At 63.1% G+C, this 114,816-nt stretch carries 108 protein-coding genes, 1 tRNA gene and 3 pseudogenes (1 of these 112 only partly in view); 41 read left to right on the top strand and 71 right to left on the bottom strand.

The annotated features are described in order from the left end of the window. Positions 1-265 precede the first annotated feature (265 nt). The 3 genes from E3O54_RS07915 to E3O54_RS07925 all read left to right on the top strand — a co-directional run bounded on the left by E3O54_RS07915 (position 266) and on the right by E3O54_RS07925 (position 2,074). Complete coding sequence (locus E3O54_RS07915) at positions 266-916, top strand: dienelactone hydrolase family protein (RefSeq protein ID WP_255570273.1); 651 nt, start codon at positions 266-268, stop codon at positions 914-916. An 85-nt stretch (positions 917-1,001) separates the two neighbouring features. Then, on the top strand, positions 1,002-1,625 hold the full coding sequence (locus tag E3O54_RS07920; RefSeq protein WP_134401335.1) for a hypothetical protein: 624 nt from the start codon (positions 1,002-1,004) through the stop codon (positions 1,623-1,625). Between the two features lie 95 nt (positions 1,626-1,720). Continuing rightward, complete coding sequence (locus E3O54_RS07925) at positions 1,721-2,074, top strand: hypothetical protein (RefSeq protein ID WP_134401336.1); 354 nt, start codon at positions 1,721-1,723, stop codon at positions 2,072-2,074. A 425-nt stretch (positions 2,075-2,499) separates the two neighbouring features. On the opposite strand, the gene E3O54_RS07930 is transcribed toward E3O54_RS07925, so the two are convergent. Continuing rightward, on the bottom strand, positions 2,500-2,784 hold the full coding sequence (locus E3O54_RS07930) for a hypothetical protein (protein ID WP_134401337.1): 285 nt from the start codon (positions 2,782-2,784) through the stop codon (positions 2,500-2,502). A 30-nt stretch (positions 2,785-2,814) separates the two neighbouring features. On the opposite strand from E3O54_RS07930, the pseudogene E3O54_RS16860 reads away from it, so the two are divergent. After that, positions 2,815-2,956, top strand: a pseudogene (locus E3O54_RS16860) (IS481 family transposase); the annotation flags it as partial. 154 nt (positions 2,957-3,110) lie between these two features. On the opposite strand, the gene E3O54_RS07935 reads toward E3O54_RS16860, so the two are convergent. Continuing rightward, a complete protein-coding gene (locus E3O54_RS07935) occupies positions 3,111-4,325 on the bottom strand; it encodes an ROK family protein (protein WP_134401397.1) in 1,215 nt (404 codons plus the stop codon). A 198-nt stretch (positions 4,326-4,523) separates the two neighbouring features. Here E3O54_RS07935 and E3O54_RS07940 point away from each other — a divergent pair, with 198 nt between their 5' ends. The 7 genes from E3O54_RS07940 to E3O54_RS07970 all read left to right on the top strand — a co-directional run bounded on the left by E3O54_RS07940 (position 4,524) and on the right by E3O54_RS07970 (position 12,545). After that, positions 4,524-5,345, top strand: coding sequence for a sugar phosphate isomerase/epimerase (locus tag E3O54_RS07940; RefSeq protein ID WP_134341921.1), 822 nt, complete (start codon positions 4,524-4,526; stop codon positions 5,343-5,345). Positions 5,346-5,397: 52 nt separating this feature from the next. Then, on the top strand, positions 5,398-6,555 hold the full coding sequence (locus tag E3O54_RS07945) for a substrate-binding domain-containing protein (protein WP_104100458.1): 1,158 nt from the start codon (positions 5,398-5,400) through the stop codon (positions 6,553-6,555). A 135-nt stretch (positions 6,556-6,690) separates the two neighbouring features. Beyond that, positions 6,691-7,881 carry a Gfo/Idh/MocA family protein gene (locus tag E3O54_RS07950; RefSeq protein WP_134341920.1) on the top strand — a complete coding sequence of 397 codons (1,191 nt, stop codon included), beginning with the start codon at positions 6,691-6,693 and terminating at the stop codon, positions 7,879-7,881. Between the two features lie 5 nt (positions 7,882-7,886). Continuing rightward, positions 7,887-9,395, top strand: a complete 1,509-nt coding sequence (locus E3O54_RS07955) for a sugar ABC transporter ATP-binding protein (protein ID WP_198411450.1) — start codon at positions 7,887-7,889, stop codon at positions 9,393-9,395. After that, a complete protein-coding gene (locus E3O54_RS07960) occupies positions 9,396-10,370 on the top strand; it encodes an ABC transporter permease (RefSeq protein WP_104100456.1) in 975 nt (324 codons plus the stop codon). Then, positions 10,370-11,509, top strand: a complete 1,140-nt coding sequence (locus E3O54_RS07965; protein WP_104100455.1) for a Gfo/Idh/MocA family protein — start codon at positions 10,370-10,372, stop codon at positions 11,507-11,509. Before E3O54_RS07960 ends, E3O54_RS07965 begins: the two co-directional genes overlap by 1 nt. A gap of 28 nt (positions 11,510-11,537) precedes the next feature. Beyond that, a complete protein-coding gene (locus E3O54_RS07970; protein WP_134401338.1) occupies positions 11,538-12,545 on the top strand; it encodes a sugar phosphate isomerase/epimerase in 1,008 nt (335 codons plus the stop codon). A 535-nt stretch (positions 12,546-13,080) separates the two neighbouring features. On the opposite strand, the gene E3O54_RS07980 is transcribed toward E3O54_RS07970, so the two are convergent. Continuing rightward, positions 13,081-14,076, bottom strand: a complete 996-nt coding sequence (locus E3O54_RS07980) for a glycoside hydrolase family 26 protein (RefSeq protein WP_370247561.1) — start codon at positions 14,074-14,076, stop codon at positions 13,081-13,083. A gap of 91 nt (positions 14,077-14,167) precedes the next feature. Between E3O54_RS07980 and E3O54_RS16865 the strand changes: the two genes are divergently transcribed. The 3 genes from E3O54_RS16865 to tatA all read left to right on the top strand — a co-directional run bounded on the left by E3O54_RS16865 (position 14,168) and on the right by tatA (position 15,405). Beyond that, positions 14,168-14,368 carry a hypothetical protein gene (locus E3O54_RS16865; RefSeq protein ID WP_241976810.1) on the top strand — a complete coding sequence of 67 codons (201 nt, stop codon included), beginning with the start codon at positions 14,168-14,170 and terminating at the stop codon, positions 14,366-14,368. Positions 14,369-14,572: 204 nt separating this feature from the next. Continuing rightward, positions 14,573-14,899: a fibronectin type III-like domain-contianing protein gene (locus E3O54_RS17340; protein ID WP_370247563.1), complete on the top strand. Its 327-nt coding sequence runs from the start codon at positions 14,573-14,575 to the stop codon at positions 14,897-14,899. A 290-nt stretch (positions 14,900-15,189) separates the two neighbouring features. Continuing rightward, on the top strand, positions 15,190-15,405 hold the full coding sequence (tatA, locus tag E3O54_RS07990; protein ID WP_134401341.1) for a twin-arginine translocase TatA/TatE family subunit: 216 nt from the start codon (positions 15,190-15,192) through the stop codon (positions 15,403-15,405). Between the two features lie 75 nt (positions 15,406-15,480). Here tatA and nrfD read toward each other — a convergent pair whose 3' ends face one another. The 8 genes from nrfD to E3O54_RS08030 all read right to left on the bottom strand — a co-directional run bounded on the left by nrfD (position 15,481) and on the right by E3O54_RS08030 (position 24,365). Then, positions 15,481-17,427 (bottom strand): NrfD/PsrC family molybdoenzyme membrane anchor subunit, encoded by a 1,947-nt coding sequence (nrfD, locus tag E3O54_RS07995; RefSeq protein ID WP_134401342.1) that lies wholly within the window; start codon positions 17,425-17,427, stop codon positions 15,481-15,483. Further along, complete coding sequence (locus E3O54_RS08000; protein WP_104100449.1) at positions 17,424-18,287, bottom strand: 4Fe-4S dicluster domain-containing protein; 864 nt, start codon at positions 18,285-18,287, stop codon at positions 17,424-17,426. Before E3O54_RS08000 ends, nrfD begins: the two co-directional genes overlap by 4 nt. Before the next feature lie 56 nt (positions 18,288-18,343). Then, positions 18,344-18,925, bottom strand: coding sequence for a hypothetical protein (locus E3O54_RS08005; RefSeq protein WP_134401343.1), 582 nt, complete (start codon positions 18,923-18,925; stop codon positions 18,344-18,346). Positions 18,926-18,969: 44 nt separating this feature from the next. Continuing rightward, positions 18,970-19,314, bottom strand: a complete 345-nt coding sequence (locus E3O54_RS08010; protein ID WP_233191351.1) for a cupredoxin domain-containing protein — start codon at positions 19,312-19,314, stop codon at positions 18,970-18,972. Between the two features lie 50 nt (positions 19,315-19,364). Beyond that, positions 19,365-21,365 (bottom strand): Sec-dependent nitrous-oxide reductase, encoded by a 2,001-nt coding sequence (nosZ, locus tag E3O54_RS08015; protein WP_134401344.1) that lies wholly within the window; start codon positions 21,363-21,365, stop codon positions 19,365-19,367. Positions 21,366-21,762: 397 nt separating this feature from the next. Further along, positions 21,763-22,023, bottom strand: coding sequence for a hypothetical protein (locus E3O54_RS08020; protein ID WP_134401345.1), 261 nt, complete (start codon positions 22,021-22,023; stop codon positions 21,763-21,765). A gap of 458 nt (positions 22,024-22,481) precedes the next feature. Then, positions 22,482-23,765, bottom strand: a complete 1,284-nt coding sequence (locus E3O54_RS08025; protein ID WP_134401346.1) for an MFS transporter — start codon at positions 23,763-23,765, stop codon at positions 22,482-22,484. A gap of 12 nt (positions 23,766-23,777) precedes the next feature. Beyond that, entirely contained in the window at positions 23,778-24,365 is a 588-nt protein-coding gene (locus E3O54_RS08030) for a helix-turn-helix domain-containing protein (RefSeq protein ID WP_134401347.1), read from the bottom strand. Positions 24,366-24,862: 497 nt separating this feature from the next. Between E3O54_RS08030 and E3O54_RS08035 the strand changes: the two genes are divergently transcribed. Beyond that, positions 24,863-25,477 carry a phosphotransferase gene (locus tag E3O54_RS08035; RefSeq protein ID WP_241976808.1) on the top strand — a complete coding sequence of 205 codons (615 nt, stop codon included), beginning with the start codon at positions 24,863-24,865 and terminating at the stop codon, positions 25,475-25,477. A 38-nt stretch (positions 25,478-25,515) separates the two neighbouring features. Beyond that, positions 25,516-26,070, top strand: coding sequence for a GNAT family N-acetyltransferase (locus tag E3O54_RS08040; protein ID WP_134373162.1), 555 nt, complete (start codon positions 25,516-25,518; stop codon positions 26,068-26,070). A 79-nt stretch (positions 26,071-26,149) separates the two neighbouring features. On the opposite strand, the gene E3O54_RS08045 is transcribed toward E3O54_RS08040, so the two are convergent. Then, positions 26,150-26,953 carry a LysM domain-containing protein gene (locus tag E3O54_RS08045; RefSeq protein WP_134401349.1) on the bottom strand — a complete coding sequence of 268 codons (804 nt, stop codon included), beginning with the start codon at positions 26,951-26,953 and terminating at the stop codon, positions 26,150-26,152. Between the two features lie 188 nt (positions 26,954-27,141). On the opposite strand from E3O54_RS08045, the pseudogene E3O54_RS08050 reads away from it, so the two are divergent. Beyond that, positions 27,142-27,675: pseudogene (locus E3O54_RS08050) on the top strand (transposase); the annotation flags it as partial. 322 nt (positions 27,676-27,997) lie between these two features. On the opposite strand, the gene E3O54_RS16615 reads toward E3O54_RS08050, so the two are convergent. The 3 genes from E3O54_RS16615 to E3O54_RS08060 all read right to left on the bottom strand — a co-directional run bounded on the left by E3O54_RS16615 (position 27,998) and on the right by E3O54_RS08060 (position 29,685). Beyond that, positions 27,998-28,612: an NAD(P)-dependent alcohol dehydrogenase gene (locus tag E3O54_RS16615; RefSeq protein WP_198411451.1), complete on the bottom strand. Its 615-nt coding sequence runs from the start codon at positions 28,610-28,612 to the stop codon at positions 27,998-28,000. Then, positions 28,609-28,965, bottom strand: coding sequence for an alcohol dehydrogenase catalytic domain-containing protein (locus E3O54_RS16620; protein WP_198411452.1), 357 nt, complete (start codon positions 28,963-28,965; stop codon positions 28,609-28,611). The genes E3O54_RS16615 and E3O54_RS16620 overlap by 4 nt, the downstream gene beginning before the upstream one ends. Before the next feature lie 144 nt (positions 28,966-29,109). Further along, positions 29,110-29,685, bottom strand: coding sequence for a DUF4386 domain-containing protein (locus tag E3O54_RS08060; RefSeq protein WP_134401350.1), 576 nt, complete (start codon positions 29,683-29,685; stop codon positions 29,110-29,112). Positions 29,686-29,765: 80 nt separating this feature from the next. Between E3O54_RS08060 and E3O54_RS08065 the strand changes: the two genes are divergently transcribed. Next, the gene (locus tag E3O54_RS08065) at positions 29,766-30,446 is read left to right on the top strand and encodes a TetR/AcrR family transcriptional regulator C-terminal domain-containing protein (RefSeq protein ID WP_198411453.1); all 681 of its coding nucleotides are present in this window, start codon (positions 29,766-29,768) and stop codon (positions 30,444-30,446) included. A 461-nt stretch (positions 30,447-30,907) separates the two neighbouring features. On the opposite strand, the gene E3O54_RS08070 is transcribed toward E3O54_RS08065, so the two are convergent. The 4 genes from E3O54_RS08070 to speB are packed head-to-tail and all read right to left on the bottom strand — an operon-like array spanning position 30,908 to position 34,411. Beyond that, the gene (locus E3O54_RS08070; RefSeq protein WP_134401352.1) at positions 30,908-31,588 is read right to left on the bottom strand and encodes a cyclase family protein; all 681 of its coding nucleotides are present in this window, start codon (positions 31,586-31,588) and stop codon (positions 30,908-30,910) included. Further along, the gene (locus E3O54_RS08075; RefSeq protein ID WP_134401353.1) at positions 31,569-32,945 is read right to left on the bottom strand and encodes a cytosine permease; all 1,377 of its coding nucleotides are present in this window, start codon (positions 32,943-32,945) and stop codon (positions 31,569-31,571) included. Before E3O54_RS08075 ends, E3O54_RS08070 begins: the two co-directional genes overlap by 20 nt. 29 nt (positions 32,946-32,974) lie before the next feature. After that, positions 32,975-33,370, bottom strand: coding sequence for a nuclear transport factor 2 family protein (locus E3O54_RS08080; RefSeq protein ID WP_134401354.1), 396 nt, complete (start codon positions 33,368-33,370; stop codon positions 32,975-32,977). A 42-nt stretch (positions 33,371-33,412) separates the two neighbouring features. Continuing rightward, positions 33,413-34,411, bottom strand: coding sequence for an agmatinase (gene speB / locus E3O54_RS08085; protein WP_134401355.1), 999 nt, complete (start codon positions 34,409-34,411; stop codon positions 33,413-33,415). Positions 34,412-34,513: 102 nt separating this feature from the next. Between speB and E3O54_RS08090 the strand changes: the two genes are divergently transcribed. Continuing rightward, complete coding sequence (locus E3O54_RS08090; protein WP_134401356.1) at positions 34,514-35,098, top strand: XRE family transcriptional regulator; 585 nt, start codon at positions 34,514-34,516, stop codon at positions 35,096-35,098. Here E3O54_RS08090 and E3O54_RS08095 read toward each other — a convergent pair. Beyond that, a complete protein-coding gene (locus E3O54_RS08095) occupies positions 35,064-35,357 on the bottom strand; it encodes a hypothetical protein (RefSeq protein WP_104194495.1) in 294 nt (97 codons plus the stop codon). The genes E3O54_RS08090 and E3O54_RS08095 overlap by 35 nt on opposite strands. A gap of 85 nt (positions 35,358-35,442) precedes the next feature. Between E3O54_RS08095 and E3O54_RS08100 the strand changes: the two genes are divergently transcribed. Further along, positions 35,443-35,691: a hypothetical protein gene (locus E3O54_RS08100; RefSeq protein WP_134401357.1), complete on the top strand. Its 249-nt coding sequence runs from the start codon at positions 35,443-35,445 to the stop codon at positions 35,689-35,691. Between the two features lie 405 nt (positions 35,692-36,096). Here the strand turns inward: E3O54_RS08100 and E3O54_RS08105 are convergent, their stop codons facing one another. The 7 genes from E3O54_RS08105 to E3O54_RS08135 form a co-directional block, all read right to left on the bottom strand. After that, positions 36,097-36,387, bottom strand: a complete 291-nt coding sequence (locus E3O54_RS08105; RefSeq protein ID WP_134401358.1) for a hypothetical protein — start codon at positions 36,385-36,387, stop codon at positions 36,097-36,099. Between the two features lie 705 nt (positions 36,388-37,092). After that, positions 37,093-37,749, bottom strand: coding sequence for a histidine phosphatase family protein (locus tag E3O54_RS08110; RefSeq protein ID WP_134341897.1), 657 nt, complete (start codon positions 37,747-37,749; stop codon positions 37,093-37,095). Between the two features lie 294 nt (positions 37,750-38,043). Then, the gene (locus tag E3O54_RS08115) at positions 38,044-38,307 is read right to left on the bottom strand and encodes a hypothetical protein (protein WP_104100428.1); all 264 of its coding nucleotides are present in this window, start codon (positions 38,305-38,307) and stop codon (positions 38,044-38,046) included. A gap of 245 nt (positions 38,308-38,552) precedes the next feature. Next, on the bottom strand, positions 38,553-39,137 hold the full coding sequence (locus E3O54_RS08120) for a chlorite dismutase family protein (protein WP_134401359.1): 585 nt from the start codon (positions 39,135-39,137) through the stop codon (positions 38,553-38,555). 79 nt (positions 39,138-39,216) lie between these two features. Beyond that, the gene (locus tag E3O54_RS08125; RefSeq protein WP_134373135.1) at positions 39,217-39,513 is read right to left on the bottom strand and encodes a hypothetical protein; all 297 of its coding nucleotides are present in this window, start codon (positions 39,511-39,513) and stop codon (positions 39,217-39,219) included. Then, positions 39,510-39,872 (bottom strand): hypothetical protein, encoded by a 363-nt coding sequence (locus tag E3O54_RS08130; protein WP_134373132.1) that lies wholly within the window; start codon positions 39,870-39,872, stop codon positions 39,510-39,512. Before E3O54_RS08130 ends, E3O54_RS08125 begins: the two co-directional genes overlap by 4 nt. Beyond that, positions 39,845-40,420 (bottom strand): helix-turn-helix domain-containing protein, encoded by a 576-nt coding sequence (locus E3O54_RS08135; RefSeq protein WP_198411455.1) that lies wholly within the window; start codon positions 40,418-40,420, stop codon positions 39,845-39,847. Before E3O54_RS08135 ends, E3O54_RS08130 begins: the two co-directional genes overlap by 28 nt. 203 nt (positions 40,421-40,623) lie before the next feature. Here E3O54_RS08135 and E3O54_RS08140 point away from each other — a divergent pair, with 203 nt between their 5' ends. Next, entirely contained in the window at positions 40,624-41,358 is a 735-nt protein-coding gene (locus tag E3O54_RS08140; RefSeq protein ID WP_104100423.1) for a hypothetical protein, read from the top strand. 272 nt (positions 41,359-41,630) lie between these two features. On the opposite strand, the gene E3O54_RS08145 is transcribed toward E3O54_RS08140, so the two are convergent. The 8 genes and pseudogenes from E3O54_RS08145 to E3O54_RS08180 all read right to left on the bottom strand — a co-directional run bounded on the left by E3O54_RS08145 (position 41,631) and on the right by E3O54_RS08180 (position 51,113). Further along, a complete protein-coding gene (locus E3O54_RS08145; RefSeq protein ID WP_134401360.1) occupies positions 41,631-44,657 on the bottom strand; it encodes a glycoside hydrolase family 38 C-terminal domain-containing protein in 3,027 nt (1,008 codons plus the stop codon). Between the two features lie 54 nt (positions 44,658-44,711). Beyond that, positions 44,712-45,596, bottom strand: coding sequence for a carbohydrate ABC transporter permease (locus E3O54_RS08150; RefSeq protein ID WP_134341891.1), 885 nt, complete (start codon positions 45,594-45,596; stop codon positions 44,712-44,714). Positions 45,597-45,599: 3 nt separating this feature from the next. Next, complete coding sequence (locus E3O54_RS08155) at positions 45,600-46,550, bottom strand: carbohydrate ABC transporter permease (RefSeq protein ID WP_369827953.1); 951 nt, start codon at positions 46,548-46,550, stop codon at positions 45,600-45,602. 54 nt (positions 46,551-46,604) lie between these two features. Then, complete coding sequence (locus E3O54_RS08160; protein WP_104100420.1) at positions 46,605-47,975, bottom strand: extracellular solute-binding protein; 1,371 nt, start codon at positions 47,973-47,975, stop codon at positions 46,605-46,607. Between the two features lie 164 nt (positions 47,976-48,139). After that, positions 48,140-49,390 (bottom strand): ROK family transcriptional regulator, encoded by a 1,251-nt coding sequence (locus tag E3O54_RS08165; protein ID WP_241976797.1) that lies wholly within the window; start codon positions 49,388-49,390, stop codon positions 48,140-48,142. Positions 49,391-49,518: 128 nt separating this feature from the next. Beyond that, positions 49,519-49,662, bottom strand: a pseudogene (locus tag E3O54_RS17140) (FAD-dependent oxidoreductase); the annotation flags it as partial. Positions 49,663-49,743: 81 nt separating this feature from the next. After that, positions 49,744-50,472, bottom strand: a complete 729-nt coding sequence (locus tag E3O54_RS08175; protein ID WP_134401361.1) for a hypothetical protein — start codon at positions 50,470-50,472, stop codon at positions 49,744-49,746. Continuing rightward, complete coding sequence (locus E3O54_RS08180) at positions 50,469-51,113, bottom strand: helix-turn-helix domain-containing protein (protein WP_104194499.1); 645 nt, start codon at positions 51,111-51,113, stop codon at positions 50,469-50,471. Before E3O54_RS08180 ends, E3O54_RS08175 begins: the two co-directional genes overlap by 4 nt. Positions 51,114-51,286: 173 nt before the next feature. Here E3O54_RS08180 and E3O54_RS17145 point away from each other — a divergent pair, with 173 nt between their 5' ends. From E3O54_RS17145 to E3O54_RS08190, 3 genes are all read left to right on the top strand, one after another. Further along, complete coding sequence (locus E3O54_RS17145) at positions 51,287-51,412, top strand: hypothetical protein (protein WP_255408687.1); 126 nt, start codon at positions 51,287-51,289, stop codon at positions 51,410-51,412. 31 nt (positions 51,413-51,443) lie between these two features. Continuing rightward, the gene (locus E3O54_RS08185) at positions 51,444-53,345 is read left to right on the top strand and encodes an ABC transporter ATP-binding protein (RefSeq protein ID WP_104100417.1); all 1,902 of its coding nucleotides are present in this window, start codon (positions 51,444-51,446) and stop codon (positions 53,343-53,345) included. 237 nt (positions 53,346-53,582) lie between these two features. Continuing rightward, positions 53,583-55,307: a formate--tetrahydrofolate ligase gene (locus E3O54_RS08190; protein ID WP_198411456.1), complete on the top strand. Its 1,725-nt coding sequence runs from the start codon at positions 53,583-53,585 to the stop codon at positions 55,305-55,307. A gap of 596 nt (positions 55,308-55,903) precedes the next feature. Here the strand turns inward: E3O54_RS08190 and E3O54_RS16875 are convergent. The 8 genes from E3O54_RS16875 to E3O54_RS08215 all read right to left on the bottom strand — a co-directional run bounded on the left by E3O54_RS16875 (position 55,904) and on the right by E3O54_RS08215 (position 62,344). Continuing rightward, positions 55,904-56,122: a tyrosine-type recombinase/integrase gene (locus E3O54_RS16875; RefSeq protein WP_233194054.1), complete on the bottom strand. Its 219-nt coding sequence runs from the start codon at positions 56,120-56,122 to the stop codon at positions 55,904-55,906. Positions 56,123-56,154: 32 nt separating this feature from the next. Next, the gene (locus tag E3O54_RS16880) at positions 56,155-56,457 is read right to left on the bottom strand and encodes a hypothetical protein (protein WP_241976798.1); all 303 of its coding nucleotides are present in this window, start codon (positions 56,455-56,457) and stop codon (positions 56,155-56,157) included. A gap of 109 nt (positions 56,458-56,566) precedes the next feature. Further along, a complete protein-coding gene (locus E3O54_RS08200) occupies positions 56,567-57,451 on the bottom strand; it encodes a pentapeptide repeat-containing protein (protein WP_241976809.1) in 885 nt (294 codons plus the stop codon). Between the two features lie 336 nt (positions 57,452-57,787). Then, positions 57,788-58,414 (bottom strand): site-specific integrase, encoded by a 627-nt coding sequence (locus E3O54_RS16885; RefSeq protein ID WP_241976799.1) that lies wholly within the window; start codon positions 58,412-58,414, stop codon positions 57,788-57,790. Then, entirely contained in the window at positions 58,411-58,959 is a 549-nt protein-coding gene (locus E3O54_RS16890) for an N-terminal phage integrase SAM-like domain-containing protein (protein ID WP_233194056.1), read from the bottom strand. The genes E3O54_RS16885 and E3O54_RS16890 overlap by 4 nt, the downstream gene beginning before the upstream one ends. A 21-nt stretch (positions 58,960-58,980) precedes the next feature. Next, on the bottom strand, positions 58,981-59,244 hold the full coding sequence (locus E3O54_RS08210) for a helix-turn-helix domain-containing protein (RefSeq protein WP_241976800.1): 264 nt from the start codon (positions 59,242-59,244) through the stop codon (positions 58,981-58,983). A 632-nt stretch (positions 59,245-59,876) separates the two neighbouring features. After that, positions 59,877-60,032, bottom strand: a complete 156-nt coding sequence (locus tag E3O54_RS16300) for a hypothetical protein (RefSeq protein WP_166805222.1) — start codon at positions 60,030-60,032, stop codon at positions 59,877-59,879. A 938-nt stretch (positions 60,033-60,970) separates the two neighbouring features. Continuing rightward, positions 60,971-62,344: a hypothetical protein gene (locus E3O54_RS08215; RefSeq protein WP_134401363.1), complete on the bottom strand. Its 1,374-nt coding sequence runs from the start codon at positions 62,342-62,344 to the stop codon at positions 60,971-60,973. Between the two features lie 638 nt (positions 62,345-62,982). Between E3O54_RS08215 and E3O54_RS08220 the strand changes: the two genes are divergently transcribed. Further along, complete coding sequence (locus E3O54_RS08220) at positions 62,983-63,813, top strand: hypothetical protein (RefSeq protein WP_241976801.1); 831 nt, start codon at positions 62,983-62,985, stop codon at positions 63,811-63,813. 135 nt (positions 63,814-63,948) lie between these two features. Here the strand turns inward: E3O54_RS08220 and E3O54_RS08225 are convergent, their stop codons facing one another. The 5 genes from E3O54_RS08225 to E3O54_RS16305 all read right to left on the bottom strand — a co-directional run bounded on the left by E3O54_RS08225 (position 63,949) and on the right by E3O54_RS16305 (position 67,763). Beyond that, entirely contained in the window at positions 63,949-64,281 is a 333-nt protein-coding gene (locus E3O54_RS08225; RefSeq protein WP_134401364.1) for a hypothetical protein, read from the bottom strand. Positions 64,282-64,560: 279 nt separating this feature from the next. After that, complete coding sequence (locus E3O54_RS08230; RefSeq protein WP_134401365.1) at positions 64,561-65,649, bottom strand: hypothetical protein; 1,089 nt, start codon at positions 65,647-65,649, stop codon at positions 64,561-64,563. Then, entirely contained in the window at positions 65,649-66,635 is a 987-nt protein-coding gene (locus E3O54_RS16625) for a hypothetical protein (RefSeq protein ID WP_198411457.1), read from the bottom strand. The genes E3O54_RS08230 and E3O54_RS16625 overlap by 1 nt, the downstream gene beginning before the upstream one ends. Positions 66,636-66,961: 326 nt before the next feature. Further along, the gene (locus E3O54_RS08240; RefSeq protein ID WP_370247582.1) at positions 66,962-67,366 is read right to left on the bottom strand and encodes a hypothetical protein; all 405 of its coding nucleotides are present in this window, start codon (positions 67,364-67,366) and stop codon (positions 66,962-66,964) included. A gap of 244 nt (positions 67,367-67,610) precedes the next feature. After that, positions 67,611-67,763 (bottom strand): hypothetical protein, encoded by a 153-nt coding sequence (locus E3O54_RS16305; protein WP_166805223.1) that lies wholly within the window; start codon positions 67,761-67,763, stop codon positions 67,611-67,613. 462 nt (positions 67,764-68,225) lie between these two features. Between E3O54_RS16305 and E3O54_RS08245 the strand changes: the two genes are divergently transcribed. After that, positions 68,226-69,005 (top strand): DUF4145 domain-containing protein, encoded by a 780-nt coding sequence (locus E3O54_RS08245; protein ID WP_166805224.1) that lies wholly within the window; start codon positions 68,226-68,228, stop codon positions 69,003-69,005. Positions 69,006-69,703: 698 nt separating this feature from the next. Here E3O54_RS08245 and E3O54_RS08250 read toward each other — a convergent pair. Then, positions 69,704-70,021 carry a hypothetical protein gene (locus tag E3O54_RS08250; protein ID WP_134401368.1) on the bottom strand — a complete coding sequence of 106 codons (318 nt, stop codon included), beginning with the start codon at positions 70,019-70,021 and terminating at the stop codon, positions 69,704-69,706. A gap of 306 nt (positions 70,022-70,327) precedes the next feature. Between E3O54_RS08250 and E3O54_RS08255 the strand changes: the two genes are divergently transcribed. Both E3O54_RS08255 and E3O54_RS08260 read left to right on the top strand, forming a co-directional pair. Beyond that, entirely contained in the window at positions 70,328-70,645 is a 318-nt protein-coding gene (locus tag E3O54_RS08255) for a hypothetical protein (protein ID WP_134401369.1), read from the top strand. 95 nt (positions 70,646-70,740) lie between these two features. Continuing rightward, complete coding sequence (locus E3O54_RS08260) at positions 70,741-71,256, top strand: DUF1643 domain-containing protein (protein ID WP_134401370.1); 516 nt, start codon at positions 70,741-70,743, stop codon at positions 71,254-71,256. A gap of 66 nt (positions 71,257-71,322) precedes the next feature. Here the strand turns inward: E3O54_RS08260 and E3O54_RS08265 are convergent, their stop codons facing one another. Genes E3O54_RS08265 through E3O54_RS08285 form a run of 5 tightly spaced genes read right to left on the bottom strand, consistent with a single transcriptional unit; the run spans position 71,323 to position 83,115 of the window. Then, positions 71,323-74,367 carry a Z1 domain-containing protein gene (locus E3O54_RS08265; RefSeq protein WP_198411458.1) on the bottom strand — a complete coding sequence of 1,015 codons (3,045 nt, stop codon included), beginning with the start codon at positions 74,365-74,367 and terminating at the stop codon, positions 71,323-71,325. Further along, positions 74,364-75,359: a PD-(D/E)XK motif protein gene (locus E3O54_RS08270; protein WP_166805226.1), complete on the bottom strand. Its 996-nt coding sequence runs from the start codon at positions 75,357-75,359 to the stop codon at positions 74,364-74,366. The genes E3O54_RS08265 and E3O54_RS08270 overlap by 4 nt, the downstream gene beginning before the upstream one ends. Next, entirely contained in the window at positions 75,352-76,839 is a 1,488-nt protein-coding gene (locus E3O54_RS08275; protein WP_134401372.1) for an ATP-binding protein, read from the bottom strand. The genes E3O54_RS08270 and E3O54_RS08275 overlap by 8 nt, the downstream gene beginning before the upstream one ends. Positions 76,840-76,880: 41 nt before the next feature. Next, the gene (locus tag E3O54_RS08280) at positions 76,881-80,255 is read right to left on the bottom strand and encodes a Swt1 family HEPN domain-containing protein (protein ID WP_134401373.1); all 3,375 of its coding nucleotides are present in this window, start codon (positions 80,253-80,255) and stop codon (positions 76,881-76,883) included. 10 nt (positions 80,256-80,265) lie between these two features. Beyond that, positions 80,266-83,115, bottom strand: a complete 2,850-nt coding sequence (locus E3O54_RS08285; RefSeq protein ID WP_241976803.1) for a DUF1156 domain-containing protein — start codon at positions 83,113-83,115, stop codon at positions 80,266-80,268. A gap of 140 nt (positions 83,116-83,255) precedes the next feature. On the opposite strand from E3O54_RS08285, the gene E3O54_RS08290 reads away from it, so the two are divergent. From E3O54_RS08290 to E3O54_RS08310, 5 genes are all read left to right on the top strand, one after another. Next, complete coding sequence (locus E3O54_RS08290; protein WP_134401375.1) at positions 83,256-86,753, top strand: sigma-70 family RNA polymerase sigma factor; 3,498 nt, start codon at positions 83,256-83,258, stop codon at positions 86,751-86,753. A 578-nt stretch (positions 86,754-87,331) separates the two neighbouring features. Then, positions 87,332-87,769 carry an ASCH domain protein gene (locus E3O54_RS08295; protein WP_134401376.1) on the top strand — a complete coding sequence of 146 codons (438 nt, stop codon included), beginning with the start codon at positions 87,332-87,334 and terminating at the stop codon, positions 87,767-87,769. A 601-nt stretch (positions 87,770-88,370) separates the two neighbouring features. Beyond that, positions 88,371-88,976 (top strand): hypothetical protein, encoded by a 606-nt coding sequence (locus E3O54_RS08300; RefSeq protein WP_134401377.1) that lies wholly within the window; start codon positions 88,371-88,373, stop codon positions 88,974-88,976. A 496-nt stretch (positions 88,977-89,472) separates the two neighbouring features. Further along, positions 89,473-90,780, top strand: coding sequence for a hypothetical protein (locus E3O54_RS08305; RefSeq protein WP_134401378.1), 1,308 nt, complete (start codon positions 89,473-89,475; stop codon positions 90,778-90,780). A 61-nt stretch (positions 90,781-90,841) separates the two neighbouring features. Further along, on the top strand, positions 90,842-91,213 hold the full coding sequence (locus tag E3O54_RS08310; RefSeq protein WP_134401379.1) for a hypothetical protein: 372 nt from the start codon (positions 90,842-90,844) through the stop codon (positions 91,211-91,213). 62 nt (positions 91,214-91,275) lie between these two features. Here the strand turns inward: E3O54_RS08310 and E3O54_RS08315 are convergent, their stop codons facing one another. Then, positions 91,276-91,851 (bottom strand): hypothetical protein, encoded by a 576-nt coding sequence (locus tag E3O54_RS08315; protein WP_134401380.1) that lies wholly within the window; start codon positions 91,849-91,851, stop codon positions 91,276-91,278. 191 nt (positions 91,852-92,042) lie between these two features. On the opposite strand from E3O54_RS08315, the gene E3O54_RS08320 reads away from it, so the two are divergent. The 5 genes from E3O54_RS08320 (at position 92,043) to E3O54_RS08340 (ending at position 96,655) form a co-directional block, all read left to right on the top strand. Further along, positions 92,043-92,339 carry a hypothetical protein gene (locus E3O54_RS08320; RefSeq protein WP_134401381.1) on the top strand — a complete coding sequence of 99 codons (297 nt, stop codon included), beginning with the start codon at positions 92,043-92,045 and terminating at the stop codon, positions 92,337-92,339. Positions 92,340-92,442: 103 nt separating this feature from the next. Then, positions 92,443-92,745, top strand: a complete 303-nt coding sequence (locus E3O54_RS08325) for a hypothetical protein (protein ID WP_134401382.1) — start codon at positions 92,443-92,445, stop codon at positions 92,743-92,745. After that, positions 92,745-93,635: a hypothetical protein gene (locus E3O54_RS08330; protein WP_134401383.1), complete on the top strand. Its 891-nt coding sequence runs from the start codon at positions 92,745-92,747 to the stop codon at positions 93,633-93,635. The genes E3O54_RS08325 and E3O54_RS08330 overlap by 1 nt, the downstream gene beginning before the upstream one ends. A gap of 102 nt (positions 93,636-93,737) precedes the next feature. Continuing rightward, the gene (locus E3O54_RS08335; RefSeq protein WP_166805227.1) at positions 93,738-94,733 is read left to right on the top strand and encodes a tyrosine-type recombinase/integrase; all 996 of its coding nucleotides are present in this window, start codon (positions 93,738-93,740) and stop codon (positions 94,731-94,733) included. Then, on the top strand, positions 94,730-96,655 hold the full coding sequence (locus tag E3O54_RS08340; RefSeq protein WP_134401385.1) for a hypothetical protein: 1,926 nt from the start codon (positions 94,730-94,732) through the stop codon (positions 96,653-96,655). Before E3O54_RS08335 ends, E3O54_RS08340 begins: the two co-directional genes overlap by 4 nt. Before the next feature lie 244 nt (positions 96,656-96,899). Here E3O54_RS08340 and E3O54_RS08345 read toward each other — a convergent pair. After that, a tRNA-Pro gene (locus E3O54_RS08345) sits at positions 96,900-96,976 on the bottom strand. A gap of 174 nt (positions 96,977-97,150) precedes the next feature. Here E3O54_RS08345 and E3O54_RS08350 point away from each other — a divergent pair. Further along, positions 97,151-97,651, top strand: a complete 501-nt coding sequence (locus E3O54_RS08350; RefSeq protein ID WP_134401386.1) for a hypothetical protein — start codon at positions 97,151-97,153, stop codon at positions 97,649-97,651. Between the two features lie 38 nt (positions 97,652-97,689). On the opposite strand, the gene der is transcribed toward E3O54_RS08350, so the two are convergent. The 7 genes from der to E3O54_RS08385 are packed head-to-tail and all read right to left on the bottom strand — an operon-like array spanning position 97,690 to position 104,142. Continuing rightward, on the bottom strand, positions 97,690-99,207 hold the full coding sequence (gene der / locus E3O54_RS08355) for a ribosome biogenesis GTPase Der (protein WP_104100397.1): 1,518 nt from the start codon (positions 99,205-99,207) through the stop codon (positions 97,690-97,692). After that, positions 99,204-99,890: a (d)CMP kinase gene (cmk, locus tag E3O54_RS08360; protein WP_134401387.1), complete on the bottom strand. Its 687-nt coding sequence runs from the start codon at positions 99,888-99,890 to the stop codon at positions 99,204-99,206. Before cmk ends, der begins: the two co-directional genes overlap by 4 nt. 2 nt (positions 99,891-99,892) lie before the next feature. Further along, entirely contained in the window at positions 99,893-100,975 is a 1,083-nt protein-coding gene (locus tag E3O54_RS08365) for a prephenate dehydrogenase (protein ID WP_134373099.1), read from the bottom strand. A 19-nt stretch (positions 100,976-100,994) separates the two neighbouring features. Then, complete coding sequence (locus E3O54_RS08370) at positions 100,995-101,792, bottom strand: pseudouridine synthase (protein ID WP_134401388.1); 798 nt, start codon at positions 101,790-101,792, stop codon at positions 100,995-100,997. After that, positions 101,789-102,421 carry an SMC-Scp complex subunit ScpB gene (locus E3O54_RS08375; RefSeq protein WP_134401389.1) on the bottom strand — a complete coding sequence of 211 codons (633 nt, stop codon included), beginning with the start codon at positions 102,419-102,421 and terminating at the stop codon, positions 101,789-101,791. The genes E3O54_RS08370 and E3O54_RS08375 overlap by 4 nt, the downstream gene beginning before the upstream one ends. A 7-nt stretch (positions 102,422-102,428) precedes the next feature. Then, the gene (locus tag E3O54_RS08380) at positions 102,429-103,238 is read right to left on the bottom strand and encodes a ScpA family protein (protein ID WP_134401390.1); all 810 of its coding nucleotides are present in this window, start codon (positions 103,236-103,238) and stop codon (positions 102,429-102,431) included. Then, a complete protein-coding gene (locus tag E3O54_RS08385) occupies positions 103,222-104,142 on the bottom strand; it encodes a ParA family protein (protein ID WP_369827950.1) in 921 nt (306 codons plus the stop codon). Before E3O54_RS08385 ends, E3O54_RS08380 begins: the two co-directional genes overlap by 17 nt. A gap of 174 nt (positions 104,143-104,316) precedes the next feature. Here E3O54_RS08385 and E3O54_RS08390 point away from each other — a divergent pair, with 174 nt between their 5' ends. Both E3O54_RS08390 and E3O54_RS08395 read left to right on the top strand, forming a co-directional pair. Further along, on the top strand, positions 104,317-105,588 hold the full coding sequence (locus E3O54_RS08390; protein ID WP_241976804.1) for a glycosyltransferase: 1,272 nt from the start codon (positions 104,317-104,319) through the stop codon (positions 105,586-105,588). Next, positions 105,585-106,361 carry a PIG-L family deacetylase gene (locus E3O54_RS08395; protein WP_134401391.1) on the top strand — a complete coding sequence of 259 codons (777 nt, stop codon included), beginning with the start codon at positions 105,585-105,587 and terminating at the stop codon, positions 106,359-106,361. Before E3O54_RS08390 ends, E3O54_RS08395 begins: the two co-directional genes overlap by 4 nt. Positions 106,362-107,167: 806 nt before the next feature. Here E3O54_RS08395 and xerD read toward each other — a convergent pair. From xerD to E3O54_RS08430, 8 genes are all read right to left on the bottom strand, one after another. After that, positions 107,168-108,154 (bottom strand): site-specific tyrosine recombinase XerD, encoded by a 987-nt coding sequence (xerD, locus tag E3O54_RS08400; protein ID WP_241976805.1) that lies wholly within the window; start codon positions 108,152-108,154, stop codon positions 107,168-107,170. Between the two features lie 67 nt (positions 108,155-108,221). Beyond that, positions 108,222-108,845: an NUDIX hydrolase gene (locus tag E3O54_RS08405; RefSeq protein WP_174720203.1), complete on the bottom strand. Its 624-nt coding sequence runs from the start codon at positions 108,843-108,845 to the stop codon at positions 108,222-108,224. An 84-nt stretch (positions 108,846-108,929) separates the two neighbouring features. Next, on the bottom strand, positions 108,930-110,651 hold the full coding sequence (locus E3O54_RS08410) for a CTP synthase (protein WP_134401393.1): 1,722 nt from the start codon (positions 110,649-110,651) through the stop codon (positions 108,930-108,932). Between the two features lie 11 nt (positions 110,652-110,662). Continuing rightward, positions 110,663-112,360, bottom strand: coding sequence for a DNA repair protein RecN (recN, locus tag E3O54_RS08415; protein WP_134401394.1), 1,698 nt, complete (start codon positions 112,358-112,360; stop codon positions 110,663-110,665). Positions 112,361-112,369: 9 nt separating this feature from the next. Then, entirely contained in the window at positions 112,370-113,290 is a 921-nt protein-coding gene (locus E3O54_RS08420) for an NAD kinase (protein ID WP_104100385.1), read from the bottom strand. Next, on the bottom strand, positions 113,287-114,093 hold the full coding sequence (locus E3O54_RS08425; RefSeq protein WP_134401404.1) for a TlyA family RNA methyltransferase: 807 nt from the start codon (positions 114,091-114,093) through the stop codon (positions 113,287-113,289). The genes E3O54_RS08420 and E3O54_RS08425 overlap by 4 nt, the downstream gene beginning before the upstream one ends. 95 nt (positions 114,094-114,188) lie before the next feature. Next, on the bottom strand, positions 114,189-114,359 hold the full coding sequence (locus E3O54_RS16310; protein ID WP_158250237.1) for a hypothetical protein: 171 nt from the start codon (positions 114,357-114,359) through the stop codon (positions 114,189-114,191). Between the two features lie 10 nt (positions 114,360-114,369). After that, a protein-coding gene (locus tag E3O54_RS08430; protein ID WP_134401395.1) for an HAD-IIA family hydrolase crosses the window boundary here: on the bottom strand, positions 114,370-114,816 show its end. It continues 585 nt past the right edge of the window; 447 of the gene's 1,032 nt are visible here — the last part of the coding sequence; its start codon lies off the right edge, out of view — the gene reads right to left on this strand; it ends in the stop codon at positions 114,370-114,372.

Consider the following 114,816-nt stretch of genomic DNA (forward strand, 5'->3'; position numbering starts at 1 on the left):
CTCGGCTCCGCGAGAAAGGGCGCAGCCTCGTAAGGTGGCATCGCCCTGTTGCCGTCCTGAAGCCATCGGTAACCTGATCGGGGGCGAAGCTTCTTCGTTCCAGTCCGCCGGTTCACGCGGGCAAGGCGAGGATACCTCCGGTGAAGCCGCTGTCACTGGAAGTCCTGAACGAACGGAAGAAAGCATGCAATCTATCCCGGCCCGTTCCGACCATTCGCATGCGAATAAAACTGCAGGGGCTGGTGGTGTCCCACTGACAGTGTCAATGCCGGTGGGCGTAGCCCGGGCTGGAGTCATTGTGCTCCACGAGGTCTGGGGCCTCTCCGCACCGGTCACCGCTCTCGTCGTCCGCCTAGCCGGCTGCGGCTATATCACCGCCGCGCCGCACCTCTACCACCGCATCGCAGACCCCGTCGTCACCAATGGGAAATTCACACAAGCCCGCCGTCACCACGACACCCTCACGAGGGAAGGGCTCACATTTGACATCGAGAGCGCCTTGTCCTGGGTCCGTGCCCAAGGAGCACAGAAAGTAGCGGTAATAGGATTCTCCCTGGGAGGCACCCTCGCATTGTGGGCGGCAGCAACACTGCACATCGATGCCGCAGTCACCTTCTACGGTGCCGGCCTGGCTTCGCCACGCTGGCCTGGCATCCTCAGCGGAATCGATGCCGTACGCGTGCTCAAGGCTCCCTGGTTGGGAATATATGCCGGCACAGACGCCAGCACCCCGGCCCGTGACCTCCAACAGGTGCGCGAAATCCTCACCCACAACACCACGCAATCCGCGGTGGTTGTTTACCCTAAAGTCCGTCACGGCTTCGCCCTGGACCCGGACCTTCCACGCCACGCCGCAGACGAGGCGACAGACGCATTCGAGCGAACATCCCTCTTCCTAAAAACCCATTTACGCTAAACCAGCCAGCCAGTTCCGTAAACGGTGTCGCTCGTCGGTCACCCGGCGCATCACACCTAGCGCCATACGCCATGCACGTGGCCCAGTGAGGACGGAATGGCCCATCATCGATACAGCAACAAACCGGGAGCGCATCAAGAGCCGCACCGCGTTCCAACTCCACGTCAAGGAGAAGCCCGATGCAACTGGCCGCGTCGTGCTGCGCTGCCCCGCACTGGCCGCCAGCCCGACCGTGACCTGCCCCTTACGAGAACTGCTCAAGACCGTGACGGACAAGATCCGCCCCGCGGTCGACGTAGAAGATCTGCCCGACTTCGCGGACAAGATCTGCAGCCAGCATTCCGTGTCCTTTGACATTGCCAACAACCGGCGCAACGCGCAGGCGTTCGAACACGGCACGAAGGAATGGGATGAATTCCACGACCATGCTCGCAACTCCATCGAGTCCCTGAACGACCAGATCAAAAGCAACGGGCCTGAGGACATCGAGTCCGCCAGGCGCCGCCGAGTGCGCGGATTCGGCGCCGCGCAAATTATCGTCGCCATCCTGCTGACGAACTTCAACCTCCGCAAAATCGCCGCTTTCATCAGCGACAAAATTAGGGACAACGCAAAAAACACGTTCACGGAGAACCCGTCGTCCGCCCGATTCGCCGCCGCGACCGCGAATGGCACAACCCCTACACCGACACCTACCCGGCCGGCGTGATGCGGCCCGACAAGGTCAAACACCTCGCATCGGACGAAACCGGCGGACCACCGCTACGGACCTAACAGTCCCGCTCAGGACCAGATACCGCTCAGATGGCAAAAACACTTAGCATTCGAGATAATCCGGCGCGCGCGCAAACGCTTAAAAAGCTGCAGGACAGCCGATGGCACGACGACAACTCAAGCATCGCGACCGAAATCGGACGCGAGAACCCCTTCAACCAGAAATCGCTCCCGAGAGGCCTCAGGAGCGATTTCTTTTTGTTTCGACCGGACCATTTCGTGAAGAGTTTTGCGAACGGCCCTTTGGTGGGCCGTTTACGAAAGGCAGTGGGGCACGGGTCTCGCAAGATCGCAGAAGGCGTTTTCCTCCACGATTTCTGGATCTTCCTCCACTTAACGAAACCTCTCTATGCCGCCGTGGCGAGATGGGGCATATCGACGTGAAGGAGCTCGGTCGTATCCCCGACGGCGGCGGTTGGCGGGCCCAGCCCGGTCAACCCGCACCAACCACACAGCCGGGCAGGTTCGGGTCAGTTATGACTACGTGCACGCTGTCATCGACGACCACACCCGCCTCGCCTACGCCGAAGTGCACGCCGACGAAACGGGCGTCACGGCTGTCGGCGTTCTCCTCCGCGCTAGCTGTACTGCCCAAGGAGGTTAGTTCAGCGGCTGATGGGCGGCGATCGCGAGAGATGCTTCACCGTCCGCTGCTCTCTTCAGAGCGGTGAGAAGCCGTCTCGGTTGGTCGTCACCGAATGTTTCGGAACCTCGTGGGAGTTTGCAAGGTCTAGATCAGTCGGCATCAGAGCAAAATTATGGAAGTCGAAGATCACCGTTGGCGGTCTTCGGCTCCCGCTCGTGCGGGTTTAACCCCTCAGCGCCGTTTCGATCCAGTCGGCTGGAATGATGTCGGCGAATGCGGGAGCATCGTCCACCAACCCTGTTTGGAGGTGGAAGTCGACGGACTTCTCGAAACCGGATTCGGTGGGTTGTGGGCTGGCTGAGACGTGCGCCTGAATGATCGGGATCAGGGATTCCAGGGTGGCGGGGTCCATGGCCTCTTCGTATAGGGCAAGGAGTCTTTCCACCTCGGCTGAATCGCTCACAATGAGTTGCTCGGCCCGATCGATGGCTCGGAGAAATGCTGCCACGGTTGGACCCTTCTCGTCCAAGACGTCCTGCGCTTCTACGCCTCAGAATCAGCCCGTCGAAACGCACTGCCAGCATGGATCCACGAATACGATCACCACAAAGCCTTACACCGCCATCGGAAAATACCCGCCCATCAGCCGCTTAACTAACGTCTCTGGGCGGCACATCTAGGTCGATGGCCAAGAACGATCCAGATTCATGCGTCGTGCATCTGCAAGTGGATTTCCATGGTCACGTCCTACCACGTTGTGCAATTCATCGGCAGCGCGCCGGTGATCTTCTCGCAGTGACCACTCCTGGTAAGAACTGCCTGCCGAAGTGCCCGCTATTTGTTTGCAGACTCCAGCGCGGCCGCCATCGCGTCAATGCTCGCGGACGAGAGGGCGAAGTCGATTGCCATGACGCTGGCTCCGATAATGCCGGCGTCGGCACCGGCTCGAGATTGTGCCACGATGAGATGTTCCGTGGCCAGCGGCATCGTGCGCGAATAGACAACTTCGCGAACGCCGGCAAGAAGATGGTCGCCGGCGAAGGCGAGGGAACCCCCGATCGAGATGATGGAGGGATTCAGGACGCTGACGCAGGTGGTGAGGACTTCGCCGATATCGCGGCCCGCCTGTCGAACTGCCTGAATGGCGGCCAATTCGCCAGCCTTTGTGGCGGCCACCACGTCGCTGAGAACAGCGATGGACTTGCCGTTGTATTCGACTCCGGCGAGGGCTAGTCGCTGAGCCAACGCTGGTCCAGCGGCCATAGCCTCCAAACAACCGCTGTTGCCGCAGCGACAGGGCACGTTCTGACCGCGGGCGATTTGCACGTGCCCGATATCTCCTGCGATACCTTCGGCGCCCCGTTGGAGTACGCCGCTGCTGATAATTCCGGAGCCGATCCCCGTGGACGCCTTCAGAAAGATGATGTTCTCCATGTCGGGCCAGGCGAACTTCTGCTCTCCGAGCGCCATGATATTCACGTCGTTATCGACAAGGACGGTCGCTGTGAGATGGTGGTTGACGAAGCCAGGTACATCGAAGTCATCCCACCCTGGCATGATCGGTGGGTTCGAAGGGCGCCCGGTAGAGTGCTCGACGGGGCCGGGGAGACCGATTCCGATGGCGATCAGATCCGCTTCTTTGAGGCGGAGAGATGCGAGTTCTGAGCGAATTGTCCTAACCATCCAGCCGAGGCATGTTTCAGGACCATCCGCAATGATGATTTTTGACGATGTTCGGCCGAGGATCTCGCCTGCCAGATCTGTCAGAGCCAGGCTCGCTTGCGTTGCCCCAAAGTCCACGGCCGCAATCACACGGGCTTTGGGGTTGAGGGCTACTTGGGCTGAGGGTCGACCACCGGTAGAAACGGCATCATTGACAGGTGCAATGAGGCCCAGTTCAAGCAAAGTGTCGATGCGGAGCTGGATGGTCGATCGAGCCAAGCCCGTCATTGTCACCAATTCGGCCTTTGTTCGTGGCTGCCCATCTCGTAGGAGCTGAAAAAGGGCTGCGGCACTGAAGCCGTTGAATTTGATTTGAATCTCAGCCATCCCCGAATAATACTGGCGCCAGACGCAACGATCTGCCCCTGATCTGGTTGTTATCGACAGTAGTTGATAACAGGTAGGTAACGTAATGTTGATTTTCGACAGAAGACCATTGTTCACTGTCATTATCGATCCACACACAGAATCACCATGAGATCAATGCCACAGGGCAGTGGAGCTTTACTTATGAAAGGCACATCGATGAAGATTGGTTACTCGACCATTACATGGGGCGGGGTCGTAGGGCATCCCTCCGGCGTCACGGCTGTGAAAGACCTCTTTTATCGTGCGAACGGCGATACCCTCGAAGCGATCTCGGACATCTCATCCGCTGGTTATCAGGGGACAGAGGTGTTCGACGGAGATCTCGCCGAATATGCGGATCGGCCAGACGTGCTGATTGATGCTTTCAAGAAGGCCAAGCTTGAGCTCGTTGCCGTCTACACCGGCGCCAACTTCATTTATGACGACATCCTCGAAGATGAGCTTCACAAAATCTCCCAGTCGGCCAAGCTCGCCTCGGAGTTCGGCGCCACCAGGCTGGTTGTGGGCGGTGGCGCCAAGCGCGCTCGAGGCGAGCAGCCAGACGATATGGCCAAGCTGGGTCGTGCCCTTGACCAGGTTGTGGAGATCGCCGCCTCCTTTGGTCTGGACTGCACCTACCATCCTCACCTCGGAACCATCGTTGAGGGGCCGGACGCCCTCGAACGGCTGATGGGTCTGTCCACAATCAAGTTCTGTCCCGATACCGCCCACCTGACTGCTGGTGGCGGAAATCCGGTTGAACTGATCGAAAAATACGCCGACCGTCTGGCCCACGTACACCTCAAGGACTACAAATACGCCACCGGTGATTTTCTTCCCCTTGGACAGGGAGACATCGATATTCCTGGCGTGATTGCAGCAGTTCGATCAGCTGGCTACGACAGCTGGCTCATGGTCGAACTGGATTCATACGATGGCGACCCCACCGACGCCGCCGTCATCAGTAAGCGGTACCTCGATGACGTTCTTGCCCACTAGCAACACGCTTCGAGACTAATCCCCCCTCTCCCACAAAAAGAAAGCTATTTCAATGAAGAAATCAATTGCAGCGCTTGCCCTCGGCACAGCGTTGATGCTTGGTCTTGGAGCATGCTCAACAGCAGCCACCGGAACCGCGAGCAGTGAAAACGCTGATGTGTCGGCGCAGGTAGACGCGGCACTGTCCGAATTGTCAGGACAGGTGTTGAGTGTTGGTCCGAACGGCGAAAAACCCGCGGGTTTCGATGCAACGACGCTGACCGATGACGAAGTTGCCAAGGTCAAGACCGGAAACTTCAAGGTCGCGATTGTTATGCACTACGCCGGAAACGACTGGTCCACTGCTCAGGTGGAAGGGCTCGAGTCAGAATTCACTCGCCTGGGCATGGAAGTCGTTGCAGTGACAGACGCCAACTTCAAACCCGAGCAGCAGGTCTCTGACCTGGAGACCGTACTCGCGTTGAAACCCGACCTGATCGTGTCTATTCCCACCGACCCGGTGGCAACCGCTTCCGCGTACGCACAGGCTCGCGACGCCGGCGTGAAGCTCGTCTTCATGGACAACGTTCCTGCTGGTTTTGTCGGCGGCAAGGATTACGTTTCGGTTGTCTCCGCCGACAATAAAGGCAACGGTGTCGTATCAGCTCACCTTTTGGCCAAAGCTCTCGGCGGCCAAGGCGAGATCGGTCTCGTCTTCCACGACGCGGAGTTCTTCGTGACAGCACAGCGCTACGAGGGTTTCAAAGAAACGATTGCCTTGTACCCCGGCATCACCATTGTTGAAGAGAAGGGTATCGGCGGCCCCGACTTCGCTGGCGACGCGCAGGCAGCCACCACCGCCTTGCTGACCAAGTACCCGAACCTCGCCGGAATCTGGGGAGTTTGGGACGTTCCTGCCGAAGGCATCATGGCCGCTGCCCGTGAGTCCGGTCGCCCGGACCTGAAGATTGCAACCGAAGACCTCGGAACCAACGTTGCTATTGCTCTGGCCAAGGACGAGCTCATCGTAGGCCTGGGCGCTCAGCGCCCCTATGACCAGGGTGTAGCGGAGGCTCGTCTTGGCGCAGCGGCACTCATCGGCAAGGCAGACATTCCGAACTTCGTTGCCCTCGGCGCCCTCCCGGTGACGCACGAGAACGTCCTCGAATCGTGGAAGACGGTTTACCAGGTCGAAGCACCTGATTCGATCTCGAGCGCTTACACGAAATAAAACGCACTTCCAACCGTGGGACCGGCAGCAGACATTTCATCTTTTGCTGCCGGCCCCACGGACTTCACGCTTTGCCAGAAACAGCTAGGTTGCAGCCTTTCCAAAGCTTTCGCCTAAAACGACAAGGAATTCACAATGAAGAGAATCAATGTTGGCCTCATCGGCGGCGGATTCATGGGCAAGGCCCACTCGCTGGCTTATTCGGCTGTCCCCATGTTTTACTGGCCCACCGACATCATGCCGGTCAAACACAGCATCGCGGAGGCCACGGATGACCTGGCTTCAGACGCTGCGGCGCGCTTCGGTTTTCAGAAGTCCACAAGTGACTGGCGCTCCATCATCGATGACCCGGAGATTGACCTCGTTGACATCGCAACCCCTAATAATCTTCACGCGGAGATCGCCATCGCCGCTCTCGAAGCCGGTAAGCACGTCATCTGCGAGAAGCCACTGGCCCGCACAGTGGAAGAATCAGAGAGAATGTACGAAGCCTCGCGCGGAAGCGATCGCGTCCACATGGTGGCCTTCAACTACCGCCGAACCCCCGCTGTCGCTCTGGCGAAACGATATATTGACGAAGGCGCCATTGGGCGCATCCTGAACCTTCGTGCGACGTACTTACAGGACTGGTCGGCCGACCCAAACTCTCCCCTGTCGTGGCGTTTCAAGAAGTCAATTGCCGGTTCAGGCGCTGTGGGCGACATCCTGACCCACGTGCTTGACATGGCTCGTTACCTCGCAGGTGAGATCACCGAAGTGAGCAGTCTGACGGCCAACATCATCACGGAACGCCCCTTGCAGCAGGCTGGTGCCGACTCGCTCGGGAATTCCAAAACCGATGGCGGACCAATGGGATCCGTTGATGTAGAAGACGAGGTCTTGTCGCTTGTGAAGTTCGCCAGCGGAGCCATCGGTTCCGTAGAAGCAACGCGTAATGCCTGGGGTCGCAACAACTTCATCACCCTCGAAATCCATGGTTCGGAGGGGTCCATCGTCTTCAACTACGAGAACAGGGACGAACTTCAGGTCTGTTTCAAGAGCGATGAAAACGATCGTCGCGGATTCCGCACGGTATACACCGGCCCCAACCACCCCAGTGGCGCCAATCTATGGCCCATCCCTGCGTTGGGTATCGGTTATGGCGAAACGAAGATCATCGAAGCCCATGACCTCTTCACCGCTATTGCAGGTGGTGACCCTGTTCGCCCCGACTTCGGCGATGGCTACCAGGTCGCTTTGGTCGATCACGCCATTCTCACCTCGGCAGCGTCCGGGCAGTGGGTTAAGGTTCCTCAGCTCAACCGCGAGACCGGAAGGGTCGAATAAACCAGATGTCCACGACTCCTGTGCTCGCAGTTGAGATGGCCGGCATCACCAAGGCCTTCAGCGGAGTTCCTGTTCTTCGCGAGGTCGATTTTGAACTGGTCACTGGTGAAGTGCACGCTCTCGCTGGTGAAAATGGTGCGGGCAAGTCGACTCTCATGAAGATACTGCAGGGCGTGTATCAGCGTGACAGCGGCGAGGTGAGGGTTGCGGGTGAGACAGTCTCCTTGACCGACACCTTCGCTGCGCGGGCTGCAGGCATCGGTATGGTTTTTCAGGAGTTCAGCCTCATCCCCACCCTCACCGTCTGGGAGAACGTCTTCCTGACGGCTGAACCCATGGGCAAATTCGGTCTCATCAATGATTCACTCGCCCGTGAGAAAGCAAATGCCATTTTCGTGGACATGGGTGTCAGCGTCGACGTCACGAGCCTGCTCGAGAATCTGCCCACGGCGCTCTGGCAGCTCACCGAAATCGCCAAAGCTTTGGCCCAGAACGCCCGTGTGCTCATCATGGATGAGCCCACGGCATCGCTGGCCAAGCACGAGACGAATGCGCTCTTCGAACTCATCGAGCGACTCCAGGCCCGTGGAATCTCCATCATTTACATTTCACACCGCATGGATGAGGTTTACCGGGTTGCCGATCGCATCACCGTGCTTCGTGACGGCAAGAAAGCTCTGACCGCAAAACTCTCCGATGTCTCTCCGGCGCAGATTGTCGCGGCCATTGTTGGACGAGAAATGTCCGGAATCATGGCCTACGAAGACCGCAGCGCGAAGATCAGCACGGATGCCGTGATGACCGTGACCGGTTTGGCTTCCGGCAAACGTCTGTCAAATGTCACTTTCGACTTGCACCGCGGAGAAATTCTCGGTCTGGCAGGTCTCATGGGCAGCGGTCGCACGGAACTCGTGAACACGTTGTTCGGAATCGATCGGGCCTCCGCTGGAACCATCACGATCAATGGACAGACCGTATCCATTCGCAATCCAGGGCACGCGATCTCCCTCGGGCTCGCACTCATCCCCGAAGATCGCCGAGCTCAGGGTCTGGTGCTCGAGCACTCCGTGCAGGAAAACATCACCCTTCCTCTTCTCGACGAACTCAAGAGTGGTCCGCTCCTGCGTTCCTCCAAGATAGCCATACGAGCACAAGAGATCATTGGCAAGTTTTCCATCAAGGTCGCCGACCAAACAATGGATGTCTCGAGGCTCTCAGGTGGAAACCAGCAGAAGGTCGTGATCGGAAAATGGCTCGGCACTGATCCAGACATCCTCATGATGGATGAGCCCACGGCTGGCGTAGACATCGGTACCAAGAAGGAGATCTTGGCTATGGTTCGCCAGATTGCCGACGACGGCAAGGCCGTCATCATCATTTCGTCCGAACTTCCGGAACTGCTATCGGTGAGCGACCGCATCCTCGTTCTCCGAGATGGCGAAGTGGTTCGCGATCTTTCGCGGGCCGAGATCCCATCTGAAGAATTCCTTCAACTCGCTGTGCAAGGAGCATAAATGTCTACGCTGACTACGCAAATGACCCGCAGTTTTCGAATTGTTCAGCGCTTTGACTGGCGTCAGAACATTATTTACGTCGGTTTTGTAGTGGTGTTTATCCTCTTCGCCATACTCCTGGGCGACAGCGGTTTCACGAGTGCCAACAACCTCCTGAACATTGCGCGCCAGACGGCCACCATTTCGATCATGGCCGTGGCCATGACATTCGTGATCGCCACCGCCGAAATCGACCTCAGTATCGGGTCTGTCGCGGGTCTGTCCTCCGTGGTTTCTGCCCTGGCCGTGTCTTCCTATGGACTGGTACCGGGCATTCTCGCCGGCCTCCTGGTCGGACTCGTTGTCGGTGCTGTCAACGGCGGACTCGTGGCATGGCTCAAGGTCCCGTCTTTTCTCGTGACCTTGGGAATGCTCGGCCTCATTGTGGGCGTGGCTCGCTGGATCACGGCTTCTGCACCGGTGCCGATCGCCGATGCCACGTTCATCCAGATCTTCGGTGGCGGTAATGTCGGGGCGATTCCTTCCCTTCTGATTTGGGCCGTGGTCGTTGTGGCCATTGGCGCGGTCGTCATGAACAAGACGAAATTCGGCCGCCAAGTTCGGGCTACGGGTGGGAATACTCAGGCAGCCATGTTTACTGGAGTCAACACCGCCCGGATCAAATTCTACGTTTTACTCCTCTCCGGGCTCGTGGCCGCCATCGCAGGCATGCTCTACGCGGGTCGACTTCAGTCGGGACGCTTCCAGTGGGGAACCGGTGATGAACTCTCAGTCATCGCTGCTGTGATTCTTGGGGGAACGTCCCTCTTCGGCGGCCGCGGTGCAATCATTGGATCACTCTTCGGTGCGCTTTTCATCGGCCTGGTCAACAACGGTTTGATCCTCGCCGGCCTTGAAGTGAGTCAGCAGCAGGTCGTTCGTGGCGCCATCATCATTGTCGCCGTCGCCCTGTCGAGCAAAAAGGCCTCAAGCTGATGCAGCCCCGACTCCGAGCCGGTATCCTCGGCGGTGGTTTCATGGCAGAAGTACATGCCCGGGCAATCCGGGCAGCCGGCTCCGAGGTTGTACTGATCGCGAGCTCTTCGCCCGACAGCTCCGCTCGCGCTGCGGCTCGGTTGGGTATCCACGGTATCGCTCCAAACGCCCGCGCCTTGATCGAGTCCGATGCGGTGGATGTCATTCATGTCTGCACACCGAATGCGTTTCATTCTGAGCAGGCAGGGCTGGCTCTTCTAGCCGGAAAACCTGTCGTGTGCGAGAAACCGTTGGCGACGCGGGTGTCAGACGCGGAAGACCTGGTGAGCCGCGCCAGGATCTCTGGAACACCGACTGCCGTTCCGTTCATCTACCGTTATTACCCTGCGGTTCGTGAAATTCGGTCGCGCATCTCACACGGTTCGGCCGGAGAGATGCACCTGCTCCACGGCTCGTATCTCCAGGATTGGCTCGCACTGCCCACAACCACAAACTGGCGGGTCGATGAGAAGGTCGGCGGCTCATCGCGTGCCTTTGCTGACATCGGCGTTCATTGGTGCGACCTGATGGAGTTCGTGACAGGGCACCGCATCACCAGACTCGTCTCAGCGCTCTCGCGATCACATCCTGAACGCGGGTCGACCGAAGATGCCGCATCCATCTTGTTTGAGACAGATCGCGGCGCATCCGGCACGCTCATCGCCAGTCAGATTACCCATGGGCGCAAGAACCGGCTCCACTTTTCCTTTGATGGGGAACTGGAATCATACCGATGGAACCAGGAGCACCCGGGAAAGTTCACGGCTTCGAACCAGAGTAGTGAAAGCACAATCTACTCTGGCTCCGCAGAGCTGTCCGCCCTGTCGTCCCAGCGTCTGGCACATCTTCCTGCCGGGCATCCGAAGGGATATCAAGATGCTTTCAACGCTTTTACAGCGGATGCCTATGCTTCATTTCAGGACCAGAATGTCGATGGCCTTCCCACGTTTGTCGACGGTTTACGGGCTGCGATCATCACAGATGCAGTGTTGACTTCCGCACAGTCCGGCCGATGGGTCGACGTCGTGGGTCCTACTGATGGAACTACTGCTGTGACGAACAACAGCCTCAGCGTCCTCGACGCAGCCCTAACTCAGTAGATTCATACTGACCACGAAGGAGGAACACATGTCTCGACCCGTCACCCTTTTCACCGGTCAGTGGGCCGACCTGCCGCTTGAGCAGGTCGCGAAGTATGCAGCCGAGTGGGGCTACGACGGCCTGGAAATCGCCTGTTCAGGCGAACACCTCGACGTATGGCGTGCCGCCGAAGATGATGCCTACCTTCAGGAACGCCTCGATATTCTCAAGCGCCACAACCTCAAACTCTTTGCAATTTCGAACCATCTCAAGGGCCAGGCCGTCTGCGATGATCCCATCGATTTTCGCCATCAGGCCATCGTTGGTTCGCGAGTATGGGGAGACGGTGAAGCCGAGGGCGTTCGCCAGCGCGCCGCCCAGGAGCTCAAACTCACCGGCATCGCCGCTCGCAGGCTTGGCGTCGACACCGTGGTGGGTTTTACGGGCTCAAAAATATGGCCGTACGTTGCCATGTTCCCGCCGGTACCGGAGCATGTCATCGAGGCGGGTTATGAAGATTTCGCGGACCGATGGAATCCGATTATGGATGTCTTTGATGACAATGGTGTGCGGTTTGCCCTTGAAGTTCACCCAAGCGAAATTGCCTACGACTGGTATACGACGGAGAAGACGCTTGAAGCCATCGGACACCGTCCGGCGTTTGGCCTGAACTGGGACCCTTCACATTTGATGTGGCAGGACATCGACCCTGCGGCGTTCATACATAACTTTGCCGATCGGATTTATCACGTGGATTGCAAGGACACCACTTTGCTGCCGAAGGACGGCCGTCGCGGGCGGCTTTCATCGCATTTACCGTGGGGCGACCCGAAACGCTCATGGGACTTCGTCTCGGCGGGTCACGGCAGCGTGGATTGGGAAGCCAGTTTCCGCGCCCTGAACACGATCGGCTATACCGGTCCCATCTCCATCGAATGGGAGGACTCCGGTATGGACCGACTTCGCGGTGCCCCGGAAGCGCTCGCTTTCATTCGGGCACTACTCTGGACGCCAGCGTCGACTTCGTTTGACGCGGTGTTCAGCAACCAGGACTGATGGGGCAGTCCCGCACAAAGTCGCTGATAGCTATGACATCAATCACATGCCGGGTTGAACCGTCCCCGGTTTCCTGCCAACGCGTTGCTGGCGTAAACAGCTGTCCACTGACTTGTTGATCTGAGGACTCAGCCCCGGCTCATGGGGTCCCCGATAAGACCGGTTACATCAGCCCGGCCGAAACCCACCAGTCCGGCCGAGCGGCACTCCCCCACTCATTCAGAGTGCGGCAACCGATGCGTCCTCCACGAACCAGACGTGTCGGATCTTTGCATCGTCGCTTCTCGGTGTAAGGCTAGCGTTGCGAACTTTGAATGTCGTGGGCACGCTCACTGAATTACCGAAGATCAGTGCGTGCTGTTTTGGCAGAGACGGCAGGCGGCTGAGCACCGCTTCGGATATGAAAGGAGTCATTCGTCGGACGTGCTGGAGGTCTTCCGGGTTCTGGATCCGGTGCACCACGAAGTTAGAGCACTGCGAAAGTACCGTCTTGGAGATTCCTATTTCAGCGGTCGGCTGTCACCAACCTGGCGGCTCAATTCACCGAGCGCGCCGCCAGTGCCTTGGTGAGGGAGCTTGTGGAGGTTGTGGAGCTGTTGATGCGCCAGTCGGTCTCCTTGAGGAAGTGGAACCAGACGAAACCGGTGACGTCGGGTTGCTTCGCCAGGTAGGCCACCAAGGCGGTGTTCCACTTCGACTTCGACCCGCCGGCCTCGGCGGACGAGGTTTCGGCGATAATGATCTGCTTCCCGGGCGCCAGTGCGCGCAGTTGGGCGAGCCCGGTGTCGAAGAGGGCCGCTGGTGCCTGCCAGGTGCTCCAGGCCGCCGACGTACCCCAGTTGTACCCGTCCAGCGCAACGACGTCGACGTACGCGGCGCCGGGGTAAAGGCCGGCCAGCGGGGTCGAACCGGTGTACGGGATGTTCGGGCTCCAGACCCAGGACACGTTGGTGGCTCCGGCTGCGGCGACGACGTCGTGCACGTGGCGCCAGGCCGCGGCGTAGTCGCCCGGGGCGTTGCCGTTAACGCTATCCGCCCAGGGATACCAGTTGCCGTTCATCTCATGGCCATAGCGAAGCATCACCGGCTGCCCCCAGGCGGCCAGGGCCTGGCCCCACTGGGTGAGGTAGGTGTCGTAGGTGCCGTCAGTGATGCGAGTAGAAGAGTAGGCCGGCTGGCTTAGCCCGCCGCCCCAAACCCAGGGTTCCCAGGTGATTAAGCTCGTGGCTCCGCGCGCCCGCACGGAGTCGAGTTCGGCGATCGACAAGGCCTGGTTGAAGTCTTTGTACGACATCACGATCGAGGGGCTCTCGTTTACGAGAGTGGCGACCGCGTCCAGTTCGGAATTCGCCAGGGCGCCGCCCGGGGTGGCCACCCCGAAACGTAGACGGGACGCGCTGATCGGGGCGCTCGTTTTAATGGCCTGCTGGGTGAGGGTGGTGGCGGCTGCCGGGTCCACCGCGGTGGAGACGGGGGCGAAGCTGACGATGAAGGACGCGCTGGCCGTCACGGTGCCTACTGTTGCCGTCACCGGCAGGATGCTGGTTGTGGTGTTGGGAACCGTCAGATCGGCGCTGAAGGTTCCGTTCGCCCAGGTTTGAACCGCAAGACGGGTAGTTCCCATGGTCACCGTGCCCGCGGTGTTTCGCGGAAATCCGCGTCCGCTGGCGGTGAGTGTGGAGCCGGCCGGGCCGGTGTTCGGGCTCAATGAGAGAGTGGTGGCACTCGACGCGGCTGACGCGCTGGGGGCGGCAGCCATGCCGGTGGATCCGGCCAGGATGGTAAGTAACACGACCGAAACCGCGACCGCGGATCGGATGTGACGGTGTGCGCGCATGGAAGCTCCCGGGTGGGGAGATTCACTCGGATACCACGGCACAATGCCGCAGTGAAAATCTCTTGTGTCGTCAGAGTAGGGCATCAAGGGGGCCCGCGGAATCCGCGGGGTCTGCTGGCCGCTACTATAAAAAAACAGTAATGCGCATGTACTTGGGGCCAGCACGTTGGGGTACCCAGGAGGTGGTGGCGTGCGAGGAGAGTCGCGCCGTGCCTGCTGGCGGATCCGGCTCGCCCGGGAACATCTCACTCCTGCGGGACACCAAGGAGCAGAGCCTGGTCACCTGCGACAAATCGCCCCTTTCACCCGAGTGCACCTCCACGCGGGCGAGAGCGAGGCCGTTCAACTCGCCCTCGAACCGCGGAGCTGTACCCACTGGGATGAGAACGCCGCGGCGTTGCGCATTGTCGGCGGTACTTACACCGTCACAGTCGGCATCATCGGGGCCGGCGGCTGGACCAAGGAGGCCACATTCCCGCTGAGAAGACTGAATCAGCCCGACTTGTCCCCGTCTTGAGCCGGAGCCAGGAAAGCGCCGACCAGCTCGCTGAAGAATTAAAAGTTTCGAATGCTTTCGGCGGCTACAACGACCTCATTGCTCACCCGAATATCGACTCGTCGTCGTCCCCACTCCGGGTCCGCAACGCAGAGTGCTAAATTACTTAGTAGGTCATCGCTAGTTCGGATGCGTTCAGCGACGTTTAGCGTCGCGATTGAGCGGCCGCGGAGATTTCGGATTGACGTTGTCCACCTCCCCCTTGATGGGGGCGGTATCGACATTCCTACCGAATTACAGATCGGACCCGCATGTTCAGCAACCTAACCGGATGGCATTCCCTGATCATCCTTGCAATCGTCGTGCTTCTCTTCGGCTCGTCCAAACTTCCCGCCCTTGCTCGCAGCCTTGGGCAGTCGACAAAGATTTTGAAGAGCGAAATGCAGAGTACGACCTCCGCCGAATCAGGCCTCGATGCCCCGGTGGCCGCTACACCCGAGTCACCGGAGCCTGCCCCCCGTCTCTGAGACGGTGCCAAAGGGCAGACAAGGAACGCCCGCGATATTGTCGCGGACGTTCCTTTTTTCGTAGCTGGTCCGGGGTCAGCCGGAGATGACCTTCCCGCCCTCGCTGCCCTGCGTGTCCTGGTTGAGCTGGGCGTCGGTACAGACCCGTCGGACCTTTACAACCTGCACGGTCAACGTCAACCAGATGGCGGCGACGATGGTGAAGATCGCTATGACCGTGACCTTTCCCATCGTGACAAAGGGTTTGGGTTCGGCCGGATGGTATGCCGACTGGCCCACCGTGACATTCACGGTTACCGAGTCTGTGATCGGTTGCTCGCCCATAGACGGTGTGTAGTGGGCGAAGAATTCCTGCGGCCCGGCCTCTGACGGCCGGTAGAGGTGGTCAGAGTCTCCGCCCAGGGTCAGGACGGCGACGCCCGTGGTATCGGTGGCGATTGTGCCCAGGGGAAGGAGCCGTTCCCCCAGTGCGCTCGTCGTCGTGAGGAATTCGACATCCCCCTGGGACATGGGTCGACCGTCCGGATCGGTGAGGGTCGCGGTGAGCCGCACTAGGCCGGTCGCTTCCACCCCGGTCAGGGCGATGGATGCCGTGTCTGACGTCGTGTCCGCCTGAGCGGGAGCCGCAGCCCCGACTGCCGCCCCACCCATCAGCCCCACGAGCAGGACGACGATACCCACGGATCGGGCCATCCGCCCGTTACCATCGACCTTTTGCCCGGATTCTGCTTTCCGGATAGTCCCATTCGCGGCGTCGATCTCCTCGATCTCGTCGATGGACAACAGGGGCACCACCCGGAAGAGCAGCATGAGCAGCAGCGGAACGGCGGCCGCTGCGGCGAGGGTCATGGCCACTCCGACCCATGTAATTCGAAAGTCGCCGAAGGTTCCGGTCATGTTGTCGAATGTGGCCGGAGCAACGACCATGAGCATCCGTTTCAGCCACATTGCCGGAACGACGAGGGCCGCCGCTGTGACGATGCCCCACACATTCCTGGTCCAGGGCAACGCCATGATCACGATCGGCAGTACGCCCCCGACGATAACGAATAGCCAAAACCAGACGGCCAGGCGGCCGAGCAGGAGCTCGTGAAACACTGCGAGGGTGTCTGGTTCACCGATGTACGCGCCAGGCAGGAGATCCGCAAAGGTCATATAGAGGTAGGTCGCGGAGAAAGTGACCAGCAGCATCCCGAGACGGACGAAGTGTCTTGGGGTGATAAACGCCTCCAGGTGGTAGCCACGACGGAATGACGCGACGACAAGAATGACCAGCGCTACGCCCGAGTAGAGTGCTGCGACGACGAAGTACGGCGCCCAGATGCTTTCATTCCACCAGGGGCGGTTGGTTAGTGTGAAGGCCCATGACAGCACGGAATGCACCGACACCGCCAAGGGAATGATCATGATCGACACCAGTCCAAGTGACCGGTTCAGCACCCTCCGTTGTACAGGGTTACCCACCCAGCCGCGAGATAGGACTCTGTACAAGCCGGCTCTGAACCGGCCGAGCCGGTGCGGGCCCTCACCATGCAGGATGGCCATGTCCGGCACGAGTGGCAACAGGAAGAACACCAGGGATGCGGCGGTATAGGTCATCACGGCGATAAAGTCCCAGAACACTGGGGCCGCGAAGTTTGGTTGGGTCAACAGCTCCCAGACGCGCTCCGGGCGTCCCAGGTGCGGGATGATGAGTGCCGTGCCCACAAGCACAGTTACTACTGCGGTGCCCTCGGCAAGCCGGGTTAGCGGTGCACGCCAGTCGGCGCCGGTGAGGCGCAGGATCGCGGAAACTACCGCTCCGCCGTAACTGACCCCAATGAATGTGATCACGTCGGCGATGTAGATGCCCCAGAACGCCTGATCGTTGTAGCCGGCGACGCCCATCCCAAACACAAGCTGTACGATCCAGGCGACGACACCGGCCAGGACCACAATGCCGAGGGCGGTGATCGCGTACCAGTAGCGGCGGCTGGGGGTCCCGAATGGGCGAAGCGCTGCGGCCCGGACCGGGTTGCTCACGAGAGGTCCTGTCCGTGGCCGCGAATGTAGTAAACCCGCGGGTTGGTCCCGAGTTCCTCCTTGAATCGCACGGCGTCGTTCTCTTTGAGAAATTCGGAGAGTACCTTGACGTCACCGAGGCCATTCACGGCGACGTCGGTGATCAGGTCGCCGACATACATGACACCCATTGGGCAGCCGGTCACGCACGCGGGTAGTTCACCGTACGGCAGTCGGTCTGCGCATAGAACGCACTTGCCGACTGTTCCCTTCTGTTGGGGCACCGGCATTTGCGGCGTCGGAGGGAATGGCATCATGGTGACTGGTTTTGGTTCGTTCCAGTTGAAGTAGCGCGCCTCGTAGGGGCAGGCCGCCATGCAGGCCCGGGAGCCGACGCAGGTGTTCGGGTCGACGAGGACGAGCCCTTCGTCAGTGCGGAAGGTGGCGCTCACCGGGCAGACCGACAGGCACGGCGGGTTCTCACACATCATGCACGGCCGTGGCATCGGATAGGTGCCCCCTGTGCTGTCCTCCATCGAATACACCTTTATCCAGGTCTGCTCCTCCGGTAGCTTGTGCCGCTGTTGACAGGCGATTGTGCACGCTTTGCAGCCGTCGCAGCTTCGGAGGTCGATGACCATGCACCACGCGTGCTCCGGTCCTTTCCCCTTCTTTCCATTCGTTCCTCCCTGCCCGGTTGTCGCCTCCGCGTCGTCGTTGAGGAACCCGAGGGCTATGGCACTTCCGCCGGCTGCCGCGATCCCGAGGGTGGCGAGGAGGTTGCGACGGCTGAGAGTGTGCGACTTGCCTTCCGTGCCGACGCCGGTTTTTCTCACCCGGTTGTCGCCTGCCTCGACTGGCTCGTCTGCTTTATTAGACATTCGAATGTCCTGCCAAACTGCTTGGTGTTCGTGAGTGGAACGGGTGAGCGCTGCGTTCAGCGCTCGGAGACACGCCGTGGGATGCGTCGTGGGATAGTCGGGGCGAACGTCACCAGTGCGGCGGCGGCCGCGATCAGCGCGAGAGCCGATCCGGGAATGCCCCACATTGTGAAGTTCATAACCACGGTCGGGCCCACGACCAGTGGGGTGAAAGAGTCGATGGTCATCGGTGCGGAACCATCCAGGTTGTGTCCCATCTGCCAGAGGCGGAACTGCACATCGGCCAGCGCCCCGACAGGTATAAGCCACAATCCGGTGCAGGCGAGACGTCGCCACCAGGCTCTGTCCGCCGCTGTCGCAATGATTACTCCCAGCACAGCGAGCAGGATCACAAACGGCCACAGCGTCATCTCGGGCATCCCCGTAGCGTCGAAGCGCGGCATCCCGATGTAATGCGAGAGCACCGTGATCTCACTCAGGTCGCCACTGACGCTGTTGCCGTACGCTTTGATGTCGAGGCCGGCTGGGTATTGGGGGGCGAGGAACCTCATTTGCCAGATCGGCAATGTGGCAGCGACGAGTACCAAAGCGATCCCGGCGGCACCGGCAACGATCCGCGCGATTCCGATTCGCGTCACCGAACCTCGCCGGAAAAAGCGGGCGAAACCTTCGGTTCCTGCCGTCATGAGACCGTCAGCGTTCCTTCCATTCCGCCTGACCGATGCCCGGGTATCGAGCAGTACACCGCGTATGTGCCCGGTGCTAGGGTGACGTCTGCCTCGACGGTTTCACCGGCATCAGCCATGAGATGCACATGCAACTCATCGATCAAGAGGTCATGCCCTGTCGTTCCCTTGTTCGTGAAGCGGATCGTCGTTTCGCCCGCGACCGCAGTGAGGGCGGCCGGCGTAAAGGAGAACTCCTTGCCGACCACGGCAAGCACCGCGGTGGACGAGCTGGACGAGGACGTCGCCGACCGGTCAGGCTGAGCCCCGCCGGTGCTGCATGCCGTCGCCAGCAGGACCACGGTCAAGAACAACGATGCAAGGCCCGCGCGTCGCGAGGATGCCGGCCTCATCAGGCACCCGCCGGTGCTACAAGCAGCCACCCGTACATTTCCATGTGCATGGCAGAGCAGAACTGAGCGCAGTAGAAGGCGAACGATCCCACCCGGTCGGCGGTGAACTCCACGCTCACGGTCTCCCCCGGGTCGAGCGTGGCCTGAAGGTTGTGATTGGGCACTGCGAATGTGTGTGTGGCGTTTTCCGCTGTCTCGATGTTGGTCAGGTGGATGCGCAGCTTCTCACCGACAGTGACCGGGATCTGCTCAGGAGTGAAGTGGCTGCGCATGACAGTCGCGTAGACATCGACGAAGCCGTCCGCGCGCACGATTCGTTCCTGCCCGGAGGCGGTCGCGAACTCCGATTTAGCCATGGTCTCCGGGTTGGTACCCGGAGGGTAGACCGTGAGCGGGCTGAGCCGGTCGACGCTGATAATCTGCGCATAGTGCGGCTCGGATCCGCCGAGGGGCAAACTGCTCAGCACGCGTGGCGGCGTGTGATCAATGTCGAAAAGCTCCAAGTTCACCGGATGCTGCGGACCAAGTTTCTGCACCTGATCGAGCGACCACTTGTTGAGGGCGACCATGTACGTCCCGACCGGCGCTACAGTGTCTCCGCCGGGGATCGCGAGGTGGCCAATGTTGTAGTGCACGGGGATCTTCTCAAGAACGGTAAACGGTTTTTCAGTCACACCGGCATCGGGACCCAGGGTCCACTTGATGATCGCACTGTCGATGAAGAGGCTCGTGTACGCGTTGCCTTTGCCGTCGTACTGCGTATGGAGCGGCCCGGCACCGAGTTCGACATGCGCCGCAGTAACGGCCGTGATTGGGATGATCGGAACGCCGTAACGGTCCGTGCCCTCGAAGTTCTTGTCCTCGATGGCCTTCTTGATCATCGTGATCGAGTACACCGTCACAGCCGGGTCGAGCTTGCCCGCGATCACGATGTAGTTTCCGTCGGGAGAGACCTCAACTCCATGCGGATTCTTCGGCTCAGGAATGAAGTGCAGGATACCCTCGCTGATGGCGACCTCCAGCGGGATCACGCGGATGCCGTTCCGCTTAATGACCTTGCCTGCAGCGACGACCTTTTCGGCTTTCTTCCAGTCAATGACGTGGAGGTAGTCGTATTTGTTCTTGGCCGCCCCGATTTCAATCGGCGGGTTCTTGTGAGACATGCCGACCGAGAGCTCGGCGTTGAACGAATTCAGGAACCCGTAGCCCGCGCTGGCCAGCTTGCCCATGTCCGCGAGATCCTGATTATAGGGTGGGAGCTCGATCTGAAAGCTTTTTTCGGGCACCAGGTGGCCCGTCGTCTGGTCGATCGCACACCAGCTCGAGAAGCCTCGATAAAGGTCCGCGTAGCTTTCGAGCGGCGCATATCCGTTATCGGTAATCGGCCGGGGAGTGATGGACGACACATGGGCGTACTCGGAATCGGGCGTGACGAACACTCCGCCGTGAGCGCTGCCGATGTTGGGGATGTCGTAGATCTGCTTCGTCTTGTAGTCGGCGAGGTCAACCATACCGATCCGCCCGTTGGCACGGTCGTTGACGTACAGCCAGCGGCCGTCATACCGGCCTTCGGTTTCCGAGAGGGCGGGATGGTGGGTGTCGCCCCAGCTCAGCAGATTGCTCTTGGTCGGATCGGACCCCCGCGGGATGACGCCGTCAACGTCCGTACCAAAGCCATATCCAGAGAATGAATCGCGAGAGAACACGGGAATGATCTTTAGCAGCCGCATCGAAGGGATGCCGATGATCGAAATCTGACCGGAGTGCCCGCCGGACGCGAACATGAAGAACGGATCATACTTGCCGGGTGGCACCACCGACGTCAGAGCCGCACGGGCCTCGGCACCGGTCAGTCCCCGGCTTGAGGCCACAGCCGCGAGTTCCCCACCGGCTCCTAGATTGTTGCCAACGTTCGTGCCGGTGATGCCAACGGCCGCGCCAGCGACCACACCACCGCCAACCTTGAGAAAATCTCTTCGTTTCATGGCGGGGATCTTCATGGCATGTTCCTCCTACTTGTCGCAGGTTCACACGGCTTTTCGGCGCGCAAAACAGGCACTAATGGCAGGTCATGCTCGCCCAGCTGAGGATCCCGAACAGGAGGCGGGCCACTACGGGCAGTGGGTCGCGTCAAAATATGCTTGACGCACGTCGTCACGTTTGCCGCGGCGGCTCCCACGATGCGACCGGCGAGACTTGGCCGGGGGCATGGGGTGGACGCACTCCACTTGGAATGCGTTCTAGCCTACCAATTGGATGATGCTCATCGAAGCATACCGGGTCTCGCCCCCGGTTCCGGAACAAGGGCGGTAGTTCTCATACTGTCGCCGTCGGCACAACTGTGGATTTCGTGGGTGAACGGATCGACACCAGTCGGAGCCAGAGCGCCGACGCTTCTCAGCCTTTGTGAATCAGGTCTACGATTCTTTGGGCGTTGTCGTCTGGAGCGATGCTGATCTGCACATGATCATCCTCCAAGGCTTCCATCACCACGGCGGCAGCCTGTATCTCGCCGCCGATCTTGATAATCAGGCGCGCCGAATCTCCGGCTTGGACAGCCTTCACCGTGAGGGTGTTAAAGACGATCGCCCCGTCTTCGGTGAACGTCACGTCAACCGCGTTCTGCCCCTCACCTTCGGCGATGGTGGCATCCTTCACTCCAGCTCGCTCAAGTACGGATGGGAAAACAACATTCTCGCCATTGACCTGAACGCATTGCGGGTCCGCCCCATCAGCGCACGTCTCCGATACTGCCAACTCGATCGCTCCCCCTGTAGCCGACGCTGTATCGCTGGCGCCAACACCAGCCGAACACCCACTGAGGGCCAACACGATAAGTACGACCAGAGAGAGCCTGGGGGTTCGAGAAGCCATGAATATTCTTCCTTAGACGCGGGAGATGAGTGCTGGTACAGCTGCCGCGTCCAACCATTGTTGCCCGCCGCGGATTGGCGATCTACAAATTGGTCATTTGCACCAGCAGCGTCTCGGCGGCACTGGAGATGCTGCCAATTGAGGAGAGAGTGACGATGCCAGCAACGCCCCAGAACCAGTGGACGCGCTTTCCATCTCGGGGCACAGGTTACCAGGCATGGACTGGCGAGCGTTCGGGGCGTTCACTTCGCGGGCATCACGGCCGGGCGCCGCTCCATGTGCCGCCAAGCTCCTCCGGTCAGTGGACTCAGCGTGACGAGCGTGTAGACGACCGCGACGATTCCGAAGGCGAGCGACAGTCCGATCGTGTCGGCGGCGATGCCGCCGAGCAGGGCGCCGAACGGCACCCCCGCCCACGCACCGGCGTTGATCAAGCCGAACACCCGGCCGCGCATGTGTTCAGGAACGCGTTCAAGCTCCACCGCGCCGAGAATCGGATTAATCGCCCCAGCCGCCAGGCCCGAGAGCACGGTCATCGCGACGAGCACGGGCAGCGGCGCACCGATAGCGAAGGCAGCGCTGGACGGGCCGCCAGCCACGGCGAAGCAAACCGCCAAGGTCACACGGCGGGGCACCCGGTGAGCGACGAATCCGAAGGCCACGTTGCCCACCAGAGCGCAACCGCCCATGACCGCCACCAGCAGACCCAGAGCGGCCGCGCCTCCCAGACGATCGTTCGCGTAGAGGGGCATCAGGGTCGAGCCGCGGGCGGCGTCGAGCAGGTTCGTGACCAGCACGAGGCCGACGACCAAACGCATCAGCGGGTCGTGGATGACGAAGCGGAAGCCTTCAGCCAGGTCGGCCCAATACGAGGTATGGGGAGTGTCAACGCTGTCGCCGCTCAGCCTGACGGTGGCAGGGACGGCTGCCACGAACGTCCAGGTCAGCAGTGCTGAGACCGCGAACGTTGCCGCGTTGACGAAGAGGGCTGCGATCGGCCCCAGGAGCGCGACGAGCAGGCCGGCGATCGAGGCGCCGATCAGGTTGGCGAAGCGCTCAGAGCCGTCGAGAAGCCCGACACTCTGCTCGATCCGCACGCCGGCCCTTACCGTCAGCCCGGGCAGCATGACGCGGCGGGCGGTCTGTCCCGGGGTGTCGAGTAGTCCGCCCGCGAATACCAGGATGAGAAGGGCCCAGAATGGCAGCCCGACGGTCAGCGCCAGTACCGGCATGGCCAGCACGGTGGCACCGCTCACGAGGTCCGCAACGATCGCCGCTCGGCGGTGACCCACCCGGTCCACGACAACCCCGCCGAGCGCCCCGCCGACCACAACCGGGGCGGTAGCGAAGAATGCCGCGATTCCCACCTCGACGCCCGAGCCGCCGAGGCCGAGGACGTAGAAGGGGATGGCGAAGGCTGTGATCACGTTGCCCGTTTGCGAGATCGCGTGGGCAGTCAGCAGGGCCGAGAGGGCGCCGGTTGCGCGGCGGTCGCGAGGCAGCGCCTCCTTCATGTTCTTGCTCATCGGCGGTCTGACTCAGGGACGGCGATAGGCCTGGTAGACGAGCACCACAGGCTCTGCGCCATCGGCCGTCGCCGGGTCGTGAGCAGCGCTCGCGTCGACCCACCGGGTGACCAGGGCTTCGAGCTCGGCACGCATGGTGCCCAGCTCCTCGACCGTTAGACGCAGGCTGCGATCCCCGCTCGCGCCTGCCGCGACCCACTCACGAGGCAGGGCAGGTGTCGCGTCGATGTAGTCGGTGAACCGGGCGGCGTAGGCCTGAGCAATCGACTTCTGCAGAACAGAAGACGCCGCGAGCTTATCGGGGTCGTCGAGCAGATCGGCGGGCTCCCAACTGGTCAGTAGGGTCGTGGCCTTCCACCAACGTTCGCGGTGGTCGGTGCTCTGAGCCTCGGCGGGCTCGATCAGGGCGATGGAGGCAAGCTTGCCGAGATGGTAGCTGATGGTACCGGGAGCCTCATCGACGACGTCGCCGAGCTGGGCTGCGGTCAACGGGCCGCGTTCGCGAAGCAGGCCGAGCAGACGCAACCGGGTCGGATGCGCGAGGACCCGCATGGATGCAGCCGAGCTGAGCGTGGTGCGTGAAGCGCCGCGGGGGGACATACCGCTGACCCTATAAGAACAACAGTTATTGCGCAATGATTGTTACGCGATAACTGGTACTCGAGCGCCCTCTCGCTCCTAAGCTGAGCCCATGGTCAACGAGGCGAAACATGAGGGCCGGGCTCTTCGGATCGAAGGTTTGGTGAACGCACGCGATCTCGGTAGCCTCCCACGACAACTCACGGCACGACAATAGAGGGCGCATTTCGCTCCGCACTTCTCGGCCTCGACCTGGTCACACTCCTCGAATCCCCGGGACTCAACGACGCCAACCGGGCCGCGGTCACGAACTGGCGAGGCTCCGTCTGACCCGGGTGCACGACATTTCGCCCTGAGGTTCCGCTTGCAGCCTTTAGGTTGGTGGGATGGATGAAGAGGTTCTGGCCGGGGGAAACTCGAGCATTGTCGTGCGGGTGGGCGATACCGTTCACCGCCCCGCTGGTCCTTGGATTCCTGCGGTACATCAACTTCTGAGCACACTCCGTGCGGCGGGCGTGATGGAAGTACCTGAGCCCTTGGGTCTGGACGAGCAGGGCCGCGAAGTGCTCTCCTACCTTCCGGGGATCGTCGGCAACTACCCGTTGCCCAGCTGGATCTGGTCGTCGACGATCCTGCACGAGGCTGGGTCCTTGCTCCGACGGGTGCATGACGCGAGCGCACCCCTCGCGCACTCGGCAGCCACATGGCAGTTGCCTGCACACGAGCCAATCGAGGTGGTGTGCCTGAACGACGTCGCACCGTACAACATGGTTTTCCAAGACGGGCACATCACCGGTCTCATCGACGTTGACATGGCCTCCCCCGGGCCTCGGATTTTGGATCTGGCTTACCTCGCATATCGACTCGTCCCGCTCGGCGAGTACTCAGACCCTGACGCGCCCGGACGAGATGCTCGCCCGGGCCGGCTCGATGCGCTCATCCGTTCCTACGGCTATGAGTTCGACCAGGCTGCCGTTCTTCGGGCGGCAGCGCACCGCATGGAGGATCTGGCCGTGTTCACGGATCAACGTGCCGCCGACACGGGCCGCAATGATTTCCTGGAGCATGCCGCACTGTACCGCCGCGACCGCGACCGACTTCTCGACATGATCGCAAGCCTGAAGGCCCCGTGAACGCGGATATCCAGGTAGTCCAAGTCAACGATCCACGCTTGAAGCGTCTAACCGAGGCGGGGTACTTCGTTGTCGGCGAATCGTGGGGTGCCCGCCTGCGCCTGAGCGATCCACCCAACCTGACGGTTCTGCACGCCGCCGTCGTGGCGGCAACAGGCCAAGGATTCCGGATCGAGGAACTCGATGCCAGCTGGGCGCCTCAGGTCACAGCACTCGAAGCCATGAACCACGCCGACTACCCGTACACGCCAGCGACATCCGTGCCCCACCGCGACGAGTCCGACGTGCTCGACCTGTGGACATTCGGCTGCCGTCTCTTTGGCGCCATCCATGACGGACAACTCGTGGCCGTCAGCGTAATGAGCCTGACTGCCGCGCGCGCGGAAACCGAATTCACTTCCGTCCACCGCACTTACCGCCGACGAGGGCTCGCCGTTGCCGTCAAGGCCGCATCGATCACGGCGTTGGCCCACGACGGCGTCAGGATCTTCGGCACGGGTGGTGCTCAAGTCAACGCCGGCAGCATCCGTATGAACGAACACCTCGGCTACGCCATCGAAGAACGCTGGCTCAGCCTCACCGTGCCGCATTAGAACAAGAACACACGCGCTCGGAGGAGGTTTCTACACGGCCACTATCCCCTGGGCGGCGGTTCATGCCCTGAAGCGGCGTTCAGGCCCAAGGCGGCGGGACCGAGGCGCCGCCACGCAGTGCCACCTGGAGGTTCAAATCGTCACCGGCCTGGAGCTGGCGGCTAGTGAGTGGGTTGAGGAAGCCGAGATCGTCGACCGTGATGCCGAAGCGGTCGGCGATGTCGTTGAGCGTGTCGCCAGCGACCGCCCGGTAGGAGGTGGGGGCACCATCGGTTGTGGCGGTGGCGCCGCCGGCGCCGAACCGGGAACCGGTGTCAACGGCGAGCAGCCCGGGCCGGGTGTCCGGCACGTCCCAGGTGATCGTGCCGACCGCCCGGGGAGTGAGCACGCAGCCGTCAGGATCGGTCGTGCTCGGGTCGGTCTCCGTGATGACGGCAGTCAGGAAGTAGCTGGGGTTGCCCCGGGAGTAGTCTCTGTCTCCCAAACTCAGCCCGGGCTGATCGGCGTCCGTGGATAGGTTGCCGAAGGAGAAGTTGTACATGTCGGCCAGGCAAGTCGTGGTCTCCGACCAGGGACTGAAGAACAGTTGCAAGCCTCCGGGAACGTCCGAGTGGAAGTCTTTCAGTGCGACGTCGAACCCGCCGCCTGCGGCCGTGACGACGACGGTTCCGGAGACGGTGTCGTCCCCCGAGGCCGACGTGAGCTCGGCCGTGCCGATGACACCGTCGGGGATGACGACGTCGACCGCGCCGTCGGGCGGGGCCGACGCATCAGTGTGAACGGCCGTGTCGAGCGGTGGAGTCTGGGTTGTCGGGGGCGAGCAGGCCACCAGTCCGAGCACCAGAGCGATGCTCCCCAGAACGGATGTCGTCAGTCGTGGCATCAGGTCCCCTCCCCGCCGGGCCCAGTATGGCAGTCGGCCGCGTCGCCGGTCCAGCCGCGGGCCCGAGAAACGAGATGGCTCGACCGACGTCGCCACCGGACGCACCGGTCGCTATGAACCCTCCCGTTGGCGGTTGGGCTTGCGGGCGAAGCAGGGGGACTTTTCAGTCGCCTGAATTGCCCGGATGCCGCGGTTCAGACGTGCTCGTGGGCTACCTGCCGGGGCTGGCAATGAGGCGCGTCGCGGACCTGCACGCGGGCGAAGCCAAGACCGACGCCCGCGATGCCGCGATCATCGCCCAAGCCGCGAGGAGCCTCCCGCACGCTTTGCGGTCGCTGCAGCTGGCCGATGAGCAGGTCGCTGAGCTCTCGATGCTTTGCGGTTTCGACGACGATGTCGTCGGCCAGATCACGGCCACGAGCAACCGTATCCGGGGCCTGCTCGCCCAGATCCACCCTGCGTTGGAGCGGGTCCTGGGCCCGCACCTGGACCATCCGGCGGTGCTGGATCTGCTGCAGCGCTACCCAACGCCAGCGGCGATGAAGGCCGCTGGCCCAACTCGACTTGGCAACCAGTTGCTGAAGTTGGCACCGCGAATGGGCCGGCGCCTCGCGGACGAGATCACCCGGGCGCTGGGCGAGCAGACCGTCGTGGTGACGGGCACGAACGAGACCAACGTCGTGCTCCCCAAGCGTGCCGAACAGCTCGCCGCGCTCCGCCGGCACTCGCAGACGCGAACCGACTTCCGACCGCCGCTCTAGCTCGAAGCCTGAGTGGGTCCCTGGCCACTCCGATGACAGCTACAAAGCGATGGCACTAGTGAGGTTGACGAGCACATGGTGAGGGGCAACGGCCAGCACCACGTTTGCATATTGGCTGAGTATGGTTACTCGCAATGGTCGATTGGTTCCTTGGGCTGCTGACGCCCGCTCAGTGGGATGCGTGGCGCACCTGGCTCGCGACCGATGGGGGGGCTCACCGCGCTGCTCATCGAAGCCCTCCGGTCCAACGGCTAAATGAGGTCGGGTCCATCCGCTTCCGAGATCAGACGCTTATCGCGACCTTTCCACGGGCGTGCTCGTCGACGAAGTACCGCATGGCAGCGGGCACCTCGGCAAGCCCATAGATGCGATCGATTACGGGGGTCACCCGCCCGGCCTCAATCAGGTCGCGTCGCTCGTTCAGCGTTTTCGTGCTGCCATTCTGGGTGAATGGTTTGAGTTTTTGGCCAATGAATGGCGATATGGCAACGGCTTTGAGGATGCGCCCCGTAGGCCCGACCACGCGTCCGCCTGTGCCACTGGAGAGCACGAGGACTCCCTTGGAAATGAGTGCGCTGCGCAATTCGGTCAGCGTGTGGTTCCCGATCAGATCGAAGATGACGTTGTGCCGAGCGGTTCCACGGGTGAAGTCGTCGCGGCCGTAATCGACGACGTGGTCGGCACCGAGTGATTGCACGAGCGCAGCGTTGGCGGCGCTGCTCACGGCGGTGACCTCGGCGCCGAGCGCCTTCGCGATCTGCACAGCGAAAGTCCCCACTCCCCCGGATGCCCCATTGACCAGCACCCGCTGACCGGGCGTCACCAAACCGGCATCGCGCAAGCCGACCAAAGCTGTCATCCCGGACAGAGGCACCGCGGCGGCTTGCTCGAAGGTCAAATTGACCGGCTTTCGCGCCAGAAGGGAGGCGGGTGCGGCGACGTACTCCGCAAAGGTTCCTGAACTGAGCTCTCGTAGACCTCGTCGCCCTGGCGGAAGGCCGTGACGTTGGTGCCGACCGACTCGACGACGCCCGCGACATCCTTGCCCCGCGTCATCGCTTTCGGTCTTCGAGTGCCGAAGGCCAATCGCGCGACAAGCGGTGTGCCCGACATGTGAATCCAGTCGGCATGGTTGAGGCTCGCGGCTACCACGCGGACGAGAACGTCGTTTTGACCAACGACCGGATGGTCGATGTCTTCCACTTTGAGCACTTCTACATCGCCGTAGTCCCGCTGAACTACTGCCTTCAAGATGTGCCTCCTAGTTCGGCTGCAGGGTACCGCTTACCGGTAACGTCTTTCGGCGCTGCGCACAGCCGGGCGGCGGTGACGCGACCGGTGGCCGGGCCGGAGCGGTGCCCAATCACGGCTGGCCTTTTGTGGGACAGGGGACGGTCATGCCCGAGCCGTTACGGCTGCGGTCGTGCCAAAGCCCCGCACAATGAGCCAAATGGCGAAGAACAGCTCGAACAGGCCACCCGGAACGGTGGAAACGAGGCTGGCACCCACTACGCCGGCGAGTTCGAGAAAGCACCCGCCCGCGAATAACGCGTAGCCAATAAATCCCCACACGGCCAGGAACCGTGGCACGAGGCGTGAGCGGTAGAGCGCAATGCAGAACAGCAGGCTACCGACGCCAAGGCCCGCCATCGCAATGTTGTATGCAAGGAAGTTGGTGCCGCCCATGCCTGCGAGTAGCGCGACCGCGCCGACCGCCAAAAACCCACCCTCGAAGATCCGGGTGGCGAGGTAGCTGGCCGCGATTCCTGGAGCGTGTGGCCAAAGGACAGGAAGCATGACAGCTCCGATCGCGATCACGGCCACCGAGTTCAACACCATGAGCACCACTCCTGCGGTGAGGAGGCCGCCGGGGGAAGCGGTCGTCGCGATAGAGCTTCCAGTGCCGTAAAGGAAAAAGGCGGCAAGCATCAGCGCGCCGACTGTGCGGGCAATTGTGCGTGTATTACTCATACGTTTCTCATCTCCAGTCGTCGCACCTTACGGTGTATGGTGAACAGTGCGAAAGTACCATACGGCGTATGGTGATGTCTATGGCGAAGCTTGAAGATAGAACACCGGTCACCCGTGAGCGAGCGATCAGGGTCGCCATGGCGCTGGCCGATGCCGACGGGATCGAGTTGCTCAGCATGCGCAAGCTGGCCGCCGCACTCGACATAACGGCCATGTCGCTCTACTACCATTTGAAGGACAAGGAAGATCTTCTCGACGGGATGCTCGACATCGTGCACTCCGAATTCGCGACGCCGAGTGCTGGGGACGAGTGGCGGGCGGCGATGCGGAAGCGGGCGGGGTCGACGCGCAGTGTCCTGGCACTGCATCCTTGGGCCATCAGCATGAAGGCCCGCACATCCCCTGGACCGGCGACCCTCGGTCACCTCGATTCGGTCATCGGCTGCTTAACGGCTGCGGGCTTCTCGATGGCCATGACGGGCCACGCCATGTCGATCCTGGACAGTTACGTGCTGGGCTTCGCCCAGCAGGAGGCCTCGCTGCCGCTCGACCCGTCCGGCGACATCGGCGACGCGACCGAAGCCATTATGGCGCAGCAGGAAGCCATGACCGACTCCTTTAAGAACCTCGCCGCGATGGCAGTATCGCTGATCCTGCAGCCCGGATACGCCTTCGGCAACGAATTTGACTTCGGTCTCGAACTGATTCTCGACGGTCTCGAAGTAGCCCTTCTCAGCGACTCCGTTCCTCCTAGTCAGTAACGTTCGGCCGGACAAGGCCAAACACCTTCCATCGGATGAGACCGGCGGACCACCGCTACGGACCTAACCGTCCCGCGACGGTCAACGTACTGCCCGAGAGGACAAAACACCCAGCATTCGAGACAATCCGACGCGCGTGAAAACAGACAAAACAGCTTGAACGGCGACGCTGAACATGAATTCGCAGCCACGAAGAGCCGCAAGATCCGCTTAAACCAGAAATCGCTCCTGAGAAGCCTCAGGAGCGATTTCCTTTTGTTTCGACCGGACCGTTTCGTGAAGAGTTTCGCGAACGGCCCTTGGTGGGCTGTTTACGAAAGCTAGCAGGGCGCGGATCGGCGGTGAGGGTTGAACTCCATTTCCTCCGCAGCCCTCATTCTTTTCCTCCCGGAAGGCCAGCGCCTGACCACTGACTCCCGATCTGACCCAGCGCGAGGCGCGAATTCATTCGCTGCTCGGCCTCAGACGAAGGCGACCGCGCGCACCGGCGCCCCGTCGCCGCCGAGTCGCAGGGGGAAGAAGCCGATCCGCACCTGTGACGGCAGGTCATCCAGGCCGCAGAGGTTCTCGACGATCAGCCCGCCGCGGCCCAGCACGACCTCGTGCACGGGAAAGGCGGCCGACGACGTGCCGGTCGGGTCGGGACTCAGCGTGTCGACCGCGAGGATCCGCATCCCGCGAGCGACGAGTTCGCTCGCGGCACCGGCATCGAGGGCCGGATGCCGCACTGCGCGTGCGTCGCCGAACCACCGCGCCCAGCCCGTGTCGATCACGACGATCGGGGGCAATCGATCCGGTAGCGGATGCTCCGCATTCAGCCGGTCCCACCCGTATACCTCGCCCTCGGCGAGCACTCGCACCCGCACCACCAGCGCATCGCCGAGGAGCTCGTCGAGGGCCACATCGGCCATTGTCCGGCCACCGGGGACGGTATGGGACGGCGCATCTATGTGCGTCCCGGTATGAGACCCCATTCGCAGCCCTGTCACGGCCACCCCGTCGCGGTCGAGGACCAGCGCGGCTTCGACGTGGACCGCCGGGTCGCCGGGATACACCGGCATCCCGTCGGTGATCGGGTGACTGAGGTCCCGGAGTGCCGCGCGCGGCGGCGCTCCAGGGCCGTCAGCGAGAGGTGTCGGCATCGGCGAGGTGCTGGCTGGGCTCGAAAGGCGTCCTGCTGCGGCGCGCGAGCGAGAAGGCCAAGTACACGGCGAAGGTCAGGAGGAATGCGGGAACGGTCGCACCGAACGGAAGCGGCCACACGTACGCCCACACGTAGGCGGACACCGCACCGACCACCCACGACGCGACAGCGAGCCAATTGATGCCGCCGGTGTACCAGTAGCGACCGCCTTGAGCCTTCAGGATGTCGGCGCTGTAGCTGCCGCGTGCGACGATGTAGTAGTCGACGATCATGATCGCGAAGATCGGTGCGAACAGGGCACCGATCGTGACCAAGAAGGTCGTGAACTGGGCCAGCAGACCGAAGAAGGTCGAACCGATGATCGAGATGAGCCCGAGGACGATCGCGGTGGGCAGGAACTTCACCCGGCGGCCGGGGAGCGCGTTGACCACGCTTGTGACCATGCCGTAGACGACCATCGTGTTCGTCGCCATCACGGATAGGAAGATCGCGACCGCGAACAGGGCGCCGAAGGGTTCGATGATCGTCACAGGGTCGAACGCCATCGCGTCGCCGCCCCGCAGGACGACGTAGCCGATCGCGCTCGCGCCGAGCGTCATCGAGATCACCGTCGACAGGGTGTAACCGATTCCCGAGCCGACCACGCCCGCGCGGGTCGTCGATGCGAAGCGGTTGAAGTCGGCCGAGAGCACCGTCCACGATATGGCGGTCGCGACCACGACATCGAACGCCAGTCCCGGGGAGTAGAACGGCTCTAGCGTCGCCGGGATGGCCGCGAACTCTGCCGGCGGGAACGTAGAGAACGCTACGACGAAGATGTAGGCGGCGATCGCGAGGATGACCGCGGCGAACCACGGTTCCACCCGAGCGACTCCGGCGTGGCCGAAGATCGCAAGGATCACGACGATCGTCTGGCAGAGCACCGCGAAGATGACGGGGTTCGAGAACCCGGTCATCGACGCGACGATGTAATTGAGGGCGATCCCGGCGAGCATCGCCTGCACCCAGCTCCAGCCCATGAGGATGACCACGTTGGCGGCCACCGGCAGCAGGCTCCCGCGCGTCCCGAACGGTCCGCGCGTGATTGCCATCGTCGGCAGGCCGGTGCGCGTTCCGATCGCACCGACCGTCACGAGCACTGCTGCTCCGACGATCGTTCCGCCCACGATCAGAGCGATGACGAGGCCGAACGGCACATCCGGCACGAAGAGCGTGCCGGTCAGAAGGGTGGTGACCACAAGGTTCGCGGCCAGCCAGATCATGAGTACGCGGCCGAGCGAGTAGGTTCCGCGAACCGGGCCCGCGTCATCTGAGTTGGTGTCCAGTCGGCGTTCAAGAAGGGTGTAGGGCGACATCTTTGGGCTCCTCGATGAATGGGGTCGGGTCAGGGCTGGGGTGACAGGTGTTCGTGGACGGCGATGAGGCCGGCAGAATCAGACCGGAAGACGATCGTTTCGCGCTCCCGGTAAGACATGGGTCCGTCCACGGTGCTCACGCTCGTGCTGACGGAGTGGGTGAAGACGGCTCCGCCGGGAAACGCCTGCACCGCGGCCGCGCTCGATGCGCAAGATTGCACGCTCCAGCCGCCGCCCACCCATTCCTCCCACATGGCTTCGTAGGCAGCCCGGTCCTCGATTCGCGCAGATTCGGTGTGGAAGACGAAGGTTGCGTCAGGTGCGAAGAGTGAAAAGTAGCGCGGGCCGTCGGTGGCGGCGAACGCCTCGACGATGGCGGATGCCGCGGCACGGACTTCTTCGTCCGTTGGGGTGGGCAGTGTCATGGGTGTCTCCTGCGTCGGGCTTGTCGGTCGGGTTCGGGACTTCTACGTCAGGTCGGGGCTTTGTCGGTCGGGGTGGGTCACCCCAGGCGCCATCGCGCTCAGCAGCTCGTAGACGATGTGGCTGGCCGCGACAGCGGTCAGCTGGGCATGGTCGTACGCGGGGGCGACTTCGACCACGTCGGCGCCGATGATGCGCAGGTCGGCCAGGGCACGCAGCATCCGCAGTAGTTCTCGACTCGTGAGCCCGCCCGCCTCCGGAGTTCCTGTTCCCGGCGCGTGGGCGGGGTCGAGTACGTCGATGTCGATCGTGATGTAGAGCGGCGCGTCTCCGACTCTGGCGCGGATGCGTTCGACGGCGGCCGCGACCCCGTGCTCTTCGACGAATTCGCTCGTGACGATCGCAAAGCCGAGCCGGGCGTCGTCTTCGAGGTCGTCCTTCGAGTACAGGGGGCCGCGAATTCCAACGTGCATGCTCGCGGTCAGGTCGATGAGGCCTTCTTCGGACGCCCGCCGGAAGGGGGTCCCGTGAGTCATCGGCGCCCCGAAGTACGTGTCCCACGTGTCGAGGTGGGCATCGAAGTGCAATACCGCGACGGGCCCGTGCTGCGCGTGCGCGACGCGAAGCAGCGGCAGAGCGATCGTGTGGTCTCCGCCGATGGCGACTAGTCGGTCGGCGTGCTCGCTGAGCTGGCGCGCGCCCGCCTCGATCTCGGCCACGGCAGCAGCGATGTCGAACGGGTTCGCGGCGATGTCGCCGGCGTCGGCGACCTGCTGGGCGTCGAACGGGAAGACGTCCTGCGCAGGGTTGTACGGTCGCAGTAGGCGCGAGGCCTCGCGCACATGAGCGGGGCCGAACCGAGCACCGGGTCGGTAGCTCACTCCGCTGTCGAAGGGAATCCCGACGATCGCGATGTCTGCCCGCTCGACCTCGTCGAGCCGCGGGAGTCGCGCAAAGGTCGCAATTCCGGCAAACCGGGGCACGACACTCGCGTCCACCGGCCCGCGGGGCTCATCCGTCGCATCTTTGCTGAACGGTTGCATATTTGACAACTTTCGGTACGCTATAGACAACTACAGCGCTACCGTACGCTGTCCCGTGCAGATCGTCAAGGACGAATGTGTGAGCAGCTTCGAGGAGGAACTGTGCGCGCCATCCACCCCACCGCCGAAGGCACCGCGACACCCATCGGCGCCAAGCTGCGCTCCGCGCGCACCGCTCAGGGCATGTCACTCGCCCAGGTCGCTCAGACGACGGGCCTCAGCAAGGGCTTCCTCAGCCGGGTCGAGCGCGACGAGACGTCACCGAGCGTGGCAACGCTTGTCCAGTTGTGTCAGGTGCTCTCGTTGCCCGTCGGAGCGCTCTTCGCCGAGCCCGACGTTCACCATGTCGCGTACGCCGACGCTCCGCGGATCAACTTGGGCGGAGTGCACGCCGACGAGCGACTGATGTCGCCGCGCGGCGAGGAGCGGGTTCAGCTGCTGCGATCAGAACTCGAGCCGGACGCGCACGGCGGGACCGATCTGTACACGATCAACTGCGACGTCGAAGCGCTCCACGTCGTCTCGGGATCACTCACCGTGCGATTCGCCGGTCGCACCGTGGCCGTCCACGCCGGCGACGCACTGACCTTCCCCGGTCGAGAGCCGCACACCTGGCGGGTCGAGGGCGGCGAGCCAGCCGTCGTGCTGTGGGTCATCGTGCCCGCGCCGTGGAGCGGCTCGGCCTGACCGAGACCGCGTCGTATTCGAACCCCAGCGTCCAGATCAGCGCAGGCAGGGGCGCGGCCGCCCCGAAATCGTTGAGGAATCCGCTGATGGCATCCAGGAGCCCGGCAGATAAAACCCTGTCCAGGTCGGGACCGAGGCCGGTCATCCACTTCGTCCCTTCCGCAGCGCGGTGGTCCGCCACAGCTTCGTCGACGCGTTCGAAGGCGACGCTCGGGCCGGCGAAGTCGAACTCGGCCGCCCGCAGCACATCCGGGTCCACGTCGACCGCTTCACACTAAAGCCTGTCCGCGTCTCACTCTGAACGTTAGGCTTGCTAATAGAACCCTTGAGATCGGAGGAGCAGCATGAATGGTGACGGCACACAGAGTGAACCGATCCAAGACCAGCATTCTCAATCGGACGAGGACAAGGTGGCGGGGATTCTCGCACAGGAGGAAGCTGACCTCGCCGGCCACAGTGAGCTCCAAGTCCTCGACGCGCTGCGTGAACGATTCGCAGATGCTGGACACACCGTGAGCGAAGAAGCACTCCACGAGCATGCGCGTCGAATCGCCGGCCTCGACCCGAACGATTTCTCCAGCAAAACACGGTGACTTCCTAACGACGATGCAGCGCCACCATCGCGGATGCCGACAGGGTTCTGCGTGGGCATTCAGGAACGGCGTAGGAACCGGATCAGAACCGCGGACCCAGGCTAGCGACAAACAGTAGCGTCGCCGCTACCGGCCGAGCACCCCTCGACATGTGCGAGTCCTCATCGCGACGGCGGAATCTGGACGGGGCGGCCTGGGTGCGAGCCTCTTCGGTCACCCCACTCTCGGCGAGCGGATCGGGGTTACTGCCCATCGAGGCGGCCACCCGTTCTCCACCGCGTCGACGCAGTCGGATGCCAGAAGCGGGAGCGAGTGACCTCTAACTCTCTCCCGGCTTCATCAGCAAGGGGGTCGTCCCGTCCCCTTCCGAGTATCGCCAGGAACAGGGATCTCAATAAGAATCGCTCAACGATGGTTCGGCGACCGCAAGGAGGTGCGCGAGGGAGAATGCTCCGCACGGTCCCGGATGCCCCGGAGCATCCGCTCGGTCATGAGGAAGCTCACCATCTCGATCGGCTCCACGAGCACCTTGGCCCAGTCGGTGAGGTACGCGTACCGCTCGCGAACGACAAGCCGCGTCGACCCGTCGGTTCGAGGTTGAAGGACAAACGCCCACGTGAAATCGTAGGGCGCTCCGGCGCCCGTGCCGTCGAGGGCGATCGCCATCGCGCCGGCTAGCCCTCGCATCCACACCATGAGGTCACTATCCCACCCGTGCAAATCGAGGGCAACGGATGCCGCCGCACTGGAGTCTGGCGCGCGCCCGACCTCATGGACTAACGACGCTCGAGCAATAGTCCGGCGGACACTGACTCGGATCGGACCCAGCGCGAGGGGCAAATTCATTCGCTGCTCAGCGGTGTCGACGCCCAAAGGGCAGTTCGATAAAACCACACCCATCAAGAAGGCCCGGAACGCAAACTTCCGCTGGGGCTGGGAAATCAATATCGCCGTCCGCGTCGACTCCGAAACCCCTGGGAAGCACCGGTTTCCCGGACTGGCCGTCGCCGCAGATCTCGCACACAACTCAAGAATCGCGACCGGAAACGGACGCGAGAACCCCATAATCCAGAAATGGCTCCTGAGAAGCCTCAGGAGCGATTTCTTTTTGTTTCGACCGGACCGTTTCGTAATGAGTTTCGCAAATGGCCCTTTGGTGGGACTGACAGAATTTGAACCCGCGACCCCTTGAAGGCTCAAGCCTTAACTTTGTCTTCGCCGAATATCTCGAAAAACTCGCGGATGCCCCTGTGTTGACAGGGAACCGGGCGGTTCACTACCTGCAAGTGTACTTTGTCAATTTGGGTCGAATCGAGATGAATGTGATGAGTAAATGATGACCATTTGAACCGTCGCGGTCGGCACCGCGATCCCAAGTCCTTCAGCACTTTGGGTCGCGACTTAGGACTCTGAGGGCACCAAAGGCAGTTCGGCTCCGTAGTTCCACGACAAGATGGCCGGCTGCTCTCGGTAATAGCTCAGCACGGAGACTGATCCAGCATCCAGGCTGATTTGAGCACCGAATCGAGGGGCCATCCTCAGGTACACGGCGGTGAGAATGCGCAGGAAATGTCCGTGCGCGATCAGGGCGACATCTCCCTCCTCCATGGCAGGCAGCACCCGCGTGAGCACCCGCGACGCGCGGGCGGCGACCTCCTCCACCGTCTCACCAGGCGTTTCACCACGAATCACGCCGTGGGTGAATGCGCTCCAGTTGTAGCCGAGTTCACTGCGGATGTCCCGCGTCGTACGCCCCTCGTACCCGCCGTAGTCCCACTCAACGAGAAACGGATCGACCTCAGCATGAAGGCCAGCGAGCTCAGCGGTGCGTCGCGCACGCTGCAGCGGCGAGGTCAGCACGAGGGAGAAATCGTAACCGGCCACTAACCTGCCCGCGCCGCGGGCAAGTCCCTCTCCCCGGGCAGTGAGCGGAATATCCGTGAGCCCAGTGTGTTTGCCATCCTTCGACCACTCCGTCTCCCCATGGCGCAAGAGAATCAGCTTCCCCGACGGGTTATCCGGAGCGGGGTGGCTGGGCAGCGGCTCGATCGTGAACATACGGCAACAGTAGTATCGCACCCCCGTTTCGATGGAGGTTCTTGATTGCTGGAAAGGCCAACGTTCACCCCTGCGGATGTTCGAAGCGGGTGGGGGAACGGGCATCCCAGCCATCACGCGGCTACGGCCGTTCATGGTGAGCGCAGACGGCTCGGAAAGCGAAGAGCTGCTCGCCCACCCCGGAACAACGGATGTTTCAGGCAGCACTTACACGAGGACGATTCGGGATGAGAACGTGCCGGCAGGGTTCTCCCGTCGCAACATAGTACTAGACAAGTCCGTCCTGGCGAGTGTCTAAAAATGCCGCAGAGTGCTAACCGTCTTGGCCGAGCCGACCTGATCGACGGCCTCCGGGACCTTGTCCAACGTCTGCAGGGCGACGGTTTGAGCACCGGTGTCTACTTCATTGGAGGCGCCGCATTGTCCCTTCGATACATCCCTGATCGTGGTCTCACCGACGATATCGACGCTGAGATTCGTCCCTCTTCCCGAGCGCTTGAGTAGGCCCTCGAGATCGCCGACAACCGAGGGCGGGGTGGCGACTGGCTCAACGCCCACGCCGAGACATACGTACCCATAGCGAAGAACCCCGGCTGGGAATCCCTCTACGACGATGACTTTGTGTCCGGGTGGGTGGCCTCACCGCCCGCAGCCCCGCCAGCTCCAGAACGGGGACCGTCCCGGAGCAACTAGCGACCCACCAACGCCCCAGCCACCGGACACCACGCCAAGGCCAGAACCGGAGGGACATTCTCGCCCGTTGCTCATCATCTGCGGTTAACTGACCGGCGTCGGGGCGCTCGTCACTGCGAACCGAGCGACAAGCGCACCTCGACCTCGCGTTCGACGAAGATCCATTCCTCGGTGCTCCGCAACTCATCGAGCAGCTCGTCGAAATCCGCGACACTTTCGGGCGCGTACTCAAACCAGGTCAAAAAATCGAACGGCCCACCCCCATCACGGCTGTGATGGAGCCGCCGGGCCACAGCTGGCAGCGAGTTCATGGAACGTCGGATGTGGTGACTGGTTTCCTCGAAAATCTGCCGACGTTCGTCTTGGGCCAGTTCCCACCACTCCTTTGACTTGGTGATGGGGATAAAGGAGGCGACGGTCGCGCCGGGTCGGGCCAGAGCCGGTGACCGCGCCGTCAGCTCGGCCAGTTCGGCAGCGGTCGTGTAACGCTGATGACTAACGGTGCCGCGCAGGGTCCACCCCGGGGCGTCCGTGGCCGATGACCCCGACAACCATGATTCATCCTCTGCCGCTCCTTCACGAATCAGCAGACGCGCGGCGGCGGGGAGCCCGTCACCGGTCACCGCGATGATGCGATCAATACGCCACTGGCCAGCATCGCCTGCAGTGAAAGTGACGGGTAGGGCGTCGGTCATTGGAACTCCTGACGGTATCAGCGACTTCGACGCTAACATCATCTTGAGAACCGCCCCAGCAGGCTCTGATGGCGTGCGATCAGGCATCCTCAGGTCGACGCCCCAGCGTCAGCCCAAAAAGGTTCGGCCGCCAGATCTGGGCCTGGCGTTCATCATGGTTGACGGTGACCAGCTCAGCCCGGTCGATTGCTTGGTTGGATCCTCGGGCTTCCAGGGGGGTGCCTCCTGTGACTCCTCGTCGTGCTGCGGCCTTCTCACCGACGTGCTCTGCGATGAGGACGTCGATGGTGGCACCGCCGCGGGTCCACCGGTGCTGATGGCCCTCTGGGCTTTCACCGGCGGACTCGAAGCCGACGTCAACGGGAGCTTTAGTCAAACGATGCCGTCCTCATCGTCAATTGTCTCCCACTCGACGACGCGGCCGAGGGTCGGGACGGCGTCGGCCTTCGTGACCTCGAAGTTCAGCCACTTCGCGTCCCACCCATGCTTCAGTGCGACTCGTTCGGCGGCAGCGACGGAATCGTCCGAGCCGGGGCGGACGTGAAGGACATCCAGGTCCTGCGTGGTCCCCCGATCGAAGTAGCACAGGGCAAGTGCCGCACCGCCCACGAGCCGGATGCCGGCCACCTCACCCGAATTACGAAGCTCGGCGACGAGATCACGGAGGCCGATGATGATCGCGTTGCGGTCCAGCGCGGTGCCGGACATCAGACGCTCGCGAAGGTATCTGCCCATGCAAGAACGCCGCGTTCGGCGAACTCGTTCGGCACGTCATCACGTTCGGGCGCGGGGTCGGCCGGGTCGACCCGAAACACGACAGGTTCGGTCAGTGCGCGATCGGGGTTGTTGACCCATCCAGGCAGCGGGATGTTCTCTTGATTGAGTCGCCATGCCACGAGAGCCGCGATGGCGGCATCCCACATATGATCGCCGGTGGGTTCCGGCTCCGTCAGCCCAAGGATTCCTCGAACGAGTCCGTGTTCGGCGATGAGATTATCGTTCAACTGAAGCAAAGCCCGGAGCGCGCGGTCTGTATCCTTCGCTCGAAGATGCTCTCTGATCGCCTCTGCGGAGCTGGCAGCGTCATCACGACGCGTGGGAGCGGCATACAGGCGGTGTCCGGCGCCGGCGAGCAGCCGATCGACCGTGCTGTAGGCAGCATCCCGTCCACGCTCATGATGGGAGACGCTGGCCTGGTCAATGCCGGTTAGCTCTGCGAGTCTCGCTTGAGTGAGGTGTTTGCTCCGGCGAGCGGCGCGGACGAGAGTAGATGAAGCTGCCACAATCGTCTCCTCCTTATTTCCAATATGACTTGTGCCTCATATTCTAGTGTGCACTCGATGCAACCCGTGCCTGAAGGTCTGGCCTACACCGGCAGGATCGGCCTGCAGGGACAACATCAGCCTGGATTGACTGTGGACACACTCGCCCTCGCCTAGACGATTGGCTCGCGAATCCGCCGGGGCGCCTGGCACGTGAGTGGACGGTGGATGACTTCGATGCGGCAGCCGGCGTCAGCCGCCGCCAACTGGTGAATATTGAGCAAGGCGAAGCGAACCCCAGCCTTGTCGGTTACGACCGGGCCCGCCGCGGCGACCTCCTTGCCCACATCCAGGGCCTCGGTAGCCGCGCCCTCCCCTTCTGCCCCGACCAGCTCGCCTTCGACATCGACCTGCCGCTGCCTGACTTCTACCGGTCGGTCACTGCCCTCGACCTCCGCGGCCGCACCCAAACGGACGTGGAACTCCGTGACCTCGGCCTCGCCGTCAGCCAGCACCAGATGACCCGGTTCTACCCCCTCTTCAAAGAACTCGGAGTCACCCCCGCCTCAGAACTCGTCAACCTGCCTGGCGGCACCGAAGCCCTCGTCGCCGCAGTACGCCGCGCCACCCACACACCCCCAATGCGAAGCGGCAAACGCGTCGTCTTCCTCTCACTCGACGACGGCAGTGCACCGGTATCCAACGTGGTGTTCTTCCACGATGCCCAGGCTGCGATCGGGGCGTCCGTGTTCCGCACCCACTACGCGCTGATCCGCGGCCGGACCCGGCGCACCGGCGCCCGCGGCGTCTCAATGACCGGTGAGCAGATGTGGACCTGCTCGACGTGGCAGGGAAAGTCCGAGCACGTCAGGCTGCGGAACGGGCACGGGAACGGGCTGTGGTCGAGGCAGAGGCCGCGGACAACGTCATTCAGATGTGGAGGCGGAGGGCATGATTGACAGAGTTGCGGACGGGTCAGCGCGTTGACGTTCTCTGAGAACCAATCAGCACTGTTACTTCGCTTAGCGGGACTCTTCTGCGCGATGCCCATCGGAATGGACCAGTCCGGCCTTCAGTCGCCGGCCACAGTGGCCCGCCGGCGGCTGCGGCGACGCCTTGGGTGGGTGTGGTCGTGAACGGCACCGCGCTAAGCCTCAATCTGACCGCTGGATAAAGGATTAGTGTGGTGCCGACTCCCGGACCGCCGACAGTCTCGTCAGCCGAGGTGTCATCATTCGAGATTCTCTGTCGTGGTGCGGTGAAGGCGCAGTGTGACGAGCTGGAACGGGCGGAGCGAAAGCGAGATGGTTCGGTCTGGGCGCCCGATCACGGCGCTTGGCTCAGTCTCCCGCTCGAGCAGGTCGGTCTCCGTGACGTCCGACCAGCCGAATCCCGGAGCCAGATCACCGCGCGCACGCGCGCCCAGTGACTCGTAGAGCCGCACGATCACGTCGCCGGAACGGTCCTCCGCGAGCTTTACAGCCTCGACGACGATCGCCGGATTGGTCACGACGACCAGGGGTGCCACCGGGCCGGCTCCCCTTACCTCGCGCAAGGGCAGATTAACTCGATAACCCTCGTCGACGGCATCCGCGATCTCGGCACCGACGCGCAGCGAGACGACGAACTCCTGCTGGCCCTGATCCGAGGCCGGGTCGGGGAAGAGGGGCGCGCGCAGGAGGGAGACGCGTACGACGGTGCTCGTGCCGCCACCAGGCAATGCGGCGCGGCGGATGTCGTGCCCGTAGCTTGCGTCGTTGGCGACGGCGACACCGTAGCCCGGCTCGCCCACGTGAACCCAGCGGTGGGCAACAGTCTCGAACCGGGCGGAGTCCCAGGAGGTGTTCGCGTGGGTCGGCCGGTAGACATGTCCGAACTGCATTTCGGATGCTGCGCGGTCGGCATGAATCGCGAGGGGGAAGGCGAGCTTCAGGAGTTTCTGAGACTCGTGCCAGTCGATCGCTGTGTGGATGTCGAGGGCACCGGTCGCGCCGTTGAGTCGAAGGGTCTGGACCACGGATGAGGAACCAAAGGATCGGTTGACCCGCACCCCGAATCCGTCGTCCGTGACAGCGACGCTGGAAGCCTCGGTCAAGTCGCGCCCGACGTTCTTGTACGTCTCGTCGATGTCCCAGGCGTCCCACTGGATCGGGGTGTCCCGGAACAGCTGCAGCAGGTTGGCAGTCTCGCCGGCGGGGATGACTTCTCGGTCGGCGACGAGGTCGCGCATCGACACGATGAGTCCCCGATCGTCGATGACGATACGCACCCGGTCATTGGCAATCACCAAACCGGCCCCGCTTTCGGTGACCTTGGCCGCACCCGCCCTCGCCGCGGTCGCGGCGGAGAGGCCCGGGACGCCGTCGCGTGAGTTCGGTCCGGCGTTGAATGTGAGCGGATGACTGCCGCTGCCGGCCAGGACCTCGAGGGATCGGGTGATCTGTTCACCCAGAGTCTTCGCGACGGCCGCGTAGTTGCGCTCAGCCTCCTGGTGCACCCAGGCGATCGAGGTGCCGGGAAGGATGTCGTGGAACTGCTGTAGGAGCACAGTCTTCCAGACGTCGTCGAGGGCGTCGTACGGATACTCCGTACCTCGAAGGACTGTCGCAGCAGTGGCCCAAAGCTCTGCTTCTCGGAGCAGGTGTTCGCTGCGACGATTGCCGCGCTTCGTCTTGGCCTGGGAGGTGTAGGTGCCGCGATGGAATTCGAGGTACATCTCCCCCGACCAGACCGGCGCCTCGATGTACTCGCGGTGCGCGCTCTGGAAGAACTGCTCCGGCGTCGTCATGGTGACGCGTGGCGATCCCTCGAGGTCACGCGTACGGGCCGCAGCGGCCAGCATCTCGCGGGTTGGGCCTCCACCGCCGTCGCCCCACCCGAATGGCAGGAGCGAAGTAGTGCCGACCCCCTTTTCGGCGTACTGCCGCTCCGCCTTGGCGAGCTCCTTACCGGAGATTTCCGCGCTATAGGTGTCGACTGGGGGGAAATGAGTGAAGATTCTCGTGCCGTCGATGCCCTCCCACCAGAAGGTGTGATGCGGCATCCGATTGGTCTCGTTCCACGACATCTTCTGCGTGAGGAGCCAGCGAGATCCCGCCGCTGCCACAATCTGCGGCAGAGATGCGGTGTAACCGAACGAATCCGGAAGCCACACCTCGAGCGGCTCGACGCCGAGCTCCTCCATGAAGAACTTCTTGCCGGCGACGAATTGCCGTGCGAGCGCTTCACCGCCGGGCATATTCGTGTCGGACTCGACCCACATCCCGCCGACCGGAATGAATCGGCCCGCCGCCACCTGCTTCTTCACCCGCTCGAACAGTTCCGGATAGTAAACCTGCAGCCACGCGTACTGCTGCGCCGAGGAGGCAGCGAAGGTGAAGTCCGGGTCCTCGTCCATGAGCGCCAGAACGTTCGAGAAGGTTCGCGCGACTTTGCGCACGGTCTCGCGCACCGGCCACAGCCAGGCGGAGTCGATGTGGGCGTGACCGACGGCGGCAAGGCGGTGGGCACTCGCGTAGGCGGGACTGGCGAGCACGCCGACGAGCGTCGCACGGGCGGCCGCCGCCGTGCCCGCAACGTTGTCGGGATCGAGAGCATCGGCCATCCGTCCGAGCGCGTGCAGGATGTCGGCCCGTCGCGGAAGACTGTGCGGAAGCTCATTCATCAAGCCGATAAGGGTCCAGGTGTCCTGCAGGAGCTCCCATACGGCGACGTCAAGTTGTCCGAGTTCGAGCCGACGCAGAACGTAACTGGTCGAGTCGCCCGCTGTGGCCTTGTCGCCGAGCTCGGTAACGCCAAAGGTGAAAATACCGGCGATATTCGGATTGGCGGCCGCCTCGAGGTAGATGTCGACGGGCTCCCCAGCGTTTCCCGCCGGGATGTAGCTGTTGAGGGGTTCGATCGCTTTGATGATCACGCCGTCCGCCGTGTAGGCGGTGCCCTCGGCCTGGAAGCCCGGGAGCGTGGCGGAGAACCCGAGGTCGACGACGACCTCAGCCCGGGTGCCATCCTCGGCCCACTCGGCGGGCACACCTCCAGTGAGATGGAACCAGACGGTACCCCAGGGCTTGCCCCACGCACCGCCGACGGCGAAAGGCTCGTAGCTCTGCCCGATGGCCGCGTCGAAAGGCACCGGCTCGTCATCGACGGTCCAGGAAGCGATTGTCAGCGGGGCGGTTCGGCGATAGACGGCGGGCTTGATCCGTTCCCGGATGACGCGCTCGATTCGCGCTTCGAGGAGGACTCGATTGTCATGCATGGTGGCTCCTTAGCCCGCGATGGTCCTCGCCGCGCGGCGAGGCGTGATGGTGAGTTATCCCTTGACTGCGCCCGCGAGGGCGAACGAGCCGCCGATGCCGCGGGACACGAGAACGTACAGAACGATGGCGGGCACCGCATAGACCAGCGAAAACGCTGCGAGTTGTCCGTAGGCGATCGCGCCGTACTGGCCGAAGAAGCTGTAGATGCTGATCGCGGCGGGTTGCTTGCTCGGCGAGAGGAGCAGGATGAACGGCACGAAGAAGTTGCCCCAGGCCTGAAAGAAGACGAAGATACCGACCACGGCGATGCCCGGTCTCATCAAGGGAACCACGATCAGGCGCAGGGCTCCCATCGCCGATGCGCCGTCGATCCAAGCTGCTTCCTCGAGGGTGATCGGCACCGAATCCATGAAGTTCTTGGTCATGAAGATCGCGATCGGCAGAGACGAAGCGGCCATGAAAAGGATCGTGCCCGGGATCGAGTCCAGCAGATTGAACTGGACGAAAAGGCTGTAGACCGGCACCATGATTGCCGTGATCGGCAGCCCGGTCGCGAACAGCACCCCGTACATGAACGGCTTGTTGAATCTCGCCTGGTAGCGGGACAGCGGATAGGCCGCGAGCAGCGCGGCGACGATCGTGATACCTGCCGTACCGACGGAAATGATCAGGCTATTCCACAGCGGAAGGAACGTGAGTTCGGGAGTGAGAACAGCCGCGAAGTTGTCCAGCGAGAACTCTTCAGGAAACTTGGTCTGGTAGGTGGCCTTGTTGTCGACGGACGCGAAGATGAGCCAGCACAGGGGAAGAAGAAAACAGGCGCCGATCAGGACGAGAACGGCATTGGCGAGGAACCCGATCACGCTCTTCTTGGGGGAGGCTACCGAGACGGGCCGATCGGACTTCCGGGCCTCGGGCGGTGCGGCGATGACTGACATCGGCTAATCCTTCTGCGGACGCAGTGCCCGAATGTAGACGACGGAGAAGATCGCGCCGATGATGAGCATGACGGTGGCGATGGCTGTGCCATAGCCGATGTTGCTGAATCGGAATGCCTCTTTGTAAGCGAGGATCGGCAACGTTGTGCTGTCGTTGCCGGGCCCTCCCGCGGTCATCACGTAGATGAGGGTGAAGACCGACAATGTGAGCAAGCTGATGAGCATGGTGTTCGTCACGATCGTGTTCTTGATCATGGGAATGGTCACGAGAAAGAGGCGCTTGGAGCCGCCGGCTCCGTCGATCATTGCCGCCTCGGTAATCTCCGGCGGTACGTCGTTGAGGGCGGCCTGGTAGACCATCATCGAGAACGCCGTGCCACGCCACAGGTTCGCCAGGATGATCGCGAACATGGGGAAGCTATACAGCCAGTTGGGGCCGGTCATACCGAAGTTCGCCAAAATCTGGTTGAGGGTGCCGTCAGCACTGAAGTAGGCGTAGCAGACGAAGGCGGCGACGATCTCGGGCAGGATCCACGCGGCGACGATGATCGTGCCGACGGAAGCGGTTACCTTCTTATTGGCCTTCTGCATGAGAAGCGCGAGACCAAGGCCAAGGATGTTCTGTGAGATCACAGCGGAGCCGAAAGTGAAGATCGCGGTCAGCCAGAGCGAGAGGGGAAAAACGGGATCGTTGACGAGCTTGACGTAGTTGTCGAAGCCGATCCACTGGGGGTTGCTCGCGTTGACACCGGTGAGCGACGCATTCGTGAACGACCCGTAAACCGACCAGATGATCGGTCCGGCGAGAAACGTGATCATGATGAGAATCGCCGGCACGAGCGGGATCATCCGCACGGCCTTGACAATTCCGCGCACCCGGCGGCGGCGGGAACCCGAGTTCGGTTCCGGCCGCCGCACGTGTGTGTCCTGCGGTGCGAGCACTTCTGCAGTCACTGTGTTCCTGTTCCCGTTTTATCTGTGGGCGCGCACCTGGGTGTCTCGGTACTGCTACTTCTGGATGACGCCCTCGGCACCGACGATCTCTTCGATTGCCTTGTCGTAGGCTGCGGCCGCTTCCTCGGGAGTTGCCTTGTCGGTGATGACTGCCTCGTTGGCCTTCTGGACCTCGGCTGAGATCTGGTTGTAGTCAGCCGTCGCCGGACGGAAGTTCGTCACCTCGACGATGTCGGTGACGGTCTGGACGAAGGGGTTGGCGGCAATGTAGCTCTCGTCGGCGGCGACATCCTTGCGAACGGCAATCTGCGAGTTCTCGTTGTCGTATGCGAGTGCATTGTCCTTGCTCAGCGCCATCGCCATGAAGTCGAAGGCAAGCTGCGGGTCGGCAGTTTTAGCTCCGACTGCGAGTGTCCAGCCGCCTGACATGCTAACGCCGCCCGGCTTCTGGCCGTTCTGGGTCGGGAACACCGTTGCGCCCATGTCGTCGACGTACTCGGGCCACTCGTAAGAGCCACCGGTCTGCCAGAACGAAGGCGTGTAGGAGCCCTCGATCGTTGCGCCGAGAGTCGCGTTTGGGAACATTTCCCCGAAGATGCTCTTCCAGATGTTGGGATCGAGCGCCTGTGCCGGAGTCAGAGCGAGTTCCTCGGAGTAGAGCTCGTCGACGAAGGTGAGGGAGTCGATGAACCCCTGCGAGCCAGTGACCCACTTCGAGGTTTCCGAGTCGTAGAGCGAATCTCCCCCGAGTTCGGTGCCATAGAGGAGTTGGTAAAAGCCCTGCATGTTCGAGCCCTCGCCGGTGCCTGTTCCAGCGTAGAAGTTGAACGGCACGACGTCAGGACTGCTCGCCTTGATCTGGCGTGCGGCCTCCATGACGTCGTCCCAGCTCTTCGGCTCCCAAGGGAGAGCGATTTCGGCCGCCTCGAAGACGGGCTTGCTGTACCAGATCGCACGAGTATCGGTACCGAGGGAGACGGCATAGATGCTTCCGTCGTCGCCCTCGCCTGCCACCTTGGCGGCGTCGGTGAACTGGTCCCAGTCCTCCCACTCGGAGACGTACTCATCCAGGTTGAGGAGGTACCCGGCATCCGCGTCCGCTCGCAACGCATTGGTGTCTTCGTAGAAGATGTCCGGTGCGGTCTCGGCCGAGCGCTGTGAGAGGGCGAGTTTGGTTTTGTAGTCGTCATCTGTTGCTGCGATGGGCTGCAATTCGACGGTCACGCCCTCGTTGGCGGCCTCGAAGTCCGCCTTGGCGGTTGTGAAAAGCGTGTCGAGAGCGGTGAAGGCGTCGGTCTTGATGTAGGCGACCTTGAGGACCTTGTCTTCGCCCTCGGATGGCGCCGATCCGGCCGTGCATCCGGTGAGTGCTACCAGTCCGCCGATCGCGAATGCAGATAGGGCGATTGCTGCTCTTTTCTTCATGGTGCTCCCCTTTGCTCCAAGTACAGATGGTCATGCGGAATGTGGTGCCGACGCACTGGAGAGAAGAGGATGCCTCGCTGCCGTGCCTCGATTTAATAGTACATCGATTAGATAAACCAGCATCAAGGTTTGACCGGGCGTGTCTTGCCGAGTTCCGCACTCGCTCAGGACAGAAGGAGCGCTCTGGGATTCGGAGCGAGTGCGCGATCCAGCACCAGGCAGGCTGCCCCAATCGCCCCTACGTCCTCCCCCACCGTTGATCCCGCCACTGAGATTCGGTGGATGCTTCGCGTGGCGCGGAGCTCTTCGAGCAACTCGGGGATCCTGCGGAGGTAATGTCCTGAAAGGCGTGCCCAGAAGGGGCCGCCGAGTACCACGCGATCGACGTCGAGTAGGTTCGCGATGATAGCCACCGCTTTCGACATCCGTACGGCTGAGCGCTCCACGATCTCGATCGCGGTCGCGTTGCCCGCCTCAGCGGCCGCACACAGCTCCGTGAACCGCGAATCGACAGTGCGAGTGTCGTTGGCGCCCCAAGCATCGTCGAGGACGCCCAAGCGCTCTGCTTCCTGGACGAGTGCCTGGGGCGTACAGGTCACAGCGATGCACCCGCGCAACCCACACAAGCACTTCGGGCCTGCTGGATCGGTGACGATGTGCCCGACCTCTCCTGCGTTTCCGGAGCTTCCCCGGACTACTTCGTCGTGCATTACGAGACCGACCCCGATGCCGGTGCCAAGGTAGAAGAAGGCAAAGCTGCCCAATCCGGATTCCCCACCGGCCCACATCTCGGCGATCGCCGACGCGGTTACGTCCTTGTCGAGGATCGAGGGAAGCCCGACGCCCGACTGGAGCGCGTCCCGCAGCGGAACCCGATGCCATCCGATCAGGTGCGGCGGGTCGACCACCGTACCCAGCACATTGTCGATCGGCCCGGGGGCCGCAATGCCTACCCCGCCGATCCGTTCCCGCGGCACTCCTGAGTCGTCGATTAGCTGCTCGAGCGCCTCGACGATCCGTTCGATGATGAGGGTCGGGTCCATCACCGCTGGGGTCGGAAAACTCGACCGTCTCACGACGCTGCCGGTGAGATCAAGCATTACGAAGGTCACGACCGTCGGATCGACGTGAACTCCGAGCGCGTAGCGCCCGCCGGGATTGAGCCGCAACATCGTGCGGGGTTTACCGGGCCCCGTGCCCGCCTTGCCGGCTTCCTCGATGAACCCGCTGTCAAGCAGGCGCCTGGTGATGTTTGAAATGGTCTGGGGAGAAAGCCCGGTAGAAGTCACGAGCTCGACGCGACTCAGGCCGGTGGCGGATCGACGGATGGCGTCGAGAATAACCGACTGATTGAAATCGGCCATCGCCGGGAGGTTCGTACCCCGACGCGCCGTCACGTCCTTCTGGTCGCTCATGTCACGACGTTAACGCGTCGACGCAGATCTTCGATGACGAGAAGCTTCTCAGCCTTGTTGAGCAGAGCGCAGTCTCTATTGGTCGGCATGAACTCGATGTTAGTAGCTGGCCGTAGGGGGCCATCTGGATGCCGCCACTGGCCGCCGAGTTGCACGACGCGGCCAGCGGCAGTCCTGGTTTGCTCGACCCGCCCGCCGGGCCGCGCGCGAGCCTCCAACACAACAACATCCGACCCGGCGTTCATCAGGTCCCGGGCAGCGCTCAACCCAGCAAGGCCAGCTCCACGGGCGACAGTTACGACAACGCCATGGCCGAAGCGTCTGAGTCTGCCATCCGGCCACCGGCCTCGCTGCTACGCGTTCAGCGCGATGGTCAGCCGTTCGATTCCGAGGTCAGCCCCGTCGATGACGGGGATGATTGTCCCATCTATGCGGATGGCCCCGATCGCGTTACCGAGCAGCTGGCGGTCCCGCTTGCTCATCTGCACGGCCAGCTGGTCTCCACGGGTGACCAGGGTGCTGAGGACGGCGAAATCTATGAGATGCCGCTTGACGCCCTGGTCAAGCGGTGCGGTGAATGCGGCAGCTTTGAGGACGAGTGCTCCGAGCAGGTTCGGCCGCCAGATCTGGGCCTGGCGCCCGTCATGGTTGACGGTGACCAGCTCGGCTCGGTCGATTCCTTGGTTGGATCCTCGGGCGTCCAGGGTGGTGCCGCCTGTGACTCCTCGTCGTGCTGCGGCCTTCCCACGGACGTGCTCTGCGATGAGGAGGTCGATGGTGGCATCGCCGCGGGTCCACCGGTGCTGATGGCCTTCTGGGCTTTCACCGGCGGACTCGAATCCGATGTCAACGAGGGCCTTGGTGACCTGATGGAGGATGGTCGGCTGCGCGCGCACATCCAAAACAGCATCCGCGTCGTCGGTCGGCCGATTCGGCGTGGTGTCGCGTTCGACGCACCAGAGGTGCACCATCTGGCCGCCAACCAGGCACCAGTTATTCGGCACCTTCTCGGATAGGTCGAAAAGGGCGTGCCAAGCCAGCGAGGACCTCTGACCGAGTACCGGCATGTCGATGACGGTCATCGGTTGCTCAGCAGTTCCTTGATCCGCTGACTTTCGCGTGGCCCGGCGTGGTCGGCGAGGTCAGCGAGGACAAGGCCCAGCGGCGCTCGCCCGTCGGCGTCAGCTTGGACACGAGCCAGGTGGAGCCAGACATTCGCATTCTTCGCCTTCACCAACAGGTACTCGTTGATGAGCTGCTGGGCGATCTCGGGGTCAACATACGCTTCAACCTCATGTTCGCTGCTAAGCCCCGCGCGGTCGTCACTGATTCCGGAGAGGACTATTCGCTTGTCGCTGCGGAGGTCACCGAGATCATCGGCGTTCGCGTGCAAGGCACGGACCGGTGCGCGATTCCGGAGCCAGCTGGCAAGGAGGAGGGCCGGCGCATTGCTTTCTGCCAGGGCAGCGCACTTGCGGTTCAGGAGCCAGCGAGCCTTCGCCTCCATGTTCTCGGGTTCGACGCCCGACAGCAGAGCGATGAGCGACCATGAGTTGGCCGGGCTCAGCGGGCGGGAGAGCGGAGGCTGTCGACGGAGCTCCGACTCGTCGATTCCCCAGCTTGAGCCGATCTTCTCGGCATCGACCTTGCCCTCGCGGATCAGCTGGTGCACGCGCGCGACAGAGATGTCCTGGCGGGCGGCGTACTCTTTTACACTCAACATGTCACAAGGGTACAACCGCTGAAACCCTTGTGACAAGCGACAGCACCAAATGAATGTGTCAGGCTCGTCCAGATGAGGGACGGCCCAACTGACGGCCCCGCAGCGCGACCACCTCCGTCGCGCCCTTGTCCGCCAAGCCCCTGTGCAGTCCTGTCACACGAGGTTTCTGGGTCATGACGGGGGGAACCGGCGCACAGTCGTGGAATGACCGCGGACCCGACGCGGTCCATGACGCTGACCGGCGCACCGCGCGTCACCTCGGCAGCAGCGTCGCCAAGCTCGGGCAAGTCGCCATCTAAACTGAGATTGGTACCCACGGAAGGAACCTCAATGAGCATGGAAGGCGCGGCCTGGAGCTCGCTGCACAAGATCTCGACCGCCAGGGACGGCAAGCGCGGCTTCTCCCGTGAGTCCGTGCGGCGGATCATGACGTTCGCGGTGCCCTACCGGTCCAAGCTGCTGATCTTCATCGCCCTCTCTATCGTGGGAGCTTTCCTCGCGGTCGCGACGCCGGTACTCGCCGGCCAGGTGGTCGACGTCATCGTCGCCCAGGGCGAGGTCACCACGATCGTTTGGCTCGCCGTCGTCATCGCCCTCGTGGCCGTGGCCGACGCCGCCGTGTCACTCGTGACGCGCTGGTACTCGGCGCGGATCGGCGAAGGCGTGATTTTGGACCTCCGCACCTCCGTCTTCAACCACGTGCAGAAGATGCCGATCGCGTTCTTCACCCGCACGCGGACGGGCGCCCTCGTGAGCCGCCTCAACAACGATGTGATCGGCGCCCAGCAGGCCTTCAGCGGCACGCTGTCCGGCGTGGTTACGAACCTCGTGGCGCTGATCCTCACCCTGATCGTCATGCTCAGCACGTCCTGGCTCGTGACGGTTCTCGCCGTGATCATGCTCCCCATCTTCCTGGTACCCGCCCGCCGCATGGGCAGCCGCCTCGCCGCGCTGCGCCGCGAGGCCGCCGATCACAATTCCGCCATGAGCACGCAGATGACCGAGCGCTTCTCGGCGCCCGGCGCCACCCTCGTCAAGCTGTTCGGTCGGCCCGACGAGGAGGCCGAGGAGTTCCGCGTCCGCGCCGCCCGCGTCCGCGACATCGGGGTCCGGACCGCGATGCTGCAGTTCGTCTTCTTCACCGCCCTGATGCTCGTCTCCGCTCTCGCCCTCGCGCTCGTCTATGGGCTCGGCGGCTTCCTCGCACTCGCCGGCCAGCTGAATACCGGTGACGTGGTCACCCTGGCGCTCCTCCTCACCCGCCTCTACGCGCCGCTCACCAGCCTCGCAAACGCACGGGTGGAGATCATGAGCGCGGTGGTCAGCTTCGAGCGCGTCTTCGAGGTGCTGGACCTCGACCCGCTCATCAAGGAGAAGCCCGACGCCGTCGCCGTCCCCGAAGGCCCAGTGGCCGTCGAGTTCGACAACGTCCGCTTCGCCTACCCCTCCGCGGACAAAGTCTCCCTCGCCTCTCTCGAGGAGGTTGCCACGCTGGACACCCGAGGCGGCGAGGAGGTGCTGCACGGCGTGTCCTTCAGGATCGAGCCGGGGCAGACCGTTGCCCTCGTTGGTACGTCCGGTGCCGGCAAGTCCACAATTGCGCAGCTCCTCTCGCGCCTGTATGACGTCGACAGCGGCGCCGTGCGCCTCGCGGGGACGGATGTCCGCGATGTCACTTTCGTCTCCATGCGGCACACCCTGGGCATGGTGACGCAGGACGGCCACCTGTTCCACGAGACCATCCTCTCCAATCTGCGCCTCGCGAGACCGGAGGCGTCCGACGACGAGGTGTGGGACGCCGTCCGCCGTGCGCGGCTCGAGCCGCTCATCCGGTCCCTGCCGGACCAGCTGGACACCATGGTCGGTGAGCGCGGCTACCGACTGTCCGGGGGCGAGCGCCAGCGGATGACCATCGCGAGGCTCCTGCTCGCCCAGCCGCGCGTCGTCATCCTCGACGAGGCGACGGCGGCGCTGGACTCGACGTCTGAGGCCGCCGTGCAGGCGGCGCTCAGCGAGGCGCTCGAGGGAAGGACGGCGATGGTGATCGCACACCGCCTCTCCACCATCCGCAGCGCAGACCTGATCCTCGTGGTTGAGGACGGCTCGATCGTGGAGCGCGGTACGCACGAGGAACTGCTGGCTGTGGGTGGGCGTTACGAGGAATTGCACCGGACCCAATTCGCCGTGCAGAAGAATGATGCGGCCGATGAGGAAGCACTGAGCCGGACCTAGTCGCTGGGCTCGGTACCCCTGCCCCGAGCGCCTCGGAAAGTCGTCTCATCACGTTTCGTTTAATGGGGACTGATGACGACTTGATTGACTCTGACGAGCTCCAACGAGTCAACTGGACCCGGGGCAGTACCGCACGCCCCATTCGAACTGCTCCACGCCACGCCGGCACGAGCCCGTGGCCTGACAGTACGCTTGGGTCACCAGGCCCCAGAGGCGCTGAGGCGCTGAGGAGGCACCATGTTCAAGCCATCTCGATCAATCACCACGGCCATGCCGTCGGATCTCGCTATCTCGCGCGCTGCGGCCCGTCGCCCGCTTGAAGAGGTTGCAGCCGACATGGGCATCGGTCCACACCTGCTGGAACCGCACGGAAGTGCAGCGTCGAAGATCTCCCTCGATGCGATCGATGAGCTCCGTGACCGTCCACGGGCCAAGTATGTCGTCGTCACCGCAATCACGCCGACTCCACTCGGGTCGGGCAAGACGACCACCGCGGTCGGGCTCGGTCAGGGCTTCCGGCACATCGACAAGCTCGGGATCGTCGCGATACGGCAGCCGTCGATGGGGCCGACGTTCGGCATCAAGGGCGGAGCCGCTGGTGGCGGCTACGCTCAGGTGGTCCCGATGGAGGCACTGAACCTGCACCTGACCGGCGACACGCACGCCGTTACCGCGGCCCACAATCTATTGTCGGCGATGATCGGCAACCACATCCACAAGGGAAACCGTCTCGGGTTCGACCCCCATGAGATCACCTGGCGACGTGTCCTCGACGTCAACGATCGCGAGCTGCGCACCATCATCACCGGGCTCGGCGGTCCTGACGACGGCAATCCGTTCCAATCCGGTTTCGACATCTCCGCAGCCAGCGAGGTGATGGCGTTGTTGTCGCTGTGCACGTCGTTGCGGGATCTCCGTGAACGGATGGGAAGAATCGTCGTCGGCTACAACCGCGGCGGCGAACCGGTGACCGCCGAGATGCTCAAGGCGGCCGGCGCCATGACCGCGATACTCAAGGACGCCATCAAGCCGAACCTGATGCAGACCGTGGAGCAGACGCCAGTGCTCGTCCACAGCGGTCCGTTCGGGAACATCGCCACCGGTAACTCCTCGGTCGTCGCCGATCTGATCGGCATCCATGCCGGCGACTACCTCATCACCGAGGCGGGGTTCGGTGCAGACATCGGCGCGGAAAAGTTCTTCAATATCAAGTGCCGTGCCTCCGGGCTGGCACCGGATGCCGCCGTCATCGTCGCGACCGTGCGTGACCTGAAAACTCACTCAAACAAGTACCGGGTCGTCGCCGGCCGACCGCTGCCACCGGAGATGCTCGCCGAGAATCCCGACGATGTCATCGCCGGGGCAGCGAACCTGCGCCGGCAGATCGCCAACATCCGACGGCACGGAGTGACGCCGGTCATTGCGGTGAACGCATTTCCCACCGACTACGACAGTGAGCATCAAGCGATCATGGACGTCGCGGCAGAGGAAGGTGTGCGCGCGGCGATCAGCTACCACTTCACCGAAGGCGGCAGGGGTGCGGTCGAGCTGGCCGAGGCGGTTGCGGAGGCCTGCGCTGAACCGTCGGGCTTCCACCGGCTCTATCCCGACGAACTTCCCTTGGTCGATAAGATCGATGTGATCGCGCGCGAGATGTACGGCGCCGACGGCTTGGACCTCTCGCCTCTGGCAGCTCGGCAACTCGACAAGTACGAGCGGGCAGGCTTCGGCAGCCTGCCGGTGTGCATCGCCAAGACACACCTGTCCCTGTCGGCCGACCCCAAAATCAAGGGAGCACCCACCGGGTGGCGACTGCCGGTGCGTGAGGTGCGTGCGTCGATCGGGGCCGGGTTCATCTATCCCATCTGCGGCGACATGCGCACCATGCCTGGTCTCTCGTCCGCACCGGCAGCCGAACGCATCGACATCGACGACAACGGCGAGATCGTCGGGTTGTCCTGATCGGCGGACCCGGCCGGGCACCCGGAGGACGGAGGTTCCAAGGCCGGCGCTCGGTCGCAGCCAGAACTATCCAAGTCACGGCGTGAGCCCCACAGCCGCGATCATGAGAATCCCTGCGCCGAGTTCCACGTTTGCCGCGGCCCAGGCTCTCGACGACGCGAACCCACCAGGGTCACCGAGGCACCCGTCGAAGCCGACCAAGCGGGCCGCCACACACCCGGAACCAAAGGCGAGCGGCATCGTCCAGAAGAGATGCAGACTGTATCGGCCAAATTAATTCCGCATGGACCGAAGGCAATTCTTTGCTTCTCGCGGCTGTGTCGACATGCCGCAAGACTAGGAGCAGCACGCCACGATCTCCGGCAATCTGGACCAACGAGACCGCATCGTACGTTGAAGGTTCTTCTTACGGGAAGACAATGGAGCCGTCGATTGACGACTCACTTTCTTCCATGCGCGCCTGCCACATTAGTCAGCGCAGGTCAATGACCACTGCTCGATCGAATCTGTTCCGCACAAAAGGACCGAGTCCGGCCATGATTACCTGCCTGCGCCACACGGCTATGCACGGGACGCTCGCTGCTCGCGACATCTGTCTATTCCTGGTCTTTTGCGAATGCCCGGTCGAGGAGAGCCGCGGTCGCCGGGTTCATTAGCTCGCTCCGCTGAATGTAGTGCTCCACCGTGATCTTCGTGTCCATGTGGCCGAGCAGCTCTGCGGCGAGTTCAATGCTGGCGTTGGCGTTGACCGCAGTCGCAACCGTGCGGCGGAACATGTGCGGGGTAACGCCCTCGATTCCTGCTCCCCCGAGCACGTGACACAACTGACGACGCACGTTCGCTGTGGTCAGCGGGGTGCCCGTCCCCGGGACTGGAACAGCAGTTCATCCAGACCCATGCTGCCGACTTTGGCGAGCGGCATCGGCGGTGAACGTGGGCAATGCCACGACGCGACGGGATTTGGCCGTTTGGGGTGGTCCTGCAGGAAGGTCAGCTCACCGTTGCGACTGACAATCGTCCCGGCGAGGCGGATGGACGGTACGGCGCTCGTGATATCGACGTCCCTGCGCCCGACGCGGCGTCGCCTTCTGCCGCAGTGCTCGTGGCCGGCTTCTGGACTCAGCTCTTCCCGAATATCCCCGCTGTCCATGGCGAGATAGTGTTCTTTTCATCGCCAGAAGGTGCTATCACCTTCTCGCGCAGCAGCCCAATGCGAGGGCTGCTGGTTGGCCTTCGGGCGAGACAAAAGGGCGCAAGAGTTAAGGCCGCCACGCGTTCCCCGCCAGCGGATCGCAGCTGTCGACTTTGCCCGGCGGCAGCTCCGATCCTTCAGGCCATCGGGTCGTCTCGGTCCAACAAACGCCCGTTAGCTGCACGACCCCCTGGAAATCGACGGTACTGAAATCGACATCATCAAGATTCGAACCAGTCAGGTCTACATCCCTTACGAGCGCGCCGGCGAAGATCGCTCCGCGCAAGTTGACCTCTCGCATAACCGTCCCATCAAAAAAAGCGGCCGTGAAGTCCGACTGGGACAAATCAGAGCCGGTGAAGTCCGATCCCAGGAACTGTGCGCCGGAGAAGTCATTTTTCGAATAAGACTCGAGGCCTCGATTCAAGTTGCGGGCTGAGGTTAGGTTGAACTGCGCCTTGCGAAAGTTGCTGCTAGTCAGTTCGGCGTCGTCGAGATTTGCATAGTTAATGTCTGCCTCTGGCATCGTCGCACTGACGATGCGGGCGGAGGTCATCGTCGTATTGCTCAGGTCGGCGTCGGTTAGATCTGCGCTTGTGAAGTCCACGCCGGACAACATCGAACGGGATAAATCGGCTCGCGGAAGGGTTAGCCCGGCCAGGTTCTGATCCTTCAGGTCGAGCCCGCTGAGGGGCGTATACCTCCGTGCCTCGAAATCGTCTGCCGCGGCTTCTTCGTCGACAACGTCGGCCGCCGCCCTGGTTTCAGCCAACGTGGCCGAGACAGAAATATCCCTAATGAAGCGAAGGTTCTCGACCCGCGCATCCCGCAATGCTCGTTCGTCGTCAATCAATTTCTGCCCCAGTAGCGACAGGCCGCCAACCAAAATTGCTACCATGAAGGCTATACCAAGATCCCTCACCCACCACTTCGAATCATCGGCTTTCAGCATCCGCTTCACCACCGCCACCATGCCCTCTCACGTCGCCCGGCGACTCTTTGAAGTCGCCGATAAATCGAAGCCGGCATCATTGATGCAACTGATACCAAGTTGCGCTCGAATATACAAGCGCATGCACAGGTGCGCGATGGGTCGTACTCTTCAAGCGACGACATCCACCCCCAAGTCAGATCGCGCTGACGCGTCTTGATTTGGTCCATCGGTACGACCTCGATCAGCTCGGCTCCGCATCCAGTTCCGGGCGTCCCACCCGTGCGATGACGAACTCGAGCATGAGGCACGCAGAACCCCAGATGAGAGGGAGCCGCCTCGGTGGCAGCACCGCGTTTAGTCCTCGTCTTTTGCGAATGCTCTGTCGAGGAGAGCCGCGGTCGCCGGGTTCACCAGCTCGCTCCGTTGGATGTAGTGCTGCACCGTGATCTTCGTGTCCGTGTGGCCAAGCAGCTCTGCGGCGAGTTCGATGTTGGCGTTGGCGTTGACCGCGATCGCAACCGTGCGGCGGAACATGTGCGGGGTAACGCCCTCGATTCCTGCTCCCCCGAGCACGTGACGCAATTGTCGACGCACGTTCGCGGTGGCCAGCGGTGTGCCGTCCCGGGATTGGAACAGCAGTTCATCCAGGCCCATGCTCCCGGCATTGGCAAGACGCCGGCGAACCGCGTCGGCGGTGAACGTGGGCAGTGCCACAACGCGACGCGACTTGGCGGTTTTGGGGTGGTCCTGCCGGAAGGTCTGTTCGCCGTTGCGGCTGATAATGGTGCCGGCCAGGCGTATGGACGGTATGGCGCTGGTGATGTCGATGTCCCGGCGGCGGATGGCCAGCACCTCGCCGATTCGGGCTGAGGTGCCGAGCATGACCTCGATGATCGCACCCAGTTGCCCGTCGGGCTTGGGGCCGGAGATGTGATCGGCGGCGCTCTCCCACTGGGCGATCGCCGCGCGGATCACGTTCACCTCGGGGCCGTGAGCGCATCGGGGAGATGCGGCTCGCGGTACAGGCGGGACACGTGATCCATCGGATTGCTAGGGAGAATCTCATGACGAACTGCCAACTCAAGCGCCAGCCGTAGAACGACACGACCTTGCTTGGCCCGGCTGTGGGAGAGCTTCGCCAGCTGCTTGATGAAGTGATCGCAACGAGCGACACCTATCTCCCGCAGCGTGAGACTGCGGAACACGGGGAGCACGAGCGTGCGCATGTTGCGCTCGTACAGATTCCGGGTCGTTCTCGAGATTCGATTTTCCATATCGATGTCCTCGAGCCAGTACGTCGCCAAGTCCTCGAACGAGCTGTCCGGCGTCAGCGACGTGTTCGTCGGCTGCTGCAGGTATCTCGTCGTGAGCTTGCTCTTCAGCGATCGCTCAGCAGCCCGGGCGGTGTCGCCGGTGGCCTGAACCTGGCGTGTCTGACCGTCCCAGTCCCGGTAGCGGGTCCGAGCCTCGAATCGGCCGGACGGCGCCACCCGGATGGTGATGTCCCCGAAGGTGCTGATCGTCAACCGTGGCCGCGACACTTCAGCTCACCGCCGATCGGTGCGCCGCGGCGGGCTGGACGGCTCCCGCTGCTCGGCAATCCAGGCCCGCACGTCGGAGATGGCGAACTTCAGGTGTTTGCCGAACCGGTAGGCCGTGGGGCCTTTGCCGTGCACACGCCAGTCGTAGACCGTGGAGATCGGTATGCCCAAGTAGGACGCCAGCTCGTTGATGTCCATCAAGGGTTCCAGACCCCACGCGTCGGTAGAGGGGGTATCGGAGGAGGTTGGGTATTCGTTGTGGATGCTCATACCCAGAAGGTGCGCACCGCAATCCCGGAATATCGGGATGGACCGAAAACGACGTCGGCGCCTCGGATGGGAAGGCCGTTTCAACGGCTCCGGAAAGGAGTAAAAGATGGGTTTGTGATGGGGTAGTCAAATCTCTAACCAAAAAAGTCCCGGAAACCCTTGAGTTTCCGGGACATTTGGTGGGCCGTTTGCGAAAGCCAGCAGGGCGCGGATTGGCAGAGACTGTGGATCTCGTTTTCCCACGCAGTCCTCACTCTTTTCCTCCAGCGAGGCCCGGGCCGACCTCTGACTCGGATCGGATCGAGCGCGAGGCGCGAGGCGCGAATTCATTTGCCGCTCAGCGGTGTCGACGACCAGTGCAGCTTGTTTGAGGTGGGATAGGGCGATCGCTTCGTTCGCCGATCGAATTCAGCTCCGTCGCGTAGATCAGAGTCGGGCGGGCACCCTCGGCACGATCAGACTTGGCCAGTTCCTCGACCAGCCTCTGCCTGACCGACTCCGTTACCTCGAAGAGGAACTCATCCACAGCTTCCAAGAGTTTGAGGAAGCGGCTCACCATTGGTGGCGGCAGTGTCCGAGAATAGGTCGTGACGTCACACCACTCACCCCTAGTGTCGGGCCAGCCCCCGCCTTCATCCCATGCCAGCTGCACGCCTAAGCTCATCCTCGCCATAACCGAACGTGTAGTCCTCATCCATGCCGTTCGAAAGCCAGATGTTTGCGGCATCCCAAACGCTCAGCGAGTCGCCGCCGGAATCGTCCGCTGCGTCGTGGTCCTCCCCGATCATGCAACGGCAATCCTCCCCGTACTGGGAGGAGCCCCCGTCAATCGTGTAGTACTTCTGATGCTTTGGTCCTGTGGGCATGCCGCCGCCACCTTTCTGATACCCATACAGGCAAGACTGCGCGAGCGTCCTCTTTCAGGACGCACGAGTGCGCAATTATCTTTGAACTAGATATGCCTTTAGGCTCGGGAATCCACTGGCACTGGGCTTGTCCCAGGATGACGATCTGGCCCAAGACGATCAGTGCGAGTCGACTTCTTTTCGCGAGCCCCTTAACCGATCCCAGTCGGCATCGGTGTCGGCTACGACGCCCGTTTCTTGAGGCCGCACGAAGAGCATTCCAACCAGTTAGTGCTGATCCGCTGAAGCGTATGGGTGCCGCAATCCGGGCACTCGTGACCTTTCGCCATTGGATTTCCTTTCGTTGGATGCGCCGCCCCGAGAGCGAGCCGCCGACAACTAATAGTAAGCCAGTCTTGTATTCATTGGCTCGACACGCCGACGCTGACCAGGGTTTTTAAAACTAATGGTTGGGCGCGAGAGAACCATAGAGGCTGCAACGCCGACCGGACGGCGAGGCGATCGACTTGCTGCTCTGCTCTGAGCGTCGGAACTGGACCTGCTCCTCGCATCCGACATAGCGTCGGCGAGCGGAACCCGGAAACGACGACGAATCCGATCAGGACGAGATCGATTGAGCATGCCGCGAACACGGCAACGACTGGAGTATGAGCCGTGCGGCGAGTTCGATGCCGGCGTTGTCGTTGACCGCGGTCGAATCCGCGCAGGGGAACATGTGCGTGGTCACACCGTCAATCCCGACTCCGCTGTGCACCTGTCGAACGGACGACGCACGTGCGCGGTGGTCAGCGAGTCAGCGGAGAGCCGTCCCTTGACTGGAGCAGGAGTAAATCCCGGCCTATTCTCCCGACAGTGGCAGATCATGGCCCGTCAGTGGCGGCCTCAGGAGTCGATTGTCCGGAGGAGGCCCGCTTATCTGACTTGCGCCTCAATATCGAACCGATCGCGTCGGTAACCCCGGAGGTCGCACCCTTGATCGCGGCGCTGGCATTCTCGGCAGCAGCCACCGCCCGCGGCTTATCAGGGATACCGTCGCCGTCGATGTCAACCGCGCGGAAAGATTCGGTGGCCCGGTCGAAGGTTTCGGCCCCAAAGCGCCCGGCAACAGTGACCCCTCCCGATGCAGACGCAAGAACTTTGTCTCGCGCCTCAGAAACGGCGTGGCCCCACCGCTTCGCGGTCTCGGACTCATGGCGTGATGCGATCCCGAGCCGCGCACGGAATTCAAGAAGGCCGACCGCGACTTTGTTACTTGATTTCACTGCGGCTGGGGAGTCGAACGGGTTGAGAAGTACCGCAGCGTTTGCGCGTTGCACGGTCTCGTTCATCTGGGAGAGAATGCGTGCCGTGCTGCGGGCGATGAGTTCGACACGATTCTGACGGGCCCTAGCCAGTCCGAATCGGTGAGTCTCCAAATCAGCAGGTGCAGCGTCGAGCACTCGGTCGAGTTCGAGTATTGAGACCCCGTCCTGGAGTTGGACCGTCCGCGCTAGGACCGCGAGCCATTCATGCACCTTTGGCTCGGCTGCTTTGGTCGCTTTGGCGATTTCACCGAGATCTGCTTTCTTCTCGAGCTTTTCGGCGATGCTGTCGAGTTGGCGGAGCGAGTAGCCCTGCGTGCGCGCGAGCGTCATCCCGCAGGCTTGCACCTTCGACCAGGTAACCTCGGAGACCCGCCCGACGTGGTTACGCACAGTTAGGGCGTCTTCGATGATCAGGTCAACGCCGATCATGTCGGCTAGCACTGCGTCTTTCTGGCTCCGCAGGATGTCGTCGACCTTTTCGTCGAGTTCCCGGAGATACTCGACTATCTCGTCCATCTGCTGCTGCATCGCGCGCTGCTGCATCATCGTGGACAGCGCGGTCAGAGCAAACGGCCCGCTGAGCAATACGGTCGGGTTTGCGATCTGAAGCCACTGCTTGATGTCGCCGGGCTTACCGATCATCGCGTGGCTGACCCCGCCGGTTTTCGTCGACATCAATCCGAACTTCTTGATGGCTTCGGCCGACTCGGCGGTCAGCTTCACCCAACGACCGGAGTTCGCAGCGAGATCCGCGCCTACTTGCGCGGCCGCCGCGCCCGTGCCCGAGAACGACCAAAGCCGATGAAGATCAAGCTCCCGCGACGGAGCCTGGTCTAGCCCCGTCGAAAGTAGAAACCGCTCGATATCGGCTGCAGCCCCAAGAGCCACGAGACCGTCCCCGTCGCTCACCAGTTCGATCTCGCTGCTCATCGCTACTCCTGTCGCTCGTGTGATTCCCTCTTACCCTAGGGCGAATAAATAGCACTGTCCCCAAGGTGAACGGCTCCATCTTCCCGTTTGACGGACGATGTCGTGGATGTGGCCACTGTGGTCAGCGCGTAGCCGACAGCGCCAATGCCCACCCGTGGGCAGAACGGAGGGCCATTGACAGTCACCGGAGGCACTCTCTAGGTTCGTAAGTGCCCGATCTCTCGTGCACTGCGCTCCTCGTCGACGTATACAAGGTGAGGGTCCGTACGTGAACGAACGGTTCTTCATCTTGCTAAAAACGCCATCGCAGAGGGACGGTTCCAATGGTCGACGCACTCACGGCAACTGATCAGGCCATCGTTCGAGCGACAACACGGACTCGATTGACGCGGAAAATCTTGTAAGCCGAGAGGGCTGGATCCGAATCTGTGCTGTCCGAGGTCGCCACTACCGCGCCGTTGACGAGGAAGCGTGGCAGGATCTCTGCGCCAAGCGCGGATACTTGCAGCTCCGACGTAATTCGCGCGGGTTCTGAAGAGCGAGCTGAGTTGGCCGGCGCGCCCTTCTGCTTAGTGAATCGCTGCCCAGTCGGGGGCTTCTCGACTCTCTCTAGTGCCGCCCCATCGTATGCTCGGGTGATGACGACGTCCTCGATTCCCGACAGCAACGGGGTCACCGAGCAGGCAGCCCCCTCACTCGCATTTGCCAGGGACGGCACGGAAGACCGCGCGATCGGGTTCACCCTCAACGGGATACAGCATGAGCTTGCGCGTGCGACCGTGTCAGCGCGACTCACGGAGGCGGCCCCAGAAGTCATCCTGAAGCATGCAGTTCGCGTCAACGCCATCTGGTTCCCGGTCATGCAAGCATTCGAGACGGCGACCGGCATTCCCCGGGCAGATTTCAAGTCTCGGGCCGCTAGGAGACACCTCGCGACCCTTGGCTACGAGATCCGTGGCGAGATCAGTCCACCCGCTTCGGAGCCCGCCGACGTGTCAGCCACATCACCATCACCGGTGGTCGATGAGTCGTGGCACACCGAAGCGAACGTTCAGTCGGCAATCGTCGCCTGGTTGGCGGGTCGCGGGTGGCGCATTCTGTCGGTGGCGAACACTGCGACGAGGGAACGCGGCATTGACGTCGTCGCAGCGCGGGGAGACGAGACCGTTGGTATCGAGGTCAAGGGCTACCCGTCCCGGGGTTATGCCGATCCGGCCCGGGCCACCGAATCGAAGCGCACCTCACCGAGCACGCAAGCGGGTCACTGGTACGGGCAGGCCCTGCTCGCTGCGATGAAACTGCGCGGGAAGCAACCCGGCGTCCACAGCGTCGTTGCCCTTCCGGACTTCCTTCGTTATCGAACGCTCTACGCCGAGACGAAGTCGTCCCTCGACGCGGCGGGCATCTCGATCTGGTGGGTGGATTCCCAGCAGGCCGTCACCGCGGACGGCTGTAACCCCGAGCTCTGAAACCGTCAAGCCGCCCGAGGGTTTGGCCGATAGGACCGGTTATGTCAGCACGGCCGAAACCCGCCAGTAGCCGCTCAGCCGCACTCCCCCACCCGCGCTCCCCCCACGTGCCGGGAGCCGGGGTGGCGCGCCGCGTTAAACGTCCGCGCCGTATCGCCGGGTTCGGACCAGCCAGTCCTGGTAGCTGAGCAGCGTCGCCTTTGCTGCCTTCCGGGCGCCATACTCGTTGCGCCAGGCCCGGACCCGCCCCTGGACGTAGTCGAGATAGTAGGCTGCGTTGGTCGACCATTCCGGACTGTAGCTGAGCGCGTCCCCGGCCCACGACGGCGCGACATCGATCCACGCCACACCGCCGGCACCGTTGCCGATCGCATCGAAAATCGAGTGGTGCAGATGCCCCCACCCCGCGGGGTGAGCTCGCGAACCCGGCGCACCGACGCGTAGGCCCGGGTCATCGCATCGTTCCACGCGGCCTCATCACACTCCGCTTCGAGCCGGACGAGCAGCTGACGGAGTTCAGGGATCCAGGACAGCAAATCCACCGCCGCCTGACGCCTCAGCCTGTCTTCGCAGTGTCTGCGTATGGCATTAGAGCAGGCAGAAACGAATCCCTTGATCGCAGGCCCGCCGAGTCCCCCAGCCACATGTACATCTCCTGTTCTTCCCCCAGGTTCTAATCAGCCGCCACCGACAGCCCACGCGCTGGTGGGACTCTGCGCCCTACGTACTCCCTCTGGGTGATTTCGTTCATCCATAGGCTGCGTCGAAAACGTCAAGAGAAATGGTGAGCAGGAGTTCGCAAAGCCGATTCCAATCCATTTCCTCCATGTTCAGGGGGTCGTTCGTCGGTCGGTAATGAACTATCTGGTTGCGCAATTTGTATATTGCTTTGCCTGCCGAAACATCTAGATCTTTGCCTATCGTCGCACCGAGGCAATCGCATATTTCTTCAAGGTCTTGTCGGTAAGCACGTGACAGAGCGCCATTCAGACTTTGTGCTTCTGGGGGATGCCACCCCATTTCTGCATCAAGCGAAGCTGCTATCTCGTACCACGCGCGACCCACTGACAACGCGGTCCCCACCTTGGTCGCAGTTTCGTATGCGTACGTTGCCTCGATGCAGCGGTACAACGACATGTAAAGGCTGCGAGGGTCCATGTCGAATACAGCGCGGCATAGCTCTCGATATGGAAGCGACGGCACGTTCAACTCCGCCAATACGACCAAGAGATCGGCTAGATCTGATTCGATCCACGAAGTACCTAAGCGACTCTCGTCAACACAGAGTCGCAGGAAGATTGCCCAGATAGCGGTTTGATCGATTGGAGTGAGGCTAGCAAGCACTTTGATGGACGGGAAGAGCGAAAACACGGAGTCGTTCTCGTGCCCGATGTATCCAACGTCACCCTTGCTCGCGGCTTCGACGATATCTCGAATTGCGATCGGCGCCTTATTCGGACGCACGGGCAGCTCTGCGATGAGGCATACATCGAAGCCCCAAACACAATCGCGGACCGGGAGCTCAGCGTGATCGGGATCGTGGTCGAACCCGATAAGTCCGATGAAGTGGCTTGCTTCATGTGCAACCTCGTCGGCTCCCGAGTCATCGCCGACTTCGATAACACCGATTGGGCGTTCGAGCCAAGCCAAGAATCGATGGCGACCAAAGCCGATCGATTCATGGATGACTAAATGCTTCAGGTACTCATCGGACCCATCATCCGCATGAACCCAACGAACCTTCTCCGCGCCGATAATCGGCTCGTCCCGATCAGCACAATATTGTGCCAGCCGTTCGAAGACAGCCCCATTCGCCACACGCATGTCGCGATTCATCAGCTGGCTCGCCAGCAGGGCTCCAAGTTGGCTAGTTCGAAGTCTTCGTCGACGAGCACCTTGAATGCCTCTGAGAATACGGACCGCTCGTAACGTCCCACCTGCCCGACCTTTTTGTCCAGAACTTCACGCAGAACATCGAGACGTAGGAAATCGTGAAGCACTACTTCGTCAGCCACGGATAGCTTGGAGGAAAGACCTTCCTGTGCTTTTTCGAGCTTGGCCATTCGTTCGACGCGCTCAATGCTCGTTCTGTCCGCTCCGGGTCGGCCAAGAACTGAGATTCCGACGGCGACAATGAATCCGATCCGCGCCGGCTGACGATCGAAGACAAACCGGCCAGCGGGCGTTTCAGAGTCCCCGGGATACCCCGCGAACAGTTTGTCGAGTCGACTCAGCATCGAGAGCGCTGCATAGAACTGATCCTGGAACGTGGAATCCGCCAAGTTGTCTACAAAATCAAGTCGGGAAAATTCGTCCGAAATCGCTTCTTTCGTGTCGACTGCAGTTTTCCGCAGAGAGAACGCAATGTACATCTCGACTAGGTCGTCGCTTGAATACTGGGCTGCACCTACACGGCGCCCGGGACGGTCAGGGGACGAAACTTTGTCAAGATCCGGAACGTTCCTCTCTATTTCTTCAAGAAGCGGCGCGAAGACGACTGAAAGCTGACGACTAATAGTCCACGGAACCTGCCCGGTGTTAAGAATGAGCATGCGGTAGATCATCGCTCTCACGTTGTCCGTGAGCCAGAATTCCACCCTAACAACTTGGTTGGCAACGTCGTTGTTTTCTTTGACAGCCTCAATGAGTGCCGCGGTCCTCTGCATGCCGTCGATGATCGAAAGCAAGCTTCGGTCCTTGGGCAGGAATTCTCCGGGCCCGTCGGATCCTAGCGATGGCAACAAGGCGAACTCTTTATCGTCAAGGACAGCGCCGATTACTATTGCCGGCAATAGTGCGCCCTTCTTGAGGTCCTCGACCATTCGCGATCGGATTCGCTTCGCGGTTGTCGTGGTCAGCACTCCACGCTGGCCGCTGAGCGATCCTTGTGCTTCGTGAGCGTCCGATACAAGCGCTGTGTAATCTCCGACCGTCATTGTCGTTAGAACCGACCAACACTGCGTTCGCTTGTCAAATTGCCAGTCCATTAGATACTCCAGGTGTAATTCGAAACTACGTGCGTCCATACTGCAGGGGCAGCGCCATCTTCGCAGATTCTCTAGCTTCTCAAATCGGGAACCCACGGCTCCAGTGCTGTTCGGGCTCACGCCGATAGCTGCGCTGACGTCTGTGGGGCCGAATCCCGCTGCTAATTCGTGTCGGCGCCGAACCGCTCAGGCGCGTCATCGAACCCGTCCAGGTATTCCTGGCGGAGAGTGGAAAGCGATCTCGTCCCATTGAGGGCAGTGAGCCAGAACCACCACCCCGGTTCGGAGAGGCCGCCGGTGACCGCGCGGGCCGCGCTGCTGGGGTAGTCGGAGAAGACCCCGTTGACGGATAGCCGACCGTCCTCACCCAAAACGGCGGTCTTTTCGCGATGCCTCTGTGGTCGCGCATGGAACATTGATCCCGGCGCGATCAGGCCGTTGTTCGCCAGATCGGCCACCTCGACTCCGGACGCACCCTGTCGCTGCCGGCGTCGTGAACCCCAGCATGACCCGCCGGAAACGACCAAACCTGAAGAATCCGATCGATCATCAGCTTGGTATAGCAATGCGACGCGCGTGAAAACGGACTAATCAATTTGAGCTACGTAGCTGAACAAGAAATCGCAACCACGAAGAGCCGCAACACCCACTTGAACCAGTCATGCGAATCTCAGGAGGTCGACCCGACTCAGTCCGCCAGCATGCAAATCCTTGGCATCCCCGCGGATGTGGCGTTCGATCCGATTGCCACGCCCGGCGTGGAGGCAGAAAGCGCCCAGCGCCCTACCCCCACAGCAGGACGAACCGGGCCTACGCGCAGTCCTCCGGGAACATCGACCGGTCGAGCTTGGGGTCCGTGACGACGGAGGCAGTGAGCGGCCGGTTGCCCAGCGTGACCGCCCGCAGCCGGCTGGCCTCATCCGGGTAGCCAGCACCCAAATCGGCCGACTCGAGGTGGTTCACCCAGGATGCACACAGCGCCTCGGCGTCGGGATGCTCACGGCCACCCGGGTGGGTGCCGGCGAAGCCAGTCTCTAATTCGGTACTGAGCCTCCAGCGAAACGGTGGCAGGCTTGTGCGCAAGAGGGCGGGATCCCGGGCCCGCACATTTGGTCGTAGTGCCTGGCGCGCTACGAAAACTACACAGGCCCGATCCACCTAACCCATCTTCTTGCGAATCATCGCTGTACCCGCCCGACGCAGGACCAGACGAGCCCCCGGCCGGTCAGGTCGAAAGTGATCACGAAAGGCGAACCAGCAACCACAACGACAGGCAGTGGACTTAATCGCATGAGTTGTGACGCGGCAGAACCGGTGACGAGGGCCACAGGCACGGCATCGGCAACGGACAAGAAGCCAGCGACGTACAAGCCAGGCTTCTGGAGCCGCGACAGCGCTGTGGGTGGAACAGGTTACGCTCGAGGCATGCCAGTGGACACCGCGCTCTCCGACCTCGCCAGGCCCATCGAGTCGGACCAGCCATGGCCGCGCCCATCGTGCCCCAACTGCCAGGCCGGGTACATCGGGTTCTCATCGCCTATCGAGGATGAGGGCCACGATTCTGCATCGGCGCGCAACCACCCCGCGTTCGAGCCAGAGTGGATCTCCGGCACGTTCGCCATTCGCGGGCAGTGTGAGAATCCCGAGTGCCAGCAAGCCGTGCATGGCACCGGAGACTACCGCGTCAACTACTCCCAAAAGTCCAGCCGCGACGACGAGTTCGAATACCAAGGCAACTCCTACTCCTCGTACTACGCTGTCACGCATTTGCACCCGCCCATGTTGATGATGCCGATCCCTAAGTCGGCTCCCGACCAAGTCCGAGAGGGCGTACTGCGCGCATCTCGTGTGCTCTTCACCGATCCCGGCCTAGCCGCAACGGCTCTACGAGCCACAGTGGAACGCTTCCTGACCTCCGAGGGCATCTCGGCGACCCGATCAAACGGGCAGTTTCGTAACGCTCACGAGCGCATCAAGGAGTGGCGGAACGCCGACCCCAACCGTCCGCCGGTCGCCGATCTGTTCTTCGCAGTCAAGTGGCTCGGGAACGCCGGAACTCACGAAGACTCGGACCTGACCACTATGGAGGTACTGGACGGCGCCAGAGTGCTCGACGAAGCTTTCCACCGTCTCTTCACGGGGCCAGATATCGACGCGCACGCGCAGACTATCAACGCAGCCAAGGGCCCTTCCCGGGAACCCTGAAACGCGGCAGACCAGCAACAAGGAAGCCCGACCACCTATCGTGGCCCGGTCCGTTCGAGGTCGAAGATACGGCGTGCCGGTACCGATTTGCTTCTGTTCACGCTCCGAATGCCGGCTCCTGCACTCTGGTGCTGTCCTCCGAGCGCCTGGCCCACCACGCTTCGCCCCCGGTGCGCGAAGACACGAGTCAGCCCATCGCAGAACGGGGATGGAACAAAGATTGAAAGTCGCCGCGAGCGGTTCGTACGTCTACCTGAGGACTTCGCACTTCTCGCATCAGGGAGCGCCGTACGGTGATCTAAACTTTTGCCAAGGCTGACACTTGCAGATTGCACGCCCCGACCACGCTGGCTAGTGCGTGGCCGTTCCGGCCGAGCAGTCTCTTCCGTACAGGGTGTCCAGGCCGCCGATAACGCCTCACAGGTGCCAGGCACGTTCCCCAAGCTCGTGGGCACCCTCCGCAAACGCGACCGCCTATTGCAGCAAGCCAACGACACGGCACGCGCAACGATCCCCTAGTACGTCGCATGAACAATGCTGTATTCGGTCGAACTTCCACTCCGCGACCAGGTGCACGACTTTGGTCCCTCAGCGCGACAGAGTGAGGGATTCGACCAGATCAGAATTCCGGGCCGTTCAAGCGAATGGGGAGCTGCATTCCACAGCCCATGGTTCGTCGCAGGCCAGAGTTGCCTTACCTAGACTGGTGTACCGAATGCGCTTCGTTGGCCGTGGGCTCGAAAGAGGGCGGCGAAATCCTTCCGCCACTCAACGGCGCCTTCTTGGCTTTGCCCCTGTTTGTGCTGGTAGATGGCAAAGACAAAGTTGCCAACGGTCACGGTGTCATCCTTGGCTCCCTTTCTCCACACATCCGCCATGGGCGTACCCATACGCGACAAAGTCTGTTGGATAGAGTCGCGCGCGACGGTTCGAGAAAGCTCGCCAGGGCCAATCATTGGCGCTCCTCTATTCGTCCCAGGCGCGAATTCGATCATCATCCAGTTCCAACGGTCCATGGGTTCAGCGTAGGGCCTAACTACCGCTCTCGCTGTCGCTGTCGAGGTCCGTTCTCGCGAAGGGGAAAGGCCACCCAACCGGCATGATGTCGCAAGAACCTCCGCCTTAGCCACCAGAGGGACGAGACCCCTGGTAAAGCACCTCCGTTGCAACATGACTTCCTGGTCATCTCACAAACTAATCAGAGTAATTAGGGTTGTCGCCTTCCAAGCTCGTAATACTGGGCTGGCCAAACGAGTACCGTTGAACTTCGTGTTGACGACACTTCGCCTCACAAGTGCCCAGTACTCCAGAGGACCATTCACATGCCCGATGAACTCTCGCTGTTTGATCTCGGCGATCCTCCCGCGGCCTCTTCAACCCTGCCCCTCATGATCTCATCAGAGCAACGCAGCACGATTCGCGAGACATTCCAACGCCTCGGGGTGCTGGACGCGCCAGCGCAATTTGAGGTTGTCTTCCAACTCACCGGGCAACGGGTGTGCTCCCCCGGCGAGTTGCAGGCGTCGCACGCACACCAGCTGATTCTCGGGCTCTCAGAGCGCACACGCACCCTAGGAACCGAACGCACAGGCAACGCTTGGACAGACCGCGAGGAAGATACGTGGATCGACAGATTGTGAATGACCTCCGAGGCGGGTCTCGGACGGATAGCTCCGATGCCATTGAGCTGCAAGACCTACGAGAGCGAAGACGACTCCAGTAGGTTTGATCAACGATGCCCCCCACTCCTCCACGCCTGGATGGTCACCTGTTGGTGATCCTCTCGAATCCTCCGACCACGAGCGGGGTGCGCACCCTCCAACGAGTGCAGTTGGCAAGGGAGACGCTCGGCTACTCCTCCGTCTCCATTGCCAATGTGTTCTCCATTTCCACCTACCGCACGACCGGAATTACCACGGCCGGCGCCCTACCTGAAGGTTGGCTCGCCGCCCGATCGGAGCTCACCGCAGCCCTCGATACCGCTGATGCTGTGATTCTCGCCTATGGCTGTCAAGAACCATCGGGGATCGCACGACACCATTTCCGCGATCAGCTTGCGTGGCTGCAGACGGAGATCGACGCCCTTGGCCTCACCATCTGGATGATCGACGGGCAGCCTCGACACCCCTCTCGGTGGCATCGTCATACTCATGCACAGCATCCGTCCCTGACATTCTTAGAGGCGCTTCCATTCGTCCTCAAAGAAGTCGCTTCCACAGGCCGCATCGCCAACAGCGTCTCAACGGGCTAAGTCGAGGCCTGAACTGCTAAAACCGGCAGAGAGCCGATTGCCAAGCACAAGCGGTTCGCCCCCGCTCTACTCGTCGGTTGTGATGCCGAGCTTCTTGATATCGACCTCGTTGAGGATGGGCTTGTCGGGCTGGGAGTTGTCGCGCACCCGGAACCCGATTCGACCGCGAGGAGCGCTGAGGTACGGAAGGGCGAGAGCGAAAATCGTGGCAACATCGGCAGATCCGATTGGGCCTTCCCAGCCGGGGCCCGCCGGCTTCCGGCCCTTGGGATCCTTTTCATCAGGGTCAGCCGAAAAGTTCAGAAGTAGCGCGCCCCGCGTTGGGGTGCGAAGCGCCTCCGCTGCGGGTCCGCCGTGTTCATTGAGATTGCCGGCGATGCGCATGATGGCCGAACGCTGACGGAATGAAAAGCCTGTGAAGCCAGGGCGATCTGCGCGTCGGGTACGGGTGAGCAGGGGAACATCAGTGCCGTCGACGTTCAGAACAGGAGCATCTTCCAGATAGGGAACCATAACGGCCCAGTCAACGAGTTCACCCTTGTCCATGGCGCTTTTCATGAACCGCAGTGTCGGCTGCAGCGAATAGTTGGCGGTCCACTGGAACTTCTCCATACCCGCATACAGGTCAATCGCCGGAATGATCGCAACTCGCGCATCGAAGGTCTTCGTCTTCGCTGGCACACCTTCCTTGTACTCAAAGGTTTCTTTTGCGCCCAAGGCGCTCACCCAGTCGCGCACTGCCGCGAAGTGCGTTTCGTTGGCCGCTCCCTTGCCGCGGTCGGGTTGACGAAGGAACTCCTTGAACTTGCCGCCGTCTCCCTCGAAGTCAAGAACGGCGTTGTACATCTTGTTGGCACCCGTCGGCTTGAGCCACGGCAGCTGTTGATAGACCATGGGAGGCACGTCGATCGGCAGCACTTGCGGTCGACCGTCGTCGCCAAGGATTGCAAAGCTGCGAAGCTGCTCGCGAAAGGCCTCTTCGTCTTCAATGATCGAGGTGAAGGCCTCATAGAGGTCATAAGTCTTACCGCGAGCGTCCTTCGCATCGCGCGCGATGTAGAGCCTGACCAGATCCTTGTAGCCCGGTCGATAGCCGAACCAGCGCCCCATCTGCATCAAAGTATCTGCGGCACCGGCACGGCGTCGGTAGTACGAAATCGTGAGGTCTTCGACAGTGAAGCCGCGACTCAGCTTGGCCCCGCCGACCATGACACGCCAGTAAGGTCCGGTTTGGAAGTCCACGGCCTTGTAGTCGCTGTCCTTCGAGCCGTTGACCACGACTACCGGGTCTCCGCTAGCGGTGATGAGGTCAACAGCGCGCCCAATGTGCTTTGTGAGGTCGGTGAAGGTTTCGGGCATTTGCGTGCCCCAATTGTCCCGGGCTTCGTAAACTGGCAGAAAGTCAGCGCGATAGAGATCTTCGAGACGGTCGAGCCCCGCTGGGCTGGAGTAGTCCGCGTGCTTCCACACCAACCTGAGCTTGTTGGCCAATTCGGAGTGCTCATCCTGCTTCACCGACTCGTGCACCAGCATGGTGTGGTGGCGAAAGCGCAACGTGGAGTCGGCCGCATGACGCCACAGCTTGATAGCGCCCGTGAGAACGAACGCATCTAGCGCCTGGCGCATCTCGGCCAGCTCGCCCTCGCCCTCGTCGCAAATGAGGTCGCGTACGAAAGCCTTCTCGTTCGAGTTTGCCGCCGTGATCGCCTCATCCGAGGGGAGTCCGTCAATGTCGTGAAAGGACTTGCCTCCCATATAGCTCGGCGATGGCTCCAGGCTGATGATGAAGTCCTTGGGAAAAATGTCCTTAGCATCGTCGGGAGCGATGAAGACGTTGGCAAAGGGCGTGGCCGTGTAGCCGATGTACTGGGCGCGCTTCAATTGACCGAGCATCTGGCTAATGAGGCCATTGATCGCCGTTCGCTTCTTTTCTTCTTCGACGAACTGCTGCCGATTCGGATTGATGGTATTGACCGAGGCTTGGTCAGCCTCATCATCAATGATTAGCGTGGGGATCTCGCCGAGATCGGCGCGCGCCGCCGTCAGGTCCGCGAGTAGCTTCTTGAGTGTCGCCTGGTTCTTCTTGACGACCGCAATCCGAACGTCGCTTGAGAAGAGGTTAACGGGGTCATTGACTGGCTTGGACCGGTCCTTGAGCGCTCCGGCCCGCCGGAAATCAATGGCGTCGATTCCCGCTTTGAGCAACTTGTAATCGCCGGACATCGTTGTCAGCCGTTTGATGAGGGGCACGTCGTCAAGCTCAATGATCGGAACACCATGGCGCAGGAAATTGCCGTCAATCCAGTCCTGGTCACCCGTACTGACGTAGTCCACACCCTTGATCAAGTCCGGGTTGCTGGGGTCACGCCCTTCGAGGATGTTCTCTTCACCGATGAGTTCCATATCGAGGCGGCGTTGAGTTTGGGCTCGCAGGAGCTCCACCGTTCCGGTTAGCACGATGATGAGCCTGTACCCCGAGTCGATGGCTTTGGCGACGATCCCGGTGAAGTTGGCGGTCTTTCCGCTCTGCACGTAGCCGACCACGAGGCCCTTGGACTGGTAGGCCTTCTCTTCTGCGGGGTCGGCGAGCCGGCTGATGATGTTTGTCGTCGATACATCCAAGGCTGCGACCGCGGCGGGATCCCACCCCTTGCCTTCGAGAACTCCCCGGTACGCCTTCCAATAGAAATCGCGCTCCTGCTGACGTTGTTTGGTGTACCAGGGATCCCAGGGCCCCGATATGACGATGTCCTGCTGCGCGAGAAGCGGGAAAGCCTCATTCAGGCGATCCCGGCTCGGTCCCCCGATTTCAAGCAGGTCAAGGGTTTGGGCACGACGCGCGAAGGTTGCGGCCTTCGTTTCACCAGTCCAGTAATCCTCCGGCTCCGCATCCCACCGTGCCAAGGCGATATGGGTGGATGTGCGCGCAGGGTCGTTCACATCGGTCGCGACAATTGCGTCGACCAACTCGACCTCGCTGAGAGTCACGCGAGCCCGCGTTAGCTTCAGGTTCACCATGACGAGCAGACTCTCTGGTCCGCTGTGGTTCATGCCTCCCAGGGCTCCTCGGATAGCTGTGCTGATCGCGGCCGTGATCTCGGGTGTCATCATTTGGTGTCCTCGCAGAAATTCTCTAGCGGCGCAGGCGGCTGAGTGTGGTGAAGTGTGGAAACGTCGACGCGGTAACTGACACCAGTGACAAGGGTGCGCTGAGGCACCACTGCATTTAGCCGCGGCGTCGTAATCGCCGGAAACTCGTCATCAACCAGGTACGCCTTCGGCACGGAACGCTGCTGGTAGCGAGTCGAGTACAGGTCTGCATCGGTCTGGCTCCAGGCCAGGCTTTCAAGGTATTTGTCGAAGGTTCGAACACGGCTCGAGTCGACCGAGGCTCGAACGGTTTCGATGAGTTCCGGCAGAGTGAAGGAATCGGCTGCGGCACCGGCTTTCGTGAGTTGCACTGAGATGAGGTAGAGCGGCCGACTAGGCGTCGGCAGCAGCTGGGTTTCGGAGCCGATCAGGTGAACCCGCCCCTCCGATAGCGTGGTCTTGACCTCTGCCTCGAACTCCTCCAGGGCAAAATCGTGCTCTTCGGCGAGCGGTCCGAGCCAAGTTGCGAGGGCGGTCTCATCGCCAAGCTTCCCGATCACGTGGCGCAACACGAGCAACTCTCCAATGAGGCCGGTGATGACAGCCTCGCTCATCCGTTTGCGGCCGGCAAGCAGATCCTTGAGACCAGCGAGTGACTCTGAGACGGCATGACGGAAAGATGCACCGCTTCGAAGCTGGTCAACAATTGACTCCAGGAGGACATACGCCTCGTAGTGCATACCCGCGGCATCGACGCTTAGTTCGAACCATTCGCCCGGCTCCCCCAAGATGTTGACCCGATCGAACGAGATACGCTCGTAGGACGTGACATCGGGGTTACTCCCAACCGCTGGGCAGAGCAGCCGCATTTCATGATGCTGGGGATCGATTTCCAGACGAGCGCTCACTCGTCCGTCCAAGATGAACGCCGACTGCACTCCGGAGCCGAAGTAAGCCTCAACCGTCTCGGGTGTCAGATGTTTGAGGTCATCTACGTCGATGCGTTCAGTCATTGCCGGTACTCCCCATAAGTCGAGCCTGTGTTGCGATCTCATCGCGGAGCGCCGCGGTGAGCAGCTGCTGCCAGGCCGCGATTTCCGCTTTCTCGCGCGAGCCGAGCATGTCCCCCTCGAAGTAGCGCGAGAAGACCAATAGCAGCAGGGTTTTCACCAACGGCGCGTCGTAATTGTCGCTGCTCTCACGCCCCACGATGACGCCGCGGTAGAGGGCGTTCAGCCAAATCGTGCGCTGCGGAAGGTCGACTCGAATCGGGTCCTCGCTGTCCTGCACCTCCCAGCGGATGTCGACAGCCGCGTGATCCGAGTACTCCACCGAGGCGGAAAACGCATCCAGCATGTCGGCGCTGAACCCGCGAAAGGGCTCCACCAGCGCCACTGGGCGTTTCGTGTAACTGCGCGACTCCCGCCGGGTGGATTCTGCCACCTCCAGGAAGTCGGCGAAGCGCAGCCCCTGACTCCCCACCGTTGCCGCCAGAATGGCTGCCTTGAGATCGGAGTCGAGTTCCAGACCGGCCTTCTCAGGATTGATGGCGATGTGCTCAGAGACGGCATCATCGATGTCCAGTTCGATCCGTGCGTACTCAAGTTCGGGCCGAACGACAGTGAGCGTGTTCCAGCCGCCCATCTGCAGCAGCCGATCGTTGCGATAGCAATAGAACCCTTGGGCGAGACTCCCGGGACGCCCGTTCAAACGAAAGCTCGGCGATCCGGACTGTGCTGCAGGCCAGAGGTGCACTCGACCCCGCACGGTGGCCCGGTCAACCGTGATGGTGAGGTCGGCAGGGAAGCTCCCTCTGCCAACCTGGCGATACGCGAACGGGTTGACGGGGTCGACCGTGCGCGGGACACCTGGTCGGGCCCGATCGACATCGAAGACCTCGATCATGATGGTCAGCTTTTTCGCTTCGAGGATGCGATGGAACACGATGCCAAGGTGCGTCCTTACCGTCCCAATCCGCTCGTCAAGCCAACGGGCACGATCGTCCTTGTTCGTAGCAGTCAAGAAGGTGCGTGGCTCGGCCCATTCCACCGCCGTGCCAGTGGCGAGGGAGAAATCGAGCTTGAACGCGGCGAGGTACGCATCGACACCGGCGTGATCGAGGTCCTCGACCTCCGTCGGCGTCGCGGCGCGGATTGACCTTCCGGCGGCCTGGGCTCCATCGCGACGCGAATAGACCCGCAGGATGTCAGCCTGGCTCAACGATGCGGCTTTCAGGCCAATACCGAAATGGCCCAGGTCCTTGCCGCCATACTCTCGCTTCTTGGCAAAGGTCATGGCTTGATCGAGGGCGTTGGAATCCATGCCCCGCCCGTTGTCGATGACTTGCAACCCAGTCACGGCACCATCGGACTGGAGAAACCGGATCAATACCTGGCTCGCATCGGCATCGACGCTGTTGTCAACGAGGTCGGCGATAGCCGTCTCGAAGCTGTGGTGCATGCCAACTGCGCGCGTTATGGAGGGGTCGGGCATGACCGTACGCCTCCCGACGACGACCGGAGTGGCCGCTCTCACTACAACTCCTCGAATCGGTTCTTCACGAAGCCGAGCGTGCGACTGTTTTCGGTCACCGTGCGGACAATGTCGGTATCGAACCCTTCCCGTCGACCCGCGTTCACAGTGAGCTGCACCTCGAATGTATCGAGATGCGCGTTCTGCAAGTGAACCAAAATTTCTTCGGTGATGATCTTGAGTTGTGCCGCGAGATTCTCCGATGTGCGCAACTCAACCACCCCCGTGTAGCGGGCATTGGCAACGGCTATATCGACGCTCGACTGGAGACCGACCGGGCCGCTGCCGCCATTGGATCCAGTGACGCCCCCTGGGCCGGGGAGTGTTACCTCGGGCTTTCTGAAGTCAACGGGCTCGAGCGTCCGTGCATCCCTCGCCCGCTGCGCCTCGGCAAGGTGCGGAGCCACCAGCAGGGTGTCGTCGGTGATCGCCGGTACCTGTGTTTCGTAGATGGGTACGCGCAGGCCGATGAAGTCGCCAGTCTGCTCGTCGTAGCCGGAGGCCAGGGCGAAGCCCATATCGGACCAGCCTGGGTCGGCGATAACCGCCCGAATCGCATCGATCAACACGGCCTTGTCCTTCAGCCGCGCGAGGTAGGGGTAGCGCACGTGGTATTCCCACAGCTCTCCCACACTGATGCGGCCGTCGTTCCACTTGGTGCGCAGGTGCAGCCGGAGTTCCAGCGCGAGCGACCGCGGGGAGCTCTGTGTGAAGATCACGTCGTCTTTGGCGAGCCTCTCACCGGTGCGCGTAGCAAGCCGTATTTCGCCGCTTTCGATCTTCTTCGTCTCGAGGGACAGCGGCTGGGCGCCGTTGGGCTGAACGGGGTAGAGCGCCCAGATCCAGGTGGCAGCCACTCGCTGGTCGACGACCCGATTGGCCTCGTCGGATCGGGTCCGAGCCTGTTCCGCTTGGCTTGCCGTCAGGTCGAGGTCGGCGACGCTGGACGCGATGTACTTCCACGCGAGGTAGGTACGGATGGCTTCGTCAAGTTCACTCCAGCGAGCCTCATCGGCCGCGAGCACGACAAAGGTGTTGGCATTCTGCCGGGGTGCCCCGCCGCGATTACGGGCAAGGTCCAGGGCAAAGCTCCACGCCGTGGATTCCTTGCCCCTAGCGTTGTGCGTGTGCAGCGGGTGGGTGATCACAAGACGGCAGGATTCCGACTCGGCCAAGTCGGAGGTCGACAGCGGCGCCACTACGACGTCGGTGAACTCGGGCGTACTGCGCGGTCCAAGCTTCAGACGACGCACAGCCTCAGCGTAGACATCCTCGACGTTCAGCGAAGACGCGCGCTCCCCCGCCATACGGTTTAGCGAGGGCTGCCGATCGAACCAATAGCGCTGCCCCTCTGCATAGAGGTAGGTGGAGCGATCACCGAGCATCTGCAGTGCCGAGCCGAAGTTCCCAATCGTGTCTCCCGGCATGGCAACACCGAGGAAGACCTTCTGGCGTTCGATACCTTTGTGAGTGCTGCCGAGTGTGGCAGCGGACCCCATGAACAGAGTTCGTGCGATGCGCCGGGTCAGGGCCCGAGCGCCGAAGAGTGGGCGTTCCCTGTCAATGTGCACGGGGGTCGCGTTCTCGCCGTCGATATCGGTCTCGATGATCGCTTTCCACGCGTCATCGAGGTAAGAACTCACCTCGTCACGCACGGCGGCCGACGCCAACGGCATCGACCCGGGCATTATGAGAGGTGAATCATCTTCCGCGACGTGCAGTGCGTGGACAACGGCGCTCATCAGCCGTAGTACGCCGCGGGTGCGCTGGAACCGTTCCAGCGTCGACCAGTCACCGTACAGCCTGTCAAACAACTCGGGGTGGATGGGATAAGCCGCCCGGATCCGCGCCTCGTATTCGGGGCTGCGCGTTTCAGCGGGCAGCTCTCCCGTTTGCTTTCGGTAGAACTCCGAGAACTGGCGGGCAGTGGCGTCTATGCGTCGGCGAGCGTCCGCATTGGGTTCGACGAATAGCCTGCGACGCACGATCTCGAACGATTCCTGTGAGCTCGCGGGGGTCCAGTTCTGTGCCACCCGCGAGACGACATTCTGCAGGCGCTCCAGCGCTGCCCGCCCGTTAGCCCCTCCAACCTCGAGGTCAGAGGCGGTCGGCTCTTCGCCGTCGCGGCGGATGTCGGAGGCCGGGATCGAGACAAGAAGCAGCGCTCCCGGTACAGACTTGACAACCTCGGTGAGTTGCTGGGCGAACGTGAACTGAGTCTCGAAGGAGCCACCAGGAAGGTCGTCGCGACCGTACAACCCGCGGGCATAGGCGACCCACTCGTCAATGAGAATGAGCGCCGGTGAGTAAGCGACTATGAGGTCACGCAGGGCCGCACCGGGATTTGTTCCAGAGCTGTCAGCGTCGGCCACGAGTGCGTAGCCTTCGGCGCCGCCGAGTTGCCAGGCGAGCTCTCCCCAGAGGGTATGAACAACTGTGCCGTCCGGCTTCCTCCAGGCCTGTCCTGGAGCAAGTTCGTTGCCGACGATAGCGACGCGCTTGATCGGCCGGCGGAAGAGGTCGGCCGGCTGTTCATGCAGCAACCCCTGCACGTCCTGCGGGAAGGCGGTGAGGTCGTTTCCGCTGAAGAGGTGCCAGACCGCGAGCATGGAGTGGGTCTTGCCGCCGCCAAAGGTGGTCTGCAGGTTGATTACGGGGGCCGCGTTGAGGTCACCAGCGAGGCGGCGGGCTGAGAGGGTGAGCAGGGTGCGGAGCCCGTCGGTGAGGTAGGTGCGGGCAAAGAACTCGACGGGGTCGGTGTAGTCGCGGGTGCCGATGCCGTTGGAGACCTGGTGCAGGTCGGCGGCGAACTCAGCGCGGGCGAAGTCTCCGCTGGCGATGTCGGCGTGCGGGCGCAAGACCTCGCGCCACGGCGCGAGGTCGGCGGCAGCGAGGGCAGGCATGGCGGACGCGTTGCGGGTGTCACGGCGCGTTTCTTCGCTGTAGGCGGCACGTTGTACATCGAGCCTGAGCTTGCGCACCCCATCCGCCTGGGTCGGAGCGTTGATCGCACGCAGCAGCCGTTCGCAGGTGTCCAGCGCCCGGTAGGCGTCGTCTGCACTGAAGGGCTTTTTGTGCGCCCACTTGTCGCGCACGTCGCGCATCTCTCCCGCAAGGTTTTGCTCGGCACGAGAGAGCACTTGGCCGAAGGGGAACCCGAGATTTCCCAACCTTTCGGTGAATACCCGCAGTTGGACCTGCGGGTCGGTGCGCTCGTAGGACTTGCCGCCAACATCGTCCTTGGCGGCGAGCAAGGCGGGCCAATCGTCGACTCCCGGCGGGAGCAAGGGAAGCAGCACCTGGTCGATCACGGGCCCCAGCGCCTCGACGAGCAGGTCAAGCGCCTCATTGATCCGGTCACTGTTGGATTTCGCCATCGTCTGTCTCCTAGCCCTCGCCGAGCGAATCGAAATCGAAGGTGCCTACGACCGTCTTCGTAGGCTGGGCCTCCACTACTGCTTTTGCAGCGGCACGCAGCTCGGGCCACGAAGAGCCCAGGGCATTGAAGAGGATGCCCGACTGAACCAAGCCCTTCTTCTCTGTGAGAGCGAACAGCCGGTAGGCAAGCTCATGGGCGGGCGCCATGTCGAAGCCACGTTCCTCGGCCCGGGCCAGAATGCGCCCTGCATCTGCGAGGCCGCCGCCCTGTTCCCCCAGTGCGCGAGCCATTTGCAGAGTAATCTCCCAAAGGCTCACATGATCATCTGTCATGGGGTCGTAATCCTGAGGCAGTTCGGCGGGGGCGAAGAGCCGCACCTTGCCGGCGCCACTCGAGAGCACACCGGACCGCGAGAGCGCCGACACTGAAGCACTCTTCGCGTTGGCCAGAGTCTCGGCTTCACCGTAATTGCCTATTTCAAACCCGTGTCCCTCAAACCAGGTGAGGCACCAGCGGGTCTCGCTATCGAAGTCGCCTTCCTGCTGCGACAACACCTCGTCGAGAACCACGTTGATCTGCTGTAACGCTTCGCGAACACCCATGTCCCCGCCGGCAGGCTCGATCACCCGCTGGTATTTCGAGAAGATTGCCATTCCCGGGCCGATGGCGGCCTGGGCGAGGTCAACCGGGGCAATGGCGCCTTGCTGCAGCTCGCGCAATGATTCGGGTAGCGTCGTCTTCAATTCACCGATGAATCCACGACGATCAACTACGGGTGAATCTGCTGGCCGTGGCCGCATGGCTAACACGATGGACGAGGCGAGTGCATTCGCGCCGTTGCTGCGCATACGGCCTGAGAGTTCAGTTCGCACTGGCCAGGTTGCGGTGATTTGCCAGCCCGATGCCACGAGTCCCGCGAGGATCGTCTCCCAGCCTGTGGAAGCAGTTCCAGTGTCATCGGTGTTCGTCTGTTTGAAAGCGTAATAAACAGTCGCCGGATAATCTTCAGCTGAAGACGTCTCTCGCGCAGTGGTGAAGAAATCAACAAAACCGTTCTCGAAAAAGGATCTCGCTCCTTCAGCGCCGCCATGCCTGAAGGGATTCGCTACGAGTTCTTCCGCCTTCGGCACAAGCATTGTGCTCAACAGCCGAGGGTGGACGCTTCGGAGAGACCTGCGGAGCCACACGTAGAAGAAATCTGAAAGATCAGAATAGCCAATGTTGTCGTAGTAGGGCGGATCAGTCGAGAGGACAGTGCCAGCGAAGGACGACTTCGTCGCGTCTGCCTGTCTTACTGTGGCAACTGGGCCCAACGAGAGATTCTCAAGGGCCCTCGAAATGGCGGCAATCATGATTAAGTACGATCCAGAGCTTTCACCTAATGGATGTCCTTCGGCGAAATCCCAAACCATTGGAATTGCTTGCCGGCCGAACACATGAACTATGACTTCGTTCTTAGGGTGATTTGACCATGAAGCAAAAGAAGACTGGTAGTCAGTCATTCGACTAATTGCCAGCCCTAGGTAAGTCGCAACAGCGTCGGCGTACGCGGCGGCATCGGTTCCTCCATCTTCGAGGCGTGCACCCATCGAAAGCCCCGATATAAGTCCGTCCTGGATCACCTGCTCTCGGACTTCACTGACGAGGTCGCTAATCACCGTTAGTGCAACGAGTTGACGATTCGTGAAGAGGTCGCTGAAGTTGGCCATGCCGTACGCCTGCACCCTGAAGCCAAGCGCTTTCTCAGGGAGCGCCCCTTTGGGAAGATCAGGCGGTGCGGGTACTTCTGCCATGGATCTCTGGAGTTCATCTGGGGCGAGGTAGGTTCGCGATCGGTGCCCTTCTGCGACCATTGCCATTAAAGCTGCGCCCAGCCGACCTTCATGACCTTCATTGCGAATATATGCGAGGTCGACAGCTGCAGCGCATGAAAAGCAGTGAGCTCCCGTCCGCGTCACCGTCCCATCATTTGAAGAGGTAGGGGAGAACTTCGGGTCGTGTCCAATGGAGTACTGGACTTTGCCATCGGTGACGGTCGCAACAACGTAGGCCTCTTTGCCCTTCTTTTTTCCCAGCCACCAGGATCGCACGAGCGGCATCTCGATACCACAGGCCGGATTCGGGCAGATGACCGTGCGTGCCCAGATCCAAGCGATCACTGTCGTCGAGGCTCCCCCCTCGAGGGTCGCTTCAGGGTACAGGTGACCGATGCGTCGTTCAGCTTCGTCGCGCATCCATTGGCCATAGCGGCGCACGTCTTCGGCGAGCCCGGTCGCCTTGGGCCAACCCCCGAGTTTCTGGGCGCCGGCATCCGGAAACACCGGTGGATGCCCCGCGAATTTCGGTGGAATCTCGATGAGCGCCTTGTTAATGAGCACGGCGACCGGGTTGAGGTCAGAGGCGTGAGCTTCGAGGCCAAGGCGCTGGGCCTCGAGGGGGATGGTGCCACCCCCGGCGAAGGGATCAAGGATCGCCGGCGGATTCCCGTTGGTCGAGCGCATGATCTCGGCCCGCACCGCATCGAAGAGACCCTCATCATTCAGGTTGTCCCAGTCGACCATGCGCGTGATCAGATCGAAGAGGCGTTCGCGTTCGGCGACCACGCGGCGTTCAATGTAGACGTCGATTTCCGTTTCGCCGCGACGGATCGCTTCGTCACGGAACTCGTCTTCCCGGGCCGACGGGTCGTCGACCAACTGCGCGAACAGCACCGCGCGGGCCGTGGCCAGGGGGCGACGCGCCCACCACAGGTGGAGCGTAGACGGGTGGCCATGGCGGATCGACTTTTCGCGGGCCGACTGCTTGTTGATCGCCTCCAGGGGCAGGGCGACTTCAATCAGCTTGCGTCGTGCGGTCACACGGTCCTCCGTCATAGATGTACCTGGCGGGCGCACGCGCGAACCGTCCCCCCGCCCGGGTCCTTCTACCTTATCGAGCGCGAACTGCCCGAACCGACCGAGGGCCGGGCCATGTCGCCGGATATCGATAGCATCACGTCATGACCTCAGGATTGTCCCGGCTAGACCACGTTAACGAGATTGAGATCGTTGACCGCGAGCCTCTCATTGTCGACCCATCGGTTCTGGGAGCCATCGGTCTCAGTCATTCCCTCTCCTCCGCCATCGCAGACCTCATCGACAACAGCCTCGACGCTGGGGCATCTGACATCAGCATCCGTTTCCTCGTTGAGGACTCTCACGTGATGGGTCTCCATATCCGCGACGACGGTGCGGGGATGACTGCGGCACAGCTCAAGCGCGCGTTTGGACTAGCCGTTAAGCGCGAGTACCAAGACGGCGCGTTGGGACACTTCGGTATGGGCATGAAATCAAGCTCGATGAGCCAAGCCAAAGTCCTGACGGTTTATTCGCGGTGTGGATTCGAAGAACCCGTCGCCCGGAGTCTCCGCCGGCACGACGCCGGTGGAGACGGCTATGTAGACGTGCTCTCCGACCGCGCAGCCTGGGATGGATTCGACCGAGCTTTCGACCGCCGAATTGTTTCTAACGGCACCATCGTTGAGTGGCTGGGGCTGGACACGGTCTCAAACGCTCACGATGATTCCACCCGGCGGGCATGGCTCGGCAAGACCATTGTCGAGCTGCGCCAGACGCTCGGCCTTACCTTTCACCGGCTCCTCGCAGCCGGTGACATCCGAATCGAGATCGAGCAATATGACACGACGCTGAACAGGGCAGGGGCACCGAGTACGGTCGTGCCCCTGGACCCATTCGCCTTTCACCTTTCAGGAAAGACCGGGTACCCCAAGGAGATTTCGGCGATCACCTCCAGCGGCGGGCGAATGATCGCGACCTGTCATATTCTTCCGCCCAATGCTTCGGGGCCAGCCGCGAGACTCCTCGGAGAAAGACGCCCTCACTGGCAGGGGCTATATCTCTATCGCAACAACCGCCTGCTCCAAGCGAGTGGCTGGCATTCCCTGCTCTCCGACGCCAGTGACGTGCAGCTCGCCCGCGTCGCTATCGACCTCACCGATGATCTGCTGCCCGATGTCGCTTTGAGCCCGGACAAGAACGGCGTGGTGCTGCGCCCGGGTTTCATCGACGCCATCGAGACCGCGCGCAACGCTGCCGGTGAGACCGGATTCCGATCATTCCTTGACGATGCTCGGGGAGCAATGCAACAGGCGAACCGCCGCGCCGCCCAAGTGAAGCCAGTGACCGAAGTCAAATCCGGGTTGCCCGCCGACGTGCTCGCAACAATCGAGACCGAGCTCCGTCACCGCGAGGATGCACGGCCGATAACGATCAAGTGGCGGCAACTCGAGCCCGGCCAGGTCTTCTGGGTAGACCATGCCGCTCGCGCACTGTGGCTCAACGCTGGTTACCGCCGTCGACTGAGCGGCTCTGGGGCCGGCCTCCTGGGGGATGCATCGCTGCTGAAATCGGCGCTCTTCCTGCTTCTCGAGGAATACTTCGCCAAAGAGCGCCTCGTGCAGTCTGCTCTCGATCAAATTGACGCATGGCATTCCGTTCTCGCTGCCGCAATGGCGGCTTCCTTCGACGTCACCGTGATCGAGGCTGATGAGCCCGAGGACGAAGTCGCTGACGAGGACATCGTTGACGTCTTCGATCCCGAGGAAGAAGCCAAGAATGAGCCCTCCGCCAATGCCGCCAGCGCTGGCAGCGCTGGCAAGTTTGGCGTGGTCCGCACTACACCACGAGATACTGAACCCTTGGCCGAAATCGAAGCCACAGAGGAGTCCACCGGTCAGGATGAGGACGGCGAGAGTGAGCAGGATCACAGGCTCGATCCGAGCAACTCGGACGATGACTTCACTCCGCAGCCTGGTCTAGAGCACGTTGTAGTGAGCCTCGACCCCGTGCGCGATTATCGCGTGAAGGCTAGCGAGACTCCGCTACTTACGGCCGATGAAGAAGTTGCGTTGGCACGGCGAATTGAGATCGGGCTGTTCGCTCAGGATCGAATTGCAGTGGCCACCGACATGTCGCGACTCGCTCGTCGAGAGTTGGATTGGGTAGCTCTAGACGGTCACCGGGCGCAGGCGCAGATGTTTGGCGCGAACATGAGACTGGTGATGTCACTAGCCGCGCGTTACCAAGGCCAGGGGCTGGATTTTCTCGATCTCGTTCAGGAGGGCAATCTGGGCCTGCTGAGGGCGATCGAGAAGTTTGACTTCAAGCTGGGCTACAAGTTCTCGACCTATGCCACTTGGTGGGTTCGTCAAGGAATTACTCGGGGTCTCGCTGATCAGTCCAGGACAATCCGCGTGCCAGTACATATGGTCGAGCAGATCCATCGGCTCCAGAAGATCAAACGGGATCTCGAATCAACGACTTCGAGCGCCGCCAGCCTCGAGGAGATCGCAACCGCCGCCGGCTCGACCGTGGATGAGGTGCGGACCGTCCTCCGCTTCGATCTTGAGCCGCGCTCGCTGAATGACCTCATGCTGGCTGACGACGACCTCGGGGGGCTTGTCTGGACACCGCTGGGCGACTTAATCGAAGACGATGAGGCACAGTCAGCCGAAGATCTGGTCGGAGCGCTGATGCTGGAAGACCAACTCGAGAGACTACTGGACTTTTTCTTGAGCGAACGCGAAGCCGGCGTAATCCGCATGCGCTTCGGCCTAGGCGATATTCAGCCGAAGACACTCGATCAGATTGGCGACATTTTTGGGGTGACCCGGGAACGCATCCGTCAGATCGAGAAGAAGACGATGGTGAAGCTGCGTGATCCCGCATTCTCGTCATCGCTTCGAGACTTCCTCGATGACGGTCTGTTCTCGGTGGGCCAAGAGGTCAAGGAAGGTCGAGAAGCCTTTCTGCTGCGCGTCGGTGCTGCCCCCGAGATCGACGGAGCAAGTCCGGGGGAAGCGTCAGCGAGCTCCCGCCCATCGCCGGCAAATGTATTGATGCCGTCGTCCGTGCGATGGGCTACCCGACGCGAAGTCGAGGCTCCGGCGAAGGTGAGCCCAGCATCCGAAGTCCCAGCTGCCAGAACGCCGTGGCAGCCGGCGGACATCACTGACGTCACCGACGCCACAGCCGACAGCGACGAGGCGTCGTCGCCGGCGGTACCGGCGGATCAAATTTCGTCCCAGCCCGACAGCGCTCCCTGGTGGAAGAAGGCGGGGATAATGGACCTCCCTATTGTGCGACCTACAGACACGCTGCTGTTAGAGGGTCTTCACAATGGCGGCAGCATCGCGGAAATCGCACACGCTGCGGGTTTTGAGGACCACGACGTCGCCATCCGCCTCGGCGAGCTCTTGTTCGGGCTGGCAGGAGATCTAGATGTTGCAGACCTCGCTCCACGTCATGGTCACCTCTACGAGCCCGACGAACGCGACCGGATGGTCTGGGAATTTCGGAGCGGCATCAACGTCGAGCGGATCGCGGCCAACTTTGGGCGCACTGTCCTCGCTGTGGTCTGGCAGCTTCTCGACAATCCGCTCCGCCCTGTGACAATTCCCAAGCGGCTTCGGAAAGCCGCGAGGAGAATGGCGCTCTAACGCCACTCTCCCGGCTGAACAGCGAGGCTCCAGCCCCCTCGATGCTCCGTTCAGCGTCGCTCACGCGAATCCGTGTTCATTCCGTGCGTCCTTCGTTGCCACCATCCCGGGTAATGAATTCCAGTCCAAGGGTGCGCACGTCGAGGATGGCCTGGCCATCCGGACTCCGGTTCGTGAACAGCCATGTCACCAAATTACGGTGCGGTGTTCCTTGTGGGGTGCACGCCGGGCATCCGTTGTCGACGAGTCGGTCTTTCGGGCAGGGCCATGAGTACAGCGAGCTGTGCAGCCCGTCTCTCGAACTGTGTCCCCATCTGCAACTGTCGGAGCTGCCGGCCCAACCATCGGGCCAGCGCGAACTCCACCTTGTCTGCAGCGACGGAAAGGTACGTCACGAGGATTCCAGCATGACGGCGGCGCCGTTGGCGGCCGGACGCCGAAAGGATCTGGAAGCCGATGTCGGCGACGGCGAGCTCACGAGGGTGCCGCGGGTGTAGTCCGGGGTTTTTCGCCGCACATACACCAGCGCACGAGTAAAACAGCTCCTGCATCGCCCCCAGAAGTAAGGAAGCCACCCCATGTCAGAACTCGAATACCGCAGTGAGATGCATGTCACCGGCGAACGCGTCGCTCTGATGCCGATCCATCCCCAGTACGCCAACGCCATTCTCGACGGCAGCAAAGGCGCCGAATTCCGAAAGCGCCGGCTCGCCCCTGACATCCAGCGGATTGTGATCTATGCGACCGCCCCGATCAGCCGAATCATCGGAGAATTCACGATCGGGGCAACGGTTGTGGGCAGTCCTCAGGAAATTTGGCGGGACCACGGAGCCACTGGTGAGATCTCAGAGCCAGCGTTCCACAGCTACTTCGCCGGCAGGGACACGGCCATCGCGTTCGTGGTTATGCAGGCCCGACGCTACGCAGAGTCCCTCGCCTTGGCGGATCTGAGCCCGAAACCGGCCGTACCGCAGAGCACGATCTATCTGGCCGCCGACCTTTTCGTCGGGAGGTAGGCCGGCCGCCCCCTGAACTGCCGTCACTTACAGGACGCGCAGGGGTCAACGCCGCTTCACCCCTGCGCCGGATAGGTCCGCTCCTCGCGAAACTCCCCGCTGCACCACCCGTGGGCAGCGGCAACAGCCCTGCCCGCCGGGCCATCGAGTGAACCATCGCCCGCCCCGACAAGGCGTCTCCCTGGTCGATGCTCGCGAGCGGCGCAGGGCCGCGAACACGGGTGCCAAGAAGGTCTCGTCACACTCGTTGGAACTCGGGAGGGAGGCGAGCACGGTGCCGGCCGATCTCAGGTTCCGAGTCGGCGATGACGCCGTTTGACCCGCCGGTAACGAGATGAACGTCATCGCCAAAAACGCGGAGGCAGTTGCGACGGTAGGCGCATTTGACCTCGGCGCCATCAGCCAGTGCGGGCAGTTCAGGAACGCGGACACCGGGCGATGAGGAACGGGTCATGGGCCCTCTCTCACAGCATCCATCGAGCAAAATCGGTCCCTCAGCACCCCAGAACTGGTGCTTTTTCGGGCAATTGGCACTGATCCCCGTGAATTGGCGCATAGGTTCGGGTCTTCACGACTCCAAGAGAATCGAAAGAACACCACCATGCGCACACGAACAATCACCTTCCCAGATGGCACGATCGCCACGTCCTCCGAACTCGAGACAGCCGACTACCCATGGGCGATTGTCGCTTCATCGATGACGCCGGAAGAGATCCGAAGTGCGGATGAAGGCCGTATCGACGCCGCTCGGCGTGAGGTGTCAGCGTTGAGCGTCGCGCTGGAGGGCATGGTCGTTACCTTCGAAGTGTTGGAAATCCCGGCTGAGATCGAGCCGCGCCACATCCTGCGTGCCAGCCTCGAGGGATCCGATGTTTCCGTGCTCACTGACACCGATCACAACGTAGTAGACGTGGCCACTGAATCGATTACCCGTGGTGACGTTCCCTTCTTCGTCGGCCTGGGCCTGAACCACGAAGAAGGCCTCACCACCGCTGTCGCTGCACGGATTGCGTCTCTGGAGGAATCGATTTCGCAAATCCAGCTGTCACTCACGGGATCGACCAGTAAGCCAGATGCGCGCGTCAGCACGAAGGTCCTCTCCTGGCATAAGAGCGAAGATGCTGCAAGAAAAGTCGCCTCCAGGATTCGCGCATCCGTCACCGTCGTTCGAGTAGACCTCGATGACGTGGCGCCAATGCTTGAGTGAAGGGCAGGGACTCTCCGGTCGAGGATCCGTTGTTCCGTTCCGTCCAGATGAGCAGTCAGGCGGCACTGGGCTCGTCTGGCGAATGCCGAGTGTCCAGGTCCTCGGCCGCCCGCCCCGTCGTGCATTCCGCCCGCTCATCCGTGATGCGGAGGAGGCACCCACAGCCGTCGTCAACTCACAGGTCAACTGACTCTCCGCGCCGACTCCCCCACAAAGAATATGTCGGGGAGTCGGCGGTTTCATATGCCGTATCTCCATACCGTGGTGCTTCAGCGGTTTGCTCTCGAAGCAGGAACGGCTGCGTCACCCTCGACCAGACCCACGGCGGATCCCACAGCGTGCTCGCGCGCTCTCCAACACATGCCGAAATCCCGCGCGCCCACATGCCGTGCACGCGGCATCCGTGCACGCAGCATCCGTGCACGCGGCATCCGTGCACGCGGCATCCGTGACTCACCAACATTCTCAATTCCGCCACAAACAGACAGGCCCGAGCATGACCACTGACTTGAACGACAGCTTCAATTCCGCCCATGACGCCAACGCTTGGTCTGACAGATACGGTGACCCATTCAGTGAGGAACGGGTGGCTGCCACGGCAGCTCGCGTCACCCAGACAGGCATCCTCGAGAAGCTCGCAGCGTGGAGCGCCGAAGACAATCAGGCAACCGGCCGCGCCGGGCGTCCATTGGTTTCCGAACGGGCCATTCTGGTCGGGCTCCTCCTACTCGCCAGCGAACACCGGGCATTGTGGATCAGTTCCCTCGCCGAGGTTTTTCAGTACCGCCTGACACCCAAGTCCCGCGCACTCCTCGGACTCCCGACCGCGACCAATGGAATCGCCGGTGATTACAGCCGCCCGGAACGCTGGTTAAGCCACACGAAGAATGCCTTTCACCGGATGCTGGCTCTAATGGATCCCTTCCCGCACGATCGGAGCCGTGCGCTCACCTCCACCGAGGTTCAGGCCGCCCTGGATGGGCACGACTCGATCCGTGAGGGGAAGATGAAAACCCGACTGGACGAGTTCACGAACGGGTTCCTGCAGATGGCATTCATGCAACAACCGCTGGACCTTCGGCGTCCGACCAGCCGCATCGATATCTCCGTCGGCCACATATTCATTGAGTCGCCGACCACTACGGGCTTCTCCAGGAAGACCCTCGCCGCCAAGGTTGCGGCCGAAACCGGTGCCGACCCTAGGACCCTCCAGCGGGGTCCGACAGACGTCTTCGCCGGATGGGATTTCCGCGAATGGAAGAAAGGCGACAACGCGTTCGCGTGGGGCTGGATGGCCAACATCGCAGTGCGCGTGGACTCCGAATGTACCGCGCTGCGTCGATTCCCGACCCTCGCCGTCAGCGCCACGCTGAGCATGCCCAACGTCGCTATCGCGCAGGAAACCGTTTCGCTCATGCGAGCGGCCCTCGACACCGGGCTCGAGCCCGGCATCGTCGACGCCGATAGGCCGTACCTCGCCACCGCTCCAGCCGAGCTGATCCACGAGTCCGCCTTCAACCTCGGCTTCATTCCCGCGACCAACTACCGCGTCGACCAGCCCGTAGAGAGCCTGGGCCAGCGGCCGGCCTTCGACTACGAGAGCCCGGAATGGGAAGCCTTCCACGGGCACGCACAGACGTCCGTTGAACAGTTCCACGCCGCCGTTCAAAACCCCGGTCGTGAAAGCATCGGGGAATCATCTCGACGAGCGGTCTACGGGTTCGCCGCAGCGCAAGTCTTCGTCACGATCCTGCTCACCAACTACAACCTGCGGACAATCGCGGCTTTCCTCCACAAAGATTGAGCGGCACACCGCGCGCCCGCCTTCTGGCCAGGCGGTCAGGCCCAGAGAAAGGAAGTATCGGATGAACAGCGAAAGTCAGGACTACTACGACAGCCTCGGCCCATGGGCCACAGAAAAGGCGGTGATGGCAGCCTTCGGTGTGACCTCGAGAAGGCTCGAGAATTGGAGAGCGGAGAATCGCATCCTCGGCGTGGAATTTGGCCAGAGCTACTTCTACGTTGTGCACCAATTCGAGAACGGCCGAATTGTCGATGGGCTGCAGGCGGTTCTGACGGCGCTGTCCACAACGTTCACTGCTCCAGAGTCGAGGGCCGGTTGGCTCTCTGAGAAGGCCTACCCGGACTCTCCAGAAACTCGGTGGGATGTCTTGCGAAGCGGGCAGAGTTCAAGGGTCTTGGAGTGGGCCCAGGAGGACGCCCGCCCAACGGCCTGAACCCTCACGGGCATCCGACCGGGAGCGGGACAACGTTAGCCTCGGCGTTCCTATCGGGCCGTTCACGTGGTCTTCGCCAGTTTGAGGAGCGCCGCGAAGCGTTCAGCGCGGCTCCTGGACAGAGTGCCGGTCTGCACATGCCGAAGCTGACGCCTGAACCATCGTGCACGCGCAAACTCCGTCGGATCTGCCGGGTTGAGGTTGGGGAGATGCCCCTTCTTCTCGACGTCCTCAATGCAACTGTCGAGGGTGTCCTGCCAGCCGCTTTCGTGCAGGTCCCAGACGAAGGCGGGTGAGATGTCAAGGCGAATCCATTGGTACTGGCACAACGTGCTTTCGAAGTTGCGCTGGTAGGTCGCCCAGATGCCCAATCGGCCTTCCTCTGCCAAGAGGGTGGCCCTGTCGCGGGTATTCTCTCGGGGGCGCCCGTGCTCTCGCCAGAAATTCTCGTAGTTGTAGATCTGTCCTGCCCAGTTCGCCGCCCGCTTCCTTCCATGGCCACGATCAGGTTCGCCCCCACTGGCCACAAGCTCGTCCGCTTTCGCGTACCAAGCGGATCGCTGATCCCAGTCCTGTCCCTGTGTGTAAAGAGCGAATGCTTTGGAGTGCAGTTCTGCGGGGGTGATTCCGTCTTGCATGGTGCGCCCTTCCGGGCCGCACGATTTGCTGCCTCGAAGGGTCTATGCGCGGCACGTGGCACCGGCTGAATTGAACTGGCGGATTTGTCACGGAGTCGGCGGTTTGAAACCGGTGGAATTCGTACTGTTGTGCTCCAGCGACCGGAGTAGTCCGACAGGCGGACCCCGTCACCGCAAGAAACGGGCGCACCATGACAGACACCTTGAACGGGTCCGAGGGCGGATGCTGGATCGTCACAACAGAGGGATCGCAGCACCGGTTTGACCTCGAAGCGATGACGGTCACGCGGTTCCCCGGTCCCCGGGCCAGCGCGACCGTGAACGACCAGCCGCGACCGCTGGAGGAAATCGTAAAGTGCACGGTTGGAAAGCGCGGTTACTGGCTGATGAAAGCAGAAGGCCTCGAGGCCGAATTCCTAGACGGCTACTGGCATCTCTCCAGCCGCATCGTCAGAATCGACCCCGCGTCCACGGGCTCCGCCGAGTAGCCGGCACGGACTCCCCCGACTGTTGCAGGCCAGGTACCGATGCCGACTTCCGGCGTCCCTCGAATCGATCAGAACTCGCCCGCCTTGAAGGGAACAACACACCATGGACGCCTTGACGGATGACACGATCGGATGCTTCGTGGTAACCACCGAATCCGCCAGCCGATATTGGCTCGACCTCGATCAACGGCTGCTTCGACGGGTGACCAGCCCGATTCTTCAGTCGAGACTGCGCCTGCGCCGGGACGGTGAGGACATCGATCTCGTCGAAGTCGTCGACTGCCGGGTCGGGCACCCGTTGATTCTGCTGATCAACTTGAACCTGCCGGGGGTGTGGTTGACCAAGCGCGAATCCATCAACATCGTCCGCATCGACCCGGTACCGAAAACATTGGTCCGGCTCTGATGGGTGACCAGCGCCCCGTCGACTACCGCCCCATCAATGCGCTGCCGTACTGGGATCTGATCGGAGCATTCGTCAGCGACGCGGTGGCGGACGCGTCCCTCGAATCCGGTCGCTCGGAACGCTCCCTCTATCCCGCTGCCGTGGCGTTCGTCTTGTGGTGCTGGCAGAGCCGTGGAACCCCGCTGGAGCGCAGGCGTATCTTTCGCCGCGCGACAGTTGAAGAGTTCATCCATTTGGGAATGACCGGACATACCACCGGCAGCAGGGCCACACACCGGGCAGTCCTGTGGTTGATGGTCGAAACCCTGAACCCCGCCGAGCTGACGCGAAACCACCGACCGATCCCCCGGTCAGCACCGACGAAACCGTATTCGCCCCATGAGGTCGCCGCGCTCTACAGTTGGGCGACGGCGCAAGGAACGCCCAGGCGGCAACGGGACGCGATCGCCCTCCTCGCACTTGGGCTCGGCGCGGGGCTCGCCGCCCGAGAACTCCTCGGTGTTCGCGTCGCCGACCTGGACACCCGCAACGGCGACGTTCAGGTAATCGTCTGGGAGGGCCGACCCCGAGTCGTGCCCATACGGACCGCCTGGCAACGACCGGTACTCCGAGTCCTCGCGGACCTCAACCCGAACGATTGGATGTTTCGCTGCGGCAGAGCCAGCGCGACCTCCGGACAGATCACTGACTTCCTACTGCGTGCCCGCACCGAATTGGACGTACGACCCAGCCGAATGCGCACAACCTGGCTTCTCGAGCACCTCGCCATTGGCACTCCACCGCAGGAACTATTGCGTATATCTGGCCTCAAAAACCTTGCGGCCCTGGATAAGCTGGCGATTTTTGTCCCCAAAACAGGGCACACAAAATCAGCAATGCGATCCAGATAATAGGGTCTGACCAGGTATTTAGATTTCTGGTGGTGATCGGCGATGTTTGGGAAGAGACACTTCACCCGCTGCATTCGAAAAATCGCCGCACACAAGCTGCTCGTGACCCGAAAAGACCGACTCAACGACATCTTCCTCAGCGACTCCGCAACATACGCGCACCTCCGCGGGTTGGACCCGGAGCTCCCCGACCACGTGTGGCACGTCATCATCCGGTATCGTCCGCAACTCTCACCCGTGCAGTGGGAGGCCGTTCGAGAATTCACGATCACCAACGCCATCTTGATGAAGCCCCGCACATTCGAGAATGTTCGCCGGCTGATGACCATGTCCGCCCGGTTCGGCGCCTGGGTCTGGACATCGACTGGCAGTCGCCTAACGCCGGAAATCATCTACACGCAGAACCACGTCTACCGATACCTGCAAGAACGCCTCCCCAAACACTCCGAGAGCCACCGATGGGGAGTGGTCCGCCAACTCGGCAGTATCGCCGACACCCTCGTCGGCACCAACATCAAGCGCCTCCCGGCCCCCTACATCCGCGGCCGAAGCCCCTTCACCCTGTCCGACGCCGCGTCCATGCACAGCTGGGCCACAAGCCTCACCACACCGCTGAAGCGACAGAACGCGTGGGCGATCCTCGGGCTTGCCGGCGGTGCAGGCCTGCGCACGCAGGAAATCATCGACATGCGCATTGGCGACATCGAGGTCCTCGACGGTCGCGTCTTCGTGAACGTGCCCGGAAAGCGCCCGCGTCGCGTTCCAGTTCTGAACCCGTGGAACCGAACCCTCCTGCGGAGCATCAAGAACCGCACCCCTGACGACTTCGTCTTCCGAGGCTATCGTCTCGATGAATACCAACCCCGCACCCTCCAGACCTTCCTTACCGAGCACCCCGCGCGCGTGCGCGCCACGGTATCCAGGCTTCGCTCCACGTGGATCGTCACCCAGATCGATAACGGGCTGCCGCTCCCGGTACTCCTCTCACTCGCTGGTCTGGTCGGAGCGCACAGCCTCGACAAACACCTCATCCACGCCAGAGCTGCGAACATCAACGACTACATCGGACTCATCGTTGGCGACGAGGCCACCCGATGAGCGCCGGCGACATCGACTACGAATTCAACGGGTACGAGCCCGACCTCGGCGGGATGACGCAAGCGGAAGTCATAGGTCGGGGCCGGACCCACCAGCTCATTGACGACGAGACCGTGAAACAAGCGGAGGGGCGGGTACGCAAATCCGGTGTCCTCGACAAACTGCAGGAGTGGAGCAGCGAGGACGCGGCCGCGTTCAGCATCGGTGGTCGCCCGTCGCTCATCTCTGAACGAGCAGTCCTCACTGGGCTCCTTCTGCTGGCCAAAGAAGGTAACGCTATGTTCCTCACGAACCTGCGGGATCTCTTCATGTTCCGCCTAAGCGATGCTTCCCGCGAACTCCTTGGGTTGGAAACCCCAAGGAGTGCCTTTATCGCTCATCTCGCCGAGAAGAGCCGCTGGTACGGCAACACCGCCCGAGCCTTTCAACGGATAAACGATTTGATGGATCCTTTCCCGCAGGAACGCCGCCGCGCCAAGACGTACACCGAGATTCAGGACATCCTTCGCACGCATGACGTGCAACTGGAAGAGAAACGAAAAGCTCGACTAGACGAATTCACGAAGCTCTTGCTGGTCATGACCTTCAACGAGCAATCACGCGCCATTCGCCGCGTCACAAACAAGGTTGATGTTTCCTTTGACCAGACCTACATCGGCACCCCGAACACTAAGGGCTACTCCCGCAAGAACCTCGCAAAACGAGTCGCCGAGGAAGCCAGAGTCGACGAGATGAGAACTCTCAAGCCGGGCCCCGTCGACGCCTACGCCGGCTGGCACGTCACCTCCGGCCCTAGAACCGACGCCGGAAGAGGGCAGGTCGATCTCACCACCCCCGACAAGAACGGCGGCTCTGAAACCTTTCGATGGGGCTGGGAAATCAACATTGCGGTCCGCGTCGACTCCGAAGCACCCGGCAAGCGCCGGTTCCCCGCGCTAGCCGTCGCCGCGACCATGAGCCTGCCCAACGTCCGCGTCGCCGAGGAAGCGGTAGCCCTCATGCGGGCAACTAAAGCCACGGGGCTAGAGCCGGGGGTCGGAGACGCCGACAAACAGTACTGGGCGAATTCGACAACAGACCGGCTCCACAACGACGCAATCAAGGAAGGCTTCACACCGTCCACCGACTACCGCGTCGACCGCCTCGGCCACCAAGGCGGCGACCATGGCGCCCTATACATCGAAGGCGGCACATACTGTCCCGCCACTCCCGAGCCGCTTCAAAACGCGACCAAAGAGCTCCTGGGCAACATCATCGACACGGCAACCTACCGGGAGCGCGTCAAGAACCGCACCGCGTTCCAACTCCACGTCAAAGAGAAGCAGGACGCCAAGGACCGCGTCGTCCTGCGCTGCCCTGCCCTGGGCCCCAGCCCGACCGTGACCTGTCCCCTCCGTGAGCTCCTCAAGACCGTCACGGATAAAGTCCGACCGGCTGTCGACGGAGAAAACCTGCCCGACTTTGCCGACAAGATCTGCAGTCAGCACTCCGTGTCCTTCGACACCGCCAACAACCGGCGCAACGCTCAGGCGTTCGAGTATGGGACTAGGGAGTGGGATGAATTCCACACCCATGCCCGCAACTCCATCGAGTCCCTGAACAGCCAGATCAAAAGCAACGGCCCCGAAGACATCGAATCCGCCAGCAGACGCCGCGTCCGCGGATTCGGCGCCGCCCAGATCATCGTGAGCATCTTGCTGACGAACTTCAACCTGCGCAAGATCGCCGCCTTCATCAGCGACAAGATCAAAGAAGACGCCAAGAAGCAGGTCCACGGGCAGCCCGTGGTGCCTCCGATCCGCCGACGCGACCGCGAATGGCACAACCCCTACACCGACACCTACCCGGCCGGCGTGATGCGGCCGGACAAGGCCAAACACCCTGCATCGGATGAGACCGGCGGACCACCGCTTCGGACGTGACCGTCCGGTTCAGGAACCGATACTGCCCGAGAGGGCAAAACACCCAGCATTCGAGACAATCCGGCGCGCGTGAAAACGCCTGAAAACACGCTCAGCAGCCGAGAGGACAACCACAACTCAAGAATCGCGACCGGAATCGGACGCGAGAAGCCCTTAAACCAGAAATCGCTCCTGAGAAGCCTCAGGAGCGATTTCTTTTTGTTTCGACCGGACCGTTTCGTGAAGAGTTTCGCGAACGGCCCTTTGGTCGGGCTGACAGGATTTGAACCTGCGACCCCTTGACCCCCAGTCAAGTGCGCTACCAAGCTGCGCCACAGCCCGCCGCTCCTGCACCGATTCCAACGAACAGAATCAGCAGGAGACAACTTGAATATCTTACCGCGTCTGGGAACCACTCGCGCACCGTCTGGGCCGCGGAGGGAAAGTCGCGGTGCTGAACCGAGCACGGGCGACCGATGCAGTGGCACAGCGACGGCGCGGGCGGAGCGTGAGCGCATGCCGGCAGACAGCGAGATCAGGATCGAAGCCGCCGCATCCGTTCTGCGGGAAGACGTGAGCCAGGTGTTCGCCACCCGCGACGACGCGGCACGATGCTGGTGCCAGTACTTCAAGCTACCGAACCGGGAGTTCCAGAACGCCACAGCGCAAGCGTGCGCCGGGATGCTGCGGGAGCAGGTGCAGGCCAGCGCGCCCGGGCCGGGCGTCATCGCATTTCTCGACGGAGAGCCGGTCGGTTGGTGCGCGGTTGAGCCGAAGCCGGCGTATTCGCGGCTGCAACGGGCGACGGTGGTCACCGTGGGCAAACGGCAGAAGCCTGACGACGCATCCGTGTGGCCGGTCACATGCTTCGTGGTGCGGGTCGGAATCGGCGGCGCGGAGTTGCGGCGGCGCGGCTGTGAGCGGCTGTCGCCCAGGCCCGTGGCGCGGGTGCGGAAAGGCCGGGTCGTGATGGAGCTGGTGGTTCAGACGACCGAAAAGGCCCCGACCGGGAGATGAGACATCTCCCGATCGGGGCCTTGTGACGCGCTGAGCGGCTAGCGCTTGCGCTTCTCGCGCACGCGCATGCTGATGTTGATCGGACTTCCCTCGAAGCCGTAGACCTCGCGCAGGCGACGCTGGATGTAGCGACGGTAGCCCGGGTCGAGGAACCCGGTGGTGAAGATGACGAAGGTCGGCGGGCGGCTGGACGCCTGGGTGCCGAACAGGATGCGGGGCTGCTTGCCGCTGCGCACGGGGTGCGGGTGCGACGCGGCCAGCTCGGCGAGGAACGCGTTGAACTTGCCGGTGGCGATGCGGGTGTCCCAGGCTTCGAGAGCGGTCTCGAGGGCCGGAACGAGCTTCTCCATGTGGCGGCCGGTCTTGGCCGAGATGTTCACGCGCGGAGCCCAGGAGACGTGCGCCAGGTCCTGCTCGATCTCACGTTCCAGGTAACGGCGACGGTCGTCGTCGATCTGGTCCCACTTGTTGAAGGCCAGCACGAGGGCGCGACCGGATTCGAGCACCAGGTCGATCACGCGCACGTCCTGCTCGCTGATCACCTCGGTCACGTCGATCAGGACCACGGCCACCTCGGCCTTTTCGAGGGCGGCGCTGGTGCGCAGTGAGGCGTAGAAGTCGGCGCCCTGCGAGAGGTGCACGCGACGACGGATGCCGGCCGTGTCGACAAAGCGCCACACCCTGCCGCCGAGCTCGACCTGCTCGTCGACGGGGTCGCGCGTGGTTCCGGCGAGCTCGTTGACAACAACGCGCTCCTCGCCGACGACCTTGTTCAGAAGACTCGACTTGCCCACGTTCGGTCGGCCGAGGATCGCGACGCGGCGCGGTCCGCCGACTTCCTGCTTGGCGACGGCGGAGATCTCGGGGAGTTCCTCGAGGATCGCGTCGAGCAGGTCGGCGACGCCGCGGCCGTGCAGGGCCGAGACGGGCCAGGGCTGGCCGAGGCCGAGCGCCCAGAGGCTCGCGGCCTCAGGCTCCTGGCGGATGTCGTCGACCTTGTTGGCGACAAGGAAGACAGGCTTGCCGGCCTTGCGCAGCAGGCGCACGACGGCCTCGTCGGTGGAGGTCGGTCCCACGTTGGCGTCGACGACGAACATGACGACGTCGCAGAGTTCAATGGCGAGTTCGGCCTGCGCGGCGACGGATGCGTCGATGCCCTTGGCGTCGGGCTCCCAGCCGCCGGTGTCGACGAGGCTGAAGCGGCGTTCGTGCCATTCACCCTTGTAGGTGACGCGGTCGCGGGTCACCCCGGGGGTGTCCTCCACGACGGCCTCACGGCGGCCGAGGATGCGGTTCACGAGCGCGGACTTGCCCACGTTCGGGCGGCCGACGATGGCGATGACCGGCAGGGCCGGCAGGTACTGGATGGCGTCGGGGTCTTCCGTCACCGTGTCAAGAACGTCGAAGTCCTCGTCCGCGAGGTCGTACTCGTTCAATCCGGTGCGGAGGGCGGCGGCGCGCTGCGTCACCAGGTCGTCATCGAGATCGTCCAGGCGCGTCACCAGTTCGGTGTCGGGGTCGGGGATCGTGTCGTCGAAGTCGTTGTTGTTGGTCATGCGATGGCCTCGCGGTAGGTATTGATGACGTCGAGGACCGCGTCAATGGTCTGTTCGAAGTCGAGATGGGTGGAGTCGACGGTGGTCACACCGTCTGCGGCGCTCATGAATTCGACAACCTGTGAGTCAGCGCGATCCCTCGATCGCAGCTGCTCCGCCACGGTTTCAGCCGATTGGGTCGATATTTCCGCAGAGCGCCTATTCATTCTAGCCTCCTCGGAAGCCGTGAGCAGTATGCGGATCTCGGCGGTGGGAGCGACCACGGTGGTGATGTCCCGGCCCTCGATCACGATTCCGGTGCGCTTGGAGCTTGCCGCGATGGCGCGAAACAGCTCCGTCAGGTGCGTGCGCACCTCCGGGATGCGGGCCACGGAGCTGACGATGGCGGAGACGGCGGGGTCGCGGATCGCGTCGGTGACATCCGCCCGGCCGACCCGAACGACGTGCTCGTCGGGGGCGATGCCGATGGAGTAGTCGAAGTCGCCCAGGGCGGCCACGACGGCGTCGGTGTGCTCCGGGTCGATGCCCCGGTCGCTGACGAACCAGGCGAAGGCCCGGTACGCGGCGCCCGTGTCGAGGTAGTCGAAGCCGATGCGCCTGGCGGCGGCGCGGCTGACGCTGGACTTGCCGCTGCCGGCCGGCCCGTCGATGGCGACGATGTGGGGGCTTGAGTGACGACCCATGATTAACCAGCAATCCGCCAGCCGCGGGCGGCCAGCTCTTCGGTGAGGCGACCAACGGCCTCAGGGAGTACAGAAATTTCGGCCAGGCCCAGTTGGGCGCCCGGTGAGTGCTCGAGGCGGAGGTCTTCGAGGTTGACCCCGACCTCGCCGACCTCGTTGAGGAGTCGGGCAAGCTGCCCGGGGGTGTCGTCGACCATCACGCTCAGCGACACGAAGCGGCGGTCCTGGCCGTGCTTGCCGGGCAGGCGGGCCACCCCGGCGTTGCCGCCGGCGAGTTCCTCGGCCACCTTGCGGCGCGCGCCCGGTGCGGCGGGGGCTTCCAAGGCGTCGATGAAGCGGTCGAGGTCGTCGCGGTAGGCCAGCAGGATGTCCCGCACGGGTTCGGCGTTCGCGCCGAGGATCTGCACCCACAGCTCGGGGTCGCTGGCCGCGACGCGGGTCACGTCGCGCAGACCCTGGCCGGCGAGGTTCAGGGCCGAGCCGGCGGCATCCGTCAACCGGCGCGCCATGATCGTGGAGACGACCTGCGGCACATGGGAGATGAGCGCCACCGCACTGTCGTGCTCCTCGGGGCTCATCTCGACCAGGATCGCGCCGAGGTCGAGGATCAGGTCGTCGATCGCGGTGGCCTGCTGGTAGCTGATCGCGTCGTGCGCGGCCACCACCCAGGGGCGGCCGACGAAGAGGTCGGCGCGGCCGGCAAGGGGTCCCCCGCGTTCGCGGCCGGCCATCGGGTGACCGCCGATGTAGCGGGACACGTCGGCGCCCAGTGCGCGGAGCTCCTGTAGCGGGGCGAGCTTGACGCTGGCGACATCCGTCACGATCGCCTGCGGGTGGGCGGCCAGCTCGCGCGCGACGATCTCGGCCGTCACGTCGGGCGGCACGCACACCACGATCAGTTGCGGCAGGTCGCCGGCAGTGGCGGCGCGGCCGGCGCCGTAGTCGACGGCGATGCTGAGGTTGGTCGGCGACGCGTCGGCGAGGATGACGTCGATGCCGCGCGCGCGGAGGCCCAGGCCGATGCTGGTGCCGAGCAGGCCGGTGCCCACGACGCGCACGGGCCCGATCAGGCGAGATGCAACCATTGGAACTCCTGACCTGGGCCTAGATCTTGGTTTCGGCCCGCGACACGGTGAGCAGCTGCCCGAGTTCGACCTTGGTCAGGTCGCGCACGGCGCCCACGCGCAGCGTGCCGAGGTGCAGCGGGCCGAACTGGCGGCGCACGAGGTCGACGACGGGGTGGCCGACGGACTCCATCATGCGGCGCACGATGCGGTTGCGGCCGGAGTGCAGGGTGAGCTCGACCAGGCTGAAGCCGTCGCCGGGAGGGCTGGTCAGAATGCGCGCCTTGTCGGCGGAGATGGGCCCGTCGTCGAGTTCGATGCCGCTCTGCAGCAGCTGGACGGTCTGCGCCGACACGCGGCCCTCGACCTTGGCGATGTAGGTCTTCAAGACCCCAAACGACGGATGCGCGAGCACGTGCGCGAGATCGCCGTCGTTGGTCAGGATCAGCAGGCCGCTCGTCATCGCGTCGAGGCGGCCCACGTTGAACAGGCGCTCCTCGAACTGGTCGGTGAACTCGCGCAGGTCGGGGCGTCCACTCTCGTCCTGCATCGACGAGACGACGCCGACGGGCTTGTTCAGCATCACGTAGCGGCGGCTGGTGTCCAGCTGCACGGCGACGTTGTCGACCATGATCAGGTCGGAGTCGGGGTGGATCCGGCGGCCCAGCTCGGTGACGACCTTGCCGTTCACGCGCACGCGGCCGGCGGCGATCATCTCCTCGGAGACCCGTCGGGACGCGACGCCCGCGGAGGCCATGACCTTCTGCAGGCGCACGCCGTCGGCGGCGGCCTCGAGATTGGTGGGTGTCCCCTGAATCCCCTGGTTGTCGGTTGTCATGGCAATTCCTCAAATCCGTTCGCGCCGTCATTGAGCAACGGCGATAGGTATGGCAACTCGTCGAGCGAGTTGATTCCGAGCTGGGCTAGCAGAAGGTCTGTGGTGCCGTAATTGATCGCACCGGTCTCACTGTCGGTGAACGCTTCGGTGATCAGACCGCGGCCGAGCAGTGTGCGCACGACCGAATCCACATTAACGGCACGAATCGAGGCTACAGCCCCGCGGCTGATCGGTTGCTTGTAGGCGATCACGGCGAGAGTCTCCAGGGCCGCCTGCGAAAGCCGGCTCGGGTTTTGGGTGACCACGAAGTCGGCCACGGTCACATCGTGCTCGGGCCGCACGTAGATGCGCCAGCCGCCGGCCACCTCGCGCAGCTCGAAGCCGCGGCGCACGGTGCCGGCGAGGCCGTCGAAGTCGGCCACGAGCCGGGCGACGGATGCGCGCACCTCGCCCAGCGTGGCGTCGACGGCCGCGGCGAGCTGCAGTAGCCCCTGCGGTTCGTCGGCGACCATCAGGATGGCCTCGAGGGTGCGCTCGAGCGGGGGGCGCGGGGCATCCGTGCCCTCTGTGTTTTCTGTGTTTTCTGTGTTCTCTGCGTTCTCTGCTGCGGGGGCGGTGTCACTGCTCATAGTCGTGTCAATGCTCATAGTCGGCTCCGAGGTTGGCGAGGGTGTCATCGGTCCAGGTCTCGGCACTCCAGTGCAGGCTGAGGTCGCCGAGCGGCACGAGCTGGTCGAAAGAGATGGCGTCGAGGCGGTACAGCTCGAGCACGGCCAGGAAACGGGCGATCACGACGCCCTTCACCTCGGCGCTCACGATCAGCTCGCGGAACGTGAGCGTGTCGGCGGCGCGCAGCATCCGTACCACGTAGGCCGCCTGTTCACGGATGCTGACCAGCGGCGCGTGCAGGTGGTCGAGCCCCACGCCGGGCAGAACCCGCGGGGTGAGTGCGAGGGCGGCCAGGGCGGCGAAGTCGCCGAGGGAGAGAGTCCAGACCAGCTCGGGAGTCTGGCGGCGGAATTTCTCCTCCAGCCGCACCGCCCGCACGTGCCGGGTGGACTCGGCGTCGAGCCGGCCCTGGAACCAGGCGCTCGCGCTCTTGAAGGCCCGGTACTGCAGTAGCCGGGCGAACAGCAGGTCGCGGGCCTCAAGCAGAGCCACGTCTTCGGCGTCAACAAGCTCACCCTGCGGCAGCAGCCCGACGACCTTGAGGTCGAGCAGGGTGGCAGCGACCACCAGGAATTCGGTGGCCTGGTCGAGCTCTTCGTCCTGGTCGAGGCCGCGCAGGTAGGCGATAAACTCGTCGGTGACCCGGCTCAGGGAGATCTCGGTGATGTCGAGTTCGTGCTTGCCGATCAGGGACAGGAGCAGGTCGAACGGACCCTCGAAGTTGCCGAGGGCGACCGAAAACGACTTCGGTGCGTCCGCGTCAGGCGACGGCGCCACGCTGGATCAGTTCCCGCGCCGCCTGCTTGTAGGCCTTGGCGGCCGCGTGCTCGGGTGCGAATTCGGTGATCGGGACACCGGCGACGCTCGCGTCGGGGAACTTGACCGTGCGGCCGATGACCGTCTCGAGCACACTGTCGCCGAACGCGTCGACGACCCTCTCGAGCACCTCGCGGGAGTGCAGGGTGCGGGAGTCGAACATGGTGGCCAGGATGCCGTCGAGTTCGATGGCCGGGTTGAGCCGGTCACGCACCTTGTCGATGGTCTCGATCAGGAGCGCCACACCGCGGAGGGCGAAAAACTCGCACTCGAGCGGAATGAGCACGCCGTGGCTGGCCGTGAGCGCGTTGACGGTGAGGATACCCAGCGACGGCTGGCAGTCGATCAGGATGACGTCGTAGTCGCCGGAGATCTTGCGCAGCACGCGGGCCAGGATCTGCTCGCGGGCGACCTCGTTGACGAGGTGCACCTCCGCGGCGGACAGGTCGATGTTGGCCGGGATGATGTCGAGGTTGTGCACCGACGTCTTCTGGATGGCGTCGTGCGGGCTGACCGAGCCGCTCAGCAGCAGGTCGTAGATGGTGGTGACGTCGTGGGTGGGCACACCGAGACCGGCGGAGAGGGCGCCTTGCGGGTCGAAGTCGATGGCCAGCACGCGGCGGCCGTAGCCGGCGAGGGCGGCACCCAGGTTGATGGTGGTCGTCGTCTTGCCGACGCCGCCCTTCTGGTTGCACAGCGAAATGATGCGCGCCGGGCCATGACTGGGCAGAACCGCGGGTTCGTCGAAGTCGCGCTTGGGTCGACCGGTCGCACCGACCGGTACCTCGTCTAAACCGGAAAGTCGTGTCCGGTCATCCTGCTTGCGCGCCACTGAGATGCCCTCGATCCGTCTTACACCTGTCACTGTCCCCACTGTAGCGATCGGATCGGGCATGTTGCCGCACGGATCGCCGAAAACCGCAGGTCTGCCGCGTGAACCCGGCGTGTCTCGGCCTGTCATCGGCCTGTCATCGGTCCGTCATCGGTCTCTGATCTGTGGAACCGGGTGAGTCACAGGCTCTTGCGTTAAGATTTTGAGGTGCCTCAGCCATTTACGCCCCTCCGAATCGCGCTCGTTTGCCTGCACACGTCCCCAGGAGCTGAGCCGGGCTCGGGTGACGCCGGGGGCATGAACGTGGTCGTGCGGCACCAGGCGGAGGCTCTCGCCTCCGCCGGCCACCACGTCGATATCCTCACCCGTCGCTCCTCCCCCGTGTCGAAGACGATGCAGTTGAGCCCCGGGGTGACGCTCCGCTTTCTCGAGGCCGGACCGGCCCGTCCCGTGCCGAAGGGCGACCACGAGGAGTTCATCGAGGCGTTCCGCGTGCAGATGGATGCGCTGGGACCCTACGACGTCATCCACTCGCACCATTGGTTCTCGGGTATGGCGGCGCTCCCGCTCGCGCGCCGCCGGGGCATCCCGCACGTGCAGAGCTTCCACAGCATCGCGGCCGACGCGTCGACGCCGTTGTCGGCCGGCGAACGCCCCGAGTCCCCCGGGCGCATGGCTGGCGAGGCCTGGCTGGCGCAAGAGTCCGATGCCCTGGTCGCAATCAGCGAGTCCGAGGCCGACACCATCGTGAAGCGGCTCGGCGGTGCGCCCGAGCGCATCTCGATCGTGCTGCCCGGGGTGGACGGGATTCTGTTCCGGCCCACGGACATCCGGAGTGTCGGTGCCGCCGCGGCTGGGGCTGCCGAACTTTCTGGACCGATCGACATCCGCGGGTACGCGATCGTCGCGGGGCGCCTGCAGCCGCTGAAGGGCCTCGACCTCGCGATCGAGGCGATCGCGGCCGTGCCGGAGCCGATCCGGCCCGAACTCGTGATCGCCGGCGACGCGTCAGCCGACTACGACGGCTATATCGACGAGCTTCGGTCCCTCGCGGCCCGGCACGGAATCGAACGCAACGTGCGTTTCGTGGGTCCGCAGTCCCGCGTGGACCTGGCCCTGCTGCTGAGCGGCGCCCGGGTCGTGCTCGTACCCTCGCACTCTGAAACGTATGGGCTCGTGGCGCTGGAAGCGGCCGCGAGCGGTGTTCCCGTAGTCGCCGCGGCGGCCGGCGGACTGCGCGAGGCGGTGCTCGACGGCGACACCGGCGTGGTGCTGGACTCGCGCGATCCGAAGGTCTGGGCCGGCGCGCTCACGCAGATTCTCTCGAACCCCGCGTTCGCCCGGCGTCTGTCGCTCGCCGCGCGCGAGCGGGCCGAGCACCTGGACTGGCCGCGGTCGGCAGAAGGCCTCGTGACCGTGTACCGGTCGCTGGTGCGCCCCGGTGCCGGCGACCGCCGCCCCTCGCTGCTCAGCGCGTGAGTCTGCTGGACGGTGTTCCCACTGTTCTGTTCGTGCACGCTCATCCCGATGACGAAACCATTGCGACGGGTGCGCTGATTGCGGAAATGGCGGCCCGGGGCATCCGGGTGTCGTTGCTGACCGCCACGCGCGGCGAGCAAGGCGAGGTCGTGCGCGGGCCGCTGTCGGTGCTCGAGGGCACGGATGCGCTCACCCGGGAACGCGAGCGGGAGCTCGCCTGCGCCGCGGCGGCCCTCGGCATCGGTTTCGCGGATCGGTTCTGGCTGGGCACGCCGCCCGCGCGCGCCGCGGGCCTCGCGCCGCGCGCGTACCGGGACTCGGGCATGACCTGGATTCGTCCGGGGCTGGCCGGGCCGGCCGACGACATCGACGGCGACGCCCTGGTGCGGGCGCCCCTGGCCGAAGTGACCGCGGATGTGGCCGCGCTGATCGGGCAGCTTCGGCCTGCCCTCGTGATCAGCTACGACAACGGTGGCGGGTACGGGCATCCGGATCACGTGCGCATGCATGAAGCGGCGCTGGCCGGCAGCCGGGCGGCGGAGGTCGCGTTTGCCGAGGTGGTGCAGGTGGGGGTGGATGGAGCTACATCGGGTGCGGGTGCGGGTGCGGGTGCGGCCGAGTGGTTCGACCTGTCGGCGCACCTCGCGACGGTCACGGCTGCCCTGCGCTGCCACGCGAGCCAGCTCACCGTCGACGAGGGCGGTGGCCACATCGTGCACTCCGGCGGGCAGCGCGAGCCGATCATCACTGTGGTGGGGCTGCGCCTGCTCTGAAGTCGGCCGCACCGACCTGCGCCCGTCTGCGGGATCTGCACTGGCTTCCGCTGGTCAGCCGCCGGCCTGGTGTGTAGCCCCTCGTGCATCACGCCTGCAAATCCTGCAGAATAGGCCCGAAAACACGGTGGAACCGGCTCCCGGCAGCCAAATTGCAGGAGCTATGCCAGGGAGGGCGCCGAGACTCCGACGGGTGACGACGCGGGTGACGACGCGGGTGACGACGCGGGTGACGGATGCCCCGCGCGGCGGACCCGGCCGCAACTGTTGCCGTTCCGGACAATTGTTGCCGGTACGCGGGCAACAGTTGTCCGGAACGGCAACAGTTAGGCGGGGTTTGGCTACGCATCCCGGACCGGCGGGGCCGCCGCAGCCCAGAGCGGGGGCGGCTCTCGACAGCCGGCGTCACGTAACCTCGGGGATAATCGCGACACGCCGCATTCGGTGGCCGCTCGACCCGCGGGTTCCGAAAAACTCCGAAGCTAGCGACGGTGACGGATGCCGATGGGCGGGTTCGAGGGCCAGGTCACCGGGTTTCGGGAGGCTCAACCACCGGCGGGGCCGCCACAGCCGCGAGCGTGGGCGGCTCTCGGCATCCGTCGTCACGTAACTTCGGAAAACACGCGAGACGCAGCCTTCGGTGGCCGCTCGAACGGAATGCCCCGGAAAGCTCAAACGTCAGCGGCGCGCGGCGGCCCCGGCCGCCACTGTTGCCGTTCCGGACAGTTGTTGCCGGTACACGGGCAACAGTTGTCCAAAACGGGAACAGTTAAGCGGGGTTGAGCTCGTCCAGGACCGGCGGGGTCTCAACCACCACCGCGGGGTGACTCAACCACCGGGGGGACGGAACGGGACACCCGCGCCCGCGGATGCGCCGTCGTGTACATGTCGCGCAGGGTATCCGCGGTGACGAGCGTGTAAATCTGGGTGGTGGCCACCGAGGAGTGGCCGAGCAACTCCTGCACCACGCGCACATCGGCCCCGCCCTCGAGCAGGTGCGTCGCGAAGGAGTGCCGCAGCGTGTGCGGCGAAACATGCCCCTCGAGGCCGGCGCGTTCGGCCGCGGCCCGGATGATCAACCACGCGTTCTGCCGGCTGAGCCTCTTGCCGCGAAGGCCCAGGAACAGGGCCGGCGTCGCCGGTCCACGGGCGGAGAGCAGCGGTCTCCCCCGCACCAGGAACGTGTCGATGGCCGCGCGCGCGTAACTGCCGACCGGCACGATGCGCTGTTTGTCGCCCTTGCCGGTGAGGCGCACCACCTCGGGGTCGAGCACATCGTCCACATTGAGGTTGACCACCTCCGAGACGCGGGCGCCCGTGGCGTAGAGCAGCTCGAGCAGCGCCTTGTCGCGCAGGTTGTGCACCTCGTCGCCGTCCGTCGCCGCGAGCAACAGCGTGACCTGCTCGATCGAAATTGCCTTGGGCAGCCGGGTGCCGAGCTTGGGCGGCTTGGACTCGTGGGCGACATCGGTGTCGACCACGCCCTCCTCGAGCAGAAATCGGTGAAACCCGCGCACGGTCGAGAGGATGCGCGCGATCGACGCCGCGGTCAGCGGCGACTCCTCGCGGGATCCCAAGAACCGCACGTAGTCGGAGATGTGCTGCCGGGTGACGTCGGCAAGTCCGGTCAACCCGACCGCGGCAAGCCACCGGCTGTAGATGGCCAGGTCACGCCGGTAGGCGGACACCGTATTGCTGCTCAGGCCGCGCTCGATCGCGACGTGCCGCAGATACGAGTCCACGGCCGCCGCGACGACCCCACCGGCAACTCCCGGTGCAGGCGGACCGCCCACACCCGTGACGCCCCGGCCAGCAGGAACACCAGCCGCACCGCTCACACCACCAGACGAGGCCAACCGGTCACACCGTGTGGTCCCAATTGACCGGATGCCGCGGCCACGGCTCATCCGCCGCCCCGAGGGTGCTCCAGCCGCGCGCGCGGGCTGCCTGGGCGGCGAGCACCCCGATCACCAGCGACGGGTTCTGCACCCGGCGGGCCAGCACGGCATCGACGCAGTCATCAAGCGGCACCCAGCGCACCTCGATGTCGGCTTCCTCCTCGGTGCGCTCGAAGATCTCCGGAGCCGCGGCGAGGCCGCGCGCCAGGTAGATGCGGATGACCTCGTTGCTGCCGCCGGGCGAGGTGGCGAACTCACCGAGCACATTCCACTCGGTGGCGACGAGGTCGGTCTCCTCGGCCAGCTCGCGCTGCGCTCCGACGAGTGGATGCTCGCCGTCTTCGTCGAGCAACCCGGCCGGCAGCTCCCAGTCGCGCGTGCGCACGGGGTGCCGGTACTGCTTGATCAGCAGCACCTGGTTGTGCTCGTCGAGGGCGAGGATCGCCACGGCGCCCGGGTGGTCCAGGTACTCGCGATTGATGCGGGAGCCGTTATAGCCGAAGGTGTCGCGGCGGACATCCCACACCTTGCCGTCGAAAACGATCGCGCTGTCCGAGACCGCCGCGAAGGCCGGCTCATCCGCCAGCGGGGCGGAGGCCGATTCGCCGGACTTCTCGGCGGTCACAGGAGCGGTCACATTGGCGGCGGGCACAGACGGGTGGGTCACGGCTCAGGCTTCTTCCTTGGCTTCTACCTCGAACAGGCGGCTGGCCTGCTGGCGGTCCAGGGCCGCGCTGATCAGGCCACGGAATAACGGATGCGCGTGGCTGGGCCGGCTGCGCAGCTCCGGGTGCGCCTGCGTGCCCACGTAGAACGGGTGCTCCTCGCGCTTCAGCTCGACGTACTCGACCAGGTGGCGGTCGGGTGAGGTGCCCGAGAACCACAGTCCGGCATCCGCGATCTGAGAGCGGAACGCGTTGTTGACCTCGTAGCGGTGGCGGTGACGTTCGGACGCCTCGGAGGCACCGTAGAGCTCGGCCACGATGGATCCCTCGGCCAGAACGGCCGGGTAGAGACCCAGGCGCATGGTGCCACCCAGGTCGCCGCCCGCGATGATCTCGACCTGCTCTTCCATGGTCGCGACCACCGGGAACTCGGTGTCCTCGTCGAACTCCGAGGAGGATGCGCCGGTGAGGCCGGCCTTGTTGCGGGCGTATTCGATGACCATGCACTGCAGGCCAAGGCAGAGGCCGAGCACGGGGATGCCGTTCTCGCGGGCGAACTTGAGGGCGCCGAGCTTGCCCTCGATGCCGCGCACGCCGAAGCCGCCGGGAACGCAGATGCCGTCGAGCTCACCGAGCAGGCGGTTCGCGCCCTCCTCGGTCTCGCAGTCGTCGGAGGCGATCCAGGTGACTTGGACCCTGGTCTGGTTGGCGAATCCGCCGGCGCGCAGCGCTTCGGTGACCGACAGGTAGGCGTCGGGCAGGTCGATGTACTTGCCGACCAGCCCGATGGTGACGGTGTGCTGGGGCTCGCGCACGGCATCGAGCACCTTCTGCCAACCGGTCCAGTCGACGCTGGTGACGGGCAGGCCGAGGCGGTCGGTGATGTACTTGTCCAGGCCCTGATCGTGCAGCATGGTGGGGATCTCGTAAATGCTCGGCACGTCGACCGCGTTGACCACGGCGTCTTCGTCGACGTCGCACATCAGCGCGATCTTGCGCTTGTTCGAGTCGGAGACGGGCCGGTCGCTGCGCAGCACGAGCGCATCCGGCTGGATGCCGATGGAACGCAGGGCGGCGACGGAGTGCTGGGTGGGCTTGGTCTTCTGCTCCCCCGCGGCGCCGAGGAACGGCACCAGCGAGACGTGCACGAAGAAGACGTTGTTGCGGCCGAGTTCGTGGCGCACCTGGCGTGCCGCCTCGAGGAACGGCTGGGACTCGATGTCGCCGACCGTGCCGCCGATCTCGGAGATGATCACGTCAGGGCGCAACTCGTCGCTGGCCTGCAGGCGCATGCGGCGCTTGATCTCGTCGGTGATGTGCGGGATGACCTGCACGGTGTCGCCGAGGTACTCGCCGCGGCGTTCCTTGGCGATCACCTGCGAGTAGACCTGACCGGTCGTGACGTTCGCGGCCTGGTTGAGGTTGATGTCGAGGAACCGTTCGTAGTGTCCGATGTCCAGGTCGGTCTCAGCACCGTCGTCGGTCACGAAGACCTCGCCGTGCTGGAACGGGTTCATCGTGCCGGGGTCCACGTTGAGATAGGGGTCGAGCTTCTGCATGACCACGCGGAGACCGCTGGCCGTGAGGAGATTGCCGAGGCTTGCCGCCGTCAGGCCCTTGCCCAAAGAAGAAACGACACCACCGGTCACAAAAATGTGTCGTGTCGTGTCGTTGCGTACTAATGCGTCCGTGCTTTTATTTTCCACCACGGGCTTCGACTCTAGCATTGAGGGCTGACCTATCGGTTGGCGCGGGCGAGGTTCATGAGCTCCCGGGCATGTTCGAGTCCGCTCGCGGAATCGGGCAGGCCGGAGAGCAGGCGGGCCATTTCGGCGGCACGCTCGTCGCCGTGCAGCTGGCGCACGCTGCTGGCGGTGACGGAGCCGTCGCTGTCCTTGACGACGCTGAGGTGGTTGCCGGCGAACGCGGCCACCTGGGCAAGGTGGGTGACCACGATCACCTGGGCGGTTTCGGCGAGCCGGGCCAGCCGGCGGCCGATCTCGATCGCCGCGGCGCCGCCCACGCCGGCGTCGACCTCGTCGAAGACGAAGGTCGGCACCGGGTCGGCCTGGTTGATGACGACCTCGATCGCAAGCATCACCCGGGACAGTTCGCCACCGGAGGCCCCGCGCGCCAGCGACCGTGGCTCCGCCCCCGCGTGCGGGCGCAGGAGAATCTTCACGAGGTCGCGTCCGGTGGCGGTGATCTCGGCCCGGCCGTCGACCTCGACCAGCAGCGACGCGTTCGGCATGGCCAGGGCGGCCAGTTCGGCTGTGACGGCCGCGCCCAGGGCCTCTGCGGCAGCGCGACGGATGCCGGTGAGCTGGTCGGCGAGGCCGTCAGTCGACTGGCGTGCGGCATCCGTTTCGGTGCGGAGCGTGTCTATGCGGTCGGAGTCGCTGTCGAGTTCGAGCAGACGGGCACTGCCGGTGTCGAGAAAGTCGATGGCCTCATCAAGGCCGCCCGCGTACTTGCGGGCCAGGCCGGTGAGCTCCGAGCGGCGCTCCTGCACGACCTCGAGTTCGCGGGCGCCATCGGCGTCGAGGCCGGCCAGGTAGCTGGAGAGCTGCGCGGCGATGTCGGCAACCAGGAAGCCGGCGTTCGCGAGTGCCTCGGCAAGGGGCGGCAGGGCCGGGTCGTGCTCCCCGGCCCGTTCGAGCTGGCGCCGGGCGGACTCGAGCAGGGCGACAGCGTCGGGCATCTCGTCGGGGTTCTCCTCCGCCGAGAGCAACTCCCGGGCCTGGGCGGCCGCGATGCGCAGCTCCTCGAGGTTGCCGAGGCGTTCGGCGCGTTCGCTGAGCGACTCGTCTTCGCCGCGCTGGGGGGCGACGAGTTCGATCTCGTCGATGGCGGCGCGCAGCGTGTCGGCCTCGCGGGCGCGCTGGTCCTGCTCGTCGACGAGTCGGTCGAGCTCACTCTGAAGGCCCTGCCAGCGGTAGTAGGCCCTCTGGAACAGGTCGAGGGTTTCGGCGAGCGTCGGCCCGGCGAAGCGGTCCAGGGCTGCAGCCTGGGCGACGGCCGAACGCAGACGCACCTGGTCGGACTGGCCGTGCACGACCACGAGGTCGCCGCCGAGGTCGCTGAGCACGCCGGCCGGGGCGCTACGCCCGCCGACCACGGCCCGGCTGCGTCCTTCCGCGGACACCGAGCGGCTGAGGATGAGTTCGGGGCCGTCGAGGTCTCCCCCGGCGTCCCGCACGCGGGTCGCGACGGTGCCGTCGGCGGGGATCAGCCAGCGGCCCTCCACCCAGCTCTGCGACTGGCCCTGGCGCACGAGACCGGGATCGGCACGCTGACCGAGCAGCAGGCCGAGGGCGGTGACGACCATGGTTTTGCCGGCGCCGGTCTCGCCCGTCACGGCGGTGAAGCCGGGGCCGAGCGGCAGGGTGGCCTCGGCAATGACACCGAGGTCACGGATGACGAGCTCCTCGATCATGCGGAACGCCTATTCACGGCCGACCGGGCCTCTCCAGCCCGTGACGGGCAGGTTGAATTTGTTGACCAGTCGGTCGGTGAACGGGCCGCTGTGCAGGCGGGCCAGCCGAACGGGAATCGGTGAACGGCGCACGATCACACGGGAGCCCGGCGGCAGGTCGTGCACGCGGCGACCGTCGGCGCAGAGCACCGCGGCCCCGCCGGTGCGGGCGAGCACCTCCACGGCGAGCGACGAGTCCGGGCCCACGACGAGCGGGCGGGCGAAGAGGGCGTGAGCGCTGAGCGGCACCAGCAGCAGCGCGTCGAGCGTCGGCCAGACGATCGGGCCGCCGCCCGAGAAGGCGTAGGCGGTGGAGCCCGTGGGCGTGGACATGACCACGCCGTCGCAACCGAAGGAGGAGAGCGGGCGGCCGTCGACCTCGATGACGACCTCGAGCATCCGTTCACGGCTGGATTTCTCGACTGTGGCCTCGTTCAACGCCCAGGTCTCGTAGATCACCTCATCGCCGAGCTTGACCCGAACGGCGAGGGCCATGCGTTCCTCGACCAGGTAGTCGCGCAGCAGAGCCCGGCGCACGGCCTCACCGAGGTCGTCGCGCTCGCTCTCGGCGAGGAAACCTACGTGGCCGAGGTTGATGCCGAGCAATGGGGCCGAACAGCCGCGCACGACTTCGGCGGCACGCAGGATGGTGCCGTCGCCGCCGAGCACGATCACCAGTTCGAGTTCGGTGGTCGCGACGCACTCGTGCAGGATCGCGATCTGGTCGTCGAGGTCCGGGCAGTGCGCGAGCAGGTCGGCGCGCTCGTTGCGGGCCAGCACCGGCACGGCTCCGGCGGCCAGCAGCTGCTGGCAGACGGTGACGGCGGCCTCGAGGGAATCCGTGCGGCCGGTGTGCGCGACGACGAGGATGTTGCGTGGTGCTGCACTCATTTAGTCACTCCCACCAGCGCCGTTGTGCGTTCGATCCATTCTGTCGGATTGCTGCCGACCGCGCTCGACAGCCAGCACAGGTACTCGCGATTTCCGGCGCCGCCGGCGATGGGCGAGGCGATCAAACCGTTCGTCTTGAGGCCGAGATCCCACGCCGCCCAGAGCACACCGGCAATCGCGTCGGCACGGAGGCCCGGATCGTGCACGACGCCCTCGCGGATGCTGCCCTTGCCGACCTCGAATTGCGGCTTGATCAGCAGCACGAAGTCGGCACCGTCGGCGGCGGACGCCACCAGGGCCGGAAGCACGGTGGTCAGGGAGATGAAGGACAGGTCTCCCACGACCAGGTCCACCCGCTGCGGCACCCCGGAGGCGGCCGCGATCTTCTCGGCCGTGGCGTAGCGCAGGTTGAACCCCTCGACCAGCACGAGTCGCGGCTCGGTCGCCAGCTGAGGGGCCAGTTGCCCGTGCCCCACATCCACCCCGATGACCTGGCCGGCGCCGCGTTCGAGCAGCACCTGGCTGAAGCCGCCCGTGGACACTCCGGCGTCGAGCACCGTGCGGCCCAGGGCCAGAACCGCGAAGGCGTCGAGGGCGGCGATGAGCTTGTTGGCGCCGCGGCTGACGTAGTGGTCGGTGGCCGCCACCTCGATCAGCTGGGTGTCCCGCACCTTGGCGGATGCCTTGACGACGGGCGTGCCGTCGACCGTGACCAGTCCGCCCACGATCAGCTGCGCGGCGACGGTGCGGGACCGGGCCAGACCGCGCTCGGCGACGGCCGAGTCGAGGCGCTGGTGGGGCATCCGCTCGCCGGCAACGCCGGGGTCGCTGGGGTCGCTGGCACTGGTGTCGGGGGCGACGTCATCGGGGGCGCCCATCGGGGTTCCGTCGACGTCGGTCATGGGTGGCTCGCCCGGGGAACGTCTCCACCTTCGAGGTGGCCCCGCAGCCCGTCGTGCTCCTGAACGTACGCGGCGGCGCGCTCCTCGAGGGGCCGGTCTTCGATCGCGGCGAGCCGCGCGGGAAGATCCTGGGTTACGTCGTCCGTCGTCACGTGGGGCTGATTCACCCTCTCCACGTTACCGTCCGAGATACAGTCGCTCCGGAACAGTGAGCCCGTAGATGGGCCGACCGGATGCCCAGATCACGGCGCAGGCGGCGCGGAGCAGGTTGATCGCCCCGTCACCCTCGGCCACGATCGTGACGTCGGCGCCGACAATGCGCACCGTCGCCCCGTTCACCGTGGCGGAGGAGCCGTCCTTGGAGAACACCGTCTGCGGGTAGGGCTCGTGCAGCTGGCGCAGGTCGTCGAGGATATACGTCGGCCGCGACTTGGCGTCGGCGGCCAGGGTCTGCTTGGCCTTGTCGATGCCGGTGAGCACCAGCGCGGCCGGAATGCCGGCCCGGTTCGCGCCGAGGATGTCGGTGTCAAGGCGGTCGCCGATGAACAGGGGCGCCTGCGCCTCGAAGCGGGTGACGGCCTCGGTGAAGATGGCCACCTCGGGCTTGCCGGCCACGATCGGCAG

This window comes from Cryobacterium sp. TMT2-4, assembly GCF_004402575.1.
GTDB classification, from domain to species: domain Bacteria; phylum Actinomycetota; class Actinomycetes; order Actinomycetales; family Microbacteriaceae; genus Cryobacterium; species Cryobacterium sandaracinum.

Excerpts from the sequence above, each read along its gene's own strand:
- speB (WP_134401355.1), bottom strand. The coding sequence starts at position 34,411 with ATGCAACCGTTCAGCAAAGATGCGACGGATGAGCCCCGCGGGCCGGTG.
- E3O54_RS08325 (WP_134401382.1), top strand. The coding sequence starts at position 92,443 with ATGGACGCCTTGACGGATGACACGATCGGATGCTTCGTGGTAACCACC.
- E3O54_RS08175 (WP_134401361.1), bottom strand. The coding sequence starts at position 50,472 with ATGACCGTCATCGACATGCCGGTACTCGGTCAGAGGTCCTCGCTGGCT.
- E3O54_RS07915 (WP_255570273.1), top strand. The coding sequence starts at position 266 with ATGCCGGTGGGCGTAGCCCGGGCTGGAGTCATTGTGCTCCACGAGGTC.
- E3O54_RS08145 (WP_134401360.1), bottom strand. The coding sequence starts at position 44,657 with ATGCATGACAATCGAGTCCTCCTCGAAGCGCGAATCGAGCGCGTCATC.
- E3O54_RS08045 (WP_134401349.1), bottom strand. The coding sequence starts at position 26,953 with ATGCCACGACTGACGACATCCGTTCTGGGGAGCATCGCTCTGGTGCTC.
- E3O54_RS08215 (WP_134401363.1), bottom strand. The coding sequence starts at position 62,344 with ATGAGCAGCGAGATCGAACTGGTGAGCGACGGGGACGGTCTCGTGGCT.
- E3O54_RS08100 (WP_134401357.1), top strand. The coding sequence starts at position 35,443 with ATGAATGGTGACGGCACACAGAGTGAACCGATCCAAGACCAGCATTCT.
- E3O54_RS08320 (WP_134401381.1), top strand. The coding sequence starts at position 92,043 with ATGACAGACACCTTGAACGGGTCCGAGGGCGGATGCTGGATCGTCACA.
- E3O54_RS16300 (WP_166805222.1), bottom strand. The coding sequence starts at position 60,032 with ATGATCGGGGAGGACCACGACGCAGCGGACGATTCCGGCGGCGACTCG.
- E3O54_RS08255 (WP_134401369.1), top strand. The coding sequence starts at position 70,328 with ATGCCCGATGAACTCTCGCTGTTTGATCTCGGCGATCCTCCCGCGGCC.
- E3O54_RS07925 (WP_134401336.1), top strand. The coding sequence starts at position 1,721 with ATGGCAAAAACACTTAGCATTCGAGATAATCCGGCGCGCGCGCAAACG.
- E3O54_RS07965 (WP_104100455.1), top strand. The coding sequence starts at position 10,370 with ATGCAGCCCCGACTCCGAGCCGGTATCCTCGGCGGTGGTTTCATGGCA.
- E3O54_RS17145 (WP_255408687.1), top strand. The coding sequence starts at position 51,287 with ATGACGGGGGGAACCGGCGCACAGTCGTGGAATGACCGCGGACCCGAC.
- nosZ (WP_134401344.1), bottom strand. The coding sequence starts at position 21,365 with ATGAAGATCCCCGCCATGAAACGAAGAGATTTTCTCAAGGTTGGCGGT.
- E3O54_RS08080 (WP_134401354.1), bottom strand. The coding sequence starts at position 33,370 with ATGACACTGCCCACCCCAACGGACGAAGAAGTCCGTGCCGCGGCATCC.
- E3O54_RS08270 (WP_166805226.1), bottom strand. The coding sequence starts at position 75,359 with ATGACTGAACGCATCGACGTAGATGACCTCAAACATCTGACACCCGAG.
- E3O54_RS16625 (WP_198411457.1), bottom strand. The coding sequence starts at position 66,635 with ATGGTCGAGGACCTCAAGAAGGGCGCACTATTGCCGGCAATAGTAATC.
- E3O54_RS07945 (WP_104100458.1), top strand. The coding sequence starts at position 5,398 with ATGAAGAAATCAATTGCAGCGCTTGCCCTCGGCACAGCGTTGATGCTT.
- E3O54_RS08410 (WP_134401393.1), bottom strand. The coding sequence starts at position 110,651 with ATGCTAGAGTCGAAGCCCGTGGTGGAAAATAAAAGCACGGACGCATTA.
- E3O54_RS08250 (WP_134401368.1), bottom strand. The coding sequence starts at position 70,021 with ATGGACCGTTGGAACTGGATGATGATCGAATTCGCGCCTGGGACGAAT.
- E3O54_RS08220 (WP_241976801.1), top strand. The coding sequence starts at position 62,983 with ATGACGACGTCCTCGATTCCCGACAGCAACGGGGTCACCGAGCAGGCA.
- E3O54_RS08260 (WP_134401370.1), top strand. The coding sequence starts at position 70,741 with ATGCCCCCCACTCCTCCACGCCTGGATGGTCACCTGTTGGTGATCCTC.
- E3O54_RS08310 (WP_134401379.1), top strand. The coding sequence starts at position 90,842 with ATGAACAGCGAAAGTCAGGACTACTACGACAGCCTCGGCCCATGGGCC.
- E3O54_RS07970 (WP_134401338.1), top strand. The coding sequence starts at position 11,538 with ATGTCTCGACCCGTCACCCTTTTCACCGGTCAGTGGGCCGACCTGCCG.
- E3O54_RS08075 (WP_134401353.1), bottom strand. The coding sequence starts at position 32,945 with ATGTCGCCCTACACCCTTCTTGAACGCCGACTGGACACCAACTCAGAT.
- tatA (WP_134401341.1), top strand. The coding sequence starts at position 15,190 with ATGTTCAGCAACCTAACCGGATGGCATTCCCTGATCATCCTTGCAATC.
- recN (WP_134401394.1), bottom strand. The coding sequence starts at position 112,360 with ATGATCGAGGAGCTCGTCATCCGTGACCTCGGTGTCATTGCCGAGGCC.
- E3O54_RS08065 (WP_198411453.1), top strand. The coding sequence starts at position 29,766 with ATGGCGAAGCTTGAAGATAGAACACCGGTCACCCGTGAGCGAGCGATC.
- E3O54_RS08035 (WP_241976808.1), top strand. The coding sequence starts at position 24,863 with ATGGAAGTACCTGAGCCCTTGGGTCTGGACGAGCAGGGCCGCGAAGTG.
- E3O54_RS07955 (WP_198411450.1), top strand. The coding sequence starts at position 7,887 with ATGTCCACGACTCCTGTGCTCGCAGTTGAGATGGCCGGCATCACCAAG.
- E3O54_RS16880 (WP_241976798.1), bottom strand. The coding sequence starts at position 56,457 with ATGGACAGCGGGGATATTCGGGAAGAGCTGAGTCCAGAAGCCGGCCAC.
- E3O54_RS08350 (WP_134401386.1), top strand. The coding sequence starts at position 97,151 with ATGCCGGCAGACAGCGAGATCAGGATCGAAGCCGCCGCATCCGTTCTG.
- E3O54_RS08060 (WP_134401350.1), bottom strand. The coding sequence starts at position 29,685 with ATGAGTAATACACGCACAATTGCCCGCACAGTCGGCGCGCTGATGCTT.
- E3O54_RS07935 (WP_134401397.1), bottom strand. The coding sequence starts at position 4,325 with ATGGCTGAGATTCAAATCAAATTCAACGGCTTCAGTGCCGCAGCCCTT.
- E3O54_RS08210 (WP_241976800.1), bottom strand. The coding sequence starts at position 59,244 with ATGAGCATCCACAACGAATACCCAACCTCCTCCGATACCCCCTCTACC.
- E3O54_RS08165 (WP_241976797.1), bottom strand. The coding sequence starts at position 49,390 with ATGAGCGACCAGAAGGACGTGACGGCGCGTCGGGGTACGAACCTCCCG.
- E3O54_RS08110 (WP_134341897.1), bottom strand. The coding sequence starts at position 37,749 with ATGTTCACGATCGAGCCGCTGCCCAGCCACCCCGCTCCGGATAACCCG.
- E3O54_RS08200 (WP_241976809.1), bottom strand. The coding sequence starts at position 57,451 with ATGCTGAAAGCCGATGATTCGAAGTGGTGGGTGAGGGATCTTGGTATA.
- E3O54_RS08420 (WP_104100385.1), bottom strand. The coding sequence starts at position 113,290 with ATGAGTGCAGCACCACGCAACATCCTCGTCGTCGCGCACACCGGCCGC.
- E3O54_RS08000 (WP_104100449.1), bottom strand. The coding sequence starts at position 18,287 with ATGTCTAATAAAGCAGACGAGCCAGTCGAGGCAGGCGACAACCGGGTG.
- E3O54_RS08375 (WP_134401389.1), bottom strand. The coding sequence starts at position 102,421 with ATGAGCAGTGACACCGCCCCCGCAGCAGAGAACGCAGAGAACACAGAA.
- E3O54_RS08315 (WP_134401380.1), bottom strand. The coding sequence starts at position 91,851 with ATGCAAGACGGAATCACCCCCGCAGAACTGCACTCCAAAGCATTCGCT.
- E3O54_RS08365 (WP_134373099.1), bottom strand. The coding sequence starts at position 100,975 with ATGGTTGCATCTCGCCTGATCGGGCCCGTGCGCGTCGTGGGCACCGGC.
- E3O54_RS08245 (WP_166805224.1), top strand. The coding sequence starts at position 68,226 with ATGCCAGTGGACACCGCGCTCTCCGACCTCGCCAGGCCCATCGAGTCG.
- E3O54_RS08160 (WP_104100420.1), bottom strand. The coding sequence starts at position 47,975 with ATGAAGAAAAGAGCAGCAATCGCCCTATCTGCATTCGCGATCGGCGGA.
- E3O54_RS08070 (WP_134401352.1), bottom strand. The coding sequence starts at position 31,588 with ATGCCGACACCTCTCGCTGACGGCCCTGGAGCGCCGCCGCGCGCGGCA.
- E3O54_RS16865 (WP_241976810.1), top strand. The coding sequence starts at position 14,168 with ATGGTCACCGTGCCCGCGGTGTTTCGCGGAAATCCGCGTCCGCTGGCG.
- E3O54_RS08105 (WP_134401358.1), bottom strand. The coding sequence starts at position 36,387 with ATGGTGTGGATGCGAGGGCTAGCCGGCGCGATGGCGATCGCCCTCGAC.
- E3O54_RS07950 (WP_134341920.1), top strand. The coding sequence starts at position 6,691 with ATGAAGAGAATCAATGTTGGCCTCATCGGCGGCGGATTCATGGGCAAG.
- E3O54_RS08230 (WP_134401365.1), bottom strand. The coding sequence starts at position 65,649 with ATGAATCGCGACATGCGTGTGGCGAATGGGGCTGTCTTCGAACGGCTG.
- E3O54_RS08305 (WP_134401378.1), top strand. The coding sequence starts at position 89,473 with ATGACCACTGACTTGAACGACAGCTTCAATTCCGCCCATGACGCCAAC.
- E3O54_RS07940 (WP_134341921.1), top strand. The coding sequence starts at position 4,524 with ATGAAGATTGGTTACTCGACCATTACATGGGGCGGGGTCGTAGGGCAT.
- E3O54_RS08150 (WP_134341891.1), bottom strand. The coding sequence starts at position 45,596 with ATGTCAGTCATCGCCGCACCGCCCGAGGCCCGGAAGTCCGATCGGCCC.
- E3O54_RS08280 (WP_134401373.1), bottom strand. The coding sequence starts at position 80,255 with ATGGCGAAATCCAACAGTGACCGGATCAATGAGGCGCTTGACCTGCTC.
- E3O54_RS07960 (WP_104100456.1), top strand. The coding sequence starts at position 9,396 with ATGTCTACGCTGACTACGCAAATGACCCGCAGTTTTCGAATTGTTCAG.
- E3O54_RS08130 (WP_134373132.1), bottom strand. The coding sequence starts at position 39,872 with ATGGGCAGATACCTTCGCGAGCGTCTGATGTCCGGCACCGCGCTGGAC.
- E3O54_RS08030 (WP_134401347.1), bottom strand. The coding sequence starts at position 24,365 with ATGTCCCCCCGCGGCGCTTCACGCACCACGCTCAGCTCGGCTGCATCC.
- E3O54_RS08370 (WP_134401388.1), bottom strand. The coding sequence starts at position 101,792 with ATGACAACCGACAACCAGGGGATTCAGGGGACACCCACCAATCTCGAG.
- E3O54_RS08290 (WP_134401375.1), top strand. The coding sequence starts at position 83,256 with ATGACCTCAGGATTGTCCCGGCTAGACCACGTTAACGAGATTGAGATC.
- E3O54_RS08340 (WP_134401385.1), top strand. The coding sequence starts at position 94,730 with ATGAGCGCCGGCGACATCGACTACGAATTCAACGGGTACGAGCCCGAC.
- E3O54_RS08265 (WP_198411458.1), bottom strand. The coding sequence starts at position 74,367 with ATGATGACACCCGAGATCACGGCCGCGATCAGCACAGCTATCCGAGGA.
- der (WP_104100397.1), bottom strand. The coding sequence starts at position 99,207 with ATGACCAACAACAACGACTTCGACGACACGATCCCCGACCCCGACACC.
- E3O54_RS08120 (WP_134401359.1), bottom strand. The coding sequence starts at position 39,137 with ATGACCGACGCCCTACCCGTCACTTTCACTGCAGGCGATGCTGGCCAG.
- E3O54_RS08190 (WP_198411456.1), top strand. The coding sequence starts at position 53,583 with ATGTTCAAGCCATCTCGATCAATCACCACGGCCATGCCGTCGGATCTC.
- cmk (WP_134401387.1), bottom strand. The coding sequence starts at position 99,890 with ATGGGTCGTCACTCAAGCCCCCACATCGTCGCCATCGACGGGCCGGCC.
- E3O54_RS08180 (WP_104194499.1), bottom strand. The coding sequence starts at position 51,113 with ATGTTGAGTGTAAAAGAGTACGCCGCCCGCCAGGACATCTCTGTCGCG.
- E3O54_RS08425 (WP_134401404.1), bottom strand. The coding sequence starts at position 114,093 with ATGCCCCACCAGCGCCTCGACTCGGCCGTCGCCGAGCGCGGTCTGGCC.
- E3O54_RS08330 (WP_134401383.1), top strand. The coding sequence starts at position 92,745 with ATGGGTGACCAGCGCCCCGTCGACTACCGCCCCATCAATGCGCTGCCG.
- E3O54_RS08300 (WP_134401377.1), top strand. The coding sequence starts at position 88,371 with ATGCGCACACGAACAATCACCTTCCCAGATGGCACGATCGCCACGTCC.
- E3O54_RS08295 (WP_134401376.1), top strand. The coding sequence starts at position 87,332 with ATGTCAGAACTCGAATACCGCAGTGAGATGCATGTCACCGGCGAACGC.
- E3O54_RS08025 (WP_134401346.1), bottom strand. The coding sequence starts at position 23,765 with ATGAGCAAGAACATGAAGGAGGCGCTGCCTCGCGACCGCCGCGCAACC.
- E3O54_RS08275 (WP_134401372.1), bottom strand. The coding sequence starts at position 76,839 with ATGCCCGACCCCTCCATAACGCGCGCAGTTGGCATGCACCACAGCTTC.
- E3O54_RS08185 (WP_104100417.1), top strand. The coding sequence starts at position 51,444 with ATGAGCATGGAAGGCGCGGCCTGGAGCTCGCTGCACAAGATCTCGACC.